Source organism: Aquimarina sp. Aq107 (assembly GCF_943733665.1).
Classification (GTDB): Bacteria; Bacteroidota; Bacteroidia; order Flavobacteriales; family Flavobacteriaceae; genus Aquimarina.
Map to the genome: position 1 here is coordinate 2,548,253 of NZ_OX030782.1, position 101,748 is coordinate 2,650,000.

The following is a 101,748-nucleotide window of genomic DNA, read 5'->3' on the forward strand; positions in this document are numbered from 1 at the left end:
GTAGAAGTGCTAGGATTATTAAAGCAATCAGTACGTCCAGAATTCTTAAATAGAATTGATGATATTATCATGTTTACACCATTAAATGAGACACACATAAAAGAAATTGTAAAATTACAATTAAGAAATGTATCCCAGATGTTAAAGGAACAAAATATAACCCTTGATGCAACTGATGAGGCTATTAATTTTCTATCTATAAAAGGTTTTCAACCAGAGTTTGGTGCTCGACCAGTAAAGCGTACCATACAAAAAGAAGTGTTGAATTCGTTATCCAAAGAAATTCTAGCTGGCAAAATATCTACAGAAAGTATTATACTTCTTGATGAGTTTGACAACAACTTAGTATTTAGAAATCAAACAGATCTTGTACTATAATTGATTAAAATGTTAATTAAATCCTAAAAAAAAGAGTTGGTTTTCTGTTGAAAACTGGCTCTTTTTTTCTTTTTCTCAGAAAAAGAACAGTAGCATAACCTATCACAGTGTCAATTTATTATGGTTTTACCGTAGTTATCAACAAGTGTATTCTTACATAGTTGATAAGTATTTCTTACAAAAAACAAACTTTTAAGTAAATTGCCCCTTAATGAAACCAGCTTTTGTATTATACTTTTGTGTACTTTCTTTCATGCTATCTTTTGGTCAAGACCAGAAGGAAATTCTCGCTGATATTAAGAGTAAATATTCTCTTATCAGAGAACTTGTGGACAACAATACGCTCAGACAGTATCATACAGATTATACCTGTGAAGAGTCTCTAGAAAAAGGCACTATTACTTTTTATTATAATAGTCGTGAGTTAAAACATATTATTCATCAATATACACAAGGACATGTTTCTTATAAAGATGAATATTATATCTGGGATGATCAATTATTCTTCGAATTCTCTACTCATAAAGTAAAATATAAAGATTATGAAAAGAATAGAAAAAAGAGAATACAAAAAGTGGATGTTGTACTTACATTAGAAGAACGTTTTTATTTCAATAATTTCGTTCCTATAAAATGTCAGTTCAAGGATTTTGAAACTAGAAGTAACCGAATAAAAAACCCTAAAACCAACTATGTAAGAAATCAAACTACGGATTGTGATCAATCGAGTAGAATAATTGAAAAATATTATATCCTACTAGAATATCAAGATCTCGACATTGTGGACGCTTGTGCATTGCCAAGAAGTATTTCGAAAATTGTATCCGATGATATTATTTATAGTAGTTTAGGTAAGAACTAATCCCATCACTTCACGATAATTCTTTTGGTCACAGAAGTATTGTTATAATAAAACCTCGCTAAGTAAAATCCCGAAGATATATTTAAATTAACCTTTGTTGTTTCATTAAAAGATTGAGCAACTAACATATTACCTAAAGTATCATATATTTCTAACTTACCTTGTTTTCCTTTAGCAGATACCATAATATAATCATTGGCCGGATTAGGATATAGCAAGAACTCTGACACTTCATTTTCATCTATAGATAGGGTATTAGACCAAACTTCTCCCATATTGTTACCCCATATATATTCTGCAAGATCAGGTTGATCGATAAAAGGATTACGGTTGAATTGCCAATTATAAATAACATTATTACGATTCATTTCGAAATCATCTGGAGGATCGTTTCTATGCCAATCCAATAAAATTGCTAAATCACCTAACTGACCAACAGTACTATTATCAGGATCTCCATTTACCACGTCAAGTCCATTATAGCGTACGGTTAGGAAAAAAATACTTCTTGCTACATCACCTTGCCAGCTTCCTTGAGTTCCACTTGGACCAGCATACTCACCATAATCTTGATTTCCTCTAGAGCTATTTTCTGGACCATCTGTAGCTCTCAATCCATGTGCATCAGAATTCGCATGCCTTAATGAATCTGGTCTGGTAACTGTAAATACATTAATTCCATCTGCAAAATCATCTGCATCAATATTATTAAAACCTCCTCTAGATCTTGGATATGTATGTTCACGATTCCATTTTCCAACGCTACTACCTCCACTAGTTTGAAAATCTAGCTTTGGTCTCTGTTGTTCTGTATATAATAACCATACTTGATTACTATTGAGTGGGCTCTCATCAGCTTCTTTTAATATATCAATAATATCAGCATACGTTTGTGCCCTTACAATAGTAGGATCTGCAATAATATCTTGTATTGCTTGTACTAAATTAGTATCAGATAATCCTTCTAATGAGTCATAATAATCTATTGGTGCTGTATTAGCTACATTACCAAATGTTGGATTTAATGGAGTTCCCCAAGAAGCCATTATAAAATCATTATCTATGACTTGTAGTTCTTTATTATCATTAAGACGAATAAAACCTGATGGAATTGCTCCAAAAGTAATTTTCATAATTTCATCTCCTTCATTATCCGTATCATCAATCAGTTGAATTGTATTAGTCACTGTATTCGTTCCTGCAGCAATAGTTATGGAAGTGCTTCCAGAATAATCTGCCACGGTAAAGCTTTCATTAGTAATAGTAACATCAAAAGTAAGGTCACTCGTTACATTTGTTTCTGTCGTAAATATCATATCAACATTATCTCCTTCATTATATTGATCAAAAGAAGTAGTTATCGAAATACCATTAAATTGAGTACCACTTCCATCATTAAGTGCTCCTGGAGTAGGAGTTTTTACCTCGTATGTACCATCATCCTTACGTTGTATGGATTCTATAGTTTTATTATTATTCTCATCCTCATTGATTTGTTCCATAACTCCCAACAAAGTCATAAGACCTGTATCATCGGCATCATCCGTGTCATGAATTAGCGCATCTAACAAATTAGTAGTTGTTGCAACAGTTCCTTCGGGAAAATCTGTATCATTTCCTATATAGATAGCTACTGCATCCGCTCCATTCTGTATAATATTCTCTGATAACAAAACATCAGGTACTGGAGAAACTTCAGGACCTCCAATTAGAAAAATCCCATTATCATCTGTTGTATATCCATCAAGATCTAATGAAAAATAACTTGCATCTCCTCCACTTGTTGAACCATTAAATAAGACAATAACAAATCCATTTAGAGAAAAGTTAGGAGCATCAGATTTCAATTCTATAAATTCTTGAGTATCTGTACTGGGTGTATCAGCATCTAGCTCATTAATTACAACCTGAGCAAAAGAAAATTGTGCAAAAAACAGTATAAAAAAGAAAGCATAAAGATTTTTCATAATCATAAAAATTAGCATAGCAATATAGGCATAATACTTAGTGCACTAAGTTATCTTTATATTAAAAATTAAATCTTCTAAAAACAATGAAATTAAAATCTAATGTTAAAAGAAAGTTTTAAAATATACCATTTGGTATATTTTAAGTATATTTGACCTATTAAAATTCTTTACATGCTTACCAAAGCCGAAAAAACTTCAGAGTTTATAGTTCAAACAGTTGCTCCTATTTTTAACAAAAATGGATATGCAGCTACAAGTTTGAGTGATATTACTAAGGCAACTGGTTTAACTAAAGGAGCCATTTACGGAAATTTCAAAAATAAAGAAGACTTGGCTATTGCAGCGTTTACAATGACTGTCAAAAACATGTTAAGACGTATAACTGATCATCAGACACTGAGTAATTCTCCAGTTGAAAAGCTATTTCTCATTACAGACTTTTATAGAAATTATTACAATTACAGTCAAGAATTAGGAGGATGCCCTGTTCTTAATATGGGAGTTGATGCAAAACATCAAAATAGTCCTCTTTTTAAGTATGTACAATATACAATTGATAAAATTCAAAATAATCTTGCCTTACTAATCAATGAAGGAAAAAATTGTGAAGAAATTAAATCTGATATAGATTCTATAATCTATTCAAAAAGGTTATATACCATGATAATTGGAGCGATATTTATGACACATACCATGGAAGATAATAGTTATTTATTGCAAACTATGGACCAAATAGACACTATGATTCTTAATGAATTGAAACTATAAACATTTTTTTTAAACTAAAATATACCAATTGGTATAAAATGAAAAATATTATGACAGCATTACCAAAAATCTTAGAAAGCAAAGCAAAGATCAGATTTCAACATTGCGATCCATTCAACCATCTTAATAATGCAGAATATATTAATTATATGATCAACGCTAGAGAAGATCAAATAATTAACTATTACGATTTAGACCTTTTTAAAATGGCACAAACGCAAGGCATAAGTTGGGTTGTAGGAAGTAATCAAATTGCATATTTACGTCCAGCATTGTTGATGGAAGATGTTATTATTGACTCACAACTTATATCATTTTCCGAAAATGAATTACATGTTGAAATACGTATGTGGAATCACAATAAAGCTGAACTAAAAGCGGTTATGTGGAGTTCTTTTGTGCATTTTAATTTATTAAAACAAAAACGTTGGAATCACGTTCCTGAACTGATGGAATTGTTTAATTCTGTATTAAATCCATTGGAAGTTAATACCTTTAATCAAAGAATTTTACAACTAAAACCACAAAAAGTGTAACATATCGTTATGTAAGGAGTCTTATATATACATCAATCAACAAAATCTAACCATTATGAAGACTTCCGATGATCTTGGCTCCTCTCACAAGAAGAGAAGTTCATATTTTTTTATTGCATTTTTTGTAATTGCAATATTTTCTATGGCGATAGTAGCTTGGAAATTAGGGGTATTTGAATAACTTTCTAATAATTTAGAAGTTTATATTATGTACTCCCACTATATAATATTAATCAAAAAAAAGTAAAGGAATTGAAGAATGGCTCTGTTATGAAAACAGAGTCATTTTTAATTCTCTTTTATTACCTTACTAAAATAGCAGAAAATTCTTTCCTGCAAATCTTACCTTTAATTTTTCGTCCTGATAACCTATTATTTCATCGAAAAGCTAATACCAGCTATACTAAATAATTGTTTCTATCGTTTCGCTAAAATCTGGTTAACCAGCATTAATTAAATATATTCAACTCCTCAAAAACAAATTATGAAACTTAACTTTACACATCAAAAACAATTATCTACCCTAATTCTCTTTTTAATTTTTAGTTCTTTTAGCTATGCTCAAACTGTGGTCGAAAGATATGGTAGGTTACAAGTTAACGGAAGCCACGTTACTGCAGAAAATGGAGAAAAAATAAGCCTAGCCGGAATGAGTCTATTCTGGAGTAATGCAGGTGATGGTGGAGATTTCTATAATAGTCAAACAGTAAATCATTTAGCAGATGATTGGAAAAACCCTATCATAAGAGCAGCTCTTGGTGTTAAAGAAGATTGGGATGGAGGTACTGGTTATATAGATAATACTGCAGCCCAAAAAGCAAAAATTAGGACTGTTATAGATGCAGCTATTGCTAAAGGAGTTTATGTAATCATTGATTGGCACACTCATGCTGCGGAAGTATATAAGGATGAAGCCGTAGCATTTTTTACAGAAATGGCAGAATTATATGGAAATAATGATCACGTTATCTATGAGATCTATAACGAACCTATAAATCAATCTTGGAATGATGTTAAAAATTATGCTAATGATGTAATTGCAGGAATACGTTCTAAAGATCCAGATAATTTAATTATCGTTGGGAGCCCAACTTGGTCGCAGGATGTAGATAAAGCTGCTGCTGATCCTATCACAGGAGATCCTAACCTAGCCTATACTTTACATTTTTATGCTAATACACATAAACAGTTTTTAAGAGATCGAGCATTAGCTGCTATGAACAGTGGAATTGCATTATTTGTTACAGAATGGGGTACTACGGATGCTAGTGGAAATGGTGGATACAATCCACAAGAGTCACAGATCTGGTTAGACTTTATGATTGAAAACCACATAAGTTATGTAAATTGGACAGTTTCTCATAAACCAGAAGATTCTTGTGTTGTGAGTCCAAATATGGGAGTACAAGGATTGATAAATGGAAATCTAACAACATCAGGTATTTTTATCCGAAATCATTTACTTGCTCGAGCAGCAACCTTAAGCGTTGATGATTTTACAATTAACAACGAAAAACTATCATTGGCTCAAAATCCAGTAAACGATATTCTCTCTATTACCTCTAATACTATAATAGATGATCTAACAATTTATGATATGAATGGAAGATCTGTTTTTTATAAGGATTTAAATAAGAACAATCCTCAGGTTAATATTAACACCCTAAATTCAGGTAATTACATTTTAAAAGTAAGTTCTAATAGCAATACAACTACCACAAAATTTGTAAAACAGTAGTTTTATTAAATAACTTATAAAAATTTTACTAGTAAAGCCTCTAAGAACTATCTTAGAGGCTTTACTAATTTTATAATGAATACTATTATTTTGCGCTTTATTTTCACAATTCTAATTACTCAAATTCTAGTTTCTTGCGCTAGTATAACCAATAGCACAGTTAATGACTCTCTAAAATTAAAATATCTAGATGAACACGTAATATATAATGACTCTATTTTTGAGGGCAGTAGAATTGGAGGGCTTTCGGCTATTGAATATCATAAAGAAGAGGATACCTATTACTTTGTTTGTGATGACGCAAAAAATCCTAGGTTTTACAAAGCAAAAATTTCTCTTGATAATAATATTATTGATAAAATTGATATAAATCAACTAATCAAAATAAAAGATCAAGAAAATCAATTTCTGGAGAATAATGTAGCTGACTTAGAAGCTATCAGGATATATGATAAAAATAAATTTATATTAAGTAGCGAGGGATCTATAAAAAACAAATATGATCCTACCATTTTTATAACAGATATTGATGGGAATTACAAAAGTAAATTTCAACTTCCCTCCTATTTTTTAACAGGTGATAATTCTAAAAATCAACCAAGACATAATGGTGTTTTTGAAGGACTTGTCAATGATATAAATAACAAAGGATATTGGGCCGCAATGGAGCTTCCGTTAGAACTTGATGGCGATGAACCAACTTTTGATAAATCTGGAGCTCCCATAAGAATTACTCATTTTAATGTAAAAACAAAAACAGCTGACTTTCAATTCACTTATCCACTAGATAAACTAGCGAAAGATCCTAAAGGAAAATTTGGTGTAAATGGAGTTACGGGCTTATTACAACTTAATAAATCTCAATTTATAATTATAGAACGAGGATACGCCGCAGGTTATGGTACACAAGGTAACACGGTAAGAATATATTTAGCAAATATAAAAGATGCTACTAATACCGTGGCGTTTGAATTTTTAAAGAATAAAAAATATCAATTAGCAACTAAACAACTACTTTTTGATTTCGAAACTATTAGAAATCAACTAACAAATCAGATTGTTGATAATATAGAAGGTATTACTTTTGGCCCTATATTAGCAAATGGAAATCAATCGTTATTGTTAATTTCAGACAATAATTTTAATCCAACTTCGGAACAGATCAATCAATTGATATTACTTGAAGTACTAAAAAACAAATAATCATGAAAACTAAATACATCTCTACAGCTATTTTATTAATAGGTATTGTTTTTTCGAGCTGTGCTCAAAAGAAATCTGAAAATGTTAGTACCACTACTTATATTTTGGTGAGACATTCCGAAAAAGATCTTAGTGATCCAACCAATAGAAACCCAAACTTAACTGAAGAAGGAAAAAAAAGATCTGAGAATCTTGTTAGTATATTAGCCGATTTTAAAATTGATAAAATATACAGTACGGACTATGCCAGAACCTTGCAAACTGCCAGTCCTATATCAAAAGACCGAAATATTGAAGTGTCCATCTACGACCCTAGAAAACTGTATGATGATAAATTTCAAAAAGAAACACTAGGAAAGACATCCATAATCGTTGGCCATAGCAATTCAACTCCAACCTTTGTTAATAAAATTATGGGAGTTGAGAAATACAGCTCTATTGATGAAAAAAACTATAGTAAGCTTTTTATTATTAAAGTAACAGGAGATGTAATAACAGATACTGTTCTTAATATTAATTAACAACAATCATTGTTATCATAAACATAAATATCATCTAGTTCTATTTTAGATAACAGTTTTAATTGATCCTTATCAAACATGGAATCTAATTCTGATAAAGGTGTCGATAAATTGCTAGCCTTATAATTATTATAATCAACGAATCTAATTCCATTAACTACCCTAGCATTATATGCTTCTCTAAAACGAATTCCTCCTCCATCTACTGCATATTTATATGCTAAATAATCAATGGTGAAATTTTCTTTATGAATCCAATACATGAATTCATCTTCATAATCCGTACCGCCACCTTCTTGATCAAAAGTAACTTTGATTTTATAGTAAGCAGAGCCTTTTAACTTAGATTCGCCAACAAGTTCCTTATGAACAGCTGGGGCATTCAATCCATATGGTAAGTTTGCAAAATAATGCACCGAATTTACACCATCACTAATTTTAGTTACCATCGAATCCACAACTTTAACTTTACAACTTTCAATAGTCCTAGACAAGCCTTTATTACTAAGAATATCATGAGTCATACCATCATTGCTGAACACTACTCTTTCTAATTGATATCGCCCATTGCTGCGTATACTCCTATATTCTTTTCCTCTAAAAGAAAACCTAATCATGACATTATCAAATTTTGCACCTCCAGCATTTTCAATAGCTTTATCGACAATCTGTTGAGCATTATATTGAATCGTAGGAGTTGCAAAAGATAGTAAAAACAATATCCCACATAAAAATGAAAACTTCTTCATAATTTTTCTATTAACTTCAAGACTAAAATAGTTGTTACACTATCAATAATTCTAATAATTTTGTTAAACTAAAAACGTAATAGTAATGTTCGTATTAGGCGAATTCTAATAACAAAACTTTCATTAAAAGATGTAATTTTAAGTTTATTTTTTTTTAATATTCAAAAAGATAATTATTTTGCAATACCTAAATCTTATGAATACTATGAAATATATATTATTATTTTTGGTTTGTATAGCAGCGCAGCCATTATTAGCGCAAGATGCTGCTGCCTATGAAAAAACTACTAAAGCCTTCCAAGAAAATTTTAACGCACAAAATATAGATGCTATTTTCGATTTATACTCGACCGAAATGCAGGAAGAAATGACCAAAGAAGGAGTTACACGTTTTATAAAAGGATGTCATTCTCAATTTGGTAACCTAAATACACTAACATTTATTGAATCTGCAGAAGGAATCAATAGCTATACAGCAGCTTTTGACAATATTAGTTTAGTAATGGAACTAAAATTAAATCCTGATGGAAAAATTGGGACTATACAATTTCAAGAACCTTAAAAATTTTATTACAATATAAATAACAAAGCTTTCTTTAGGGAAAGCTTTTTGTATTTTTGCATACGTTGCAAACTATTTGCATATAAAAATCATGAGTCAAAATAGGATTAATATACTTAATAGAAAAGCTAAATTCGAATACGAATTTTTAGACAAATACACAGCTGGAATTAAACTAGTAGGTACAGAAATAAAAGCTATTAGAGAAGGAAAAGCAGGTATTGCAGAAAGCTTCTGTGAGTTTCATAATAATGGAGAACTCTTTGTTATTAATATGAATATTGAAGAATATTCTCACGCCACCTATTTTAATCATAATCCTAAAAGTGAACGAAAGTTATTGCTAAACAGGCAAGAATTAAAAAAGCTAGAGAAAGAAGTCAAAAATTCTGGTCTTACCATTATACCTACTAGATTATTTGTAAATGATAGAGGTTTAGCCAAATTAGATATCGCTCTTGCTAGAGGTAAAAAACTTTATGACAAGCGTGAAACTATTAAAGATCGGGACAATAAACGTGCTCTAGATCGCATAAAAAAAGATTATAAGTAATTTTTACTACAATCACTTTATTCGATCATCATATTATCATATGCTCTCTGTTCCTCTAACTGCAATTTAAGATTTTCAGGATCTTGATCTAATCGTTTTACTGCTTCAATATAACCTGGATGATCACTATACTTTAAACTTAAGAAAGCATAAGAAGGTAAAGATAAAAATAAATACCCCAGAAGAAGAAAAACAATAACTCTAGGTAATAACCTTTGATAAAAAGGTCTTTTTTCCTTTATAACTTTAATAAACCCAATTATAAAAATAATATTCAGTAGGTTAATCCCTATAATCAGCATTTCTTTACCAAACGGCCAACGAAACATTTTAAATAACAACCCTATTAATAAAATAGAAATTGAAATTCCAGTTAATATAGCTCCTACTATCCTCCAGATCGGAATACCTTGATAAGATTCCTTTTTAAAAACTTTTAGAAAAGGTATTTCATTAAAAATAGCAAAACCGAAATAAAAATAAAGACAAGAAAACCCTAATAAAGAAATAATTGTAATTGTGCTCCCAAAAGGATAATCAAGCAAATAAATTAAAAAACCAATACTAATAGCAATAGGTAAAATATAAAGTTCTAATTTCCTCATTATCCTGCGCTAATTCTTATCTTCTAATAAAGGTACAAAGCGAAACTCTCCAAATTCATGTTTTTCAAACTTGGTGTCACTTTTACGTATAAATAATGTCATTACCTGTGGATCGTTACCAACTGGAATAACTAACCTACCTCCTATTTCTAATTGGGCCAATAAGGGTTTAGGAACATAAGGAGCACCAGCTGTTACGATAATACCTTTATAAGGAGCAAACTGCTCCAAACCTTTATATCCATCTCCAAAAGATAGATGTTTAGGACGATATCCTAGTTTTGGTAAAAAAAGTTTCGTTTTTTTAAAAAGCTCTTGTTGTCTTTCTATACTATAAACTTTGCAACCTAATTCGCATAAAACTGCTGTTTGATATCCCGATCCAGTACCTATTTCTAATACTTTATCTCCACGTTCAACCTCTAGCAATTCTGATTGAAAGGCTACGGTATATGGCTGAGAAATGGTTTGATCAGCTCCAATTGGGAAAGCTTTATCCTGATAAGCATGGTCATCAAAACTAGAATCCATAAATAAATGCCTTGGTATCTTATTAATTGCACCAAGAACCAATTCATCTTTAATTCCTTTGCCAACTATCACGTCGACAAGCTGTTTCCTTTTACCAGCGTGTTTTAGCGTATCTTTAGATTTCATTAGGGTAGATTAACGAGATAAAATTACGTAAAGATTTTAAAGAATAACGAACAATTTGAGCATTAAAATGATTATTTTATATTTTAGATAGAATTAAGATTTATAAATTATAAATAATACTATTTTTGTGTAAAATCTTGAATTATGCTCAAAGCCGGAGTACTTGGCGCAGGACACCTTGGAAAAATTCATCTACGTCTCCTGAAACAATCTGAAAATTACGAACTGGTTGGTTTTTATGACGCCAGTGAAAAACAAGCAAAAGCTATTGCAGAAGAATTTGGTTATCAATTATTCAATTCTGTAGAAGAATTGATAGCTGCGGTGGATGTTGTAGATATTGTAACACCTACTTTTGCTCATTTTGAAGTAGCTAAACAAGCCATACAAGCTGGAAAACACGTCTTTATAGAAAAACCAATTACCAATACGGTTGAAGAAGCTGAAAAACTAATTGAGCTTGCTAATACTCATAATGTAAAGGGTCAGGTTGGTCACGTAGAACGTTTTAACCCAGCATACACTTCTGTTTCCAAGAAGATTGATAATCCAATGTTTATCGAAGCTCATAGATTAGCTGAGTTTAATCCTAGAGGAACGGATGTTCCTGTTGTTTTAGACTTAATGATTCATGATATCGATGCGATACTAAGTGTTGTGCATTCTGATGTAAAACATATTAGCGCCAGTGGAGTGTCTGTAATAAGCGAAACTCCTGATATCGCAAATGCTCGTATCGAATTCGAAAATGGATGTGTCGCTAACCTTACTGCAAGTCGTATCTCTTTAAAAAACATGCGAAAAGCTAGATTTTTTCAGAAAGATGCCTATATCTCTGTTGATTTCTTCGAGAAAAAATGTGAAGTAGTAAAAATGAAAGATGCGCCAGAAAAACCTGGTGATTTTGATATGATCTTGCAAAATGCGGAAGGTATAAAAAAACAAATCTATTTTGATAATCCAGAAGTTCCTTCGAATAATGCAATATTAGACGAACTAGACACTTTTGCCGAAGCTATTAATAACGATACGACTCCTATTGTATCCTTGACTCAAGGTAAAAAAGCACTGGAAGTAGCATTACAGATTATTGGATGTTTTAAAGACGACCAACAACAAAAAGCATAAACAAACATAAATACACCATAAAGGTGAATCACAACAACTATAATTCATGAAAAACGTAGCAGTAATTGGTGCTGGAACGATGGGGAATGGAATTGCCCATACTTTTGCACAAAAAGGTTTTAAAGTTCAATTAATTGATATTTCTCAGCAGTCACTAGATAAAGGATTGGCAACAATCACTAAAAATCTTGATAGAATGATTGCTAAAGAAAAAATTTCTGAAGCTGACAAAGAGGCTACTCTTGGTAATATTTCGACATATACAAGTATCAAAGAAGGTGTAGAATATGCTGGTCTTGTGGTAGAAGCAGCCACAGAAAATGTTGATTTAAAACTAAAAATATTTAAGGATCTAAGTGAAGCATGTCCAGAAGACACAATCTTAGCTACGAATACTTCTTCTATTTCTATTACCCAGATTGCTGCGGTAACTAAAAGACCTGATATGGTCATAGGAATGCATTTTATGAATCCTGTACCAATCATGAAATTGGTAGAGATCATAAGAGGTTACAACACATCAGATGAAGTAACCAATACGATCATGGAAATGTCCAAAACGTTAGGCAAGGTTCCTGTAGAAGTTAATGATTATCCTGGTTTTGTTGCGAATAGAATTTTGATGCCTATGATCAATGAATCTATTGAGACTTTATATAATGGCGTTGCTGGAGTATCTGAGATCGATACAGTTATGAAATTAGGAATGGCTCACCCAATGGGACCTTTACAATTAGCTGATTTTATAGGATTAGACGTCTGCCTTTCTATTCTTAATGTAATGTATGATGGTTTTAAAAACCCAAAATATGCACCTTGTCCATTGTTAGTTAATATGGTAATGGCAGGAAAACTTGGAGTAAAAAGTGGTGAAGGTTTCTATGATTACTCAGAAAGCAGAAAAGCAGAAAATGTAGCAAAGCAGTTTGTATAAATTGGAAGTAAAAGATATGATTGTTTTATGAAGATATATCTTTCAATTACTTTAATCGTATTGCTATCACTATCGTGTAAAAAAAAACATATAGTAGTTTCTAAAGATACTTCATCTGCAAATAATCTAAAAACTAAGATTCAGGTTCAAAATAAATATGGGATATACGATTCATTATTCAAACAGCATGAAGAATTTATTTCCAAAGACTTTGATTTTCCAGTAGGTAAACCGAATGCTAGAGGATATTACAACGCTCAGAAGTTTACAGAAAATAATCATTTAGGTGACGATTGGAATGGTGTTGGGGGTGGTAATTCTGATCTTGGAGATGCCATCTTTTCTATAGCAAATGGATATATCTCTTTTGCTGATAATATTGGTGGAGGCTGGGGAAATGTAATACGTATTATTCATCAGTACAAAGGCAACTATTACGAATCTGTCTATGCCCATTGTCAAACCCTCAAAGTAAAAAAAGGGGACTTTGTTAAAAAAGGGGAATTAATTGCCACTATCGGAAATGCAGATGGTATTTATTACGCGCATTTGCATCTGGAGATAAGAGATGATATCTTTATGGACATTGGTGGTGGATATTCTGAGGATACTAAAGGATATGTAGATCCTACTAAATTTATAAAAGAAAATTAATGGCAAGAATAAACCCGTTCAAGGCAGTTCGTCCTACAAGAGATAAGGTAAGTTTGATTGCATCCCGATCTTACCAAAGCTATACTCCAGAGGAAAGAGATTCTAGAATGGATTATAACCCATACTCCTTTTTACACATTGTCAATCCTGGATATAAATATCACAAAGAAATCTCTGGAGAAGATCGATATAAGCTTGTTCGTAACAGGTATTTAGAATTTAAAGAAGATGAGATCTTTATGCAAGATGAAACTCCGTGTTTCTATGTATATAAAATTGTGAATCGAGAGCAAGAGTCATTTTGTGGAATTATAGCCGCTGCTAGTGCCGAGGACTATGAAAATGACATCATCAAAAAGCATGAGGACACCTTAGCTGATCGAGAAACTACTTTTAAGCAATATCTAAAAACCGTAGGATTTAATGCCGAACCGGTGCTCCTCACCTATCCTGACAACGATACAATTTCTAAAATAATAGAAAAAGTTATCCAAGAAAGATCAGAGTATGAGTTTACAACTACCTATCGTGACACACATTATTTATGGAAAGTAGAGGATAAAAAAAGTATTGAGCAAATTCAATCGGCTTTCGACACAATGGAAATCATATATATTGCCGATGGTCATCATAGGTCTGCTTCTTCATATTTACTTTCAAAAGACTTAGCATCAAATAACGAAAAACATATTGGTAATGAGCCTTATAACTTCTTTATGAGTTATTTAATCCCTGAATCAGATCTAAGAATTTATGAGTTCAATAGATTAATTAAAGATCTTAATGGATTATCCAAAGAAGAATTTTTAATTCGTTTAGATGAATGGTTTAGGATAGAAAATCGTGGTATTGAAGTATATAAGCCATCAAAACCAAATCATTTTAGTATGTATTTGGATGGCGAATTCTATTCATTATATCTTAGAAAAACCATCTATGAATTTACAAATGCTCTGGAGGAACTAGATGCACAGATTTTGTTTAAAACAGTATTAGCTCCTATACTTGGTATTCACGATCTTAGAACAGATACCAGAATAGAATATTCTCACGGAAAAAATGATATTGTATATGTGAAAAGCAAAATAGATCAAGGAGAATTCGAAGTAGGTTTTGGATTATTTCCAGCCACTGTAAATCAAATGAAGAAAATAGCAGACCAAGGTTTAAAGATGCCTCCAAAAAGTACATATATTGAGCCAAAGCTAAGAAGTGGTATTACTATTTATGAATTCTAACATGTTGTAAAAAGTTATAACTAGATATAGACCAATCGTTATTTAATTTTGTAATTTTAGGTATCTTTGTACCTTATGAATTCTATTGAGGAGAACCTAAAACACATCCAAAAATCACTTCCAGAAGGAGTTACTCTCGTTGCTGTATCTAAAACCAAACCAATATCCGACTTAATGGAAGCTTATAAAGCTGGCCAAAGAATTTTTGGAGAAAATAAGATTCAGGAAATGACTCAGAAATGGGAAGAATTACCAAAAGATATTTCTTGGCATATGATCGGTCATGTACAGACCAACAAAGTGAAATACATGGCACCTTATGTTGATACCATACACGCTGTAGATAGCCTAAAACTTCTAAAAGAGATTAATAAGCAAGCTGTTAAAAATAACAGGACTATTAATTGTTTTTTACAAGTCAAAATAGCAAAAGAAGAAAGCAAATTTGGACTTAGTGAAGCAGATGCAATAACACTTTTAAAATCAGATGATATTAAACCCTTAACTAATATTAAAATTAAGGGATTAATGGGAATGGCAACTTTTACGGACAATAAAGAGCAAATCGAAAACGAATTCAAAAAAATTCAATCTCTTTTTAATGACCTTACCAGAGACAACCCTACTTTTAAAACATTATCGATTGGTATGAGCGGTGATTATAGACTTGCCATCGACTGTGGTAGCACTATGGTTCGTATCGGAAGTTCTATTTTTGGAGCTAGAAATTATAGTCATTAAAAAATAGTACTTTAGATCAAAAATAAATGAATTTATAAAGACTACCCCACAGAAACCTATGATGTATGCGATTTTAGATATTGAAACTACTGGAGGAAAGTATAATGAAGAAGGAATTACGGAAATTGCAATCTACAAATTTGATGGTCATAAAGTTGTTGACCAATTCATTAGCCTAATCAATCCGGAAAGACCTATTCAACCATTTGTTGTAAATCTTACAGGGATTAATAACAAAATGCTTAGAAACGCTCCTAAATTTTATGAAGTAGCTAAAAGAATAGTAGAAATAACAACTGATTGTATTATCGTAGCTCATAATGCGTCTTTTGATTATCGCATTCTAAAAACAGAATTCAACAGACTTGGTTTTGATTTTGAGCGTCAATCCCTGTGCACAGTAGAATTATCCCAAAAACTTATTCCAGATCAAAAGTCTTATAGCCTAGGTAAACTAGTTCGTAGCCTAGGGATTGCCATTTCTGATAGGCATAGAGCTACTGGAGATGCACAAGCTACTGTAAAACTTTTTAAATTACTATTATCTAAAGATCTAGAAAAAAATATTCTAAAAGAAACAGTAAAGCTAGAAACCAAAAGAAAAGTAGATGATAAACTACTTAAGCTTATAGAAAACGTCCCCGCTGTAACCGGAGTTTACTATATGCATCGAGAAGACGGCACTATCATTTATATAGGAAAAAGTAAAAATATCAAAAAACGAGTTACTCAACATTTTACAAATGATAATAGAAAATCTAAAAATATTCAGGATGAAGTAAGTAATGTAACCTATGAAATTACTGGGAGTGAATTACTTGCTCTTTTAAAAGAAAATGAAGAAATAAAACTTAACCGTCCAAAGTATAATCGAGCTTTAAAAAGAAATAAATTCGATCAGGGATTATACCAATTTACTGACAAAAAAGGATACAGGAACTTAATAGTAAAAAAAGTAGATCAGAATAAAAAAAGTATTACCACATTTACAAACAGACAACAAGCAAAATCATTTATGTACCGTTGGACCGAAGAATTTAAGTTGTGTCTTAAATTGATGGATCTGGACAGCAGTAAAGGGAATTGTTTTAACTATAGTATAGAGAAATGTAATGGAGCTTGTTTATTAGAAGAATCAGCTGAAGATTATAATATTAGAGTTCAAGAACTTATAACTGTCAATTCTTTTGAAGATAAAAGTATGATGATTATTGATCGTGGGCGAGAGATTGATGAGCAAAGCGTAATATTAGTTGAAGAAGGTAAGTTTATAGGAATTGGGTATTTTAATCTAAACCATCAGATTAATAATATCGATATATTAAGATCTATAATCACTCCTATGAACCATAATAGAGATGCTCAACATATTATACAGAGTTATGTACGACAGCATAAAAGATTAAAAGTTGTACTATTAGATAAAAACAAAATAAATTCTGAGGAGTAACATTTTTGATATAATAGACACTAAATACTATATACAAATTATTTTCGATGCATCATTTTTTTTTATCTGTTCTATTTTTTTTACTCTCAATTTCAAGTATCTCTCAAGAAAGTTATAATCACAAAAACCTAGTAGTAAGTGAATATGATTTAAAAGGAACTCGTTACGAAAAAGATACTACTGCTAATGCTTTTTATATTTATGAAAAAGGGTTTAGTAGAATACAAAATGGTGGCAACTATAACCTACTCACTGATTACAGTGCAAAAATAAAGATCCTAAATAAAGAAGGTTTTGATAAAAGTACAGTAACAATATTCTTATATAAAAGTAAAAATGGAAAAGAGCTATTTCGAAATCTCACTGCCTATACATACAATCTGGAAGATGGCAAAGTCAGAAAGACAAAACTAGAAGAAGACCAAATATATCAAGAAAAATATGATGAGCATAATACTCTGGTTAAATTCACTTTCCCAAATATAAAACCAGGTTCAGTTATTACGTACTCGTATCAAGTAGAATCACCTTTTATATTTAATTTTAAAGGATGGGAATTTCAGGATGAAATTCCTAAACTATATAGTGAATATGTGACTGATCTTCCTGGAAATTATGTATACAACATTAGACTTGTTGGTAATCTAAAACTTGACGTTAACGAATCTAGCTTAATAAGAGATTGTATAGAAGTCAGTCGTGGAGGCTCTGCTAATTGTTCTCATAATCAATATATCATGAGAGATATTCCTCCGTTTAAGGAAGAAAAGTATATGACTGCAAAAAAAAACTACTTTTCTCGAGTCGAATATGAACTTAAAGAGTTGAAAAGATTCGATGGTACAAACAAAAAATATACAGAAACCTGGGAAAATGTAGACAAAGAACTGAAAAACGAAAAAGCTATTGGAGTACAGCTAAAAAAAATCAATATTACCAAAAATATTCTTCCAGACTCGATCCGAACAAAGCCAATAGGTTTAGATAAAGCTAAAGCAATATATAGATATTTTACTGATCAATATATCTGGAATGAAGAATATAAGATTTTCCGTGATGTTTCAATAAAAAATACTATTAACTCTAAAGTAGGTAACGTTGCGGAATTAAATATCCTATTACATAACATATATAAACAGCAAGGTTTTTCTGTTAAGCCTGTAATATTATCAACTAGAAAAAATGGATATGCAACAAAGATACATCCCGTACTTACTGATTTTAACTACTTAATAATTCAATTAGCTATTGATGAAAAAACTTATCAGCTAGATGCAACAGAAAAAACATTAGCATTTGGTCAGCTTCCATTTAGATGTTTAAACAAATATGGTAGGCTTCTTGACTTTAAAAACGGAAGTTTCTGGATAGATATTGCACCAGAAAAACGTTCTGTACATAATTACAGAGAAAAGCTCATACTAACGGACGAGCTATTATTTAAAGGTACATCGAAATATTTATACAGTGGATATCACGCCTATTTCAAAAGAAAGGCATTTCAAAAAACATCAGAAGAAAACTTCCTCAATAACATCCTTAATGAGGATGAAAATCTAACCGTATATGAACCAAGTATACAAAACAAAAATAATGTAGAAAAACCATTTATAGAGGAAATAGGTTTTACCAAGGTTGCAGAAAGTATCGACAATATCATCTACTTAAAACCTTTTACAAAAACTTTTTTTACTAAGAATCCTTTTAATTTAAATGAAAGAACTTATCCTGTTGATTTTGGATATAAAGACTATTATTCGCATATTGTTTTTTTAGATATTCCCGAAAACTATAATTTTTTGGATATCCCTAAAAACCGTAGCTATAAACTCCCTGGTAATGCAGGAAAACTAAATATCCTTTTCCAACAACACGGTAAAAAGTTAACAATCAACCATACAATTACATTTTTATCATCATATTACCCCGCCGAATACTATGATTCGTTAAAAGAATTTTTCAATTTAATAGTTGATATTGAAAATAACACTATCATAACTATAAAAAAGAACAGTTAATTTTTTAGTACTTTAGTTAAAATTATCAATTTTGAATCAGAAAATACACACCAGAAATTGGAAAGAAAAGTTACACGAAGTCATCTATGAGGCTGATACTCCACTGGGTAAAATATTTGATGTAATACTCTTAATCCTAATACTTTTGAGCATCATTTTTGTGATGATGGAAAGCGTTAAAGGGTTACCAGAAAAGACTTATGAATTTTTATATTATGCAGAATGGATCATTACGATTTTTTTTACATTTGAATATATCGCGAGAATAATTTCTATAAAAAAACCTTCCAAATATATATTTAGTTTTTATGGAATCATTGATTTTTTATCAACCATACCTTTATATTTATCATTTTTTATTGTCGGATCAAGTGCTTTACTTACTGTAAGAGCATTAAGATTACTGCGTATATTTAGAATTCTCAAAGTCTCTCGATACATTGGAGAATCAAATAAATTGGCTAAAGCCATTAAAGATAGTAGAGCAAAAATATTGGTGTTTTTATTTGCCGTTGTTGTTGTCTGCATCATTACTGGAACTTTAATGTACATTATAGAAGGAGAAGAAAGTGGTTTTAAAAGCATACCTATTAGTGTTTACTGGTGTATTGTAACATTAACAACGGTTGGTTATGGGGATATTGCTCCTGTAACTCCTGTTGGTCAGCTTCTAGCTGCAGTTATTATGATTATGGGATATGGTATCATAGCCGTTCCTACAGGTATTGTGAGTGCAGAATATTCTGCAAGTCAAAAAGCCACTGTTGTTAATGTAAATTCTCAGTCCTGTTCTAATTGTAATACGAGTAAACATCAAGATGGAGCTAAATTCTGTCATAACTGCGGACATACTTTATTCAATGACTAATACCCTTATTGTAGTTGTAGGCCCAACGGCCATAGGAAAAACTAGTTTAAGTATTAAACTAGCTCAAAATCTTGATTGCGAAATTGTTTCTGCAGATAGTAGACAGTTTTATAAAGAAATGTGCATCGGTACAGCAGTTCCAAGTACCGAAGAACTACAACAAGCTAAACATCATTTTATACAACATAAGAGTATACATGAAAATTACTCTGTAGGAGATTTTGAAAAAGAAGCTTTAGAAAAATTAACAGAACTCTTTAAAGAAAACAAATATGTCATTTTAGTAGGAGGCTCTGGATTGTACGTAGATGCCGTTGCTAAAGGATTAGATAGTTTCCCTAAAGCATCTGGAGCTATTAGAGAAACTTTAAAAGAACAATATAGTAAGGAAGGAATCGAAAGTTTACAACAAAAACTAAAGGAATTAGATCCTCTTTATTATGAAAAAGTTGATATCCATAACACACATCGTGTAATGAGAGCGTTAGAAATTTGTATTAGTAGCGGAAAACCTTATTCCTCTTTCATAACCAAAACACCAAAAAAAAGACCTTTTAATATTATTAAAATCGGTATTACAGCTGAAAGACAAATCATATACAACAGAATAAATGAAAGAGTCGATATAATGATCAATAATGGCCTACTAGAAGAAGTAAAAAGTTTATATCCCGATAAATCCTTAAATGCACTAAATACTGTGGGTTATAAAGAAATATTTGGATATATGGATGGCGATTCTGATTTAGATTTTGCGATTTCTGAAATCAAAAAAAATACCAGACGTTTTTCTAAAAGACAACTTACCTGGTTTAAAAAAGGTCAAGAAATAAAGTGGTTTGATTATCTATATAATCTTGATAATATACTATCATATATTAAAAAAATCGCTACAAAAGATAATTTGTAGCGATTTATAATAAGGTATTACCGCTATCTAAGATTCATCACTACGTACTACTAGCCTGAATCCTTCTCCGTGGATATTTAAAATCTCCACGTTTTCGTCTTTCTTTAGGTACTTTCTAAGTTTTGCAATATACACATCCATACTTCGAGACGTAAAGTAATTATCATCTCTCCATATTTTAGTAAGTGCTAATTCTCTCGGCATTAAATCATTAAGATGTAATGCTAGCAAACGAAGTAATTCATTTTCTTTAGGGGATAGTTTTATTGGATCTTCTTCTCTAAAAGTTAAAAATCTTAATTTAGAATTTAAATGGAATCCACCAATCTTAAATTCAAATTGTTTACTATCAGCAACAGACTCAGTGCTTTTACGCTGCATGATTGCCTGTATCTTCATCAATAACACTTCGCTATCAAATGGCTTATTTAAATAATCGTCAGCTCCAACTTTATATCCTTTTAAAACATCCTCTTTCATAGCTTTTGCTGTTAAGAAAATGATAGGAACTTCTTCATTTTTATCTCTTATCTCTTTTGCTAATGTAAAACCATCCTTATAAGGCATCATTACATCCAGGATACACATATCATAATCATCCTTTTTGAATTTTTCGAAGCCTTCCATACCATTTTTAGCATGTACGACATCATAATCATTCATAACAAGGTAATCCTTTAGTACTGTTCCAAAATTAGGATCATCTTCTACAAGCAAAATCTTTTTGTTTTCTGTTTCCATATTTTAAGATATTAACGGTAATTTAGTTATAAATGTGGAGCCTTTTCCCCGTTCGCTCTCCACCCATATTTGACCATGATGGTCATCTATTATTCGTTTTACATAGGTTAATCCAAGTCCGTGACCTTTTACATTATGTAGATCACCTGTATGCTCTCGAAAGAACTTCTCAAAGATTTTTTTCTGAGCTACCTTACTCATTCCAACTCCTTGATCACGTATCTTAAGCACTATACTATTCTTCACATTTTCTGTATAGATATCAATTTTAGGTGCTCCTTCGGAATACTTAATTGCATTATCTAAAACATTTACTACTACATTAGTCATATGACTATCATTGGCTAAAATAGAAGATTTCAATGCTCCCAAATGTGTTTTCATATACCCTTCTCTATTCTCTACTATTAAAGATACGTGTGTTATTGCATCTTCAATAATATCGTGTAGTTCGAGTGGTTCTTTCTTTATATTTAATTCATTTTTTTCTAACTGCGATATTCGTAAGACATTCTCAACCTGCGTTAACATCCTCTTATTCTCTTCGCGAATCATCTTCATATATCGCTTACGCTTATCTTCATCATCAGCAATTTTGGGGTTTTTAATTGCGTCTAATGCCAGATTAATAGTTGCTATGGGCGTTTTAAGCTCATGAGTCATATTATTTATAAAATCTGTCTTTATCTGCGATATCTGTCTTTGTTGTAATAATTGAGATAAAGCACTTGAATACGCTACCACAATTACCAACGTAAAAATAATTGACAAAATCGCCATCCCTTTTATAGTCGATAATATATATCGATTCTTACCTGTAAAATTCACATATAACTGATACAGGCTAGAACCATCTTCATTATTTACAAAAAGAGGCACCGCAAAAGTGTTCCCATCACTTTCATTCGCACTAAAATCATCAGAACGTACTCTCGTAGCTAACGCATTACTATAAATTGCATATTCGAAATCTACTTTCATATCTCTTTCTGCCAATTCTTTTTTAAGTAATCTTCTAACTTCTTCTTTTTTCACTCTTCGATGAATAGGGATAAAGTTTGCCAATTGATCTATTACAATTTCATAATCTCTTCTCTGTAGATCTGTAAGCGTACTCAACCTATCTAACTTCGACTTGGATCTATATCTTTTCTGATAATTTTCTTTCTCATTATCTATCAATTCGGCATTTCTGTTCAATATATCTTTAAGTCTTACCGTATCTATATTAAAATCGATAAACGACGAAAATAATTTAGAATCTTCTTCTAACACACCATCACCAAAAGCAAATGATCCTTTATCAAAACCTATGTTTAAGAGCTGTTGAATTGTTTTGTTATCCGGTTGTTTGATACTATCTAAAATCTCTTGTAAGGGATAATACATTTCTTCAAACTCACGATACTCAATTTTATTAGAAACAGAAATCAATATTTGCTTAGCATTAAAAGAAAATTGTTCTCTATTATTCTCTACCGTATTCTGTATCCAATATCCCTGAACAAAAATAATCCCAATTAAAGACAAACTCATCAATAGGATCAGTAATGCGAATAACCTTTTATTCATAGGTCAAAAGTAAGACTTTAACATTTAGCTACTTTAGGGTTTAACCAAATGTTAACAAAATGAAAGATTAGGAAAATAACACAATTAAAGGATGACTTTATTATGGATTTTTTTAACTTGAAGCCATGTTTCTTCTAATTTCGTATTAATTATCACGAAATCTGCCAATGGAATCTTTTTTGAATCTTCCCATTGATTTTTAAGTCGAGCAATAACTTGCGATTTTGTAGTATTATCACGTTTTAAAACTCTCTGTATTCTGGTTTCTTCAGGAGCTGTTATAAGAATTATGTAATCACATTGCTTATATCCTCCATTTTCAAATAATATAGCTGCTTCTTTTATAACATACTTAGAATTCTGCTCATTTTTCCATTTCATAAAATGGTCAGCAACCGCTGGGTGTACTATACTATTGAGTTGTTTTAAGAGTTCTTTGTCATTAAAAACCTTATCCGCAATAAATGGTCGATTCAATTTTCCATCTATATAAGATTTTTCTCCCAATAGTTTTACTATATGATTCTTAACAACCGAATCCTCATTCATCAATTTTTTAGCCTCATCATCTGCAATATAAACGGAAACTCCTAGCTCAGCAAACATTTTTGCAACCGTTGATTTCCCACTTCCTATTCCTCCTGTAAGACCAACTATTTTCATACGTTAATTTAAAATAACAAATTGCACTTGTTTATCTTGTAAACGAACATCATGGATAGATGTTGGCATATCTACCAATTCTAGAATTAAAAATGGACTATCAGCAGAAACCTTATTATAATCAGCTATTACTCTAAAGTCTCTTAAACTAATCTCATTATATTTATCCAAACCAACTCTATATACTACTTTTACCTCTTTAGGAAAGATCTTCACCTCTTTATCTTCAGGTATATTCATTAATGTTATAGGTATTTCTTGACTCCCTTCGGTAAACTTACTTACCGAGATATTGGCTTCTATTTCTCTAGGAACAACACCAATTCTAGGAGGTAAACTATCTGTTTTAATTGACAATGTAGTATTATAATCAGTATTTAAACCTTCTAATTCCAAATTCTCAGTTACTACATAACTTATAGTATCCAATATTCTTTTTGGACCACTAATAGTTATTGAATCAGGAGAGAGAACAACTCCTTTATCACTACCATATCCTGGTGCATATAATAGTTTTTTTGATATTCGTATAGGAATTTTCTTTTCCAGATTAATATCTAGTTTAACTTTTAAAGTATCTTTTTGCACAGAAAGTATTCTTCCTTTAAAATTTAATTTATTTTTTAAAGACTGGTTTGCCTTGTCTACATAAAAATAATAATCATTACTAGTTTCCGTTTCTACTGCACTTGCAATATCTAATTCTAATCTAGGTTTACTCCACGTATGATTAATTAATCTAAAACCATTTCCATTAAGAGTAAGTTTTAATGTTTGATCACTATCTTCATGTAGAATTCTATCATTTGGAATATTGGTGTATTCGATATCAACTTCTACTTCTTGCGTATAATTTTTAGAAAATTGTATAAAAAGCCATAAAATAGAGGTAAACGCCAAAAAAAACAGGAATGTTTTGACATTATTTCTTTTTAAAGAAAATCTATTTAATTTGGTCTTAGACATAGGTAATTACTTTGAAAAAAACAGCTGCTTAAATTTTTGTTCAGGATTTTTTTTGAGCAGATGAATATAATAATAAGATTTCAAGAATCCTTTGCCATAGCCATAAAATTGAACCCAAACAGCCATAACTGATTGAATTCCTATAGAAATACTGCGGTAATTAATAGTAGCATTTATAAAAATAATTACAAAATATAACATCCAGAATGCAATGAAATACCAATATCCTAACATAGCAGTAATAATAGCAAATATGGTATACAAGACAAATAATGTAGGAAACCAGTAGGTAATTTTAGAAGTCTCAGGATGCCATAAATTTAAAATTGGACGAACTAATCCAAATTTATTAACCTGTATATAAAATTTATTCCAAGAAATTCTTCTTTTATGAAATACTTTAGCGTCTGGTATCAATGCAGTATCATAACCTAGCTTCCAAAGTCTTATCGTAAGATCTGGATCTTCTCCAGGATGAATATTACCAAAACCTTCTGAGGCTTCAAAAGCTTCTTTAGATATCCCCATATTAAAACTTCTAGGTTGAAATTTACCTAACGTATTCTTCCTACCTCTTATACCTCCTGTGGTTAAATAAGAAGTCATACTAAAACTTATTGCTTTCTGTAAATTCGAGAAGTTTTTATGAGCATCATCAGGACCTCCAAAACAATGCACAAAATTTGTAGACAAAAAATCTTTCACTTTACGTAAATAATCCTTTGGTAAAATCACATCGCTATCTAAAATAAGGAAATAATTCCCTTTAGCTTTTCTCATCCCAAAGTTGCGAGAATCACCAGGCCCCGTATTGTTTTTTTGGTAATAACTAATTTGTAATTGACTGTCATAAGATTTAATTACTTCCTCTGACGTTTCTGATGAACCATCTTCCACAATTACTACTTCATAAGCCTGATCGTATTCTAATTCAATCATACTGCTTAACAACTCGTCTATCTCATTAGGCCTGTTATACACAGGTATTACAAAAGAAAAAGAAATATTCATTGGGCAAAGGTAAGTAAACAAAACATCCTATGTAATATAGAAATTGGGATTTTAATCTATCAAGGACAATACTAAAATTAAAAAAGCTTAATCCTTAATGAATCAAGCTTTTTGTTATATCTAAATGTAAATCAATATTACTCTTCGTCAACAAATTTTTCCATTACCATCTGACTCACTCCCATGTTAGAAAATCCTCCATCGTGATATAGGTTTTGTAATGTTACTTTCTTCGTTAAATCAGAAAACAACGTAATTGTATAATCTGCACATTCATCTGCTGATGCGTTACCCAGAGGAGACATTTTATCAGCATATTCAATAAAACCATCAAATCCTTTTACTCCTTTTCCTGCTGTAGTTGGTGTTGGTGATTGTGAAATTGTATTCACTCTTACCTTTTTATCTCTACCAAAGAAATAACCAAAACTACGAGCAATAGATTCTAGATACGCTTTATTATCAGCCATATCATTATAATCAGGAAAAACTCGCTGAGCAGCCATATACGTAAGTGCTACGATACTACCCCATTCATTCATTGCTTCCTTCTTATACAATGTCTGCATTGTTTTATGAAACGATAATGCAGATACATCCCATCCCTTTTCACTCCAATCATAATTTAGATCTGTATAATGACGACCTTTTCTAACATTAACTGACATCCCGATAGAGTGCAAAACAAAATCCAGTTTCCCACCTAAAATCTCTATTGATTTCTCTAAAAGATTTTCTAAATCTTCTAATGATGTTGCATCTGCAGGTATAATTTGAGAATTTGTTTTCTCTGCAAGATCTTTTATTGCTCCCATACGCATTGCAACTGGAGCGTTTGTAAGTACAAAAGTTCCTCCTTCTTCAAAAACACGTTCTGCAGTTTTCCAAGCGATTGAATTTTCATCAAGTGCGCCAAAAATTATCCCTCTTTTACCTTTTAATAAATTGTAAGACATTTAATACTCAATTATAAAATGATTTATGAATGGTAAAGATAACAAAACGCCCTAAACCTAAACCATACTCTATAAACTTTAGTTTAATTATTTAACAATGATTTGGCATGTGTTAAAGCAGAATCAGAAATGTCTTTACCACCTATCATTTCAGCAATTTCACGGATTCTATCTTCTTCATTTAATAATCTAAGTCTAGTGACTGTAGTATCATTTACATCTTCCTTGTAGACTTTATATTGACTCTGTCCATTTGCCGCTATTTGAGGTAAATGAGTAATACTAAACACTTGAAGGTTTTTACTCATAGCCATCATTAAATCCGCCATTTTATGTGCAATTTCTCCTGAAACACCAGTATCTATCTCATCAAAAATTATCGTCGGTAATTGCGTATACCTAGAGAGTATTGCTTTAATAGCAATCATAATCCTAGATAATTCTCCTCCAGAAGCAACTTTCTTTAACTCTCCATAGACACCACCTTTATTGGCAGAAAATAGAAACTCTAAAACTTCTTTTCCATTAGAGAAATATTTTTCTTGCAAGGTTAAAGCTGTTTTAAAAGTTGCATTTGGCATTCCTAACGAACTTAAAATATCTTCTAATTCAGATATCAATTTTGGTAAAGCTTTTATTCTTTTATTATGAATTCTAATTGCAAGCTCGTCTAATTGTTTTTGTGTAGTTGTTATATCTTTTCTAACATTTTCTATAGTCTCAGAAAGCGATTCTGTTTTAGCTACTTTTTCCTGTAAATCTTCTTTTATTACAATCAATTCTTCAATGGAGGATACAGCGTGTTTCGTTTGAAGGTTATGAATAATTTGTAATCGTTGACTCAGTTCTTCTAATTGTACAGGATCTGCATCTAGGCCTTCAAGTTCATTCTGCAAAGAATCGTGTATATCTTCTAATTCGATAGAAACACTTTGAATCCTATCCGATAATTCTTTTAAGGCACCAGAATATTGGGCCACTTTAGAAATACTCGTTTTTATTGTATTTAGAAGATCAGAAACCCCAACTTCTTCAGAAGAAACTAATGAAACAGAAGAAGATAGTCGCTCTTGTATCTCTTCAATATTATTTAACGTCTCATAACGCTCTTCTAACTCAGCCTGTTCTCCCGTTTTAAGCTTTGCTTCTTCCAATTCGTTCAGTAAAAAAGAATTGTAATCGTGTTCTTTTGTCAGCTCCTGCTGGCTCTCTATTAATGCCTTTTCTTCTTTTTCTTTAATTTTTAATAAAGATAAGCCTCGTTTATAAGATTCTATTTCTCTACCACAATCTGATAAAGCATCCAGTACTTCAAACTGAAAATCATTGGTAGTAACTTCTAAGGTTTGATGCTGGCTATGAATATCAATTAATCGAACTCCTAATTTATTTAAAGAATTTAAAGTAACCGGTGTGTCATTAATAAAAGCTCTTGATTTTCCAGACGGCAGAATCTCTCTTCTTATAATAGTTTCTGATTCATAATCTAAATCTTCTTCTTCGAAAAACGTTTTAAGGTTATACTTTTCTATATCGAAAACACCCTCGATACTGCATTTCGCGGAATTATCTTTAACACTAGATAGATCTGCTCTTTTTCCTAGCAAAAGTCCTAAGGCACCCAAAAGTAAAGATTTACCCGCTCCGGTTTCTCCAGTAATTGTAATTAAACCGGTATCAAAAGAAACCTGTAGCTGTTCAATTAAGGCGAAGTTTTTTATTGAAAGACTTCTTAACAAAGGATAGTAATATTTTATTATTTATTAAAGAAAGTAAAGATACTATAGTTTTAAAAAGATTTCAATTTCAAGAAGAAAAACTTATAATTTTATCTCTGCCCAGTTAGTAGCATAGGTAGGTGCTATTCTACTTAGTATTGACATGGTCTCTGCAATATTCATGGAAGGTCCTCCAGAAAGAATTTTTGAAACCTCATCTGCTTTTGCGTCAAAAAACACACGCATTATATACGAATTTGGTCTGGTTCTATGTAACCCTTCTAGAGTTTTCATTGATTCTAAAATAGACTCTTTACCTTTTTTAAGATCATTACTCATAATATCCAGTCCCTCTCTATGATAAGAATATAATGCAGTTCTATATCCATCAAAAGTACCTGATAATAAATCATCATTTAATCTAAATCTAGTTTGCGGACCATCTTGACCGTTCCAACCAACTGTATTACCTCCTTGAGCATTACCCACTATATTTTTAGCTTCTTGATAATATGCAGTTCCAGAATTTAATTCGAAAGAATCCGCATCAACTCCCAATATGGTATACAAATAAAAAGCAACTACAGAAATAAGGTTTGATTCAAAATTGTTAGGATTATAATTTAAAGGCTGGAACTCTAAGTATTGAAAATTAAACTGTTTATCATTAATATTCAATATAGTAGTCTTATAATTAGAACCATATATAGGTCTAGAAGCTTGAACTTGCACCGTAGCATTAAAACTATCATTACTATTTCCATTAATGGTAATAAAGAAACTGCAATCTATTCGTTCTTCAGTTCGATAATCTAACTCAGTCCATTTTGTATTATTAATAAACTCTGTAACCGATCTTTCTAATGTCTTATAAACTTGTAAATTTGGATTTCCTGTTTGTTCTGCATTTACCACCACTGTGGCATTAAACTCTTGAGCATTAACTATAATACCAAATAACAGTATAACAAATGGAAAAATTTTACGCATTACGTTGTTCATTAATTTCATTAAAAATATCCTGTGCAACCTCAGTCTTGGTCTTTAATTCAAACGCTTTAATTTCTAATTTATGATTAATCAGTGTTACTTTATTTGTTTGCCCTTTAAAACCAGCACCTTTATCATTAAGAGAATTAAGTACAATTAGATCCAAGTTCTTCTTCTCTAGTTTGCCTTTTGCATTTTGTTCTTCATTCTCTGTTTCTAATGCAAAACCAACTAAAAATTGATCTTTTTTCACAGAACCCATCCATTTAAGAATATCAGTAGTGCGCTCTAATTCAATAGAAAAGCTAGTATCGGATTTTTTTATTTTTTGATCAGAAACATTCTTTGGTCTGTAATCTGCAACTGCCGCAGAAGCTATAGCTATATTGCAATTTTCAAATTCTTTAGTTACCGCTTCATACATAGAAGCTGCACTTACAACAGGTATTACATTTATAAAATCATGAGAAACCTTAAGTGAAGAAGGCCCCAATATTAATGATACCTCTGCTCCTAGATTAGCCGCTGTTGTTGCTAACTCTATCCCCATACGTCCACTAGAATGATTTCCTATAAAACGAACTGGATCGATAGCCTCATATGTTGGGCCTGCTGTAATTAAAACTTTTTGCCCTTTTAAAGGTAATTTTCCTAAAATATCCTCTTCAATAAAACGAATTATAGTAGCAGGCTCCGCCATTCTACCTTGTCCTACTAATCCACTTGCTAGCTCTCCTGATTCTGCTGGAATCATGATATTACCGAAAGACTGAAGCTTTTTGAAGGTTTCGTGTGTTGATGGATGATTGTACATATCTAAATCCATTGCCGGAGCAAAATACACAGGGCATTTTGCAGATAGATAAGTTGCCAAAAGTAGATTGTTACTACTACCAGTTGACATCTTAGATAAAGTATTAGCTGTGGCTGGTGCTATAAGCATGATATCCGCCCATAACCCCAACTCTACATGGTTATTCCATTCTGCGTTCTCATCTTCTTCATCATAAAAGGATGAATGCACTGGATTCTTAGATAATGTAGAAAGTGTAAGTGGCGTTACGAAATCTTTTGCTGCAGGAGTCATTACAACCTTTACTTGTGCGCCTGATTTAATAAAAAGACGCACCAATGAAGCTGTTTTATATGCAGCAATACCAGCGGTAACACCTATAAGAATTTTTTTACCGCCTAATATTGATGACATACTTATAACGATTCAGAATCTGTCTTTGTATTTCTGAAGTATATTTTACCATCTAACCATTCTTGCGCTGCAAGAGAATGTGGCTTAGGTAATCTTTCATAGAATTTAGAAACTTCTATCTGTTCTTTGTTTTCAAAGATTTCTTCTAAACTGTCATTGTAAGTAGCAAACTCATCTAACTTTTCTAAAAGCTCCTTTTTTATATCAGTATTAATTTGATTGGCTCTTTTAGATATTACAGAAATTGCCTCATAAATATTACCTGTAGGCTGATCTACTAAATTCTTATCAATTGTAGTAGTATTAACAGGCGCATTACTTTTTTTCAAATCCATCTTCTCCTAAATTTTCTATTTATATTGTTCTAATCTTGTCTTGATATCTTCTGATATTTCTTCTGCATCCGCAGTAAACTCTCCTTCTTTATAATACTTTTTATAATTATTATAAAAACCATTAGCAACTTCAAGTCGTTCTTTTACAAGAACATCGTAACTCCCAATTGCAAGTAAATATTGAGATTCTAGCTTGTAATATAATGCTTTTTCTCTAAAAGTAGAACCAGGATAATCTATTAAATAATTATCAAAGGCATTAATAGCTACTTTATAATTTTCTCTATGATGATAGCGTTTTGCTATTTCAAAAGCTTTTTTCTCCTTTTTATTTCTTAATTCTGCTACTAAAGTATTAGCTTCCTCAAGATTTTCACTATCCGGAAAAGCATTGATATATGTTTGTAATTTTTCTAAAGCTTCATCTGTTTCCGTCTGATCCAAACTATATCTTGGAGAAAGGTAATAATAGCTTTTTGCTCCTTTATAAGAAGCCTCTTCTCTTTTATCACTATTAGGATACGACTTAGCAAATCTTTCAAACTGATAACCCGCAAGGTAATAGTCTTCTAAATTATAATACGTGTCCGAATAATAATACATCACTCTTTCTGCTTGTGGTTTTCCTCTAAACTGAGGTACAATCTGTTCAAAAAGTCGTAATGCTTTTTTATACTTCCCTTCTTTATATAACTCTTCTGCTAATTTATATTTAGGTCCAACTTCTTCTGCTTTGAGTACTTTTTGATACTCACTACAGGAACCAAAAGCTATCACTAAAATCAGCAAAAACAAAAATTTCTTCATATCTTAAAAAACATCTGGCAAAAATAGATATTTCTGCCGTATTACAAAAACTTTAATTCATCTATTAAAGAACTAAAAAAAGACTGGGTTGTTGCAAAAGAAAAAAGAAAAAAAGAACGTTACTTAATTTGTTCATTACAAGGTTTTTGTTTCTCCTATTTTATCATGATCTAAAACAGTAAAGCCCTCTTCATCATAATGAAAAGCTGGGATAAAAGCTTTATCAATATTTAAATTGTGTAACATATAAGAATGCACTTGATGTACTTCTTGAGCAAAAGACTCATCATAATACGTAACTAATATTAAAATTTCTCCGTGTAATTGAGGTAATTCTTCTTTTTTAAATTCTGATAAAGGACTCGATTCATTAATTGGATGAACTACTGTCCAAGTTGTTGGTAAATATGTAATTTCATTTCTTTCTAATTTTAAATTGTAAAAGTTATTTACATATTTATCGTTTTCGGTTTTTTGAGATAACGCCAATGTAACCTCAACTTTTGGACGAATCATAACATTTGTACTCCTGCTCATTAATCTAAACATAATACTATTGACATTATTATGCTCTCTTAAAACCATAATATCGCTAAACCTAATACTTGATTTAGGCTTAGAAAATCTTCCATACAGTAAACCAGTAATAAAAGAAAAGCTTAATAATCCTATCAAAGCCTCAATCGAAGAAATAACACCAAAAACTACTCCTTTTGGAGCCATTGCTCCGTACCCTACAGTAGTTACAGTCTGAGCAGAAAAAAAGAAGGCTTTCATAAAATCTCCTATAATACTTCCGGTTGGAACCGTTATCGCAGAGATTCCAACTAATACATATATAATAGCGAATACTGAGTTTATAAACACATAGCCTAAAAACACCCAACAAAAGAACTTGAACCAAGATATACTTATCAAGTAATTATAACTCCTAGAAATGGATGTACGTCTATTGATATGTTTTATATTAAAAGAACCATCTTTATTAATAAATCGTTTCGCTCTTTTATTAGACGAAAGACCAATACCAGGATCTTTTATTTTCTTAGCCATAAAAGCCTATTAATTATTCTTTATATAATTATATATTCTATCCGCTAAATTTTTAGAGACTGGAATTAAAGGCAGACGTAAATGATCACCACAAATTCCTTTGTTTTTTAGAATATTCTTGATTCCAGCAGGATTACCTTCTTCAAAAGCATAATCTAAAATTGGCAATAATTTATATAAGATTTCAAAAGCTTGTTGTGTATCTCCAGAAAGTCCCAAACGGATCATTTCTGAAAACTCTTCTGGAAACCCTTGACCAATTACACTAATAACTCCATCTCCACCTGCAGTAACTGCTGGTAATGCCAAAGCATCATCCCCAGAAATAACAAGAAAATCCTTTGGACGATCCTTTAAAATCTTTAAAACTTGTGTAAAATCACCCGTTGCTTCTTTAATTCCAACAATTTTATCTAATTGCGCTAATTTCAAAGTCGTTTCGGCAGCCATATTAGTTCCTGTTCGGGATGGAACATTATATAATAAAACTGGCAATGGTGATTGATCATTAATAATTTTAAAATGTTGATATATGCCTTCTTGAGTAGGTCTATTATACATAGGAACCACAGATAATATCGCATCAAAAGCAGACAATTCTGTGTCTTTTATTTCTTGGATAATTGACGCAGTATTATTTCCTCCTATACCAATCACTAAAGGTAATCTCTTTTTATTTACAGTAACAATATGATCTACTAAAGCCTTTTTTTCATCCTTAGAAAGCGTAACTGATTCTGCAGTCGTACCCAATACTACCAGATACTCTACTCCACCATTAACACAAAATTCTACTAAAGATTCAACTCCATCAAAATCAATTGAACCATCATTCTTAAAAGGTGTAGCTAATGCAACACCAGTTCCTTTCAGAAAAGCACTCATATTATATAATCTGTAAAATTTTTAAATATTTTTTTAATTCGGAAATAAAGAGATTTATGTTCTGATCTGCAGAACCAATAACTAAATCATTTATGCGGTTATCAATTTCTGCAAAACCAACTTTAAACTTGGCCTTAGAAGCTGCCGCTACATAATCTAATTCTTGTTTACTTTCTGAATAAAAGTTGATCAAAACATCGTATTCCTCATTTATAAAATCTTTTAAAGAATTACTTTTAACAGCTCCACCAACACCAAAACTTTTATCATTATAATAGGCTGCATCTTTATCATCAGAAATTTCTTTCTGATCTTCTTTATATCCCATTACTTTTAGCCTATCAGATTTAACGCCTAATTCATTTGCTAACTTAACCAATGACAATACATTAACAGATTGAGAAGCATCAATTAAAACTGCTAAACTTTTAATACCAGAAACCTCTTTTGCCCGAGATTTTCTAGACTTGATATGAGATTCAATGCTTTTTTTTAGTGCATTACGTTTAAGACCCTTTAAAATCATTTATAAAAAAGATTAAGTGACAAATGTAGCTATTTTACATCTTAAATTCATGTAGAAGAGCATAAGAAAATTGAAAAAAATCAAATAATTTAACTTTTAGTTATATAATTAACATTAGTGATAAATCTGTTTTATTCCTCGATTCATCTAAAGGTTTAGACATCCTTTAGATAGTTATCCTCTCTATCTAGCAGTCTTGCTTCTATCAAAAATTGCAAGAAAAAATACAACCCTGCAATCTCTGCAATATTTGCTAGTATTGTAAACTCCCTAGCATAATAATAAAAATGATTAATTAACAACAAAGCATTCACAAACAAACAGCAACTCGCTGATATAAAAAGTTTAAAATTGCCTTGATACCTATCTGTAATATAAATAAAGAAACAGACCCCTACAAAAAGAAGAACTGCAAAAAGAATTGCGAAGAAAGTAACAATAGAATCCATAAGAACAGGAAGCACTAATTGAGACACCGAAAAAATCAAATATGATATTAAAATAGAACTTATAATAATGGGAAAAGAAGCCAACTTCTTTAATTTAATATCAGCTAGAGAGATATAACTTCTTAATAAAAATATATTTATCAAATAAAAAGAAATGATCAACATCCCAACTACATTAAAATACTTATCAAAATCAGCATAAACTAATGTATCATTAATAGCAATAGCAATCATACTAAGGATATAAAAAACATTTACAACCTTAGTCTTAATAATATAAATAACTATAAGGGAAACTGGAACTAATGGCTTGACATATATCAAATGGATTCTTTCACAAAAAAAAGCAACCAAAATAACCACAACATAAGAAAAATAAAACAATACATATGACGGGCTAATGGGTCTCAATATTTGCAAATGTTATTTTTAGTGAATATTAATATCTTTTCAAAATACTAAATATCAACAATTAAATTAAAAAAATTCTACATCATCTGGTTTCAAGTCCTCTTGCTCCACAAAAAACTTAACCAAAAAATAGTGCCCAAATAATTGTAAAACATTTGTAATAACTACAAACACATCGAGGTATACATACATTTTATTTAATATCGTCAAAATATTTACAATAAGAAAGCAAGATGCCGCTATCATTAAAGATGAACTCACTACAGTTTTACTGTTTAAGTAGATATAATAACAAAATCCAATAAATAATATAAACAAAATTATAAGGATATTGAGATAAAATTGATCATCTCCAATATTTAGAGAAATCATATCTGCTACTGAGTAAACTACATAAGTAATTAAACTCATAGTAATCCCTAATTGAATGGTAAAAATTCTTTTCAGTTGTATTTTCACTTTCTTTAAACTCTTCCATAATAACATCATATTAAAACAATAATAAAATGACATCAGAACATTGATTACTCTAAAATATTTTTTGAAATCTATAACAGACAATACCTCTGATATTAAAACTATCAGTAGCGCTATTAAAACTAGATATCTTATTTTTTTCGCAGTAACTAAATAAAAAAAAGACAATGAAATAACGACAAGAGTTTTGGTATAGACTAACCAAGGCTCATGAAAAATAGAAGTCAGTAATAACATAACTCCTGAGATATACAACAATCTATATGCCAATTTTATTTTATCCAACTATACTTCTTTATACTTTCTAAAAGCCTTCAAACTCTTCAGATTTCAAATATTCATATTTTGTAATCATATAATTCACTAAAAAAATAAGAGCTAAAGGCTGACATATTAAGCGAATAACTTTTAGCTCGCTAGATTGAAGATAAAACTCATCAATCAATAAAATAAAATCACTAAATGAAAAGTTTAAAATTGCCAAAAAGAACCATAATGACTTTTCTGATCTTATATTTATATAATGCATTGCCCCTACGATAAGCAAAACATATAACAATAATAAATGTAGAAAACCGATTAAACTTAAATTTCCCATTGGCTCTCTAACTACCGAATATGTAATAAAAAAAATTACTGTGTATAATAGACTTCCTAGAACTAGCGTAAAAACATCTCTGCGATTATACTTAAAAGATTTATGATTATAGTAAAGAAAATAAAACAACATAATGTATCCAATTATACGGACAAGCATCCTATGTTTTATTGTTCCTATTTCAGTTATTAAGTGCATTAACTCCGAAATGAAAAATAAAAATAGCACAAGAATATGCACCGGTTTTATTTTCTTACTTTCTAGTATATACTTAAATGCTATTGATATAAACAATAAAGATGTACTGGCGCTACACAACAAAGAATTCTGAAATAAGAATCCTAAAACCTGTAGCACAACCAAAAAAGAAATTATAAATTTTAGTAGTTTTCCCTCATTCATTCGATTTAGGTGGTATAAAAAAAAAGGGAGAAATCCCCATCATACACTATATTAAACAATTTTTCCTTTTGTTAATATACTAAATTTCAATTAAATGATTAAAAGCAAACAAAGAGCTATGTTTTAATTTTTAGCGAATCCGAACTAGAAATCTTAAACTTTACCAAAAAGAAAACCGCCAGTAACTGATAGATAGCATTAATTATCTTAAGCTCTAAAGAAGGAACATAAAACTTATCTAATGCGAAGCAAGCATCACTTATAATAAAATTTAAAATAGCAATTGTAAACCAAAGAGACTTAGGAGATCTAATATTAACATATTGAAATACTGCTCCAATTAATAAAAAATATAGAATGATAATATACACAATTCCAAAAGGCCTTATATCCCCCATCGACTGATTAGTGACAGCATAAATTTGATAGACAATAACCGTCCAGACTACTAAAAAAACTCCTAGATAGACCAAGTCTGTTTTATTATAATCTATTTGCTTATGATTTTTAAACAAGAAATAAAAAAGAATAAAATAACTTAAGGTATAACTCAATAGAACATACCTAAACCCATTCTCTATTCCCGTTAGTAAAAATATATCTCCCATAAAACAAAGAAATAATACCAGTACAAACAGAGCATCAACCTTTTTCACATTAAACCAATACAACATAAAAAACAAAGGCACTGTCATTGGTTTTGAGTACAACTCTATAGTTTGATTTTGTAGTATCGTACTCAAAACACATAAACTACCGGTAATTAACAGTAATATTTTTATGAGGGTTCTTATTTTCATTATTCAATTAAGTTGAGAAAATCATCTTCACTTATAATCACAATTCCGAGTTTGTTTGCTTTTTCTAGTTTACTTGGCCCCATATTCGCTCCAGCAACCACATATGTTGTCTTTGAAGAAATTGAGCTAGAAACTTTTCCTCCGTTATCTTCTATTAATTTTTTGAGTTCATTCCGAGATACTTTTTCAAAAACTCCCGAGACCACAAAAGTTTGACCTTTTAAAGTTTCTGTTTGATTAGCCAATTTATCTGCAGAAATTTGCAATTGGACTCCATGACTTAAAAGCCTCTCTACAAGTGTTTTATTAGATTCTGAATTAAAAAATTCTCGTACACTTTGGGCAATTTTAATACCAATTTCATCTACATTAACTAATTCTTCCTCAGTAGCAGCTATTATTGCATCTATAGTTTTATAATGTTTAGCCAACTTTTTTGCTACAGTTTCTCCAACATATCTAATCCCTAAACCAAACAAAACTCTCTCGAATGGAATTTCTTTAGATTTTAGAATTCCTTCTATTAAATTATCAGCACTTTTCTCTGCCATCCTCTCTAAAGGAATAACTTGTTCTTTTTTTAATTCGTATAAATCCGCATAATTAGTAATCAAGCCTTCTTTTACCAAAAGAGCAACTGTCTCACCTCCTAAGCCTTCTATATCAAGAGCCTTACGAGAGATGTAATGTTGTATTCTTCCAACAATCTGAGGAGGACAACCATGAACATTAGGGCAATAATGCTGTGCTTCTCCTTCTTTTCTTATCAAATCCGTGCCACATTCTGGACAAGATGATATATACTGAGTAGGAACAGAATCTTGATCTCTTTTAGTAAAATCGACACTCACAATCTTCGGTATAATCTCACCTCCTTTTTCTACAAAAACAGTATCATTTTCTCTGATATCTAATTTCTCAATTTGATCTGCATTATGTAATGAAGCTCTTTTTACGGTAGTTCCTGCTAATTGAACAGGCTCTAAATTAGCCACAGGTGTAATTGCTCCTGTTCTACCTACTTGATACGTAATCTCATTAAGTTTAGTAACAGCTTGTTCTGCTTTAAACTTATACGCCATAGCCCATCTAGGTGCTTTAGACGTAAACCCTAACTCCTCTTGTTGTTGTAGATTATTTACTTTAATCACAACACCATCAGTCTCATAAGGTAAATCTCTTCTTTTATGATCCCAAAGATTAATAAACTCTAAAACCCCATCTATAGAAGCTACCAAACGAGATTCTTTAGGCACCTTAAAACCCCATTGTCTCGCTTTTTCAAGGCTTTCATATTGTGAAGAAATACCTAATCGATCTCCAGCAAGATTATACAACAAACAATCTAAAGGACGTTTAGCGGTTTCACTACTATCTTGTAATTTTAAACTTCCCGAAGCAGTATTTCTTGGGTTCGCATAAGGCTCTTCTCCCGCAGAGATGCGTTCTTGATTCATCTTTGCAAAACCTTCATATGGTAATACGATTTCTCCTCGTATATCAAATTTAGCCGGATAATCACCTTTCAGTTTTAAAGGAACCGATTTAATCGTTTTTACATTTGTGGTAACATCATCTCCTTGGATCCCATCACCTCGCGTCACTGCCCGAATTAATTCTCCGTTTTCATACGTCAAACTAATCGAAGCACCATCATACTTTAGTTCACATGTATAACTTACATCTCCATCTACCAACTTCTTAATTCTGGTTTCCCAATCCAACAAATCTTCCTTAGAATAAGAATTATCTAATGAATACATTCGTTGCTCATGAACGACTGTATTAAAATTCTTAGTAACTTCTCCACCAACTCTTAATGTTGGAGAATTTGGATCATAAAATTCAGGATGTTTTTCTTCCATCTTCTGAAGCTCTTTTAGCTTCATATCAAACTCATAATCACTTATCGTTGCTGCATCAAGCACATAATAATTATAATTATGCTGCCTTAACTCTTCTCTTATTTTATTGATTTGCTGCTCTATACTCATTACGCTGCTATCCGTATTTTACTTTATTTTATGTCCTATCGGGTTTTAACCATTTTGGCACCTGAATAGGTTTAAATGCTTTCATTTTTTGCAAAAGACGATTAATATCATCTTCCACTATCAATAAATCATAATTACTCTTTTTCAAGAAACCATTATGAACCATATTTTCTAACATTAACAACAGATGGTCATAAAAACCATTTATATTTAAAAGACCAATGGGCTTTTGATGCAAACCTAATTGAGACCAAGTAATAATCTCAAATAATTCTTCTAATGTACCAAAACCTCCAGGTAATGTTATAAAACCATCACTAAGCTTATGCATTTTCATTTTACGCTCATGCATATTATCAGTAGTTATTAATTCTGTTAGTCCTAAATGGACTACTTCCTTTAGCTTAAGAAAATCAGGGATAACACCAATTACCTTACCATTATGAGTAAGTGCACTTTCCGCTACTTTACCCATAATACCAATCTTAGCCGCACCATATACCAATGTTATATTTTCTTGAGCTAGCTGCTGCCCTAATTGCAAAGCTTGCTCAACAACTTCAACATCATTTCCTTCACTACTTCCACAAAAAACACAAATAGAAGTTAAATCATTCATAGATTTTTTATATTATTTTTAATTAAACCTGCTTGTATCATTCGATCATTCCCGTATAAATCTTTGCAAAGATTAACAACTTGAAATCCCTGTTCTTGTATCATTATTTTAGTTTCTTCCCCAAGATATTGATTAATTTCAAAATATAGCAAACCACCCGCAATCAATGAGTTCTTGGCTAATTCGGTAATTTTTTTATAGAAAATTAGTGGATTTTCATCTGAAACAAAAAGTGCTAAATGAGGCTCATTGTCCAACACATTGGGCTGTATTTCTTTTTTTTCAAGCTCTCTAACGTATGGAGGATTAGAGACTATAACATCATAATCATCTTCTAAACTATCTATTTCAAGAGCATTTGCTTTAATAAAATTGACCTTGACATTATTATTAATAGCATTTAACCTAGCAACCTCCAATGCATCTTCTGAAACATCTATGGCATATACTTCTGAATTTGGTATGTTTTTAGCAAGAGAAATCGCAATACAACCACTACCGGTACCTATATCTATAATTTTTAGTTTTCGATTTCTTTTTTCACCTTTTTGATTCTTTATAATCCAATCTACCAACTCTTCAGTTTCTGACCTAGGAATCAACACATTTTTATTTACTTTAAATAACAATCCATAAAATTCTGTATCCCCAATGATATACTGAATAGGATCCTGATTAAGCAATCTTTCTTTTGCAGTAGCAAAACAAGATAATTTATCATCATTAACCTCATTATCTAAAGCCAAAGCGATATCAACACGCCTCATATCTAAATACTTTTCGGAAAGCATATAAAAAAAAGATACTACTTCTTCTCTATTATAATACCCTGACAAAGAATCTATAAAATCTTTTCTAAGATCTTTAATTTTCAAACCTACAAATCTTTAATCATCCAAGCTTGACAACTATAATGTCCTGTATCCCCCATCGGTGCATCTAAAGCTTTAAATCCTACTCTTCCGTACAACTTTCTAGCTTCTTTCATATAAGGCATAGTTTCCAAATAACATTTAACAAACCCTTGTTCTTTTGCAAAATCGAGACATTTACTCATCATTTGTGAACCTAAACCTTTCCCTCTTGCTTCTGGCAGAAAATACATTTTTTGAAGCTCACATATCTCTGAACTTCCTTTTTCTAATTGGGCAATTCCCGCACCGCCAATAATCTTACCATCATCTTCTACAACAAAATATTTTTTTCGAGGAGCATCATAAGTTTCATACATTACATCTAATGCTTCATCCTCATAAGCTGTCCCGACCTTAGGAACTCCCATCTCAATCAAAACATCTCTAATTACTTGAGCTAAAGCTTGGTTATCTTCTGGTGCAACCGAACGAATTTTTATCGTACTCATTATAATATTTAAATACTACTTTTGTTAATCTAAAAATTAATGACTTTCATCTTTTTATATAGATGAAATATACGTTAAATCCATACAGTAATCAATGAAGAAGCTTTTATTATTATCAACAATATTTCTCATATTTTCTAGCTGTTCTATATCTAAAAAACCCGAGTTTAAATATATTACAAATATTGATGTTAAAAATGTCAGTATGCGTAATATAACAATACAAGCAGATGCAGTTTTTAATAACCCTAATAATTTAAACGGTAAACTTTCTATTGACGACATAAAAGTTTTTGTTGATAACATAGATGTAGGCTCTATTTCTTCTAAAGAATTTGATGTCCCCTCTAAAAAAGAATTTACGATTCCATTAGAAGGAACATTTTCACTTTCTAAGATTTATGAAGAAAACAAAAATAGCCTTCTTAATAGTGTAATTAAAATGGTACAGACAGATTCTCTTCTTATTCGTTATGAAGGAAACCTTAAATATCATTTCGGAAATTTTTCTTATCCGTATAAGATCAATAAAGAACAAGAAGTAAGTTTAAAATAGTTAGAGTGAATACACTACACGAAAAATACATAAGACGTTGCATTCAAATTGGAAAAAATGCATTAGGCAATGCCAGACCAAACCCGATGGTTGGTTGCGTTATTGTTCTTGATAATATGATTATAGGAGAAGGCTACACTAGTCCATATGGAGGTAGTCATGCTGAAGTAAATGCAATACAATCAGTAAAAGACACAGCTTTATTAAAAAAAGCCACTCTATATGTAACTCTCGAACCATGTTCTCATTTTGGAAAAACTCCTCCTTGTAGCGATCTTATTATAAAACATCAAATACCAAATGTAGTTATAGGAACTATAGACACACATAGTAAAGTTTCTGGAAGAGGTATCGAAAAACTAAAAAATGCTGGATGTAATGTAACTCTTGGTATTTTAGAAGATGAATGTAGAAAACATCATAAGCGTTTTTTTACATTCCACAATAAAAAACGCCCCTATATTATTCTCAAATGGGCACAAACTATAGATGGATTTATTGCTCCAGAAAAAACAACAGAAAGAGCTCCAGTATGGATCACAAATTCTTACTCAAGACAATTGGTTCACAAATGGAGAGCAGAGGAACAAGCTATTCTAGTTGGAAACAAAACAGTAATAGAAGACAATCCAAAACTTACTATTAGAGATTGGTCTGGTAAGAACCCAGTAAGAATAGTCATTGACCTTTATAATAAAATCCCGAAAGGTTCTTCTATTTTAGACAAAACTGTAAAAACAATTGTAATAACTACTAAGGATTATAAGCAATATAATGAGGATACATTTTTAATATATGAGATGATCAATTCTGAAAACAATATTCCTGAACAGATTTGTAACATTCTTCATACTCATGAGATTCAATCCGTAATTATCGAAGGAGGTAGTTACACTATTCAATCATTTATCAATGAAAACTTATGGGATGAAGCAAGGGTGTTTACAGGAATGAATAGTTTTGTAAAAGGAGTAAAAGCTCCCAAATTTCAATCTAAACTAGTCTCGGAGAAAAAAATTATTGACGACACCCTAAGAATGTACTATAATGATTAAAACTATTATTTTTGATTTTGGTGATGTCTTTATAAACCTGGACAAGTCGGCTACAGCAAGGGAACTTACAAAACTTGGATTACTTCCCTTCACAAAGGATCTAGAACACTTAAATGAATCCTATGAAACTGGAGAAATTACAACTAAAGAATTTATTAACCATTATCAAAAATTACTTCCCGATGCTTCTGAAAGAAAAATAATAAATGCTTGGAATGCTATTCTAAAAGATTTTCCAAAACACCGCTTAGAGTTCCTTCAAAAATTATCTAAAAACAAAACATATCAATTAATTTTATTAAGCAATACAAACGAATTACACATAGATTGGATAAAAAAGAACATCCCATTTTATTATGATTTTAAGTCTTGCTTTCAAACATTCTATCTTTCACATGAAATCAATTTAAGAAAACCTAATTTAGATATTTTTCAATTCGTATTAGACAACCATCAATTAACTCCATCAGAAACTCTTTTTATTGATGACACTTTTGCTAATACAACCGCAGCTCAGCAATTAGGAATTAATATCTGGAATAATAACCCAAAAAAAGAAGATATTACAAACCTATTTACCATAAAATCTAATTTGTTTTGATTTATCTATTACTAAGTATACTCGCTTCTAGTTGGATTTTAATAACCTTTAAACTATTCTCTAAATACAACGTAGACACATTACAGGCGATCATCATTAATTATATTGTTGCTTCATTATCTGGATTAATTGCATACCCTAAACCTATTAATATAACGACTATCGTAAAATTTGATTGGTTTTACGGAACGATTGCTTTAGGACTTATTTTTATACTAATCTTCAATTTAATGGCAATTACTACCCAAAAAAATGGAATATCTGTAGCAGCTGTTGCGACTAAAATGAGTGTTGCTATTCCTGTTGTATTCGGGATACTTATATATAAAGAAAGTACTGGAATATTAAAAGTAGTAGGAATCATATTAGCTTTAGTTGCTGTTTATATGACCTCGATAAAAACTAATGAAGGAATTTCTATAAAAAAAGAAAATCTAATTTACCCTTTTCTAGTTTTTATAGGAAGTGGTATCATAGATACAAGTCTAAAGTTTATGGAAAAGAATTACGTTTCGGAAATAGATACAGCAATTTTTTCATCATCTATTTTTGGTTTTGCAGCAATAATAGGAGTATTTGTATTAATTTATAAAGCAATTACTTCTAAATTAAAAGTATCCATTAAAAATATTATTGCAGGAATTTGCCTAGGTATCCCAAACTATTTTTCAATATACTTTTTGATTCAGGCATTGCGAAATCCTAATATGGATAGTTCTACTATCTTTATAATTAACAATGTTGCTATTCTATTGGTATCTACAGTTGCTGGAATTTTATTTTTTAAAGAAAAATTAATTCCAAAAAACTGGATCGGGATTATACTAGCAGTAATAAGCATTTTATTAGTTACTTTTTCTATTTAATATCAAAAGAATTGAACACTACAGACACTTACAAAACAATAAATGAGCCCGGAGAAGAGGTTTTATTTAAAGATAAAAACAGTAAATTCTTTGGATACTCCTTTCCTATAGTTTCGGAAGAAGAAGTAAAATCAATCATAGAATCATTAAAAAAACAACATCATGCTGCTAGACATTGGTGTTATGCTTGGCAACTTGGTACGGAAAAAATAAAATACAGGAGTAATGATGATGGAGAACCTTCTAACTCAGCCGGCCAACCTATCTATGGTCAAATTCAATCCTTTCAGGTCACAAATATTTTAATAGTAGTGGTTAGGTATTTTGGCGGTGTCAAACTTGGTGTTGGTGGATTGATTAATGCCTATAAAACAGCAGCACAATTATCACTTCAATCTTCTATTATTTTAGAAAAAACGATCGATATCAAATTCTGTATCACTTTTGAATATAAAAACATGAACAAAGTGATGCGAATTATAAAGGAGCGTCAACTTAAAATTACCAATCAAAAATTAGAATTAGATTGCAAAATATTTATTTCTGTAAGAAAAACAATAGCTAATGAAATAAATGATCTTTTCTCTACGTTGTACGAAGTAGAAATTAAACGAGTAGACGATTAAACTCTTTTTCTATTATGTTTAGTAAGTAAGGCGGGCATAAAATTGGTTTTCTGGTTTCGGCATCTACAAATACCAATGTTGAGGAAGCAATTGTTAACAATTCTTCATCTTGATTGTAAATTTTGTAGTCAAAAACGATACGAGCTGTAGGAATTTTCTTTAAAAAAGTTTTAACAGTTAATTCATCGTCAAAGAACGCAGATTTCTTAAATTTAAAATCTAATGTAAAAACAGGAAGCATTATACCGCTTTCTTCCATTGATTTATAGGAAACACCTAATCGTAATAGCCAATCAATACGGGCTAACTCTAAATATTGTGCGTAGTTGCCGTGATGCACTACTCCCATTTGATCGGTTTCGGAATACCTAACTTTAAATGATGTTTCTGAACTGATTGACATTTATTTTATTAAAAAAGTATGATTAATATAAAATTACAATTATCTAAGTATGCGAAAAAAATAATTAAAATTCAACCCCAAAATCGTTTTTTTTTTACATTTTTTGTTCACATATTTGTCTTGCAAAAAAAGAAGGAACTTTTTCAACAATTTTCCGTTAATAACCTAATAAAAGTAATCTAACCACTCTAATGAATATAACTGCGCAATCAGTTTGGGATAATTGTCTGTCTTTTATAGAGGATAACATTACCCCGCAAGCTTTTAAAACCTGGTTTGAACCTATTAAAGCTGTAAAGCTTACGGATAGCGCTTTGAGTATTCAAGTACCCAGTAAGTTTTTTTACGAGTGGCTAGAAGAACACTACGTTAACCTTCTTAAAGTATCTTTAACTAGAGAACTAGGAGAAACCGCGAAGTTGGTATACATTATTAAAATGGAAAATACATATGGTAATAAAAAACCATTTACTGAAAAGATTCCTAGTTCTAATAGAAAAGCAGTAAGTTCTCAGGAAGTCGATGTACCAATTAAAAGCAAAAATCCTGAGTTAAAAAATCCATTTGTAATTCCAGGAATTAGAAATGTAAAAATTGAATCTCAGTTAAATCCAAGTTATAATTTTGAAAATTTCTTAGAAGGAGACTCTAACAGGCTAGCAAGATCCGCAGGAATGGCTGTTGCTAACAAACCTGGAGGTACCTCTTTTAATCCTTTATTAATTTTTGGAGGAGTAGGATTAGGTAAGACTCATCTAGCTCACGCAATTGGAGTTAACATAAAAGATAATTATCCGGAAAAAACAGTCTTATATATTTCTGCCGAAAAATTCACTCAGCAGTACATAGAATCTGTAAAAAAGAACAATAGAAATGATTTTATTCATTTTTATCAAATCATCGATGTATTAATTGTAGATGATATTCAGCTACTATCCGGAAAAGCTGGAACACAAGATGTATTCTTTCATATATTTAATCACCTACATCAAAACGGTAAACAAGTAATTCTTACTAGTGACAAAGCTCCTGTGGACATGCAGGACATTGAGCAACGATTACTTTCTCGTTTTAAATGGGGATTATCCGCAGAACTACATCAACCAGATTTTGAAACAAGAATTTCAATTATAAAAAATAAACTTTATCGTGATGGTGTAGAGATGCCAGAAGATATTGTAGAGTTTTTAGCAAACAACATAAAAACCAATATCCGTGAATTAGAAGGTGCGATTATATCATTAATTGCTCACTCTTCTTTTAATAAAAAGGATATTACAATAGACCTCGCTAAAGCTATTGTAGACAATTATGTTAAAAACACAAAACGAGAAGTATCCATAGACTACATACAAAAAGTAGTTAGTGATTATTTCCAAATGGATGTAGAAACATTACAATCCAAAACACGTAAACGCCATATAGTACAAGCAAGACAGCTAGCAATGTTCTTTGCTAAGAAGTTAACTAAAGCTTCATTAGCAAGTATTGGAACACAAATAGGAAAAAGAGATCATGCTACTGTACTTCATGCTTGTAAAACTGTTGACAACTTATCCTCTACAGATAAGCAGTTTAGAAAATACGTAGAAGATCTAGGTAAGAAGCTTACCCTCTAAAATCCTAATTTACATGAAAGTTAAGATCTTAATGGTATGCCTAGGAAACATATGCAGATCTCCGCTAGCAGAAGGTATTCTAGCATCTAAACTAGATTCTGAGAAATTTCAAGTAGATTCAAGCGGTACAAGCAATTACCACATTGGAGAGAAACCAGACAGAAGGTCTATTGAAACTGCCAGAAAACATGGGATAGATATCACAAATCAAAGAGCAGCTCAGTTTAAAGTCAGCGACTTTGATCATTATGATTTTATCTACCCAATGGATAATTCTAATTATCAAAATATAATCAAGCTGTCTCGAAATGAAGAAGATCGTAAAAAAGTAAAGTTAATTTTAAACGAATTACAGCCTAATCAAAATCTAGATGTTCCAGATCCATATTATGGAGGAGATCAAGGTTTTGAAAATGTTTATCAAATGCTAGATAAAGCCTGTGACCATATTGTTACAAAGCTATAAAAAGAGGCCTAGTCTAGAAAACAAAGTTTTTGTATATTTAGAAACAGTTAACCAAATTTAAATATACTATTCTTTGAAAACAAAATTAACTTTTTACCTATACCCATATTATTTCAAAAGCATATCCAAATTCATCATCTGGATCATAAATCCTAAGAATAGCACACAAAATTCAAATTCAATTAATCAAAAATTAGTTACTAAATAAACACTATGGAATCAAAACCCCTAGATCCAAAAGGAAAATTATATTTAATACCAACTAGATTAGGAGATGATGTACCTCTAGAAGTACTTCCTATCTCTATAAAAAAAGTACTAGAACAAGTAAATCACTATATTGTTGAAAACGAAAAACCAGCAAGACGCTTTATAAAAAAAGTAAGTCCTAGCAAATCACAACGATCCTTGATTATCCATTCAGTAAATAAATATACTGACGCTTCCGAAATACCAAATTACTTAGCCCCTTGCCTAAATGGAGAATCTATTGGATTATTATCTGATGCTGGTTGCCCAGGTATTGCAGATCCAGGAGCCGAAGTAGTAAGATTAGCGCACGAAAAAGGAATTCAAGTAACACCACTGGTTGGACCATCATCCATATTTCTAGCTATGATGAGTAGTGGTATGAATGGGCAAAACTTTAGCTTTAACGGATACCTACCAATCGATAAAAGTGAAAGAAAATCTACTATTAAGCTTCTTGAAAAAAATTCTCTTGAAAAAAATCAAGCTCAAATTTTTATAGAAACTCCTTATAGAAACGATAAAATGTTAGTAGACTTATTAGCCATTCTTAATCAAAATACTAGATTATGTATCGCAAGTGACATCACGTTAACTACAGAGTATATAAAAACCAAAACTGTAGAAGAATGGAAGAATGAACAAATTGAATTACACAAAAAACCTACAATATTTATTATCCAAAGAGATTTCTAGTAAAAATTAAGCTTTTGCCTTTCTATTAGGAATAACGAACGAAGTATCAAACCCAGAAAAACGTTTCATATAATATCGAATTGTTGTACCAAAAGCATCAGCAAAACCATCTACTCCACCACTACGAAGATATTTTTTTACTGCGCCTGGTCCTGCAAGATGAGCTGCAGCAAGTACACCAGACTCCGTAATTACAATACCATTCATTCTTTTACCAGTAAACCATTTAAGATCTCTACGTAAAATCCATTTATTCCTAGAAAGGTTTGCATAAAATGCTCTTTCTTGTAATTCTGGACTAGAAAGAAAAGTATTTTTATTTTTTATTCCGATTAATTGAAGAGTACCTATTCCAAATTGATACTTTCCCATGTATCCAAATTGATTTACAACACCGTAGTCACCTCTAGATTCTTTAAAAGCTACAGCTTCTTTAAAACCTACATACGACTTGCCTAACTCTGGATAAACAAAATTACTTATTAGATCATCTTTAATTTCATTGTAATTAAGATCATCCTCTATTTCATTAAAATTAGGAGCGATATAATAAAGATCTAATCCAGCAGTACTATACGAGCTTAGATCTGTGCTATTTTTTGGTTTAAAACTTACTAAAACGATTCCCCCAATTGTAAGAATTAAAAAAAGTCCAATTATCCTTTTTATCATATAAAAAATTTCTAAGTAGACATCAAAAAGATGTTCCCCTCTACTTAAATTTTTGCGGTGCAAATATACGACTTTTTTTTAAACCAAACACTATAACATGTTAAATATATTATAATACTGAAAAACAGTCATTTAGACCTAAAAAAGAGTTAAAAAAGGACATCAAAAGTCAAAAAAACTCTTAAATATTGCACTTAAACGTCAAAGTAAGAGTTTTTATCGATTAAAAATGAATAACACCTTTGATAGACAATTAACAGGGTTCGAAAAGAAATTGTTGATAAGTTAACATTAAAAAAGGTTTTTAAGAACAATACAGTATAAATTTTTCCTACAAAAAACACTCTAAATATACTATCTATTCACTCCTTGTTTATTAATCCAATTAATGTATTGTTTTTTGTTTCTATTATGCTGCGCTATCGTTTTGGCAAACTTATGATAGCCAAAGTTTTCTACATTAGCTACAAAGAAGTAATATTCATGTTTCTCATAATTAAGAACTGCATCTATAGAAGAAATATCAGGCATCGTAATAGGACCTGGAGGTAAGGTTTTATATTTATAGGTATTATAAGGACTATCTAGTTCTAAATCTTTAAAAAGAACTCTTTTAATAACTATTCCCCAGTCTTCTCTATGTTTTTTCAATGCGTATATTACCGTAGGGTCTGCGTCGAGTTTCCATCCATTTTTATATCTATTCATATAAACTCCTGCTACCCTTGGTCGTTCATCAACCTTAGCTGTTTCTTTTTGAACAATAGAAGCAATCGTAGTAACTTCGGTAAATGTTAAACCAATATTTTTTGCTTTACTCGTTCTACTCTCATTCCAAAACCGTTTGTACTCTTTCAGCATTCGGCTCCTAAACTGTTCAGCAGATGTATTCCAAAAAAACTCGTATTTATTGGGAATATACATTGCTAAAGCATTATCAATTGTAAATTCATGCTCCGAGATAAAACCTTCATCTTTAAACGCTTTAATTAAAGACAAACTATCCGCTTCTATTTGTTGAGCAACTCTTCCGGCAAGATTCTCTAATCTTTCTTGGTTATTAAAACTAAGTTGAATTGGGGTGTTTTTGCTTCGCAATAAAACTACAAGCTCATTATTATTTAATCCTTTTTTAAGAATATATCTTCCAGCTTTTACTTTATTAGTATATCCTTTTTTAGAAGCTATCTTATCAAAACTAGAAGGATCCTTCAATAAAGGATGTATAATCTTTCTTAATTCTGGATATGTTGTTCCCGAAGGTATAAATACTGTTGTTGTTTCAGTATCAAAATTTGTATTAGGAGAAAAAACTGCTTGATACACATAATACGCAAACAATCCACCACCGATTAAGCCAATTAAGGCTATTATTAACAAAATTCTTTTAATGTACATATATATGTTGATATAATAATTCGTCCTTGTACATACCAGATACAAGGTTCCATTCTTTCTTAACTCCTATATTTATAAACCCTTCTTTCTCAAACAACTTTATACTTGCTAAATTATCTTCTGCTATGTTAGCGTATAATTGGTGTAACCTTAAATGCGTTTTGCCATAATTCTTAATAAGACGAAGAGCTTCTTTACCATATCCCTTTCCACGGTACTCTTTTTCTGCTATTAGAATTCCTACTCCTGCCCTATTGTGGGTTGGATTAAAATCAAACAAATCAATAAGTCCTAATGTAGCCCCGTCATATGCACAAATAACAAGTCGTAATTGTTTGGCATCATAAATATCCTGATGCGCATTCTCTAGATATTGCTTGATTAAAAACCTAGAGTATGGCGTTTGTGTTGTGCTCATTTCCCATATCCGTTCATCGTTTTCAATTAAATAAACAAAATCTAAATCTTCAGGTTCTAATGCTCTGAGATAAATATGTTCACCTTTTAATGTTAACATGTAATTTCTCCTTTAAAAACTTGTTCAGCCGGACCAATAAGAAATATATCTTCATAACCACCAACAGTTTGCTTAAAAGTTACTCTTAATTCACCTCCAGGAGTTTTCACACTAACTTCTTCTTTATCCGTCATTTTTGTCCTATGCATAGATAATGCAACTGCAGTTACTCCTGTTCCACATGATAAAGTCTCATCTTCTACCCCTCTTTCATAAGTACGTACAGAAAATAAATCATCAGATTCTTTTTGCACAAAATTGACATTACTTCCCTCCTCAAAATAAGGAGATCCATTTCTAATTTCACGGCCAATTTTGGGAACATCAAAAGAAACTAAATCATTTACCATAGTTACATGGTGTGGAGAACCGGTATCTAAAAACAAATGCGAATCATGTTGCTCGATTTTAGAAACATCCTGCATTTGCAAATAAACTAAACCATTTTTTATTTCTGCCTTATGCTTTCCGTCGATTGCGGTAAAAATAGCTCTGTCGTCAATCACATCTAAAAAAGCTGCAAAAGCAACCAAACATCTTCCTCCATTACCGCACATGGTACTCTCATTACCATCTGCATTAAAATACACCATAGTAAAATCATCTTCTTCATTTTGAGGCAGTTCTAACAACATCAAACCGTCTGCTCCTATTCCAAATTTTCTGTCACAAAGTCTTGCAAACAATTTGGTATTATTTTTGGACAAGATTGATTCTCTATTATCAATGATTACAAAATCATTACCAGTACCTTGATATTTATAAAAAGTAAGGATCATTATTCTATTCAATTATAAAGAGCAAAGGTACAAAGAAAGTAAACATATAATCGTTGTTAATGGTGCGTTAAATATCGAAAAAAAATATACTATAGTTGTAATTTTAATAGTTATTAAGAGTCTATATTATAGTACTAGTCAAATTAAACGAAAAAAGAAAAGAAGATGAAAAGATTTTTTAGCTTATTGGTTGTAGCTATTTTAGCAGGAGTAATGACATTAGGAGCATACAAATTATTTCTTGAACCTGATCCAGTAGTTGTTACCAGAAATGATACCACACAAAAAACAAGTTTAATCCCAACAACGTATACTGCAACTAATTTAAATAATGCAGGTACAAATGTAGATTTTACCGTAGCTGCAGAAAAAACAGTAAATGCAGTTGTTCACGTTAAACAGTATGGAATATCAAAAACTCCGAGAAACCTTATGGAATACTTTAGAAATGGAGGTTCTACAGAAAGAAGAATTCAAGGAGCTGGTTCTGGTGTTATCATAACCGAAGACGGATACATAGTTACTAATAATCATGTGATTGATGGTGCCACGGATTTAGAAGTTACATTAAATAATAATAAATCATATAAAGCGGAAGTAATTGGTACTGCACCACAATCGGATATAGCATTAATTAAAATCGACTCTGATGAAAAATTATCATATATCCCTTTCGGAAATTCAAATACAGCAAAAATTGGAGAATGGGTTTTGGCAGTCGGTAATCCTTTTAACCTTACATCTACGGTTACAGCTGGTATAATTAGTGCCAAATCAAGAGATTTAAATGAATATGATGGTAATTTCCAATCGTTTATACAAACAGATGCAGCTATCAACCCTGGAAACAGCGGTGGAGCTTTGGTGAATATACGAGGAGAACTAATAGGTATCAATACAGCAATTACATCGCAAACCGGAAGTTATGTAGGATATGCATTCGCCGTACCCTCTAATAATGCCCGAAAAATTGTTGAGGATATATTAGAGTTTGGAGATGTTCAAAGAGGAATATTAGGCATAAACGGAGATAACCTAACAAAACAGGTAATGGAAAAATATAACATTGATGAAACCCAAGGTGTTATTATTACCAATGTAGGCGAAGATAGTGGTGCTAAGAAGGCTGGATTAAAAGAAGGTGATGTTATTAAAGAAATAGATGGATTAAGAATTAAGAAGTTTGCCGACTTAACAGGTTATGTAAATAGTAAAAGTCCTAATGACATTATTAACGTAAAAATAATTAGAGAGAATAAAGAACTTAATGTACCAGTAACCCTATCCAAATATGTTATCCAAAGATATAGCATTGAAGATGTCGGTGTAGAAGTAGCGAATCCAAATCCAGAGTATTTGAAAAAATTTGATTTAGATCATGGAGTAATCATCAGTAAAGCACTAAGTCCAAAAATGCAACGATATAATCTAGAAGGCTTAATTATAAGCGAGATAGACAGTAAAAAGGTAAAAGATGTTTTGCAAGTAAAACAAATTATAGAAAGCAAATATCCAGAAGAAGACATTACTATCAGCTTAATTGATCGTAATGGAGAAAAGAGAGAGTTTGTTTTCCAAAATTAAGAGGAACGTGAAGTAAAATCAACAATCCCATTACTAACAAAAAGTAATGGGATTTTTTTATTCAAAAAGCTTTACGAAAACGTTTGAAATTCATACTTTTGCGCGAAATTTCAAGATTCTAAAACACAACACATTATGAGTTCTAACGAAGTTTATGAGAAAGAACTTGCCTTTCAGGCAGACAGACGCCGTGCTACGGTAGCATTTATTAAAACTGTGAGCGACCTTTGGTACGATAATTCTATTGAGTTAGTACTATTTCGTAATCAATTAATTGATAAAAATGTAAGCGAAATCCTTAATCTGCATGAATACGCTGGTGAGTTTGTTCAAAAACCAATTTCGATTTTTGATTCTGTAGAAATTGCACAAGCAATTAAGTTAATGGATTTACCTCCTGCAAAATTAGATATCGGTAAACTTACTTATGAGTATCACCTTGCGGGTAATGAATATGATTCTGCGACTAGCTTCGTAATGAACAAACTAAAAGATGCTAAGAAATTTAAAAACATATCTCCAAAAGATGTAGTTCTTTATGGATTTGGAAGAATAGGGCGTTTAGTTGCTAGAGAACTTATGACTATTACTGGAAAAGGAAGTCAATTAAGATTAAGAGCTATCGTAACTAGAGGATCGATTACAGAAGATGTTTTAGAAAAAAGAGCTTCTTTATTAAGAAATGATTCAGTACACGGAGAATTTGCTGGATTAGTAGAAACAGATATTGCAAACAGTTCTTTAATAATAAATGGTACTACAGTAAAAATTATTAGTGCTAACAATCCAGAAGATATAGACTACACTTCTTATGGAATAGACAATGCCCTATTAATTGACAATACTGGAGCATTTAGAGATAAAGAAGCTTTAAGCAGACACTTAATAGCAAAAGGAATAGATAAAGTATTACTTACCGCACCAGGAAAAGGAATTCCTAATATTGTTCATGGAGTAAATCACCAAGAGCACAATCCAGATAAGGTAAATATTTTCTCAGCTGCTTCTTGTACTACAAATGCAATTACGCCAATTTTACAGGCGGTAGATGAAAGTTTTGGAGTAATCAATGGACATTTAGAAACAATACACGCATATACCAATGATCAAAATTTGGTAGATAATATGCATAAAAAATATAGAAGAGGACGTGCAGCTGCATTAAACATGGTAATTACTGAAACTGGAGCTGGCAAAGCAGTTTCTAAGGCATTACCAAGTTTTGAAGGTAAACTAACTTCTAATGCTATTCGAGTTCCAGTACCTAACGGATCATTGGCAATTCTTAATCTTAATTTAGAGAAAAACACCTCTAAAGAAAGTATGAATGCTATTATTAAAAAATACGCTTTAGAAGGAAACCTGGTTGAACAAATAAAGTATTCATTGGATAACGAATTAGTATCTAGTGATATCGTTGGATCATCTGCTCCATCAATATATGATAGTAATGCAACAATTGTAGATGCTAAAGGTAATAATGCTGTGCTTTATGTTTGGTATGATAACGAATATGGATATAGTCATCAGGTAATCAGACTATCTAAATATATAGCAAAAGTAAGACGTTTTACATATTACTAGTAGTTCCAACTATTATAATAATTCTTAAAAAGTCGTTATCCTCAAGATAATGACTTTTTTGTTTTATAAATCTAACAAACACACGGTTTGAAAAACAAAACTTTTCGTAAATTTCAAAACCCTAAGAAATATGAGTAACTATACTCCTTTTTAAATCTTTTAAATTACCTACAATATCGTATATTTATTACCGTTACAATTAATTAAAGACTAACGTAAAAAAGAATAGAATCTTGAAAAGTATATTGATAACTTCGTTAAGCAAGTAAAATAAAGTTTATGTAATATACTCAAGGTTTTAATCAACCATTAAAAACAACTAAAACTCACACATGAAATTACCAAAGTACCTATTAGTTTTCATAGCTCTATTCCCCATCTTTGAAACCATTCAGGCACAAGAAGATAATCTTACTGCAGAACAAGCATTACAAAATGAAAACATTAAAACTCAATTTGATGTAGTCATTAAAAAATCTGGAAGATATCAAGAATATAAGGTTGTTAAGCGTGTTTGGCTAGACAAACTAAAAGGAAATACAATAGATTCACTTAAAACATTAGAAGATAAATTAAACAGTTCTAATCAAAAAATAACAGAACAGCTAACCTCTATTTCTAATCTTGAAGCTTCTCTTGCCAAAACCAATGAAAACCTTACTGCGGTTACAGAAGAAAAAGATAGTATGACATTTTTAGGAATACCATTCACAAAAGGTAGTTATAAAACTATGATGTGGACTATTGTTGGCGCACTTTTAGCGCTTCTTGCTTTCTTTGTTTTTAAGTTTAAAAACAGTAATTCTGTTACTGTACAAGCTAAAAAAGCTTTAGCCGAAACAGAAGCTGAGTTTGAAGATCATAGACGCAGAGCTTTAGAAAGAGAACAAAAAGTGATGCGTAAACTTCAGGATGAAATCAACAAACAACGTAAAACCGGAGCTAAGTAATCCAAATATCTGGATTTTACCATATTTGTTTTGCATCTTTGCAATCTTAATAAGAAAAGATGCGCATAGACATAATAACCGTTGTCCCCGATATTCTTAAAAGCCCTTTTGAAGCCTCAATTATGAAGCGATCAATAGAAAAAGGTTTAGTAGAAGTACAACTCCATAATCTTAGAGATTACACCACTGACAACTACAAACAGGTTGATGATTACCAATTTGGTGGTGGTGCAGGCATGGTAATGATGGTAGAGCCAATAGATAAATGTATTTCTAAACTAAAAGCCGAAAGAACTTACGATGAAATCATTTATATGACTCCGGATGGAGACACGTTAAACCAAGGAATTGCAAATCAACTATCTCTAAAAGGGAATATAATAATTCTTTGTGGCCATTATAAAGGTGTTGACCAACGGGTTAGAGATCATTTTATCACTAAAGAAATATCCGTTGGAGATTACGTACTATCTGGCGGAGAATTAGGTGCTCTAATACTATGTGATGCTATCATTAGACTAATACCTGGAGTATTAGGTAATGAAACCTCTGCGTTAACGGATTCTTTTCAAGATGACTTATTAGCACCACCAATATATACAAGGCCTGCAGATTACAAAGGATGGAAAGTCCCTGAGGTACTGACATCCGGAAATTTTCCAAAAATTGAAGCCTGGAGAGAAGAACAAGCATTCCAAAGGACAAAAGAACGAAGACCAGATTTGCTAGACGATTAGTTTCTAATTTTTAATACCAATAAACCTGTTAAGTATTTCAAATACAGGTGAAAGATATATTACTGAGAACTAGACAAATAATCGAATATAATCTTTACAAACAATAATATTAAAAATACTTGCAAATCATTAAATAATAGTTATTTTTGCAGCCTGATTGAAACAACCTCTGGCGAGAATCGTGAATGTTGCTTTAATAAAACATAAGTAAACTACTTCAAAAATGGAAGATTTAGTAAAATTCGTACAAGACGAGTTTGTTACAAGAAAAGATTTACCTGAATTTTCAGCAGGTGATACAATTACAGTATATTACGAAATTAAAGAAGGAAACAAAACACGTACTCAGTTTTTTAGAGGGGTTGTAATCCAAAGAAGAGGTTCTGGTTCTAGTGAAACTTTTACTATCAGAAAAATGTCTGGTACAGTAGGTGTTGAACGTATTTTTCCAGTTAATTTACCAGCTCTTCAGAAAATTGAAATTAACAAAAGAGGTAAAGTTCGTAGAGCACGTATCTTTTACTTTAGAGAACTTACAGGTAAGAAAGCTCGTATCAAAGAAAAAAGAAGCTAATTCTTTCATCTTATATAATATCAAAGGTTGTCTAATGACAACCTTTTTTTATGAACAAAAGTTAACAACTGTAGTTTATAACCAGTTGATAACTAAAAAGATACACAACAACAATCACTTGAATCTTTTTTCTTAATTTTAGTATATAGAAATAATATAGTATAAAGAGATGACACAAGGATTCCTAATATTTATTTTTTCTAAACTCGTTCTTTGAACATTTTACATAAACCATCTTAAGGTTAGGATAAATATAAAACGAAAGTTATTTTTTTGAGTACATCGTTGAAATCACTTTAAGGATTCTCTTTAAAATCATTTCAGAATGAAATTCAGAAGAAAAAATTAAGTTTTGACACCTTTTTAATTTTAAGTGGCATCAGACTATTCGGATGAGAAACTACAAAATTACATAAGTAATTTAGATACAATAGCGTTCGCAATAGTCACAAGAGTAGTATTTTATAGTATGATCGAATTTTCCTTCGTAAAATTAAAACTACTCAAAAACAGAAATAACAGTTTTGGTATAAATTAACGTAAGTTATTATTTAATAGCGGGTAAAACAGCTAACTAAATTATTATTTCTGAACGAAAGCCATATCAAGATATTCGTATTATGATATGGCTTTTTATATTTAAAATTATTCTCAAATTAAACTACTTTTTTTACGACAACCATTTTTTACCCCCTTTCTTTTTCAAAGATTTCTAATTCAATCTCTTTAACTCAAAACTAACAATGTACTGGTTGCATTTGCTACCCTATATTTGTATCTTCGCGCTCGGAAAATCTTACAGCGAATAATATTTTTATACACGTAGTGTTCCTCGAATATTTTTAGAAAGGTTAATATTATTTGTCCAAGAAAAATTAAACGACTAATTGTTTCCTTAATAGATAGTATAATACATAAGGTATTTTACCAAAAAGTCTGATAAATATCTTATTCAAAATCAAAAAATATGGGAATTGAATCCTCAAAAATTGTTTACACAAAAACTGATGAAGCACCTGCGTTAGCTACCTATTCTTTTTTACCTATCGTAAAAAAGTTCACCAAAGCCGCTAATATTGAAGTTGAAACTAAAGATATATCTCTTGCAGCAAGAATTTTAGCTATTTTTCCTGAGAACCTTTCGGATAAGCAAAAACAAGCAAATGCCCTAGCTGAACTTGGTGGATTAGCTTTAAAATCAGAAGCAAATATCATTAAGCTTCCTAACATTAGTGCATCAGTTCCTCAATTAAAGGCTGCTATAGCAGAGTTACAATTACAAGGTTTTGATATTCCGAATTATCCTGAAGAACCAGAAAATGATACTGAAAAGGAGACAAAAGCTAAGTATGATAAAATCAAAGGAAGTGCTGTAAACCCTGTATTAAGAGAAGGGAACTCTGATCGTAGAGCCCCTAAACCAGTAAAACAATATGCTAGAAAAAACCCACATTCTATGGGTGAATGGAGTGGCGATTCTAAAACACACGTAGCAACTATGGCTAGTGGTGATTTTCGTTCTAATGAAAAATCAGTTACAATTTCTAATGCCGGAGATGTTAAGATTGAATTCGTTGATAATAATGGTAACACTACAGTATTAAAAGAACAAACAACATTACTTGCTGGAGAAATTATAGATGCTACAGTAATGAGTAAAAAAGCACTGATTTCTTTTCTAGAAGAACAGATTGCTGATGCCAAGGAGAAAAATGTCTTGTTTTCATTACATATGAAAGCGACTATGATGAAGGTGTCAGATCCTATTATTTTTGGTCATGCGGTTGAAGTATTCTTTAAAGATGTATTCGAAAAGCATAATGAAATTCTAGAAGAAATAGGTGTTGAAGTTAATAATGGTTTTGGAGATCTTGTTAATAAACTAAAGAAAATATCAGATGCTGGTAAGAGAGCCGAAATAGAAGCAGATATTAAAGCTTGTTATGAAAACGGTCCACAATTAGCGATGGTCAACTCTGACCAAGGTATTACCAATCTTCACGTACCAAGTGATGTTATTATCGATGCTTCTATGCCCGCTATGATCCGTAACTCTGGACAAATGTGGGATGCAAAAGGTAATACTCAAGATACTAAAGCTGTTATACCTGATAGTAGTTATGCAGGAATATATCAAGAAACTATAGATTTCTGTAAAAAACACGGAGCTTTCGATCCTACAACTATGGGAACTGTTCCTAATGTTGGTTTAATGGCTAAAAAAGCCGAAGAATATGGATCTCATGATAAAACATTCGAAATAAAAGGAAATGGTACTGTTCGCGTTGTAGATGCAACAGGTACTATTTTAATAGAACACCCAGTAGAACAAGGAGATATTTGGAGAATGTGTCAAACTAAAGATGCTCCTGTAAAAGACTGGGTTAAATTAGCAGTAAGTCGAGCAAGAGCAACAAATACCCCTGCAATATTTTGGTTGGATAAAGCAAGAGCTCACGATGCTAGCTTGATCGAAAAAGTAAATGCTTATTTACCAGAACACAATACAGAAGGATTAGACATTAGAATTATGTCTCCAGTAGAAGCTACAAAGTTCTCTTTAGAAAGAATAAAAGAAGGTAAAGACACTATTTCAGTTACAGGAAATGTACTACGTGATTATAACACAGACCTCTTCCCTATTTTAGAACTTGGAACTAGTGCAAAAATGCTTTCTATCGTTCCGTTAATGAATGGTGGAGGTTTATTCGAAACTGGTGCTGGTGGATCTGCTCCTAAACACGTGCAGCAATTCAACAAAGAAGGACACTTACGTTGGGATTCTTTAGGTGAATTTTTAGCATTAGCTGTTTCTTTAGAACACTTAGGAGAAGTTAATAACAATCCAAAATCACTTGTTATTGCTGAGGCATTAGATAAAGCAACAGAAGAGTTTTTGGAGAATAAAAAATCTCCATCAAGAAAAGTAAACGAACTTGACAATCGTGGCAGTCACTTTTATCTTGCTTTATATTGGGCGCAAGCGCTTGCTGAACAAACAAAAGATAATGATTTAAAAGAAGAATTTACTTCTATCGCCAAAGAATTAGGAGAAAATGAATCAATAATCATTAAAGAATTAAATGATGCCCAAGGAAGCGCTGTCGATATGGGTGGTTACTATTGGCCAGATGTTACTAAAGTTGCTAATGCAATGAGACCTAGTAATACTTTAAACAAAATCATAGGATAATATATAAATCAACCTTATAATCTAAAAGCCTGTAAAACAAATGTTTTACAGGCTTTTTTAATTATTTAAAATAAAAAAATCAAAAAGATGCAACCCTTTACTTTTTGTCTTGTCAATAGTAATAACTAGAAAAGAAAAGTAACTTTAAAGAAACTTACAATCAACTCTAATTAATTGAAAACTAATATTCTTTATACACACAAAGATTTGATAGAAAAAAGCAAATCTGGTGATCGAAATTCGCAGTATAAGCTATATGAGTTATATGTAGATGCCATGTACAATGTAAGTATGAGAATAGTAAGTATAAGAGAAGATGCAGAAGATATTATCCAAGATAGTTTTGTTGATGCTTTTAAAAACTTAACATCTTTTAGATATGAAAGCACCTTTGGTTCTTGGTTAAAAAGAATCGTAATCAATAAAAGTATCAACCATTTAAAATTTAAAAAAATACCAATTACTACACTAGATAAGCATGAATATCATATTACAGAAGAAATTAAAGAATCTGTTAATACTAGGGATATAGAAAAAATAAAAAAAGGTATTACAAGATTGCCCTATGGATACAGACAGATTATTAATCTGTACTTAATAGAGGGATATGACCATATTGAGATTTCGGAGATTTTAGAGATTTCTAGCTCTACTTCTAAATCACAATATCATAGAGCAAAGAAAAAACTAATTCAAATCATAAATACGCAAGCATAAAATGGATGATTTTGAAAAACACATAAGAGAAAACAAACTTCTGTTTGATGAACATAAAACGGATAAAACTAAACTTTGGGAACGAATCGAATTAGAACTGGATACTACTTCTAAAACTAAAAAGATAAAAACCTTAAAACATTGGAATTCTCCTTTTCTAAAAATAGCAGCGAGCATTCTTATAGTTCTTGGAGTGTTTTCTTTAATGAATCTATATACAAGTTCTACAAATAATCTAACACCACAAAATCAAGCAGTTAATCAAGAACTACAGGATATTGACACCTATTATAAAGGGCTTGTTTCACTTCAGGTAGAGTTGGTAAAAAAGAATTCGAAACTAACAGAAAATGATAAAGAAGATTTTCTCTCTTTCATGGATGAATTAGACAAGGAGTATTTATTGCTAAAAGAAGAAATGAAAGCGAATCTGAATAACGAGTATATCCTTGAAGCCATAGTTCAGAATTACAAAAAAAGAATTGAATTAATAGAGAATCTTCTAGAACAAATTAAAGATTCGAAAAAATCCGATGAAAATGAAGGATATATTTTATAAAAAACTAACCATATTAGTCTTAATACTTTTTGCCGGACATTATACAAATGGTCAGGAAAAGTTATCTAAATCAATAGAAAAAACCTATGATTTTTCAAACGCCGGAGAATTACAATTAGAAAATAAGTATGGAAATATTATAATCAACGGATGGAGCCAAAATAAAATCAAAATTACTATTGATATTACCGTTACTAAAAAAGACAAAGAAGATGCGCAGGAGCTTTTAGATAGAATACAACCCTTCATAAACACATCTGATGATTTCTTAACCGTATTTTCAAATATTGAGGAAAAAAGCGACAGTTTTTTTTCTAAAATATTTAATCGTGTTAATCCTTTTGATTTTGACAAAGGAAATGTACAAATTGATTATCAAATTAACCTTCCAATAAATTCGGAGATCCAATTAACTAATAAATTTGGAGATATTATTATCAGTGATTGGAATGGAAAGTTAAAAGCTGATTTACAACACGGAGATATGTGGATTAATAATGATGTTGTAAATGCTAATATTAAAATGAAATTCGGCAAACTACATACAAAATCCATTACCTATGGTAAAATTGATCTAAAAAACAGTGAATTTGATCACGAGACTTCTAAAAACCTTAGAGTGATAAGTAGTGGATCAACAATCACTATAAAAAAAGTAGATGATCTAGAGATATACTCCAGTAAAGACAAAGTTTCAGTAGATGCAATTAATAAAATCAAAGGAGAACTGGAATTTACTAATATTATAATTGAAAAGTTGCTTGATAATATTAATCTAACAATGGATGTAGCAGACTTTAGAGTAGAACATATCGTAAAATCAAATGCAGATATAATTATAGATCAAAAATCTTCAGAAGTTAACATCAATATTTCAGAACTTAATTTTGATTTTAATGCTTCTTTAGAGCAAGGTTTGTTGCGAATTCCTAAAACGTTCAAGAATATAAAAAACGAAGTAATTGACAGTAAAAAAAGACTACGAGAAATCCATGCAACATATGGTCTACAAACAAACAAGGGAACTTTTCAAATAACCGGCAGAAAAGGAGTAATCATATTAAAAGAATAATCAAAATCATTTATCAATCCAAAAAAAAACAAACCAATACTCATGAAAAAATCAATCAAATTATTACTTATTATTTTCTTATTGATAAATATATCTTTTGCTTATTCGCAAGAAGATAGCAACGGTGATTATCTAGAATTTAATGACCGTAAAAATATCGTCCATGGAGTCTATCTTGGTTTTAGTGCTAGTTATGGAGAAATTGACGGAGAAGACACTGGATTAATTGGACTAAAATTAGCATATGTAGCCAATAGAAAGTTTGAAGTAGGTTTTGGTATGAAGGGGTTTTATTCTCAACAAAATCTACCAGGAATTTCAATTTCTAACGATGAAGATCTCATTGGAGGATATGCAGGAATGCACTTAGAACCTATATTCTTCAGTAAATCAAGAATAAACTTATCATTTCCGTTACTAGTTGGATTTGGGGGTGTTGGTTATATAGATGGTCAATTCAGTGACGATGATGAATTTAATGAAGATGATTATGACTGGGATGCTGTTTTCGTTGCTGAACCAGGAATAAATCTACTATTTAATGTATCTAGATTTTTACAACTAGAAGCTGGTGTAAAATATAGATTCTCGAGTAAATTTAATATCCATCCTAATGGTATTGATCGAATCAATGGATTCTCTGCAGGAATAGGAGTAAAAGTTGGAGTCTTTAATCTCGGAAGAAACAGATATAAGAAAAAAGCTCCTAAAGAATAGAACTACATAATGTCTATAAGTTTTTTAGATAGAAACACATCAAAAGAATGAGTTTGACATAATTTAAAATACAATCTATAAAACCATTGTTTATGAAATACATAAGAATGTTTTTAGTAGCTTTAATCATACTAACAACAAATCAAACAAGGAGTCAGGAAACTGATAACAAAGATTATATCGAATTCAATGATCGAAAAAACATCATACACGGCATCTATCTTGGTGTTGACGTAGGATATGGTCAAATCAAAAAAAATCAAACTACCTCTGCTGGAATTAAATTAGCATATGTTGCTAATAAAAAAATGGAACTAGGAATAACAGCAAAAGCTTTGTTCTCCGATTTAAGATCTGTCGATCGTTCTTTTGGAGGAAATTTTGATTTATTAGTTATCTATGGAGGTCTACACTCAGAAAACATACTACTTAGTACTTCAAAATTTAATTTTTCGTTTCCTTTTCTAATAGGTATGGGGTATGTAGAAGGTTCAGGTCCACTATTTAAGAGTACAGATATAACATTAATTGTAGAACCAGGTGTTAATGTATTATATAATCTTTCTAAATTTATACAATTCGAAGCAGGAATAAAGTATCGGTTTTCAACACCTATTGATCCAATACCAAATATTTTAGATAATATTAATGGTTTCTCTATACATATTGGCTCTAAAATTGGAATATTTAATCTAAACAGAAATAGATATAAGCAACCAGCTCCTATTGATTAACTAAAACAAAATCACGAAAAAATCTAACTCCAAACGAGACATTAAATCAATAGGTAATTCCTGTTGATTAGTCACCGTACTGCCTTTAATCTAAGTAATCATTAATATAAATTGATCATTATGAAAAAAAATGCATTATTATTAGTAATCTTAATTCCCTGTTTTCAATTATTTTCTCAAGATTCAAAAATCAGTTTTGAACTCAACTACCCTATCCCATTTGGCGACAACTTTCTTGGCGATAATTATGTTGGAATTATTGATGCTGGCGCAGATTACCGGTTTATTGAATTAAACCCTGTTAAGATAGGTGTTTCTATAAATGGTAATGTATTAACAAATAATAAGTTCGATACTTCTGAAACTACAGCATACATATTACAACCAAGAATATTTGGAGAGTTAACTATAGAATCAATTAAGAAACTTCGTCCTTCAGTTGGAATAGGATACACAGTTATCGTATTAGATTCATCTATCACAACAAATACTGGAGAATTAAATGAGACTGAAACTTTAAATGGATTTAATCTCAATGTTGGAATTGGGTATAATATCACTAAAAAGTTTTTTGCTCAAATTCAATATGATTTCTTGAGACTTTCTGAAGAAGATAATGTACCAGATATTGCATTTAATAGAAATGTAAATCTTCTAAAAATAGGATTAGGGTATAGGCTCTAAAAAATTAAACATCATTTAATTGCGAGACCTTCATTTAAAGCAAATCATATAAGCTTGAAAGAACATATAAATGCCATAAATATATTCTTTATCCATGTTTTTTTAGGTATAAAAAAATTCTAAACATAATTAGGCACAAAAATTGATACAATGATTTTATATAAGAAAGAAATGTTACCAAGACCCCAAATGAAAAGTAAAGTTATTCTAAGAACCAAAAAAATAGATACTAACTATGTATTTTCAGAAAACAACCAAGTATATCTTAAACGCAAATCAAGTATTAAATCCACAAATAGTAATACTTTATACACCGAAGAATGGTTTCCCATTAGTTTTTGCTGGAAATCTTAACTAGAAGCGACATATTACAATATATTTATATACTCTAAATACGTAACATATTTTAGATTAGAGCGTCTACTCTATAAATGCTACTGAAAAAACTTTCTTTTGAAAAAATATCTCACTCTTAATATATGGCTAGTACTACTATGTTTACTAGCCAATAGTACCTTGATAGCTCAAGAAAAATTCACAATTAACGGTACTATTTCAGAACAATCTAGTAATGAAACACTAATTGGTGTTAATGTACTTTTTCCAGAAATGGGAAAAGGCGTGGTAACCAATGAATATGGATTTTACTCTATCACTTTGCCAGAAGGAACCTATAAACTACAAATCAGCTACCTAGGCTTTAAAGATATTGTACAAGAAATTATACTAAATGAAGATAAAAAACTGAACTTTCAGCTAGCGGAAGCTTCCGAAATGTTGGATGAAATAGTAATAACAGAAAATATTGAAAAAGTAAATATTAAGAATCCTCAGATGAGTCTTAATAAACTAACCGCAGGAACGATCAAACAAATCCCAGTTGTACTAGGTGAAGCAGATGTAATTAAATCGATTGTACTCCTTCCAGGAGTAACTAGTGGTGGTGAAGGTGCTTCTGGTTTTAATGTTCGTGGTGGTGCTGCAGATCAAAACTTGATCTTATTAGATGAGGCTACTATTTTTAATTCATCACATTTATTTGGATTTTTCTCCGTGTTTAATCCAGATGCAATTAAAGATATTAAACTCTATAAAGGAGGAATTCCTGCAAAATATGGAGGACGAGTTTCTTCTGTTTTAGATATTTATCAAAAAGAAGGAAATAGTAAGGAATATCATATTAATGGTGGGCTTGGACTTGTTTCCAGTAGATTATTAGCAGAAGGCCCAATAGTAAAAAATAAAGGAGCTTTCTTAGTTGGAGGAAGAGCATCGTATGCACATCTTTTCTTACCATTAGTAGATGATGGTAACGATAACGTTGCATACTTCTATGACCTCAACACTAAATTAAACTATAAAATAAACGAAAATAATAATCTATTTCTCTCGGGATACTTTGGTAGGGATGTCTTTGCTATAAGTGAAAGTTTTAGAAACACATATGGAAATACAGTTTTAAACCTAAGATGGAATCACTTATTCTCGGATAAACTATTTTCTAATTTATCCTTAATTTATTCAGATTATTTTTATGGATTAGAACTTGACTTTGTTGGCTTTGAATGGGATTCTGGGATCAGAAATTTTAATTTAAAGTATGATTTAAAACATTATTTAAGCGATAATTTTCAACTTAATTATGGAATCAATAATATATACTATCGATTCAATCCTGGTGAGATCAAGCCTAATAGAGATGACTCTGGAATTATCAGAGATAAATTAATTGATAAATACGCTAATGAATTAGGCGTATATATTGATGCAGAACATAAGATCTCTAATAAATTATCATTACAATACGGTATTCGTCTTAGTAACTTCACTAGATTGGGTCAAGATGAATTAAATATTTATGAGGATGACAACCCTCTGTTGTTCAATGAAGAATTACAAATTTATGAAGCTGCAAATCCTATAGGCACAGAAAGAATTAGTAGAAGTGATCAAATTAAAAACTTTACTAATTTAGAACCTCGATTAGCCTTAGCATATATATTTAATGATAATACTTCGATAAAAGCTAGTTATAACAGAATGGCTCAGTATCTACACTTATTATCTAATACTAGTTCCCCTACTCCACTAGATGTATGGACTCCTAGTGGGAAATATGTAAAACCGCAATTACTCAATCAATATGCCTTAGGTTTCTTTAAAAGTATTAAAAATGATGCATACTCTATAGAAACAGAAGTATTCTATAAAGACATCAAAAACAGAATTGATTATATTGATGGTGCAGAACTCATCGCCAATGACGCTATTGAACAAGAAATACTTAATGGTGAGGCTAGAGCTTACGGTTTAGAACTTTTATTAAGAAAAAATGAAGGCAAGTTCAAAGGATGGTTAGCCTACACATTGTCTAAATCAGAACAGCGGACAGTTGGAAGAACTCCTGTCGAAACAGGTATTAATAATAGCCAATGGTATAACACACCTTTTGATAAAACACATGATATTTCTTTTAATGGTAGTTATGAGTTAAACAAAAAATGGAAGTTTAATGCTAATTTTTTATTCCAAACAGGACAACCTACTAATTACCCATCTGGACAGTTTGAGTTTCAAGGGTTGGTAGTACCAATTTATGATGGATTAAGAAATGATCAACGACTTCCATCTTATCATCGAATGGATATTTCTGCTACCTTAACACCACGAAAAAATAAAACTCGTAAATGGCAAGGTGAATGGGTATTTAGTATTTATAACCTATATAATCGCAGAAATGCTGCATCTATCGCCTTTAGTCAAAATACAGAAACTCGCGTAAATGAAGCAGTAAGAACCTCCATATTCGGAATCGTACCAGCTATCACCTATAATTTTAAATTTTAACACAATGAAAAAGTTATTATATATTATAATCGGACTTTCTATAATCACAAGTTGTGAAGATGTTATTGATGTTGATGTTCCTAATGGAGAACCAAAATTAGTTATAGACGCATCTTTTGAAATTTATTTAGATGAAACTCCCGTTGATGCCTTAGGTGGAGTACGACTTACATTATCAGCTCCTTTCTTTAATGATGGTGTTCCTACAGTAAGTAACGCAACGGTATTTATTACCAATCTATCAGACAATTCTATCGTTAATTTTGTAGAATCATTCAATGAACCAGGATTCTTTATTCCAGAAGATTCAAATTTAATACCAGAATTTGATATAGATTACGAACTTACGGTGATCTATGAAGGAGAAACCTATAAAGCTACTACACAATTAATACCGACAGTTGCTATTGATAATGTAGAGCAAGGAGATGGAACTTTATTCGACGGTGATGAAACTGAAGTTATTGTTTTCTTTACTGATGAGGGAAATAGAGAAGATTTCTATCTATTCGATTTTGATTTTAATTTATATCTTCCGAGCGAAGATCGTTTCTATCAAGGTGAATCTTTTAATTTTTCCTATTTCTATGAGGATATGATCGGTGGAGAAGAAGTAACTATAAAAATTCTTGGAATAGACGAACGATACTACAACTATTCTAATATACTAATCGAACAAAGTGAACAAGACGGAGGAAATCCGTTCCAAACACCTCCTGCGCAAATACGAGGAAATATTATAAACACCACGAATCCAGATAATTTTGCGTTAGGATATTTTAATCTATCCGAAGCAAATCGTTTTCAATTTACAATTGAAGAGTGATCAGGAAAATCAGTATTTTTGAAGCATGAGTTTTACCAAAACAACCGAACAGGCTTCCAACTATAACCATCTGGAAAAGATGAGTGTTTCTGATTTGTTATCAAATATCAACAAAGAAGATAAAACAGTACCAAATGCCGTAGAAAATGCTATTCCACAAATTGAAAGTTTAGTTTCTAAAATTGTTGAAAAACTAAAAAATGGAGGAAGACTCTTTTATATGGGAGCTGGAACTAGTGGCCGTTTAGGTATTGTGGATGCTAGTGAGTGCCCTCCTACTTTCGGAGTCTCATATGATTTAGTTATTGGATTAATTGCGGGTGGAGATCCGGCTATCAGAAAGGCCGTGGAATTTGCAGAAGATGATACAGAGCAAGGATGGAAGGATCTAGAAACACATAAAATCTCAGAAAAAGATGTTGTTATTGGTATTGCCGCATCAGGAACTACACCTTATGTAATAGGAGCTTTAGAACAATGTAATGCCTCAAATATTATTACTGGTTGTATTACTTGTAATGCAGGAAGTCCTTTAGCCATAACAGCTCAATATCCGATTGTAGTAACAGTTGGTCCAGAATTTGTAACTGGAAGTTCTAGGATGAAAGCAGGAACTGCTCAAAAATTAGTATTAAACATGATATCTACAGCTACTATGATACAACTAGGAAAAGTAAAAGGTAATAAAATGGTAGACATGCAACTTAGTAATAATAAACTAGTAGATCGTGGAACACGAATGATCATGGATGAGCTAAAAATAGAAAGAACATTAGCTGCAGAATTATTAAAGAAACATGGAACTGTTAGAAACGCAATTGATAATTATGGAGCCTAAAAGAACAGATAAAGAATTATTAGGTAAAGGTATACAGCGTATGGCAATTGCGTTGATTTTTATGTTTATTAGTCCAGTGATTATTCACTCTGCTTTTAAAAACCAAGATCATTCTTATTACTATCCCATATTAATTTTAGGATTAGTTGGCGCTGCATTCGCTATATTCATGGCATTTAGAGGGTTAAAAACTATTATGGATTCTATTTTTGGTAAAAAATAGAATCCATATATAATTATAGTTTAATTATACCAGTAGGGTTAGTAATCCCCTACAATTTTATTATTCTCGATCCTCTCTTTCAGGTCACTAATATATTTTAATGCGTTTTTATTTTCGTAATCTGTATAGGCCTTTGTAGCCCATTCAATAGCCTTGGTATAATCTCCTTTTATTTCATTATAGAAAGCCATATTAAAACAAGCCTGTCCGGCAATTTCTGGATCTGAATTACTAGTTTCTTTTTCCCATAATTCAGCTGCTCCATCCCATTGCCCTGTTTCTACTTTTCGTTTTGCAATTTCAAAATTCGGCGTCGCTTTCACATAATAATCTCTATATACATTATCCCTATAGGGTAATAATCTCAACGCATAATCACTACCAATTTTCTGACTAATTTGTAGGACTGATTGTTTTCTATTCGTAGCAGCCTCAATTGCTTTTATTGGATTTATTCCTTTTCCTATAGATTTCGTTTTCTCATTAACTGATAGTTGATCACTGATTTTTTTTCGAATACGATCGTATATACGCCATCCCGTTTTTATCTTAGTTTCTATATTTACTTGGTGTTCTACACCAGGAAGTTCTAGTCCTAATGGTCCTTCAATCTTCTTGTTTTCGACAGTGTATGAAGCTTTAGCATCAGTATCATATATGGCTAAAGTAAAAATCGCATCTACATTATTCGTTTTACAAAGTTTATCAATTTGGTCCCAACTTATGGGTGATGGAAAAATACCTCCTCCAGGATTTTCTTTTAATGACATCGGTAAGATCGTTACTTCGGTAAACCTAGGATTTTGAAGTAATGCTGTTTTTAAAGAAATAATGGCTTGCTTAGCTCCATCCTCATCGAGTTTTGCTCCTTCAATAGATAATATTTTATCTAATTGATCTAATCCTACATTATCATTAGAAGGTATGCTTCTATTAAGGATTCCTATTTTCTTAACAGATGAATCCAACGTAACAATTGGAGGTTTTATGACTTCTGTCTTCAATGATTTTTTACTTCCACAGCCAACACTAATAAGTAAAACTAAAGTTGAGATAATAATTTTATATGTGAGTATATTTTTCATTTCCAGGTAAATTATGAATTAGACATATAGCATCAATAAGAAATACAAAAAATGGAAAGGATGGTTTTCCCCAAAACCATCCTTTCCCTAAAAATTTTTGAATATCAATTAATTCGGGACAAATGCCCAAGAATTACCACCTACTTGTGCTCCAATAGTTAACTCTTCGTTTTCTATATCTATTCCTGCAGCTGAACCATCAGTACCTACCGTTGCATACGTACCATTTCCACTACCAATAAATCTTAATCCTGTAATTGAAGGAACTCCATCACTGAAACTAATAGTATATGTACTTCCCGAACCAGAAATGGTTGCTGTTCCATCTACTCCGGCTACTATTCCCATGCCATTTGCTGGAGTATAAGTAAGTTCTCCGTCAAATGTAGTAACAAGACTTGCTGGTAAAGTAACAAATTCCTCCGCAGGTGTTCCATCATCATCACTACCACAAGATGAAATGAATAAAACAGATAATACTAATACTACTTTACTTAAGTTTTTCAAAAAATTGTTTTGAGTTTTCATTGCTTTTAATTTTAAATAAATTATTAAACCTGAGGTAAACTTAATTTTATTCTCTCCCAATTAAATTAAGCTGTGGACATTTGAAGAGATTTTGTTGACCAACAGTAAATCTTAAAGGAACATTGTTATCTCACTATATATTTTAAAACTAAGTCTTCAGTATATTCTTTAAAAACCAATTATTCCTTAATCACAAAATGAATAATTCTCGAGTATTTCTTTAAAACCACAAAATTTACTACAAACATCCTGCTTTAGTAACCATTCATCCTCATTTCGAAATTATTCCTCGCTAATAATCTTAAATTAAACTAGTAAACTGGATAATTCCGATATCAATATAATTATGGCAACTGACACACAAGTACAAATATTTATAGATGGTGATCCCATTCCCGCATTTAAAAAACTCTCTCTTTCTCAAGAAATAGATGCACATCATAGTTTTGAATTAATCTGTAGAAAAGATGTATTAGAAGAAGTTACAGATCATATCTCTGGAGAGAGCATTAATTTTTTGGGCGCTATTTTTCTATTAAAAATACAATCCGTTAATGGCTTTTCCGAAAATGAAATATTAGAATTTAAAGGTATTGTCACATCCATTAATACTGTAAAAGGATTCTATCAGAAAACGGGTGATCTCATCCATATAATAGGTAAAAGTTCTAGTATAATTACGGATGATGGTCCTCATTATGCATCTCATCAGGACATAGGAATTTCAGAAATTTTAGAAAAAACGTTTACTGGATATGATAAAGGAATTCTACAGTATAACATTTCTCCAAAAAAAATTACTCCAATACATTATAGTGTTCAAAAAGAAGAAAGTGCTTTCCAATATGCGAGCAGACTAGCCGCACAGTATGGAGAATGGTTTTATTATGATGGATCTAAGTTAGTTTTTGGAAAACCTGAAAACAAAGAACCTATAAAACTTCGATATGGTTATGATCTATTAGAGTTGTCTATGAAATTAGAAGCTATACCTAACAACTTTAAATATTTCACCAATGATTACCTAACAGATAATTTTCACGAAGTAAAAACCGCAGAATTGAATTCTAGTTCTAAAGGTTTTATTTCTACAATTAATCAAAAAAGCAATAAACTATTTCAAAAAGAAACGCAGATTTTTGTGAGTGCTCATGATGATCCACAGATGAAATCACGTATAGATGATCAAATATTACATCAAAAACAAGCTAATGAAGTAAATCAAATAAAAGTCTCCGGAAAAAGTAGTAATCCAAGTATCTCTCTTGGTAGCAAAATATTAATAGATGGAGAAACCTCTTCATATGGAGGCTATAGAATTACCAAAATAACACATAATTGTGGAGAAAATGGCAGATATGAGAATAGTTTTGAAGCTATCACTGCAGAAACCGATGTATATCCAAAAACTTCTATTAAAGCATACCCAAAAAGTAAATCACAGACAGCTGTTGTAGTGGACAACGTGGATCCAGAAGGAATGGGTCGTGTAAAAATACAATATGCTTGGCAAAAAGAAACAGGAGAAACTTCTCCTTGGATTAGACAAGCTAGTCTAGCTGGTGGACCAGGACAAGGAATGTATTTTGTTCCTGAAAAAGGAGATGAAGTAATCGTAGATCACGAAGGCGACAATGCAGAATTACCTATTGTAAAAGGTAGTGTGACCAATGCTTCTTCTGTTCCAGAAAGTTTTAAAAGTGGTAATAATCATCTAAAAGCCATCAAAACAAGAAGTGGTAATCAAGTAACGCTTAATGATGCAGATGGCAGTGTTACCATAGCAGACCCTAGTGGCAATACTATTGTGATGGGTGGTAATGGAGAAATTACTATCAATGCACCTAATAAAATCACCTTCTCCTCTACTGATATTGCTATTGAAGCTAGTAATAATGTTACTGTTAATGCAGGTAGCAATGTTGCCGCTAGTGCTGGAAGTAATTTTAGTGCTAATGCAGCTAGTAATATGAGCTTGGATGGTGGTAGTAATTTTAGTGCTAGTGGAGGCTCCAAAGCTTCTTTAAAAGGGAAAACAACTTCAATTAGTGGTAAACGTGTGTCGATTACTGCATCTGTAATGGCTAATATCCAGGCTGGAGTGGCATTATCCTTAGCGGCGACTGGAATTGGTATTGTAGCAGGTGCTGCTGCTAAAATTTTTGGTATGGACATCAAAATAAAGGGAGGAAAAGTAGAAGTTAATTAAATCACAAAAATCGAATGTTAGTAAAAGAAAAAACACCTTTAATCATACCGTTTTCTTTTGGCATACAGAGATACAAGGTTTCTCTTCAACTATTGTATAAGAAACTGGAACAGTCTGAACACGAAAAACTCTCATTTATTTTGGAAAAAAGATGGATTGAGAAAAATGAAAAAGGTTCAATCTATAGTGTTGAGTTGTTTTTGGACAATTCTGACGAAACAACAAGTACTTATTATAAGGATGTACAAACCGTAGTATTAAAAAAAGTAATACTTCAATTAGACAACCAAAATCAAATAGTAAAGGTATACAATTATGGAGAAATCTGTGAATGTTGGGACGAGAGTAAGAAAGTTTTTTTTAAAAGAAATAAAGAAATGTACTCAATTAAAAGTAAGATGAAAGCAATTGATGACGCACTTAGCGATAGAAAACACTTTTTAAATTATATAATAGATCAAGAGTTATATCAGATCCTATTTCCTGCTGTATGTCAAAAAGAACTTATTTGTAATAAACCTATTTTATCTACAAAGAGATATACGAATTTGTTCAAAGAAACTATTGTACCCATAATAAATTGTTCCGTTTTGGAAAAAACAGATTCCAAAACTAAGAAAGCTTATTTCTATGATATTGAATCCATTGAATCAAAGGAATTTGATGATGAATCGTTAATAAAAGCATACAAGAAAGCTTACAATGTAAGTGATATTCAACTTGATTTCACTACGATAAGAAACTATAGCATAGGACTAGATGGTATTATGCAATCTATACAGAGTATTAAGAACGTAAAAGTATCTGAATTAGAAAATTTCGAACAACTTACGGAAGCTACGTTGTTACCAAAAAACAATTAATCGATGGCCAGGTATTATATAAAAAACGGAGTAGAATTAGAGTGTGACAAGGGGAGCGCGACATCTAACCTTACAGTAACTAGTACCACTAACACAAAGATAAAAGGAGAAAATTGGGCTACAGAAAAAGACAAAGAATTTGGCACCAATTTCAAACCTTTTGGAACCTGTAGTTGTAATAGTGGTGCTCCTTGTGTTGCTAAAACCATAAAATGGATAAACATAGCTGAGAATGAGAGCTCCTCCGGCAAAAAATATATTTTACATGATAGCAAACTACTTTGTTCTCTTGGGGGAGCAATCACTATAAAATTAGAAGAAAAAGGAAATACATCCGACGCAGAAGATCCTAAGGTGCCAAAAGAATCCAATGAAGGTAGCACAAGTAACTCTTCTTCTTCCCCATCAAATGACGATTCCTCATCTCCTGAATCTGCTACACAAACCAATCATGATTCTAGTGATCAAACCGAAGATAAAGAAAACTCTGAAGATTCAAAAAAAACATACACAACTACTAGAAGAGGTAAAAAAATCAACCTATTAGTAGATCCTAAGAAATATAATCAAGAAGAAGGTGTAAAAAATAATAGAACAAGGACTAGAGCTCGAGGTCCATGGAGAAATAATAAAAATGATAATTCTTTTCAAGATAGTGTAGGACAAGAAGCATTAAATATTCTTGGAGATATAGGTCGCAATTTAGTTAATGGAAGGTCATTAAAAGTTTTTGGGAACTATGTTGTGGGGGTAGGAAAAGGGATCAAAGGAGCAGTAGTTGGACTTTATACTGGGGCAGAAACCGCTTTTTTATATGGCCGAAATAGAACAGAATTGTATTTAAGTTCTTTATCGGAAGAAGAGCGGTTTAATCAAGAAATGGCGAATCTTTTGCAAGACCAACAAATTTCGCAATACATAGAAGGTCTACCTGGAAACTATGATGAACTTAGATTATTTATGACAGATAAATTTGAAGAAATTGGAATATCTATCGAAGAGTTCAAAAATCTAAGCGAAGAAGAACAGGGAAAATTAATTGGTCAAGGCGTCGGAGGTTTTGTTGGTGGAGGCGCAGTAGGAGCTGCAGCAAAAAAAGGGACAGGTGCCATGGGAAAAGCCATGAAAGCTTTTAATATCGGAGCAAACCCAAAAGGTTATTTAACCAATCTTTTTAAAAGCAAAGCTATCGAAAATATACCTGGAGGTCCAGAAATGATGGCACTATACAATAAAGTCAACCAAGCAAAAAATTATAAAAACGGTCTAAAAGAATTAAAAAAAATTGCAGCAGCTCCATTAGGGCTGGTACTTAATAAAAAAGCAAGAAAAAAAACACAAGAAGAAATAGATGCGGAAGAGAACAGAGCACGTGAAGCTCATAAAAAGGCGCAAAAAGAAAAGGATAAATTAGAAGCAACTCTTTTAAATCAAAGATTAGAGAAATTAAGGAACCAAGAAAAAGCAGAAGGAAAAACAAAAGAGGCTGCTTCTGCTTTAGTACAATTACAAAAAAGATCTGATCCAGTAGATGTTGTCACAGGTGTTGTAATTTATGATGATATAGATTTCGAAATTCCAGGAATCATACCTATTCGATGGGAGCGTTACTGGTACTCTGATTCTAAGTATATAGGCCCCCTAGGTCATGGTTGTCATCATAAATACGACATTCATATACAAGTAAAAGAAAAACTCATCTTACTTACGTTGTCGGATGGAAGACCCGCTTTTTTTCCTATACTAACCAAAGAAAACAATAGTTCTTATAATGCTAAGGAAAAACTAACACTTACATTAACTAATAATCAAAATTACGAGTTGTTCGATCATACAGCTCAGCTTAATTACACATTTGAAAATAGATCCAATATTTATAGACTTACACAACTATCTAATGTAAAAGGTATTGCTATAGAATTTCAATACTACAATGATCATCTTGATAAAATTATTGACACAGCAGGTAGAGTGATCAAAATTCATTCTAATGAAAAAGGTTTTATTACAAAAATAACCGCCCATCATAAGGAGAATAACCGAACATTAGTACGCTATAATTATAATAAAATGGGCGATATGATAAAAATAACAGATCCCCAAGAAAAATCTGTTACTATAATTTATAAAAACCACCTAATGGTCTCTAAAACACATCGATTAGGAAAAACTTTTAATTGGGAATATGAAAAAATGAAACCTGGAGCACGTTGCACAAGAGCATGGGGTGATAATGGTTTACTAGAGTATACTATTGAATATGGTAAAGAGTATAATAGAGTTATCAATTCGTTAGGGCATACATCTCTTTTTTATCATCAGGGAGGAAATTTAGCTACTAAGATTGTAGATCCGTTAGGAGGAGTAATTATAAGAATGTTGAACAAAAACAATGATGTAGTCAAACTAATCGATGAAGAGGGTAACGAAATAAATTACAAGTACGATGAAAGAGGTAATTTATCAGAAAAGAAATTATCTGATGGTAGTACTGTGGAGTATACTTTTGATAAAAAAAATAAGCTACAATTACTTACAAAACCTGAAGGCGGTGTAGTGGTTAGATCTTATAAAAATGATCAATTGGATTGTATTATTGAGCCTGATGGGATGATGACTACCTTCGAATATAATAAAGAAGGATTGATCTCAAAAATTTATGACAATAGAGATAAAGAAACCCTTTTATTTTATGATAATGAATATAACTTGATTAAAACTCAATTCCCTGACGGAAGTATTTCTACTTGGGAATATGATTGTTGGGGACAATGTATTAAAACTGTAAACCCTGTCAAACAACAACAGGAGTTTTCTTATGATGTCCTTGGTAATATTTCCAAAATAAGATTACCAGATAATACTACTGTAAAACTTGAATATGATAGTTATGGAAGAATAATAAAAGCGATTGATAATAAGCAGATTATTAATTACCAATATACTTTAATGGGGAATCTAAAATCAAGAGAGCAAGATGGAAGAAGGGTGCTTTTTAGATACAACAATGAAGAAGAACTAATAGGAATTATTAATGAACAAAATGAATCTTATAGTTTTACAAGAGATGCTAAAGGTAACATTATAGAAGAAAAAGGCTTTGATAATTTGACTCGAAAATTTATTCGAGATAAAGCAGGTAAGGTGATAAAAGTAGAACGACCTGATAATAATCATAGTATATACAAGTATGATAAAGGAGGTCGCATATCTCGTATAGATTATAAAGATGGTACTTGGGCTACATATAGCTATAATAAGGATGGTTTACTAACAGAAGCTGTAAATCAAAATAGCCACGTAAAATTTACACGCGATCAAGCTGGTAGAATCTTATCTGAAAATCAAGATGGATATACCGTAACTAGTGAATATGGAGAGCTGGGAATACGTACAGCTATTAAAAGTAATCTTGGGGCTGATATCAATTTTGAACACTCCATCATGGGAGAAGTAAACAAAGTCCTTGCAAAAACTGATCAAGTCAAACCTTGGGAAGCTAATTTCTTATACAATAGTTTAGGTATGGAAACCGAAAGGATACTACCAGGTGGTATAACGAGTAGTTGGAATTATGATAGATATGGAAACCCTAAACAACATATTGTAAGGAGTAAAAATAGGGAACAACGTAATCGGACATATGCATGGGATGTAAATTCTAAACTGAAGCAAATTACTAATAATCTCACCCATAAAACTACGCGATTTACTTATGATGTTTTTAATAGTTTAGCTTCCGCGCAGTACGAAGATGGTAGTTATGATTATAAACTACCTGATGAAGTAGGAAACTTATACCGAACAAAGGATAAAAAAAACCGCGAATATGGTAAAAGTGGAAAACTCCTTCGGTCAGGATCTACACATTATCATTATGATAAAGAAGGGAGTTTAATAGAAAAAGATACACCAAAAGGCACTTGGAAATACACTTGGGAAGCTGGAGGAATGCTACAAAGTGTAACCAAACCTGATAAAACAAAAATAGAATTTGAATATGACGCACTAGGTCGTCGTACTAGTAAGATAATTCATAGAGTCCCGAGCGAAGCCGAAGGGCAAAATAGTGTTATTACCCGCTTTGTTTGGGACGGAAATGTACCATTACACGAATGGAAATACAATCTAAAAGATAGACCCAGAACAGTAGTAGATGGGTTAGGAAATATTTCAAAAGACACAAAAGAACCTGTAAAAGATGTAATTACATGGATCTTCAACCAAGGAACTTCTATACCTTCAGCAAAAATAACTTATGAAGACACATATTCTATCATTACAGATTACCTAGGTACTCCTGTGGAAATGTACAACAGTAACGGAGAAAAAACCTGGCAAGCAGAATATGATATGTACGGAAAAGTTCGTAAACTTGTTACAGGTTCCTTGAATGATTGCCCGTTTAGATATCAAGGACAATATGAAGATGTAGAAACTGAACTTTATTATAATAGATTTAGATATTATTCACCTCAAGAAGGACTATATATATCTCAAGATCCTATTAGATTAGCAGGTAATAATCCTAATATTTATGCCTATACTAAGGATAACAATGTATGGATTGATGTATTCGGGTTAGCGGGGGATTATAAAGAAATGCCTGTAGTACCAGGTCATCAAAGACATCACATTATTCCTCAATCAATGAATCATCCACTTTTGAATAGCATTGGTTATGATCCACATCAGAGTAGAAATATTATTCAATTACCAACAACAACTGATATTGATCCAACAAGAGCAGTCCACCGAGGAAAGCACTTCGGTGATTATGACAATATGATTAAGACAAGGCTTGATGTCATTGATAATATGGATGCTAGCAATGAAATAAAAAGAGCCCATACGGATGCTTTAATGGATGAAATAAGGGATGATCTGGAGAATAAACGAATAATATTAAATAAAGCGAAGTAAGTAGATTATGAATTATATTTTATCGACAACTTACAACTCAAATGGGTTAATCAAATATCTAAACCACATTTCTACAGATTATAAATTATTCCTAAGAGGTGTTCATTTGGAAAGAGAAGAAGTTAATTTGAATTTTTCAGTTATAGAGGATATTTCTAAGGAGAAACTTTTAAAGTTCCCTATAATAGAATCATCAGGACCAATATTAATTAATAAAACAATAAAAGAAATTCTTGAAAAAGAGACCTCTTTTGTACAATTTTTCCCAGTTACTTTAAGCATAGGAAATGAATCGATTAGTGATTTTTACGCTATTAATATAATGGCAAAAATAAAATGTATTGATATGAATCTTAGTGAATTTAAACCTATCAATTTTGATGTTAATAACCCTCAATATATGTTTTATTATATTGTTTTGATGGATAATCCATTAAATAATTTAAAGATAACGATCTGTAAAGAGATGAGTAGATATATTGTCATTAATGATGACATTAAAAATAACCTCATAGAAAACAAAATTAGAGGTTTAAAATTTTGTACGTCTATAGACCTAACTCCAAAAGAAAGAACTATTTGCGAAGAAATATAGGAGTAATACTCGAAAAATAAATATCGAGTGGATATCTAACATAGCTGTGTAAAGTTTACAGCTTCGTAGCAGTGCGAATAAGAAAAGAAAAACAATGAAAACCTATTACAACGATACTCTTAGAAAAGTAGCATTCGAAAATAAGTCGATAGGTTTAAAAGATGCTAAGGATTATTTTCTAATATTATCAGATCACTCAACATCATATATAGCCATCATTGATTCGTATGATGATGTTATTATATTCAAATGGTTAGAAAAAGACAAATGGTTGATTGATCATCTTGTCGTACCGGATACCTTGCATAGACAGCGGTATGCTACCAAAGAAAAATGTTTAACTTTTATAGAAAAAATATATCAAGAATACGACATATCTGGTTTTGAAGGCTTCGAGGATGTCCCTATACAAGAATTCACTCTAGACGAAATATTAGAATTTAAAGAAGAGGATCAATATCTACTAAGAGAAGAAGAACCTCCTATGAAAAAGGTGATTATTTCTAAAAAAACAATATCAAAAAAGAAAAAAACCTCTAAACCTTCCATAATCCTCGGAGATATAATAATTCCTAAAGAAGAACCCAGAACCAAATCTATTACTAGGGTTCCTACTAAAAAAAAGAAAAAAACGTCACCTCTTAAACAATTTAAGGAATCTACAAAGGAATTAGAAAAAGAAAAAAAGCAATCTAGCATAGCTAAAACTTCAACTAAACCAATTCCAAAAAAAATAGTTAAAACCAAAGCAGTACAAAATAAAAAGAGTGATACCAGTCTTCTAAATCTTGGAAAAACTACAAAACCTAAAAAAAATAATAAACATTCTTTAGTAATGGGAGAACAACTTGGTAAGGATCGAAAAAAGCATAACCCTCCTACTCCACCCAAAGTAAAAACTAAATCCAATACAGTTGATAAAAATAAACCAGCAAGTAATGACAATAGCCTATTTAGTATCTAAATAGTTTTATATATCCTATTTCAAATTATATTTTTAAAAGCTAATAATAATTCTCTTTTTTTATTCTAAGATTACTTAAAGTTTTCTGATACACTTATCAAACATATAACAACAGTTCTATTCTTTTAGAAAACTCCACATCAGAATGTAATTCATCCACAATTATAGACTTAAAATCCACTGTATAGATATTATCATTTTTCTGATTAATATCTTAAATACACTTATTACATCGTGTAATAAAATAACTTAATATTTTACATTATGATAAATAACTTATCAAACTTAGGAACATCTTTAACTAAAGAACAACAAAAAACAATTAACGGAGGATTATTACCATGTCATAATAATAATGACTGCATCGATCTTACTGCCAGTTATAATTACCAATGTGTTTCTGTTCCTAGTTCGCCATTTGGTAAATTATGTATTTTAAGATAATACCAAATACCAGTATTTCAATAACTTAAATTTTCGCACAATGAAAAAAACATATTAAACTTAGAAGGAGTAAAAATCCTCAACAAAAAAGCTCAGAAGACAGTAAATGGTGGATACGATGGATGCGATTGTGGAGTGGTCACTAATATGCCTTTCTTTTGTCCACATAGAAATTGTAACTAAAAACACTGTTTTTGGATTAAATAGAAATGTAAAACCTCATCAATATAAACATTGATGAGGTTTTTTCTATAATTGATTGATGATATCAAATTAAAAATATACTATTCTAAAACTGTAAGTTCGTATGCAGGCAAATAGGTTTTTACATTACTAAACTCGGTGTTAAATAACCTTACACGATATGTTCTTCCTTCTGGTAAATCTATATTTGGTACCGAAGGTGATATAAGTTCATACGATAAATTATTAGTTCCATTAATGAATTGCTGTGTCGCAGTCTGGTTAACAAGAACCTGATCTGGAGTATCTTCTCTATTTAATACATCTTCAATATTCACTTCATGGATTTCAAAACCTATTTCTCCAAAATCTAAATCAAACGGGCCGTCACCATCAACAAAAACGGGATCAATAACCGCATCCAAAACAACATCTATAAAAAATAGAGAACTAACACCTACTTCTGTGGTATTAAAACCGTATTCAGAACTTACTCTCAGATCTCCACATTCTCCCTCGCTAATAATGATAGCTCCTAGATCTTGTAATTTACAAACCTCCTCAGGAATTTCGTTAAGCATTAAATTTCCAGACACATCCAATATATCCAAAATCGTTAATGCGCCTAGTTCCATAGGGATATCCATAATCTTATTATTACGAAGATTAATTGTTTTTAGATTTACCAACTCACCCATTCTAGCACTAATTGAATTAATATCGTTATTCTCCAAATTTAAATCCGTTAGTTGAGATAACATCCCTATTTCATCAGGAATAATACCGTCTTCATTAGTTAAAAAACCTATATTGTTATTGGATAAATCTAGTTTTTTAAGTGTCGTAGCTTCAGAAATACTACTAGCAAATTTTTGTATTCCTTCACTTCCCGTTATTGTTAATGAATCTAATTTTGTAAAAACCCCAAATCCTTCAGGTATAGTCGTAAGGTTCTTATTATTAATAAGAGAGATGCTTTTCAAGTTTATTAATCTAAAAAAACCTTCAGGTATTTCGAAAAAATTATTATTTGTAAAGTTTAGTTCCTCTAAAAGTGTAAGTTGCCCTATATCGCTAGGAATAACATCTAAAGGAATATCTTCCAAAATCAACTTTTCTAATTGGTTCAAAGATCCTATTCCTTCAATTTCGTTAATTCCTATATGATCTAAGCTAAGCTCCTTTAAATTAGATAAAGAAAATAAACCTGGTAAAAAATCATCTGCTTGTATTGTTAAATTAGTGCTTCCGGATAGTGATAAATTTTCTAGTCTTTTTAAATCAAATAACTCATTTGGAATATTGCTTAACTCATTATTTTTAAGTTTTAAAACTGTTAGATTTTCTAATAAATTAATTGTTGGAGTAAGTACCTTAATCCCTTTGTTTTCTATATCAAGTCCGATAAGTTTATTATTCTCAATAACAAGTCCTTCCCAGTTATTAATATTATCTAAACTATTACTCCAATTAAGAGTGTTATCAGGATTCTCTTCTAATATTTTTAATAACACATTATTTACATCCTCGAAATCATCTTCTATGATAGTTGTAATTAGGTCTGCTTCAATTTCTTTAGTACACGAAATAATTAAACACGTACATATTGCAAAAACTCTCAAATATAAATTTCTCATAAATCAATATTTAGCTTAAAGACTACATCTATTAATACAAATATGTTTGAAAAATTGATCATTTATTTTGGTTAGTGGTCTAATGACACGATTTTGTGGATGAACGATTCTTTTTTTTAAACATAGAAATATCGATATCTAACAGCAAAACATCTAAAACACAAAACCCTAAAAACTATACATTAATCCATAAAATCTAAACCAAAATCCTCAAAACAATACGTGACATTATAATAAGCTTTTAATTCGTTTTTCTGAATGCTTCCCAAAATTTTGAAAAACAAAATAACACGAATGAATAATCAGAGAAAAATTAAGAAACAATTTCTGTATACACTATTATTACCTCTTGTATTATGGTCATATTCAAGTTCATTATCAGCTCAGAGTCATAAAGTAGCTTTTTCTATAAATGGAGGTATTGTCCAAGATGGTTTTAGCGGAATGATTTCGGGAGATTACAAAGTTAATGAGTTTGATTATATCCAATTTAATTTACAAGGTAGTTTTACAACGATAGAACAAAACAATATTGACATTCCTATAAATACATATTCATTTAATACAGGATTCTTTTTTGATATACTTAGGAACAACTCTAGAACATTTGCATTAGGCGGCGGCGGTACTATTGGATATGAAATTATTAACGATGGTGATAATAACATTGGAAACAATCAAATATTAACTGTAGAAACAGAAAATCTCGTCTATGGAGCATATGCAGGTGTAGATGCTGATATTTTTCTTTCACCAGTAATCACTTTAAATATAAAAGTAAATGAAACCTATCATTTTAACAGTGAAATTGGTGAGCTTATTCCATACGCAGGCATAGGAATTAAATTAATCTTGAAATAGGAAAAAAATAATCGTCCTATTTTATAATAAATAAAATATAACATAATGAAAAAACCAGGTCACACCTTATCCATATCCATTAAAAGCTCATTATTGATGTTATCTTTATTGGTCATGCAATCTTTTACAATAAATGCACAGACTAGCACAAAATTACCCGAACAATTAATTACAAAATATACAGGTGTTCTTTCTGCAAACGGAAGAGCAACAATGGTAAACACCGAGGGTACTTGTACTATAAAAACAAAAGGATATAGAACATACGCTTTTTATTTTAGTGATGGAGTTCCTTCTATATCGGGTATAAAGTTTATTAAAAATGATGACACTTATACGTCCACAGTTATTTATAATGGTAAAAACCTAGCTATTACAGTTGATGAAGAAGGAGATCTTGTTATAGGATCTACAGCTGCTAACACAATAGCTTTTTCAGGAAGTATTAACGAAGGTAATAACACATATGATGATACCAATACAATAACTGGTAATAACATTCATTTAAACACTGCAGGATCAAAAATAACGAACAACAATGGTAACTTATCATTAAGCACTGGGAATACAGGGATTTCAATAGCAAATGGAAATGTTTCATTAGAAACCGGAAATGTAAGTATAAATACAAGTTCCAATAAAAATAGTGGTGCTACTAGTTGTATTTTAGAGCATAATCATAGTTATGGGGTACTATTAAACTGTAATTCTTCGGAAATTAGTAACCTTCCTAGAAAAACTATTGGTATCTATAAAGGAAAACTCGAAACTTTCGGTACCGAAACAAGAAAAGGAATATGTACCATCATCGAGACAGGTTGCAAAACATACCGCTTAGACTTTAGTAATGGCATACCTCCCATTCACGATGTCCAATTTGGAAGAAAAAACGATTTTGATGAATATACCTCGGTTATAGTAGAAGGTGAATATTCTTCAGCAATAGAAATTGATATGACATTTAATGACCTAGAAATCGACGGAGAAATTCTACGAGTATCCTTTGATGGAAAGAGAAATTAATAACGAGACTCTTGTTTGTGTATTGAAAAAAGATTCGCCAAATTAAAATCATATGTTTGACGAATCTTTTTATGGAATTATATGATTCTTATTCTTTTATATAGTTCATCTTTATAAGTTCTACCAATTGGAATATGATGATTTTGAATTTCTATAGTTTGATCTTGCTCATAAAACGAATCTATCTTATTCCAATTTACAATATATGATCTATGAGTTTGAACAAAAAAGTTACGGTTTAATGCTTTTAATAAACTAGTTATGGAGTGACGCACTGATAATTTTTTATGATCAGAAGTAATAATAGAACAATAGTTTTTAGAATCTGTATGCGCAAAAATAATAGTATCAATTGCTACCTTAACTAACTTATTCCCACATTTAATAAATAAATGGGTTGACTGTTCCTTTCTCTTTTCTTTTATGAGTCCCGTTTCTTGTGGTTCAGGAAACATTAATGAATTTTTATAAAAAGAGTTTACTTTTTTAGTTAATCCTAAACTTGCGTGTTTGGATTTAATATAAAATCCAATAACAATACCGTCATCAGTATGTTTAATTATCTGTTTTTGTATGGTAAGTGATGCATTGAGATTACTTAGTGATGTGTTTTTTAAATCCTTAAGATCAATATCTAATTCTTTTAAATAAGCATCATCCGACTCTAGGTTATAGGGTTTCATAGTATTTGCTTTTTTGATGTTCACTTTATCAAATCTAATCAGGGTATAGGCTAGAATACAAATACTTATTATTGGCATTTATAAATTAAGAGTTGAAATTTATAAATTTCAACTATCTATAAAACACTATAATTATTTCTTTAGATCACTATTAAATCTTTACATTCGTATGATATAATTTATTATCAAAAAAACACTGTTGAAAAGGGCTCTACTAATGAAGATCAAAAATCTATCTATAATTTATGTAATCATATTGTTATTGACAGGTGAATTTGTGGTTGCACAGGATAATTATATAGAGCTCGTAAATCTTATAAGAAAAGAAAAAGTAGATTCTTTAAAAGTAAAAATTGCCCAAACACATCTTAATAGTGCTATTCGCAAGTCTGACACATTAAATATGGCAAATGCTTACCTATTCTTATCTCTTTATCAGCCTAGTAAGAAGGTTGCCTATATAGATAGTGTTATTAGTATTACCAAAAGTAAAAACTATTTAAGATTCCCATCTGTAAGTTATTTACAAAAAGGTGTAATTAAATATGAGCTAGGACAATATATAGAAGCTCTAGAACTTTATGTAAAAGCATCTGAAGCTGCTAAAAAAAGTGGTAATGATAGAATATATTTGATAGCAAAATTTAATATCGGATTACTAAAAAATATGTCTGGTGATCGAGAAGAAGCACTAACTATTTTTAATGAATATATAAACTTCATAGAACAAAAACCCGAAAATCAAGATCAATTCAATTACAACCGTGTGTTATTTGCACTAGCAGATTCTTATATCCATACCAAAGACTTAGCGCTAGCAAAAACAACTATCGAAAAAGGAATAAAAGAAACCTTAAAAACAAATGATTCTACAGTTTACTCATATATTTTAGTAACATCGGGAATACATCAATATTTGCTAAACAATTATAGTAAAGCAATTGATAGCCTAAAAAAAGGAAAAAAATTGATTACCAAGTTTGATGATTCAGAAACAAGAATTGCAACCTGCGATTACTACATTGGCAGAAGTTATAAGGACTTAGGAAATGAAGAAAAAAGTATTTTTCATTTTAAAAAAGCGGATACGATACTAAGAAAAACAAAAGATGTAATCCCAGATATTATTAATATTTATGATTATTTAAAGGCTTTTGCAAAATCCGAAAACAATTATGAGTTACAACTAGAATATCTTAATACGCAATTAGAACTTGATAGCATTAGACATGCAAATCAAGTAAGCCTAACAAGAAATATTACTAAAAAATATGATGCTGCAGAACTAAAGTCAGAAAAAGAAAAACTCATAAAACAATTTGAAAGAGATACTTTTTTAAAGAATAATACAATTAATTTTTTAATTACATTATCCATAATTTTGGTATTGATTGCTATTTATGGTTTTAGAAAAAGTTATCTAAACAAAATACGCTTTCAGAAATTATTAAAAGAACAAAAGCAACCTAAAGTAGATCAATCAGAGATTATTAAAAATGTCAATGAAGAATTAACTAAAAAACCTGACATAGATATTCCTACTGATGTAATAGAAACAATTTTAAAAAAGCTTCATGATTTTGAAGATAAAAAACAATTTGCAAAAAAGCATTATACACTCAATTCTTTAGCGAAAGAACTACAAACCAATAGTGCATATTTATCAAAAATCATCAATGTCTATAAAAATGTAAATTTTGCAAATTACCTGAATAATTTAAGAATTGATTTTGCAGTTGATCAACTTAGTTCTAATAAGTCATTACGATCGTATACAATACAGGCTATTGCAGAAGAAGTTGGTTTTAAAAATGCGCAATCATTTTCTTCTGCTTTTCATAAAAAAACAGGCATATACCCATCCTATTTCATAAAACACATAAAACCTTAATATTCAGCACCAAAAATACTTTTTGTTATCTTGAAATTTATAAATTTCAAGAATATTTACGTGTATTATTATGACTAAAATTGTAGATTGTGAAAACACAAATCGAAACAATATGAAAAGGGGAAAACTTAAAAAATTGAGTTTGGATAAAGTCAAAATTGCTCAATTAAATAATACACATGCAATTTGGGGTGGTTCTATACCTACAACTTCAACTGAAATTCCAACTATTACAGAACTTACAGGAACTCATACTAAAACATGTGATGATATTGGCACACATACTTCTACTAAAACGGGTGCTGGGAGTAGTATTTCTATCTGTATGGAATGAAATTTTTATATCTACACTACAAAACATGTACTATGAAAAAAAGAAATAAATTAAGCTTAGACAAAATTAAAATAGCTAAACTGAATAACCTACGATCTATTGTTGGAGGATCATTCTACGATATACAAGATGGTACGGTACTTATAGATCCAAATGATTTACTCACAGTTGGAGATACAAAAACAACTTCTACAAAAACAGGTGCTGGTAGTATCGGTACTACTGCAACTGACACTAATATTTAAATAAAATTTAGAAGTTTTTTAATAATAAATATAAAATATCAGTATCCGTTGATTTGGATAATATAGTAATACTTTAACTTTTTTGAAAAATGAAAAATAGTCAAAGAAAAAAAATAAGTCTAGATAAAATAAAAATAGCTAGATTGGATCATCTTGATAAATTTAATGGAGGATCACAAGACACTACAGATCAAGTTACCAATATAGTCAATTGTTTTACAAAACTAACCATTTGTAAAACTCAGGGGGATTGTAATGTTTCTACTAAAACTATTGCTTTAAGTGGTGATATTCATTGTTTAACAATTTAACTAAGAAGAAAAAGGAATATTATTTATCGAAGTAAAGAAGTTAGATCACCTTTAAGCGTCTATAAATATACTCTTTAAAAGTCCGACCAATAGGAATATGATGTCCTTGTATTTCTATGGTTTGGTCATATTCATGTAATGAGTCTATTTTATTCCAATTTATAATATAAGATCTATGTGTTTGTACAAATTCTAAGCTTTGAAGTTTCTTACTTAATTTTAATATAGAATATCTTACAGATAATTTTTTGTGATCTGTAGTAACTATAGAACAATAGTTTTTAGAATCTGTATGCGCAAAAAGTATCGAATTTAAATTCACTTTAATCAGTTTATTTCCACTTTTTACAAATATATTCTCTGGCTCATTAGTTCCGTGATTTTCTGAATTAATCTCTTGTTTTTGAGCCAATATTAATGCAGCTTGTAAATCATCTTTATTTATTGGTTTTGTTAGATAAGCTGCTGGATTGATGGTTGCAGCTTTACTCATTACATCCTTATCATTGTCTGAAGTAGCAAAAAATACTGGTATTTCATATAGTGTTTTAATCTTATACCCTAATGCAATACCTGATTCTCTACCATTTAGATGAATATCTAAGATTACTGCATCTGGTTTCAACTCTCCGATCTGTTCTTGTGCCTCAAATGGATCACCTGAACTACCAACACAAAAATATCCCAATTCTTCTAAAGTGATTTTAATATCTTCTAGATGAAATATATCATCCTCTACTATATAAATATTCATGATCTGTATGCTTTATTTACGCTGATAAAGGTTTAGAAATTGCCCCTTCTTCTTTAGTCAGCGATATGGTTATGGGAATGCTTAAGTCAAAACGTGTGCCAATTCTTTTTTCTGAAGAAACATTGATAGTTCCATTATGCATTTTTATAAAGCGATAAACTAGGTTAAGCCCTAGCCCTGTTCCTTTTTCACCTTGTGTTCCTATAGTAGATTTTTTTTCTAATAAATTAAAAAGGTTTTCTAGTTTACTCTGAGACATTCCTACTCCTGTATCAATTACCGAGCATAAAAACATATCATTTTTGTTTTTAAATTCTATTCGAATATTTCCTTCTTCGGTATATTTTAATGCATTACCTATCAGGTTTCTAAAAATGACATGAAAAGCTCCTTTATCAAAATTAATAGAAAAATCATCTTCATGTTTTAATTCTATTTTGGTTTTCTTATATATAGCCTGTTGGTTATATGATGATATGATCTCTGTTAACTCTTTATTCACAGAAATTGTCTGAGGATTCATTTTATATCCATTCATTTGTTCTAATGACCAATTCAATAAATTATCTAACATATTGGATAAACTCTCTGAGTTTTGTTCTAGTGCTTGTGATAGTTCTATTGTTTTTTCATTATTCCCATTTTCTACATGATATTTCAATATTTTACCTGATCGTTGGAAAGGGATTATCATACCTCTAAGATCGTGCGCTATAATAGAAAAAAGACGATTCTTAACTTGATTTGTAGAAACTAATTCTTTTTGTTGTTTTCTCAACTTTCTAAAAGCCCAAGCTCCAATTCCTAACAACAAAAACAAAAATGCAGCTGCTATCAAATACATATATTGCTGACTTACCGCTTTTTGCGCAATCTGTTTTTGCTCTTCTTTTTGTTTGTTAAGAGTCGCTATCGAAAGTTCTTTCTTTTTAGTATCGTACTTCTTCTCTAAATCCGCTACTTTAGTTTTAACTTCTTCATTTTCAACAGAATCTTTTATAAAGTGGTATTTCTTAAGATACATTAACGCCTTTTTAGATTCCCCAGTATTTTCATAATAATCACTCTTGTAATAGTGAAGACTCTTTTCGAATGTCAATATTTTTGATTTATCTGTTTCTATTTCTAATAAATCTATATATTTCTTGGCACTTGGGAAATTTCGTTTTTTGAGACTAATTTTCGCCATACCATCTATAGCTGATATTAACATCATATCATCCATTTTTTTTACAGCATTAGCATTCAATATGTTTTGATAAGCTTCTTTAAAATAAACTTCTGCTTTATCATAATCTTCTATATTTTCAAAATAGATAGTTGCTTTAGTATGCAGCGCATCGGAGATGAATCCATTATCATTTAATTTTCTTGCTATTACTAAAGTAGAGTCCACTGAACTTAGTGCATCCTCTGCTAGGTTCAATTTTCTTTGCGCATCTGCCATCCTAGAATAAGTAATCATCCGGACGTAACGATTATGAGTTTTATCTGATTCTTCTATTGCTTTCTTAAAATATTTTATGGCAATATCATATTGCTTTAGCCTTTTATATGAAGTTGCTAACATGCAGTAATACATATCCAAACCAGATGGTTTATCATCTTGTTCCAATACCTCAATAGCTTTTAAAAAACTATCCACCGCCTTTTCATATTTAGATAATCTTATAGAGTATGTCCCCCTATTTCCATAACAAGATGGTAAATAACTAGTAAAGTTGTTTTTCTCAGATATAATAACTGTACTATCGGTATGTTTTAGAGCTTTTTCATAATCTGCTTCTATATCAGCTAAATAAGCGTGTGTTTGATGATATAGAATCCAATGTTCACTCTCAGGATACTTAACAAGAAGTTTTCTAGTTTGCTTTAGTAATAATTCTGCCTCTGTTTTATTATTTTGTAATGCTAAATTATATGCTTTTTTTCCATATGCGGATGATAATAATTCTGAATCATCAATCTTCTTGGCCAGCTTAATACCTTTATCTAAATAATAAATAGATGAATCAATATTTCTTTGGTTCAGAAACATATAACCTCGAGATATTTGTATTTCTGCTTTACATTTTTCATCAACTTTGTTAATCATTTCCCTACAAAACCTAAATGCTATCTCATAGCTTTGAATAGTATCCATTGTTTTATGCCACCGTTCGCAATACTCATTCTCTGTTTGAGAATATATAGAGAAAGACATAAAAAAACTAAATAATAGTAATAGTAATTTTTGGAGTGTCATAGTGAGGTATTTGATTTTAAGAATTTTATGTAGAAATTACTGTATTATCTGTTTTTTTATAAAGGTTTTATTTTGTTAAAGGAAAGTTTAGGTCAAACCGAGTACCAATTCTTTTTTCTGAAGAAACATTAATAGTTCCATTATGCATTTTTATAAAGCGATAAGCAAGATTAAGTCCAAGCCCAGTTCCTTTTTCACCTCGCGTTCCTTTGGTTGATTTTCTTTCTTCTAAATTAAAAATATTTTCGAGTTTACTCTTAGATATTCCGACTCCGGTATCAATTACCGAACATAAAAACAGATCATTTTCGTGTTTAAATTCTATCCAAATGTTTCCTTCTTCAGTATACTTTAAAGCATTCCCTATTAAATTTCTAAAAATCACATGAAAAGCTCCTTTATCAAAATTAACGGAAAAATCTTTCTCGTATTTTAGTTCAATATTGGTTTTCTTATATATAGCCTGTTGATTATAAGATGATATGATCTCTGTTAACTCTTCATTTATAGATATTGTCTGAGAGTTCTTTTTATAACCATTCATTTGTTCTAAAGACCAATTCAATAAATTATCGAGCATATTGGATAAACTTTCTGAATTTTGCTCTAATGATTGAGACAATTCTATCGTCTTTTCATGATTACCTTTTTCTATATGATATTTTAATATTTTACCTGATCGTTGGAATGGAATAATCATTCCTCTAAGATCATGAGCGATAATAGAAAAAAGTCGATTCTTAACTTGGTTTGTAGAAACCAATTCTTTTTGTTGTTTTCTCAATTTTCTAAAAGCCCAAGCTCCAACTCCTAACAACAATAACAAGAAACTAGTTGCCAATAAATACAAGTTTTGTTGAGCCTGTGCTTGTTTAGTTATATTCTTTTGCTCATCTTTTTCTTGGTTAAGAGTAGCTATAGCTAATTCTTTCTTTTTAGTGTCATATTTTTTTTCTAAATCTGCTACTTTAGCGAATACTTCTTTACTAGCTATAGAATCTTTTAGAGAATGATATTTTTTTAAAGCTATTAGCGATTTTTCATATTGATTTGTTCGTTCATAATATTGTACATAAATCTTTAAAAAATAGATTTCATACTTAATAGAATTTAAATCTTTTTTAATTATTTCAAGTTCTTCTATTAACTTATAAATCGATAAATAATCTTCTTTAACAAAGTATAAATCTATTAATGATTTTACAGATTCAAATAAAAGTTCTTTGTCCTTTGACTTTTTAGCAGAAGCATATGCCAAATTAAAATATTCCTCTGCTTTTTTATTGTCTTTAAAATTTTCAAAATATAATATCCCTTTTTCAATTAAGAGTAAAGTCCTAAAACTTATATCAACATTTTTTTTTGCTAAGATCTCAGATGAATCTAATGCTTTTTTTGCTTTTTCATTTTCCCCAAGAAACCTGTAACACCTAGATAGTTTTTGGTAATTATTCATTAAACTGAGTTGATGGTCTTGTTTTCTTGTAAAGGATATTGCTTTTCTAAATAGATCTTTGGCTTTATCATAATATTGTAATTCTAAATAAGCTTTTCCTAAATTTCTATAGGTTCCTCCGATATCTTTTAAATATCCTTCTCTTTCTTTTATCTCAAGTGCTTTGATAAAATTCTTAGCCGAGTCTTCATAATTCCCTAATTTATAGTAGCAATATCCCAAATGATCGTATGTTTCATGAACAAGCTCTTCATAACCACTTTGTTTAGCAGCAATAATCGTAGAATCCATATAATCAATTGCTAAATAATAATCTGCAGTAACAAATGATATATACGCATTCTGTTCATAATATCTAATCCAACTTTTACTATTAGGATATGGAAGCAATAATTTTCTAGATAATTTTAATAATTGTTTAATTTCGGTATAAGCCTCTTTTCTAATCAATACCGAAATTTTGCTATTATAAGCGTCAGACAAAGCCTCATTTGCTTTTATTTTTTTTGCATATTCAATAGCTTTTTTATGATATAATAAAGAACTATCTATTTCCAACTTTCTAAAAAAAAGCTCTGCAATTTCACTATAAATACGAACGCGACATTCAGGATTAACTTCTAATAAAACTCTTTTAGAATATTGAATTCCTTTATCTAAATCGACTACTTGGTCTAGTCTATCTCTCCAAACATCACAGCTATCTTCAGCGTTCTGAGCATATATATTAATATTCGTATAGATAAAAACGAATATTAGTATATATTTTACTTTGATCATCGTTAGCTATTAATAAAGTACAATCAAGAAATACTTTAGTTACTATATCAAAGATAATCGCTTAAAATTTATTTTAGTTTGATTGTTACTAAAATATTAACAATCTAATATAAAGATTAAATAAGAACTAAATACATCATAAAATAACCTTGTTATTTATTAGATTCCTTCTCGCTTATTTACAGGAGTAGTAGGATTATAACCAAATCCAGAAATTTTAATTTCTACATTAAGTTGATTAAGAATATACCCTATCGTAGCGTAATGATGAATCGCATGGCTATTTGCATGTGCGAGAATGCTTTCTAACGTATAATTGACTGTAACTTTTCCTTGTCCCATATTATCTGTAACATGAATGAGATAATCAGTATTTACATCAACATAAGAAAGTAACGTTTCTTGTAGTGTATATATATGATCCTTTGTTGCTTCTATACTTGTAGATAAAATCTCATCGCGCTTACGAGCAGTAAGATCGATATCATTAGTATCTAGACCATTAATAATACAATCAAAAAAATCCAATGTATGTCTCATATGAGAACCTATACTAGAATAGTATGGTCCTACAGAAGCATTACAGTAAGTTTCTAAAGTTATTGCGTCTAATAAAGCAATAGCATTATTTAGATTATGGTTTATTGAAGATATGATAAGTTCTTTCATAGGGAATTATGGACGTAATATACACAATAAACTTACATAATAACTTTTGTAAAACGTTAAAATTATAATTTACATAGGTACTATACAATACGCAACGACTAACCTCGTTATGAGTGAATCAAATGATGAAAGCATCTATTAAACAGTAGGATATCTATCACTTTATTTATGGGTTACCCATAAAAATTAAGACAAAGTGCGCATTTCATCGATTAATGACAAATATTTTTGGATGTTACTTAGAAAATATTGTATACTTGTACTGTTCATTAAAAAGCCCCATAAAAATGAAAAGAATAGCATCAATCTTATTTTTACTTTGTTTTATTCCCCAAGCCAATGCCCAAAACCTTTATGAAGATGCTTTAACTGCTGCTAGTTATGCATATTCTCATTCTAAAAAGGCGCACGGAGCAAATAATGTATTTCATACTCAGGAATATGCTGATAAAGCAATAGAAGCTCTTGAGAAAGTAGAAGCACTTGCTGATAAGTGTGGTTGTGAAGAAGCTAATGAGACAGCATATGAGGCTAAAACTAATATGGTAAGCTCACTAGATCAAGATACTTATGAGCGAAGCAGATATTATGCAAAACAGGCAAAAGATCTTGGTCCTAAATTATTAGAACAATTAACCGATTGCCAAGCTAATAATGGTAGTAGTGAATCTTATGTGGTGGATGCTGTTAGTGAAGAAGAAGAAGCAATAGCAGTTGCTTCTGAAGAAGTAGCACAAAAACAAAAAGAATTAGAAGAGCAAAGACGTCAGTTAGCTATTGAACAACAGAAATTACAACAGCAAATTGCAGAACAACAGAAAGCTCAAGCAGCATTCGAAGCTCAACGTGCTGAAGAATTAAAAGAACAAACAGTAGTAAAAGCTAAAGCAGAACAAGCATTACAAAAACTAGAAAGTGCTTTACAAGAATTAAGTATAGCTTTTGATGATGAATCAATCTTCGAATCTCAAAAGGATTATTTAAGAAGTGAAAATGATTTACAAAACGAAACTTTAAATGATACAAAAAGTTTTTATGTAAATAGAGCTAAAGAACTTACTAAAAGTGCTATGCAACAATTCGCTGGATACACAGAAAATTAATACAATTGAATTTTATTTTGTAGCCCCAAAATAAAATTTTTTAGAAGCGACATCTTAATTTAAGATGTCGTTTTTTTTGATCTAATGTGAATAAAATTTAAAGCAACATATTTAGTTTTATGGAAATATTCCATAAATTTGGAAAAATTCCATAAAACTAAATATTGAGAACTATATTACATCTTGATCTTGATACATTTTATGTATCAGTAGAACGTCTTATTGATAGTTCATTACAAAAAAAACCTTTACTAGTAGGTGGTATTAGTGATCGTGGTGTTGTAGCAGCCTGTAGCTATGAAACCCGAGCATTTGGTATACACTCAGGAATGTCTATGAAGATAGCGAAAGAACTATGTCCAGAAGCTACAATCATAAAAGGTAATGCGGGTACATATAGTAGATACTCTGATCTAGTTACAGAAATTATTAAAGATAAAGTTCCTGTTTTTGAAAAATCTAGTATAGATGAATTTTATGCAGATTTATCAGGAATGGATAAATTTTTTGGTGCCTATAAGTATGCATCAGAACTTAGACAAACCATCATATCAGAAACCGGTTTACCAATATCTTTAGGTTTTGCTCAAAACAAGATCGTATCTAAAGTAGCTACTAATGAAGCGAAACCTAATAATCAATTAAAAATTGATTTTGGTACCGAAAAACCTTTTCTAGCTCCGTTATCTATCAAAAAAATTCCTATGGTTGGTGACAAAACTTTTCTAACACTTCGTAATCTAGGAGTGCGGCAAGTAAAAACAATACAAGATATGCCTGTAGATGTTATGAAAAGAGTTTTAGGAGTAAATGGATTAACTATATGGAAAAGAGCAAATGGAATAGATAACACACCAGTTATTGGTTTTTCTGAACGTAAATCTATATCAACAGAAAGAACATTCGATAGAGATACCATAGATGTTCACAAACTACGTAACATTCTTATAGCAATGACAGAAAACCTTTCATATCAATTGCGTAGAGGAAATAAACTGTCTGCGTGTATTGCAGTAAAAATAAGATATTCTGATTTTAACACATACTCTAAACAACTTAAGATTCCGTATACCAGTGCTGATCATATTCTAATCCCAAAAATTCTAGAACTATTCGAAAAATTGTATCAAAAACGATTATTAGTACGATTGATAGGTATTAGATTTAGTCATTTGGTAACCGGAAATTATCAAATAAATCTGTTTGAGGATAATGAAAAACAACTTAATCTATACAAAGCATTAGATCATATTAGAGGTCAATACGGAGATCGTAGCGTAATTAGAGCTGTAGCTATGGGGGCAAAAACTATCGGTAGAATGCAAAATCCATTTAATGGCCAACCTCCAATTGTATTAGCACATAGAAAACAATAAACGTGTATCTTAATTGTCATTCATATTACAGTTTACGATTCGGAACTTTTTCTGAAATAACATTATTAGAACTTGCTAAAGAAAATAAAGTAGACGCTATAGCTTTAACAGATATTAATAATACATCAGCTTGTTTAAACTTTATTAGAAAAGCAAAAGAGTATAAAATCAAACCTATTGTAGGTATTGATTTTAGAAATAATCATCAACAACTATATGTTGGTATTGCTAAAAACAACGAAGGATATAAAGAATTAAATGATTTTTTATCCTACCATTTTCATAATAAAATTGAGTTTCCTAAAAACGCTCCGCTATTCAATAATGTTTTTATCATATACCCTTTTAAACTAATTATAGAAACAAAAAAAAATAATTTTTTATCAAATGAATTTATAGGTATTTCTATAAAAGATTTAGCGAAACTTAGGTTTTCAAAGTATCTAAAACTAGAAAAAAAACTTGTTACACTACAACCTGTAACTTTTAGAACTAAAAAAGATTTTAATGCGCATCGTTTACTAAGAGCTATCGATAATAATATTCTATTGAGTCGTTTACCAGAGGATCAACAAGCATGCTTTTCAGAAAAAATGATCCCCAATGATGAAATTAAAAAACAATTTATTGAATTTGATTTTATTATAAAAAATACCGAAATCATACTAAATCAATGTAATGTAAGTTTCAATTTTTCTAAAAACAAACCTTCATTAAATCAAAAAACCTATACGGGAAGTATAGAAGAAGATAATATCTTATTAAAAAAATTATGTAAAAAGGGCCTTCCCTATCGATATAATAAACCAACAAAAAAAGTACTCGATAGATTAAAAAAAGAACTTGATTTAATTACCAAAATGAATTTTGTTTCTTATTTCTTAATTAACTGGAGAATTATTTCTTACGCTCAGGAAAAAGGGTATTACTATGTTGGTCGTGGTAGTGGTGCTAATAGCATAGTAGCTTATCTTCTAAAAATTACAGATGTAGACCCTATCGAATTAGACTTATATTTCGAAAGATTTATAAATTCACATCGTACTAGTCCTCCAGACTTTGATATTGATTTTTCTTGGAGAGATAGACAGGATATTACACGATTTATATTTTCAGAATTCGAAAATGTCGCATTACTAGGGGCATATGTAACTTTCCATTATAAAGGAGCTGTAAGAGAGTTAGGTAAAGTATTTGGTTTACCCAAATTCGAAATCGATAAACTCAGTGAAGGTAACTACGATTACAATTCTTTAGATCATATCCATAAACTAGTAATTGTTTATAGTCAACTTATACAAGGAATTCCCAATTATATAAGTATTCATGCAAGTGGTATATTGATTAGTGATAGATCACTTCATAATTATGCAGCTACCGATATACCTCCCAAGGGTTTTCCTACTGTACAATTTGATATGATCATTGCAGAAGATCTTGGACTATATAAGTTTGATATTTTGGGGCAACGTGGACTTGCTAAGATTAAAGAAGCAATAAAGATTATTGAATACAATCAACCAGAAAAGGCAAACTTTGATATTCACGATATAGATAGCTTTAAAAAAGACCCTAATATCAATGGTCTAATAAGAGATGCAAAATGTCTTGCTTGTTTTTATGTAGAATCTCCTGCAATGCGTATGCTGTTAAGTAAACTTAAAACCGATAATTATTTAGGATTAGTTGCTGCAAGTTCTATTATACGACCTGGAGTTGCTAAAAGTGGGATGATGCGTGAATATATCTTACGAGAACACGATATCGAAAGACGAAAAAACTCGCATCCTATTATGTTGGATCTCATGAAAGAAACTTATGGAATTATGGTATACCAAGAAGATGTTATAAAGGTAGCGCATCTTTTTGCCAAACTAACCCTTGATGAAGCTGATGTGTTACGCAGAGGAATGAGTGGTAAATTTAGATCTCGTAAAGAATTTAAAGAAGTTCAAAAAAAATTTATTCAAAACTGCAAAAATGAAGGATATGAAGATAAATTAATTTTTGAAATATGGGATCAAGTAGCCAGTTTTGCTGGATACGCTTTTCCAAAAGGGCATTCTGCTTCTTATGCAGTAGAAAGCTATCAAAGTTTATTTCTAAAAGCCTATTTCCCTCTAGAATATCTTGTAGCTACATTAAATAATGGAGGCGGATTTTATCGACCAGAAGTATATCTACATGAAGCTAAGCTACTAGGGGCAAAAATCCTAACTCCATGTATAAACATTAGCAAATACGAACACATTCTTATAAATAATGATATTTACCTAGGATTAAGCATCTTACGTAACTTAGATTATAAAACTTCAGAACTTATACTATCAGAACGCAAACAACATGGAACTTACTTGTCACTTAACAATTTTATCGATAGAGTACCTATAAGCATTGAACAAATAAGTATACTGATTAAAATAGGCGCATTTGCATACACACAAAAGAACAAACACGAATTATTATGGGAGGCACATTTTAAATTGAATACTACTTTACCTGACCAGAATCAACCTGTTTTGTTTGAAGAAAAACACACTAAATATCAATTACCAAAGTTTCAAACATCAAAATTAGAAAATGCCTTTGAACAAATTGAATCTTTTGGATTTCCAATTTGTGGATATTACGAAATACTGGTATCAAAACCTATGAATCAAAATCGAGCTAATCAATTCAAAAATTTTATTAATAAAAAGATTGATATCTATGGGTATTTAATTGCTATGAAAAATACTAGAACTTCAAAAGGTAAGCGTATGGCATTTGGTACTTTTTTAGATCAATTTGGGGATGTTTTTGATACGGTTTTATTTCCTCCTATACAGGAAAAATATAAACTTAGACATAAAGGGGTTTATCGTATGTATGGTAAAGTAGTACAAGAATTTGGTTTTTTAAGTATTGAAATTATAAAGATTGTAAAACAAGATTACATTCAAGACCCCAGATACACATAGGTTAAACTTTTTATCTTTCTATTAACCAGGTATTTAATTGCAATCCAATTTAATATCAACTTGATTTAATTCCCTCCATATTGATTCATCAAATGATTTTGGAGATACCCTAAAATAAACTATGTGCTTTTTTAAATGATTACAATAAGATAAAGAAATCTTTGTGTGTAATTTTATATACTCATTCTTAAAAAAAACATCATAAACCTCTATAATACCATCGAAAGATGATGTTGAGTCTTCAGATTTTTTAAATGTTGTATTCGTATTTGGTAGCCTTTTAAACAGTTTTAATTTTGTAAGTAATCCTGTCTTCATAAGTCCTGTAAAATAAGTCTCCATATCAGATTCGATTTTAGAAACAGTAAGGTTTGGATTAGTATCTAAAACCCATATAAAAACATAACTGAAATATTCTTCATGTTCTTTATCACCCCATCCTTCTGCAAAACGTATATGTTCTTCTCCCTCATAAGGAAGTGAACGAGCAAAAATTAATGGAAACTCTAGAACCTCTTTTCTCCAAGTATCCGGAGCTTCTAAAAGGTTATCAATTTGGTTAGTTTTACACCCTTCTATCAAAATAATAATCACAAAACTTAAAATAATTTGTAATAAACGTGCTTTCATAAATATTAAATTTTAAAGCTTACAAATTAAATCATCAAAACTTCTCGAATGAGATTATGTGATAAATGGGAATCTTTTGGGATAAACAGGAAGAAATAAAAATAATAGTATTTAGAAACGAGAAAAACACTGTATATCTAACTTTGTAAAATTTTATTAAACCAAGTTATTTTAGACCTAGAAACTGGGATTTTAATACTCAATCCAGTTATAGTTAATTGATATCCTCTCGCATTTCCTTTTATCTTCTCTACCATTTTTGTGTTAACTAAATAAGAGCGATGACATCTAAATAAAAATGGGTACTCTATCAATTTATCACCAACATTAGCTAATGTATTTCTAAGTAAAAAACTACAAACTTCTCCTTTATTAAAATAAAAAATCTCAACATAATTACCACTACTTTTAATTGCCAAAATTGCACCAGGATATACTAAAAACTCTTCTTTATCTAATCCAGAACTAAGTAAAACTTCTTTTTTCAAAGAAAAATCTAACGGTACAGATTCTGATGGTATCGAATAATTAGTATTTCTAAAAAATGTATCTAATACTATATAACGTTTTATAAATAAAGAGAGAGGAATAAATAAGACCTCAAAAATCATTATATATTTTAACGTAGATACTAACCAATCTAAATAATCATGATTATTGAATCCTCCAACTAATAAATTAATAATAAACGATAATACTAGAAATATCGAAATATCTAATACAATAGATTTAGTATATATATAAAAAGTAGGATTAGTACTAGAATTATCTAGTCCAATATTAGAGAAAGATGGTATTATAACTCTTGTTATAAAAGTTATTACAAATACTAAAAACGCTGTAAGTAAAGAATCACTAAAAACTCTAAATAATGGATAAGATCTATATTCAAACGGTTGAAATAATAATAACAATAAGAAAACTAAAGCACCAAATATAAATGATATTAAAAATGCGCTTTTTATTTTTATTGAAACTCTTGTCTCTTTCAGTGCTTGTAAATTAAGTATCATATACCAATATTAAGGTACTTAAAATTAAATGGATATTGCAAACAAAGCAAGAATT

Annotated in this window: 100 protein-coding genes (1 of these 100 running past the window's edge); 59 read left to right on the top strand and 41 right to left on the bottom strand. The window is 30.7% G+C overall.

The features are described from left to right. A protein-coding gene (gene clpB, locus NMK29_RS10730; RefSeq protein ID WP_108805362.1) for an ATP-dependent chaperone ClpB crosses the window boundary here: on the top strand, positions 1-378 show its end. 2,223 nt of this gene lie to the left of the window's left edge; the window shows 378 of its 2,601 coding nt (coding positions 2,224-2,601); the start codon falls outside the window, past its left edge; the stop codon is at positions 376-378. Between the two features lie 211 nt (positions 379-589). Then, positions 590-1,240 carry a hypothetical protein gene (locus tag NMK29_RS10735; protein ID WP_108805361.1) on the top strand — a complete coding sequence of 217 codons (651 nt, stop codon included), beginning with the start codon at positions 590-592 and terminating at the stop codon, positions 1,238-1,240. A 5-nt stretch (positions 1,241-1,245) separates the two neighbouring features. Here the strand turns inward: NMK29_RS10735 and NMK29_RS10740 are convergent, their stop codons facing one another. After that, positions 1,246-3,207 carry an endonuclease gene (locus tag NMK29_RS10740; protein ID WP_108805360.1) on the bottom strand — a complete coding sequence of 654 codons (1,962 nt, stop codon included), beginning with the start codon at positions 3,205-3,207 and terminating at the stop codon, positions 1,246-1,248. Between the two features lie 174 nt (positions 3,208-3,381). Here NMK29_RS10740 and NMK29_RS10745 point away from each other — a divergent pair, with 174 nt between their 5' ends. The 6 genes from NMK29_RS10745 to NMK29_RS10765 all read left to right on the top strand — a co-directional run bounded on the left by NMK29_RS10745 (position 3,382) and on the right by NMK29_RS10765 (position 7,976). Continuing rightward, positions 3,382-3,978, top strand: coding sequence for a TetR/AcrR family transcriptional regulator (locus NMK29_RS10745; protein WP_108805359.1), 597 nt, complete (start codon positions 3,382-3,384; stop codon positions 3,976-3,978). Positions 3,979-4,016: 38 nt separating this feature from the next. Further along, a complete protein-coding gene (locus tag NMK29_RS10750; protein ID WP_234424340.1) occupies positions 4,017-4,514 on the top strand; it encodes a thioesterase family protein in 498 nt (165 codons plus the stop codon). Between the two features lie 55 nt (positions 4,515-4,569). Further along, complete coding sequence (locus tag NMK29_RS23785; RefSeq protein ID WP_255411842.1) at positions 4,570-4,695, top strand: hypothetical protein; 126 nt, start codon at positions 4,570-4,572, stop codon at positions 4,693-4,695. 303 nt (positions 4,696-4,998) lie between these two features. Beyond that, positions 4,999-6,252, top strand: coding sequence for a cellulase family glycosylhydrolase (locus NMK29_RS10755; protein ID WP_108805358.1), 1,254 nt, complete (start codon positions 4,999-5,001; stop codon positions 6,250-6,252). A 75-nt stretch (positions 6,253-6,327) separates the two neighbouring features. After that, positions 6,328-7,455 carry an esterase-like activity of phytase family protein gene (locus NMK29_RS10760; protein WP_108805357.1) on the top strand — a complete coding sequence of 376 codons (1,128 nt, stop codon included), beginning with the start codon at positions 6,328-6,330 and terminating at the stop codon, positions 7,453-7,455. Positions 7,456-7,457: 2 nt separating this feature from the next. Next, on the top strand, positions 7,458-7,976 hold the full coding sequence (locus NMK29_RS10765; RefSeq protein WP_108805356.1) for a histidine phosphatase family protein: 519 nt from the start codon (positions 7,458-7,460) through the stop codon (positions 7,974-7,976). Here the strand turns inward: NMK29_RS10765 and NMK29_RS10770 are convergent. Continuing rightward, on the bottom strand, positions 7,973-8,725 hold the full coding sequence (locus NMK29_RS10770; protein ID WP_108805355.1) for a DUF6503 family protein: 753 nt from the start codon (positions 8,723-8,725) through the stop codon (positions 7,973-7,975). The genes NMK29_RS10765 and NMK29_RS10770 overlap by 4 nt on opposite strands. A 205-nt stretch (positions 8,726-8,930) precedes the next feature. On the opposite strand from NMK29_RS10770, the gene NMK29_RS10775 reads away from it, so the two are divergent. Together NMK29_RS10775 and smpB are read left to right on the top strand one after the other, a co-directional pair. Further along, entirely contained in the window at positions 8,931-9,287 is a 357-nt protein-coding gene (locus NMK29_RS10775) for a DUF3887 domain-containing protein (RefSeq protein ID WP_159092354.1), read from the top strand. A gap of 91 nt (positions 9,288-9,378) precedes the next feature. Beyond that, entirely contained in the window at positions 9,379-9,840 is a 462-nt protein-coding gene (gene smpB, locus NMK29_RS10780; RefSeq protein ID WP_108805353.1) for an SsrA-binding protein SmpB, read from the top strand. 17 nt (positions 9,841-9,857) lie between these two features. Here smpB and NMK29_RS10785 read toward each other — a convergent pair whose 3' ends face one another. Further along, positions 9,858-10,445: a hypothetical protein gene (locus NMK29_RS10785; protein ID WP_108805352.1), complete on the bottom strand. Its 588-nt coding sequence runs from the start codon at positions 10,443-10,445 to the stop codon at positions 9,858-9,860. 9 nt (positions 10,446-10,454) lie between these two features. Continuing rightward, positions 10,455-11,102: a protein-L-isoaspartate(D-aspartate) O-methyltransferase gene (locus NMK29_RS10790; protein ID WP_108805351.1), complete on the bottom strand. Its 648-nt coding sequence runs from the start codon at positions 11,100-11,102 to the stop codon at positions 10,455-10,457. 144 nt (positions 11,103-11,246) lie between these two features. Here NMK29_RS10790 and NMK29_RS10795 point away from each other — a divergent pair, with 144 nt between their 5' ends. The 9 genes from NMK29_RS10795 to miaA all read left to right on the top strand — a co-directional run bounded on the left by NMK29_RS10795 (position 11,247) and on the right by miaA (position 21,043). After that, positions 11,247-12,230, top strand: coding sequence for a Gfo/Idh/MocA family protein (locus tag NMK29_RS10795; protein ID WP_108805350.1), 984 nt, complete (start codon positions 11,247-11,249; stop codon positions 12,228-12,230). Positions 12,231-12,276: 46 nt separating this feature from the next. After that, on the top strand, positions 12,277-13,164 hold the full coding sequence (locus tag NMK29_RS10800; RefSeq protein ID WP_108805349.1) for a 3-hydroxybutyryl-CoA dehydrogenase: 888 nt from the start codon (positions 12,277-12,279) through the stop codon (positions 13,162-13,164). A 27-nt stretch (positions 13,165-13,191) separates the two neighbouring features. Continuing rightward, positions 13,192-13,818 carry a M23 family metallopeptidase gene (locus NMK29_RS10805; protein ID WP_108805348.1) on the top strand — a complete coding sequence of 209 codons (627 nt, stop codon included), beginning with the start codon at positions 13,192-13,194 and terminating at the stop codon, positions 13,816-13,818. Beyond that, positions 13,818-15,056 (top strand): DUF1015 domain-containing protein, encoded by a 1,239-nt coding sequence (locus NMK29_RS10810; protein ID WP_108805347.1) that lies wholly within the window; start codon positions 13,818-13,820, stop codon positions 15,054-15,056. The genes NMK29_RS10805 and NMK29_RS10810 overlap by 1 nt, the downstream gene beginning before the upstream one ends. A 75-nt stretch (positions 15,057-15,131) precedes the next feature. Then, positions 15,132-15,797: a YggS family pyridoxal phosphate-dependent enzyme gene (locus NMK29_RS10815; RefSeq protein ID WP_108805346.1), complete on the top strand. Its 666-nt coding sequence runs from the start codon at positions 15,132-15,134 to the stop codon at positions 15,795-15,797. Between the two features lie 61 nt (positions 15,798-15,858). Further along, positions 15,859-17,247 carry an exonuclease domain-containing protein gene (locus NMK29_RS10820; RefSeq protein WP_108805345.1) on the top strand — a complete coding sequence of 463 codons (1,389 nt, stop codon included), beginning with the start codon at positions 15,859-15,861 and terminating at the stop codon, positions 17,245-17,247. 47 nt (positions 17,248-17,294) lie between these two features. Beyond that, positions 17,295-19,265 (top strand): DUF3857 domain-containing protein, encoded by a 1,971-nt coding sequence (locus NMK29_RS10825; protein WP_108805344.1) that lies wholly within the window; start codon positions 17,295-17,297, stop codon positions 19,263-19,265. Between the two features lie 31 nt (positions 19,266-19,296). Then, positions 19,297-20,133: an ion transporter gene (locus NMK29_RS10830; RefSeq protein ID WP_108805343.1), complete on the top strand. Its 837-nt coding sequence runs from the start codon at positions 19,297-19,299 to the stop codon at positions 20,131-20,133. Further along, entirely contained in the window at positions 20,126-21,043 is a 918-nt protein-coding gene (gene miaA / locus NMK29_RS10835; RefSeq protein ID WP_108805342.1) for a tRNA (adenosine(37)-N6)-dimethylallyltransferase MiaA, read from the top strand. The genes NMK29_RS10830 and miaA overlap by 8 nt, the downstream gene beginning before the upstream one ends. Before the next feature lie 27 nt (positions 21,044-21,070). Here miaA and NMK29_RS10840 read toward each other — a convergent pair whose 3' ends face one another. The 22 genes from NMK29_RS10840 to NMK29_RS10945 form a co-directional block, all read right to left on the bottom strand. After that, positions 21,071-21,784: a response regulator transcription factor gene (locus tag NMK29_RS10840; protein WP_027393600.1), complete on the bottom strand. Its 714-nt coding sequence runs from the start codon at positions 21,782-21,784 to the stop codon at positions 21,071-21,073. Between the two features lie 3 nt (positions 21,785-21,787). Further along, positions 21,788-23,356, bottom strand: coding sequence for a sensor histidine kinase KdpD (locus tag NMK29_RS10845; protein ID WP_108805341.1), 1,569 nt, complete (start codon positions 23,354-23,356; stop codon positions 21,788-21,790). Positions 23,357-23,440: 84 nt separating this feature from the next. Continuing rightward, entirely contained in the window at positions 23,441-24,019 is a 579-nt protein-coding gene (coaE, locus tag NMK29_RS10850) for a dephospho-CoA kinase (protein ID WP_108805340.1), read from the bottom strand. A 3-nt stretch (positions 24,020-24,022) separates the two neighbouring features. Next, positions 24,023-24,985, bottom strand: coding sequence for a CdaR family protein (locus NMK29_RS10855; protein ID WP_108805339.1), 963 nt, complete (start codon positions 24,983-24,985; stop codon positions 24,023-24,025). Between the two features lie 6 nt (positions 24,986-24,991). Then, positions 24,992-25,996, bottom strand: coding sequence for a glycosyltransferase family 2 protein (locus NMK29_RS10860; protein ID WP_108805338.1), 1,005 nt, complete (start codon positions 25,994-25,996; stop codon positions 24,992-24,994). Between the two features lie 137 nt (positions 25,997-26,133). Beyond that, entirely contained in the window at positions 26,134-26,952 is an 819-nt protein-coding gene (locus NMK29_RS10865) for an enoyl-ACP reductase (protein ID WP_108805337.1), read from the bottom strand. Positions 26,953-27,035: 83 nt separating this feature from the next. Then, positions 27,036-28,691, bottom strand: coding sequence for a DNA repair protein RecN (recN, locus tag NMK29_RS10870; RefSeq protein WP_108805336.1), 1,656 nt, complete (start codon positions 28,689-28,691; stop codon positions 27,036-27,038). Positions 28,692-28,772: 81 nt separating this feature from the next. Continuing rightward, positions 28,773-29,660 (bottom strand): DUF4835 family protein, encoded by an 888-nt coding sequence (locus tag NMK29_RS10875; RefSeq protein WP_027393593.1) that lies wholly within the window; start codon positions 29,658-29,660, stop codon positions 28,773-28,775. Continuing rightward, positions 29,653-30,867 carry a bifunctional phosphopantothenoylcysteine decarboxylase/phosphopantothenate--cysteine ligase CoaBC gene (gene coaBC, locus NMK29_RS10880; RefSeq protein WP_108805335.1) on the bottom strand — a complete coding sequence of 405 codons (1,215 nt, stop codon included), beginning with the start codon at positions 30,865-30,867 and terminating at the stop codon, positions 29,653-29,655. Before coaBC ends, NMK29_RS10875 begins: the two co-directional genes overlap by 8 nt. A 2-nt stretch (positions 30,868-30,869) precedes the next feature. Further along, positions 30,870-31,202 carry a DNA-directed RNA polymerase subunit omega gene (locus NMK29_RS10885; RefSeq protein WP_027393591.1) on the bottom strand — a complete coding sequence of 111 codons (333 nt, stop codon included), beginning with the start codon at positions 31,200-31,202 and terminating at the stop codon, positions 30,870-30,872. Positions 31,203-31,217: 15 nt separating this feature from the next. Further along, positions 31,218-32,009, bottom strand: coding sequence for an outer membrane protein assembly factor BamD (locus NMK29_RS10890; protein WP_108805334.1), 792 nt, complete (start codon positions 32,007-32,009; stop codon positions 31,218-31,220). Between the two features lie 135 nt (positions 32,010-32,144). Next, entirely contained in the window at positions 32,145-33,062 is a 918-nt protein-coding gene (locus NMK29_RS10895) for an ion channel (RefSeq protein WP_108805333.1), read from the bottom strand. A gap of 9 nt (positions 33,063-33,071) precedes the next feature. Then, a complete protein-coding gene (dapA, locus tag NMK29_RS10900) occupies positions 33,072-33,947 on the bottom strand; it encodes a 4-hydroxy-tetrahydrodipicolinate synthase (protein WP_108805332.1) in 876 nt (291 codons plus the stop codon). A 1-nt stretch (position 33,948) separates the two neighbouring features. Next, positions 33,949-34,473: a hypothetical protein gene (locus NMK29_RS10905; RefSeq protein WP_234424339.1), complete on the bottom strand. Its 525-nt coding sequence runs from the start codon at positions 34,471-34,473 to the stop codon at positions 33,949-33,951. 155 nt (positions 34,474-34,628) lie between these two features. Next, on the bottom strand, positions 34,629-35,156 hold the full coding sequence (locus tag NMK29_RS10910) for a hypothetical protein (protein WP_027393586.1): 528 nt from the start codon (positions 35,154-35,156) through the stop codon (positions 34,629-34,631). A gap of 243 nt (positions 35,157-35,399) precedes the next feature. Then, positions 35,400-36,095 carry a hypothetical protein gene (locus tag NMK29_RS10915; protein ID WP_108805331.1) on the bottom strand — a complete coding sequence of 232 codons (696 nt, stop codon included), beginning with the start codon at positions 36,093-36,095 and terminating at the stop codon, positions 35,400-35,402. 19 nt (positions 36,096-36,114) lie between these two features. Further along, entirely contained in the window at positions 36,115-36,810 is a 696-nt protein-coding gene (locus NMK29_RS10920) for a hypothetical protein (protein ID WP_108805330.1), read from the bottom strand. Between the two features lie 116 nt (positions 36,811-36,926). After that, entirely contained in the window at positions 36,927-37,610 is a 684-nt protein-coding gene (locus NMK29_RS10925; protein ID WP_108805329.1) for a lysoplasmalogenase family protein, read from the bottom strand. Next, the gene (gene ligA / locus NMK29_RS10930) at positions 37,610-39,604 is read right to left on the bottom strand and encodes an NAD-dependent DNA ligase LigA (RefSeq protein WP_108805328.1); all 1,995 of its coding nucleotides are present in this window, start codon (positions 39,602-39,604) and stop codon (positions 37,610-37,612) included. The genes NMK29_RS10925 and ligA overlap by 1 nt, the downstream gene beginning before the upstream one ends. Before the next feature lie 28 nt (positions 39,605-39,632). Continuing rightward, positions 39,633-40,223, bottom strand: coding sequence for a TIGR00730 family Rossman fold protein (locus NMK29_RS10935; RefSeq protein WP_108805327.1), 591 nt, complete (start codon positions 40,221-40,223; stop codon positions 39,633-39,635). Next, on the bottom strand, positions 40,220-41,098 hold the full coding sequence (gene prmC, locus NMK29_RS10940) for a peptide chain release factor N(5)-glutamine methyltransferase (RefSeq protein WP_108805326.1): 879 nt from the start codon (positions 41,096-41,098) through the stop codon (positions 40,220-40,222). The genes NMK29_RS10935 and prmC overlap by 4 nt, the downstream gene beginning before the upstream one ends. A gap of 2 nt (positions 41,099-41,100) precedes the next feature. After that, entirely contained in the window at positions 41,101-41,586 is a 486-nt protein-coding gene (locus tag NMK29_RS10945) for a GNAT family N-acetyltransferase (protein ID WP_027393579.1), read from the bottom strand. A 205-nt stretch (positions 41,587-41,791) separates the two neighbouring features. On the opposite strand from NMK29_RS10945, the gene NMK29_RS10950 reads away from it, so the two are divergent. Genes NMK29_RS10950 through NMK29_RS10970 form a run of 5 tightly spaced genes read left to right on the top strand, consistent with a single transcriptional unit; the run spans position 41,792 to position 45,290 of the window. Continuing rightward, positions 41,792-42,142: a hypothetical protein gene (locus tag NMK29_RS10950; protein ID WP_159092353.1), complete on the top strand. Its 351-nt coding sequence runs from the start codon at positions 41,792-41,794 to the stop codon at positions 42,140-42,142. Between the two features lie 5 nt (positions 42,143-42,147). Beyond that, positions 42,148-43,197 (top strand): bifunctional diaminohydroxyphosphoribosylaminopyrimidine deaminase/5-amino-6-(5-phosphoribosylamino)uracil reductase RibD, encoded by a 1,050-nt coding sequence (gene ribD, locus NMK29_RS10955; protein ID WP_234424338.1) that lies wholly within the window; start codon positions 42,148-42,150, stop codon positions 43,195-43,197. Next, positions 43,190-43,798 carry an HAD family phosphatase gene (locus NMK29_RS10960; protein ID WP_108805324.1) on the top strand — a complete coding sequence of 203 codons (609 nt, stop codon included), beginning with the start codon at positions 43,190-43,192 and terminating at the stop codon, positions 43,796-43,798. The genes ribD and NMK29_RS10960 overlap by 8 nt, the downstream gene beginning before the upstream one ends. Next, positions 43,795-44,664, top strand: coding sequence for a GRP family sugar transporter (locus NMK29_RS10965; protein ID WP_108805323.1), 870 nt, complete (start codon positions 43,795-43,797; stop codon positions 44,662-44,664). The genes NMK29_RS10960 and NMK29_RS10965 overlap by 4 nt, the downstream gene beginning before the upstream one ends. An 11-nt stretch (positions 44,665-44,675) precedes the next feature. Continuing rightward, positions 44,676-45,290: a YigZ family protein gene (locus tag NMK29_RS10970; protein WP_108805322.1), complete on the top strand. Its 615-nt coding sequence runs from the start codon at positions 44,676-44,678 to the stop codon at positions 45,288-45,290. Here NMK29_RS10970 and NMK29_RS10975 read toward each other — a convergent pair. Next, positions 45,271-45,693 carry a thioesterase family protein gene (locus NMK29_RS10975; RefSeq protein WP_108805321.1) on the bottom strand — a complete coding sequence of 141 codons (423 nt, stop codon included), beginning with the start codon at positions 45,691-45,693 and terminating at the stop codon, positions 45,271-45,273. The genes NMK29_RS10970 and NMK29_RS10975 overlap by 20 nt on opposite strands. A 191-nt stretch (positions 45,694-45,884) precedes the next feature. Here NMK29_RS10975 and dnaA point away from each other — a divergent pair, with 191 nt between their 5' ends. The 3 genes from dnaA to NMK29_RS10990 all read left to right on the top strand — a co-directional run bounded on the left by dnaA (position 45,885) and on the right by NMK29_RS10990 (position 48,723). Further along, positions 45,885-47,312 (top strand): chromosomal replication initiator protein DnaA, encoded by a 1,428-nt coding sequence (gene dnaA / locus NMK29_RS10980; RefSeq protein WP_108805320.1) that lies wholly within the window; start codon positions 45,885-45,887, stop codon positions 47,310-47,312. 13 nt (positions 47,313-47,325) lie between these two features. Then, positions 47,326-47,778: a low molecular weight protein-tyrosine-phosphatase gene (locus NMK29_RS10985; protein WP_108805319.1), complete on the top strand. Its 453-nt coding sequence runs from the start codon at positions 47,326-47,328 to the stop codon at positions 47,776-47,778. 213 nt (positions 47,779-47,991) lie between these two features. Further along, a complete protein-coding gene (locus NMK29_RS10990) occupies positions 47,992-48,723 on the top strand; it encodes an SAM-dependent methyltransferase (RefSeq protein WP_108805318.1) in 732 nt (243 codons plus the stop codon). Positions 48,724-48,729: 6 nt separating this feature from the next. Here the strand turns inward: NMK29_RS10990 and NMK29_RS10995 are convergent, their stop codons facing one another. The 4 genes from NMK29_RS10995 to dapF form a co-directional block, all read right to left on the bottom strand. Further along, complete coding sequence (locus NMK29_RS10995) at positions 48,730-49,395, bottom strand: peptidoglycan-binding protein LysM (RefSeq protein WP_108805317.1); 666 nt, start codon at positions 49,393-49,395, stop codon at positions 48,730-48,732. A gap of 354 nt (positions 49,396-49,749) precedes the next feature. After that, positions 49,750-50,793, bottom strand: a complete 1,044-nt coding sequence (gene mltG / locus NMK29_RS11000; RefSeq protein WP_108805316.1) for an endolytic transglycosylase MltG — start codon at positions 50,791-50,793, stop codon at positions 49,750-49,752. Then, positions 50,783-51,310 (bottom strand): GNAT family N-acetyltransferase, encoded by a 528-nt coding sequence (locus tag NMK29_RS11005; RefSeq protein WP_108805315.1) that lies wholly within the window; start codon positions 51,308-51,310, stop codon positions 50,783-50,785. Before NMK29_RS11005 ends, mltG begins: the two co-directional genes overlap by 11 nt. Next, positions 51,304-52,089, bottom strand: coding sequence for a diaminopimelate epimerase (dapF, locus tag NMK29_RS11010; RefSeq protein ID WP_108805314.1), 786 nt, complete (start codon positions 52,087-52,089; stop codon positions 51,304-51,306). Before dapF ends, NMK29_RS11005 begins: the two co-directional genes overlap by 7 nt. A 165-nt stretch (positions 52,090-52,254) precedes the next feature. Here dapF and NMK29_RS11015 point away from each other — a divergent pair, with 165 nt between their 5' ends. The 17 genes from NMK29_RS11015 (at position 52,255) to NMK29_RS11095 (ending at position 69,928) form a co-directional block, all read left to right on the top strand. Then, complete coding sequence (locus NMK29_RS11015; RefSeq protein WP_108805313.1) at positions 52,255-53,673, top strand: trypsin-like peptidase domain-containing protein; 1,419 nt, start codon at positions 52,255-52,257, stop codon at positions 53,671-53,673. Positions 53,674-53,808: 135 nt separating this feature from the next. Next, positions 53,809-55,257 carry a glyceraldehyde-3-phosphate dehydrogenase gene (locus NMK29_RS11020; protein WP_027393564.1) on the top strand — a complete coding sequence of 483 codons (1,449 nt, stop codon included), beginning with the start codon at positions 53,809-53,811 and terminating at the stop codon, positions 55,255-55,257. Between the two features lie 332 nt (positions 55,258-55,589). Next, on the top strand, positions 55,590-56,207 hold the full coding sequence (locus tag NMK29_RS11025) for a tRNA (guanine-N1)-methyltransferase (RefSeq protein WP_108805312.1): 618 nt from the start codon (positions 55,590-55,592) through the stop codon (positions 56,205-56,207). Positions 56,208-56,266: 59 nt separating this feature from the next. Further along, positions 56,267-56,944, top strand: a complete 678-nt coding sequence (gene trmD / locus NMK29_RS11030) for a tRNA (guanosine(37)-N1)-methyltransferase TrmD (protein WP_108805311.1) — start codon at positions 56,267-56,269, stop codon at positions 56,942-56,944. Positions 56,945-57,167: 223 nt separating this feature from the next. Further along, the gene (rplS, locus tag NMK29_RS11035; protein WP_108805310.1) at positions 57,168-57,518 is read left to right on the top strand and encodes a 50S ribosomal protein L19; all 351 of its coding nucleotides are present in this window, start codon (positions 57,168-57,170) and stop codon (positions 57,516-57,518) included. A 967-nt stretch (positions 57,519-58,485) separates the two neighbouring features. Continuing rightward, the gene (locus tag NMK29_RS11040) at positions 58,486-60,711 is read left to right on the top strand and encodes an NADP-dependent isocitrate dehydrogenase (RefSeq protein ID WP_108805309.1); all 2,226 of its coding nucleotides are present in this window, start codon (positions 58,486-58,488) and stop codon (positions 60,709-60,711) included. Positions 60,712-60,885: 174 nt separating this feature from the next. After that, a complete protein-coding gene (locus tag NMK29_RS11045; protein WP_234424337.1) occupies positions 60,886-61,428 on the top strand; it encodes an RNA polymerase sigma factor in 543 nt (180 codons plus the stop codon). A gap of 1 nt (position 61,429) precedes the next feature. Further along, the gene (locus NMK29_RS11050) at positions 61,430-61,987 is read left to right on the top strand and encodes a hypothetical protein (protein WP_108805308.1); all 558 of its coding nucleotides are present in this window, start codon (positions 61,430-61,432) and stop codon (positions 61,985-61,987) included. Further along, positions 61,968-63,059, top strand: coding sequence for a hypothetical protein (locus NMK29_RS11055; protein ID WP_159092352.1), 1,092 nt, complete (start codon positions 61,968-61,970; stop codon positions 63,057-63,059). The genes NMK29_RS11050 and NMK29_RS11055 overlap by 20 nt, the downstream gene beginning before the upstream one ends. A gap of 42 nt (positions 63,060-63,101) precedes the next feature. Further along, entirely contained in the window at positions 63,102-63,776 is a 675-nt protein-coding gene (locus NMK29_RS11060; protein WP_108805306.1) for a hypothetical protein, read from the top strand. A 92-nt stretch (positions 63,777-63,868) separates the two neighbouring features. Next, the gene (locus NMK29_RS11065; RefSeq protein WP_159092351.1) at positions 63,869-64,510 is read left to right on the top strand and encodes a hypothetical protein; all 642 of its coding nucleotides are present in this window, start codon (positions 63,869-63,871) and stop codon (positions 64,508-64,510) included. 120 nt (positions 64,511-64,630) lie between these two features. Further along, on the top strand, positions 64,631-65,194 hold the full coding sequence (locus NMK29_RS11070) for an outer membrane beta-barrel protein (protein WP_108805304.1): 564 nt from the start codon (positions 64,631-64,633) through the stop codon (positions 65,192-65,194). Positions 65,195-65,344: 150 nt separating this feature from the next. Beyond that, on the top strand, positions 65,345-65,548 hold the full coding sequence (locus NMK29_RS11075) for a hypothetical protein (RefSeq protein WP_159092350.1): 204 nt from the start codon (positions 65,345-65,347) through the stop codon (positions 65,546-65,548). 99 nt (positions 65,549-65,647) lie between these two features. Then, a complete protein-coding gene (locus NMK29_RS11080) occupies positions 65,648-68,041 on the top strand; it encodes a TonB-dependent receptor (protein WP_108805303.1) in 2,394 nt (797 codons plus the stop codon). Positions 68,042-68,045: 4 nt separating this feature from the next. After that, positions 68,046-68,867 carry a DUF4249 family protein gene (locus NMK29_RS11085; protein WP_108805302.1) on the top strand — a complete coding sequence of 274 codons (822 nt, stop codon included), beginning with the start codon at positions 68,046-68,048 and terminating at the stop codon, positions 68,865-68,867. Positions 68,868-68,892: 25 nt separating this feature from the next. Then, the gene (murQ, locus tag NMK29_RS11090) at positions 68,893-69,705 is read left to right on the top strand and encodes an N-acetylmuramic acid 6-phosphate etherase (RefSeq protein WP_108805301.1); all 813 of its coding nucleotides are present in this window, start codon (positions 68,893-68,895) and stop codon (positions 69,703-69,705) included. Continuing rightward, positions 69,695-69,928 (top strand): DUF6095 family protein, encoded by a 234-nt coding sequence (locus NMK29_RS11095; RefSeq protein WP_027393550.1) that lies wholly within the window; start codon positions 69,695-69,697, stop codon positions 69,926-69,928. The genes murQ and NMK29_RS11095 overlap by 11 nt, the downstream gene beginning before the upstream one ends. A gap of 38 nt (positions 69,929-69,966) precedes the next feature. On the opposite strand, the gene NMK29_RS11100 is transcribed toward NMK29_RS11095, so the two are convergent. Then, complete coding sequence (locus NMK29_RS11100) at positions 69,967-71,013, bottom strand: DUF6340 family protein (protein WP_108805300.1); 1,047 nt, start codon at positions 71,011-71,013, stop codon at positions 69,967-69,969. 108 nt (positions 71,014-71,121) lie between these two features. Beyond that, positions 71,122-71,541 (bottom strand): hypothetical protein, encoded by a 420-nt coding sequence (locus NMK29_RS11105; RefSeq protein ID WP_159092349.1) that lies wholly within the window; start codon positions 71,539-71,541, stop codon positions 71,122-71,124. Positions 71,542-71,887: 346 nt separating this feature from the next. Here NMK29_RS11105 and NMK29_RS11110 point away from each other — a divergent pair, with 346 nt between their 5' ends. From NMK29_RS11110 to NMK29_RS11135, 6 genes are all read left to right on the top strand, one after another. After that, the gene (locus tag NMK29_RS11110) at positions 71,888-73,750 is read left to right on the top strand and encodes a type VI secretion system Vgr family protein (protein ID WP_108805298.1); all 1,863 of its coding nucleotides are present in this window, start codon (positions 71,888-71,890) and stop codon (positions 73,748-73,750) included. Positions 73,751-73,764: 14 nt separating this feature from the next. Beyond that, positions 73,765-74,613 (top strand): hypothetical protein, encoded by an 849-nt coding sequence (locus tag NMK29_RS11115; RefSeq protein WP_108805297.1) that lies wholly within the window; start codon positions 73,765-73,767, stop codon positions 74,611-74,613. 3 nt (positions 74,614-74,616) lie between these two features. Further along, positions 74,617-79,536 (top strand): DUF6531 domain-containing protein, encoded by a 4,920-nt coding sequence (locus NMK29_RS11120; protein WP_108805296.1) that lies wholly within the window; start codon positions 74,617-74,619, stop codon positions 79,534-79,536. Between the two features lie 106 nt (positions 79,537-79,642). Then, positions 79,643-80,131 carry an imm11 family protein gene (locus tag NMK29_RS11125; RefSeq protein ID WP_254097209.1) on the top strand — a complete coding sequence of 163 codons (489 nt, stop codon included), beginning with the start codon at positions 79,643-79,645 and terminating at the stop codon, positions 80,129-80,131. Positions 80,132-80,225: 94 nt separating this feature from the next. After that, positions 80,226-81,095: a hypothetical protein gene (locus NMK29_RS11130; RefSeq protein WP_108805295.1), complete on the top strand. Its 870-nt coding sequence runs from the start codon at positions 80,226-80,228 to the stop codon at positions 81,093-81,095. 264 nt (positions 81,096-81,359) lie between these two features. Further along, on the top strand, positions 81,360-81,539 hold the full coding sequence (locus tag NMK29_RS11135) for a hypothetical protein (RefSeq protein ID WP_035085607.1): 180 nt from the start codon (positions 81,360-81,362) through the stop codon (positions 81,537-81,539). Between the two features lie 284 nt (positions 81,540-81,823). Here NMK29_RS11135 and NMK29_RS11140 read toward each other — a convergent pair whose 3' ends face one another. Then, positions 81,824-83,359: a leucine-rich repeat domain-containing protein gene (locus tag NMK29_RS11140; protein ID WP_108805294.1), complete on the bottom strand. Its 1,536-nt coding sequence runs from the start codon at positions 83,357-83,359 to the stop codon at positions 81,824-81,826. 294 nt (positions 83,360-83,653) lie between these two features. Here NMK29_RS11140 and NMK29_RS11145 point away from each other — a divergent pair, with 294 nt between their 5' ends. Both NMK29_RS11145 and NMK29_RS11150 read left to right on the top strand, forming a co-directional pair. Further along, a complete protein-coding gene (locus tag NMK29_RS11145; RefSeq protein WP_159092348.1) occupies positions 83,654-84,220 on the top strand; it encodes a conjugal transfer protein TraO in 567 nt (188 codons plus the stop codon). 45 nt (positions 84,221-84,265) lie between these two features. Continuing rightward, the gene (locus NMK29_RS11150) at positions 84,266-85,243 is read left to right on the top strand and encodes a hypothetical protein (RefSeq protein WP_159092347.1); all 978 of its coding nucleotides are present in this window, start codon (positions 84,266-84,268) and stop codon (positions 85,241-85,243) included. 77 nt (positions 85,244-85,320) lie between these two features. Here NMK29_RS11150 and NMK29_RS11155 read toward each other — a convergent pair whose 3' ends face one another. Further along, positions 85,321-85,926 carry a LytTR family DNA-binding domain-containing protein gene (locus tag NMK29_RS11155; RefSeq protein WP_158594525.1) on the bottom strand — a complete coding sequence of 202 codons (606 nt, stop codon included), beginning with the start codon at positions 85,924-85,926 and terminating at the stop codon, positions 85,321-85,323. 217 nt (positions 85,927-86,143) lie between these two features. On the opposite strand from NMK29_RS11155, the gene NMK29_RS11160 reads away from it, so the two are divergent. From NMK29_RS11160 to NMK29_RS11175, 4 genes are all read left to right on the top strand, one after another. Next, a complete protein-coding gene (locus NMK29_RS11160; protein WP_108805290.1) occupies positions 86,144-87,817 on the top strand; it encodes a tetratricopeptide repeat protein in 1,674 nt (557 codons plus the stop codon). Positions 87,818-87,929: 112 nt separating this feature from the next. Next, the gene (locus NMK29_RS11165; RefSeq protein WP_147404445.1) at positions 87,930-88,151 is read left to right on the top strand and encodes a hypothetical protein; all 222 of its coding nucleotides are present in this window, start codon (positions 87,930-87,932) and stop codon (positions 88,149-88,151) included. Positions 88,152-88,183: 32 nt separating this feature from the next. Then, positions 88,184-88,396, top strand: a complete 213-nt coding sequence (locus tag NMK29_RS11170) for a hypothetical protein (protein WP_108805288.1) — start codon at positions 88,184-88,186, stop codon at positions 88,394-88,396. Positions 88,397-88,485: 89 nt separating this feature from the next. Continuing rightward, the gene (locus NMK29_RS11175; RefSeq protein ID WP_108805287.1) at positions 88,486-88,707 is read left to right on the top strand and encodes a hypothetical protein; all 222 of its coding nucleotides are present in this window, start codon (positions 88,486-88,488) and stop codon (positions 88,705-88,707) included. A 40-nt stretch (positions 88,708-88,747) separates the two neighbouring features. On the opposite strand, the gene NMK29_RS11180 is transcribed toward NMK29_RS11175, so the two are convergent. The 4 genes from NMK29_RS11180 to NMK29_RS11195 all read right to left on the bottom strand — a co-directional run bounded on the left by NMK29_RS11180 (position 88,748) and on the right by NMK29_RS11195 (position 94,611). Beyond that, positions 88,748-89,461: a LytTR family DNA-binding domain-containing protein gene (locus NMK29_RS11180; RefSeq protein ID WP_108805286.1), complete on the bottom strand. Its 714-nt coding sequence runs from the start codon at positions 89,459-89,461 to the stop codon at positions 88,748-88,750. A 16-nt stretch (positions 89,462-89,477) separates the two neighbouring features. Then, positions 89,478-91,706, bottom strand: a complete 2,229-nt coding sequence (locus tag NMK29_RS11185; RefSeq protein WP_108805285.1) for an ATP-binding protein — start codon at positions 91,704-91,706, stop codon at positions 89,478-89,480. Positions 91,707-91,773: 67 nt separating this feature from the next. Continuing rightward, positions 91,774-93,942 (bottom strand): tetratricopeptide repeat-containing sensor histidine kinase, encoded by a 2,169-nt coding sequence (locus NMK29_RS11190; RefSeq protein WP_108805284.1) that lies wholly within the window; start codon positions 93,940-93,942, stop codon positions 91,774-91,776. Between the two features lie 159 nt (positions 93,943-94,101). Further along, positions 94,102-94,611, bottom strand: a complete 510-nt coding sequence (locus NMK29_RS11195) for a DinB family protein (RefSeq protein ID WP_108805283.1) — start codon at positions 94,609-94,611, stop codon at positions 94,102-94,104. Between the two features lie 287 nt (positions 94,612-94,898). On the opposite strand from NMK29_RS11195, the gene NMK29_RS11200 reads away from it, so the two are divergent. The 3 genes from NMK29_RS11200 (at position 94,899) to NMK29_RS11210 (ending at position 100,050) form a co-directional block, all read left to right on the top strand. Beyond that, positions 94,899-95,714, top strand: a complete 816-nt coding sequence (locus tag NMK29_RS11200; protein WP_108805282.1) for a hypothetical protein — start codon at positions 94,899-94,901, stop codon at positions 95,712-95,714. Positions 95,715-95,875: 161 nt separating this feature from the next. Then, the gene (locus NMK29_RS11205) at positions 95,876-97,090 is read left to right on the top strand and encodes a DNA polymerase IV (RefSeq protein ID WP_108805281.1); all 1,215 of its coding nucleotides are present in this window, start codon (positions 95,876-95,878) and stop codon (positions 97,088-97,090) included. Positions 97,091-97,092: 2 nt separating this feature from the next. Beyond that, positions 97,093-100,050 carry a DNA polymerase III subunit alpha gene (locus NMK29_RS11210; protein WP_108805280.1) on the top strand — a complete coding sequence of 986 codons (2,958 nt, stop codon included), beginning with the start codon at positions 97,093-97,095 and terminating at the stop codon, positions 100,048-100,050. A 33-nt stretch (positions 100,051-100,083) separates the two neighbouring features. Here the strand turns inward: NMK29_RS11210 and NMK29_RS11215 are convergent, their stop codons facing one another. Beyond that, entirely contained in the window at positions 100,084-100,680 is a 597-nt protein-coding gene (locus tag NMK29_RS11215; RefSeq protein WP_108805279.1) for a hypothetical protein, read from the bottom strand. A 137-nt stretch (positions 100,681-100,817) separates the two neighbouring features. Next, positions 100,818-101,693, bottom strand: coding sequence for a LytTR family DNA-binding domain-containing protein (locus NMK29_RS11220; RefSeq protein WP_108805278.1), 876 nt, complete (start codon positions 101,691-101,693; stop codon positions 100,818-100,820). Positions 101,694-101,748 lie beyond the last annotated feature (55 nt).

Excerpts from the sequence above, each read along its gene's own strand:
- NMK29_RS10805 (WP_108805348.1), top strand. The coding sequence starts at position 13,192 with ATGAAGATATATCTTTCAATTACTTTAATCGTATTGCTATCACTATCG.
- NMK29_RS10855 (WP_108805339.1), bottom strand. The coding sequence starts at position 24,985 with ATGTCTAAGACCAAATTAAATAGATTTTCTTTAAAAAGAAATAATGTC.
- NMK29_RS11040 (WP_108805309.1), top strand. The coding sequence starts at position 58,486 with ATGGGAATTGAATCCTCAAAAATTGTTTACACAAAAACTGATGAAGCA.
- NMK29_RS11085 (WP_108805302.1), top strand. The coding sequence starts at position 68,046 with ATGAAAAAGTTATTATATATTATAATCGGACTTTCTATAATCACAAGT.
- NMK29_RS11220 (WP_108805278.1), bottom strand. The coding sequence starts at position 101,693 with ATGATACTTAATTTACAAGCACTGAAAGAGACAAGAGTTTCAATAAAA.
- NMK29_RS11135 (WP_035085607.1), top strand. The coding sequence starts at position 81,360 with ATGATAAATAACTTATCAAACTTAGGAACATCTTTAACTAAAGAACAA.
- trmD (WP_108805311.1), top strand. The coding sequence starts at position 56,267 with ATGCGCATAGACATAATAACCGTTGTCCCCGATATTCTTAAAAGCCCT.
- NMK29_RS11185 (WP_108805285.1), bottom strand. The coding sequence starts at position 91,706 with ATGACACTCCAAAAATTACTATTACTATTATTTAGTTTTTTTATGTCT.
- NMK29_RS10810 (WP_108805347.1), top strand. The coding sequence starts at position 13,818 with ATGGCAAGAATAAACCCGTTCAAGGCAGTTCGTCCTACAAGAGATAAG.
- NMK29_RS10775 (WP_159092354.1), top strand. The coding sequence starts at position 8,931 with ATGAAATATATATTATTATTTTTGGTTTGTATAGCAGCGCAGCCATTA.
- NMK29_RS10865 (WP_108805337.1), bottom strand. The coding sequence starts at position 26,952 with ATGTCTTACAATTTATTAAAAGGTAAAAGAGGGATAATTTTTGGCGCA.
- NMK29_RS10755 (WP_108805358.1), top strand. The coding sequence starts at position 4,999 with ATGAAACTTAACTTTACACATCAAAAACAATTATCTACCCTAATTCTC.
- NMK29_RS10890 (WP_108805334.1), bottom strand. The coding sequence starts at position 32,009 with ATGAAGAAATTTTTGTTTTTGCTGATTTTAGTGATAGCTTTTGGTTCC.
- NMK29_RS10820 (WP_108805345.1), top strand. The coding sequence starts at position 15,859 with ATGTATGCGATTTTAGATATTGAAACTACTGGAGGAAAGTATAATGAA.
- NMK29_RS11020 (WP_027393564.1), top strand. The coding sequence starts at position 53,809 with ATGAGTTCTAACGAAGTTTATGAGAAAGAACTTGCCTTTCAGGCAGAC.
- NMK29_RS23785 (WP_255411842.1), top strand. The coding sequence starts at position 4,570 with ATGAAGACTTCCGATGATCTTGGCTCCTCTCACAAGAAGAGAAGTTCA.
- NMK29_RS11160 (WP_108805290.1), top strand. The coding sequence starts at position 86,144 with ATGAAGATCAAAAATCTATCTATAATTTATGTAATCATATTGTTATTG.
- NMK29_RS11095 (WP_027393550.1), top strand. The coding sequence starts at position 69,695 with ATGGAGCCTAAAAGAACAGATAAAGAATTATTAGGTAAAGGTATACAG.
- NMK29_RS11215 (WP_108805279.1), bottom strand. The coding sequence starts at position 100,680 with ATGAAAGCACGTTTATTACAAATTATTTTAAGTTTTGTGATTATTATT.
- miaA (WP_108805342.1), top strand. The coding sequence starts at position 20,126 with ATGACTAATACCCTTATTGTAGTTGTAGGCCCAACGGCCATAGGAAAA.
- NMK29_RS10785 (WP_108805352.1), bottom strand. The coding sequence starts at position 10,445 with ATGAGGAAATTAGAACTTTATATTTTACCTATTGCTATTAGTATTGGT.
- NMK29_RS10795 (WP_108805350.1), top strand. The coding sequence starts at position 11,247 with ATGCTCAAAGCCGGAGTACTTGGCGCAGGACACCTTGGAAAAATTCAT.
- mltG (WP_108805316.1), bottom strand. The coding sequence starts at position 50,793 with ATGTACATTAAAAGAATTTTGTTAATAATAGCCTTAATTGGCTTAATC.
- NMK29_RS11065 (WP_159092351.1), top strand. The coding sequence starts at position 63,869 with ATGAAATACATAAGAATGTTTTTAGTAGCTTTAATCATACTAACAACA.
- NMK29_RS11055 (WP_159092352.1), top strand. The coding sequence starts at position 61,968 with ATGAAGGATATATTTTATAAAAAACTAACCATATTAGTCTTAATACTT.
- NMK29_RS11115 (WP_108805297.1), top strand. The coding sequence starts at position 73,765 with ATGTTAGTAAAAGAAAAAACACCTTTAATCATACCGTTTTCTTTTGGC.
- NMK29_RS11200 (WP_108805282.1), top strand. The coding sequence starts at position 94,899 with ATGAAAAGAATAGCATCAATCTTATTTTTACTTTGTTTTATTCCCCAA.
- NMK29_RS10875 (WP_027393593.1), bottom strand. The coding sequence starts at position 29,660 with ATGCGTAAAATTTTTCCATTTGTTATACTGTTATTTGGTATTATAGTT.
- NMK29_RS10910 (WP_027393586.1), bottom strand. The coding sequence starts at position 35,156 with ATGATTGCTATTGCTATTAATGATACATTAGTTTATGCTGATTTTGAT.
- NMK29_RS11105 (WP_159092349.1), bottom strand. The coding sequence starts at position 71,541 with ATGAAAACTCAAAACAATTTTTTGAAAAACTTAAGTAAAGTAGTATTA.
- dapF (WP_108805314.1), bottom strand. The coding sequence starts at position 52,089 with ATGATCCTTACTTTTTATAAATATCAAGGTACTGGTAATGATTTTGTA.
- NMK29_RS10950 (WP_159092353.1), top strand. The coding sequence starts at position 41,792 with ATGCGTAATATAACAATACAAGCAGATGCAGTTTTTAATAACCCTAAT.
- NMK29_RS10750 (WP_234424340.1), top strand. The coding sequence starts at position 4,017 with ATGAAAAATATTATGACAGCATTACCAAAAATCTTAGAAAGCAAAGCA.
- NMK29_RS10985 (WP_108805319.1), top strand. The coding sequence starts at position 47,326 with ATGAAAGTTAAGATCTTAATGGTATGCCTAGGAAACATATGCAGATCT.
- NMK29_RS11195 (WP_108805283.1), bottom strand. The coding sequence starts at position 94,611 with ATGAAAGAACTTATCATATCTTCAATAAACCATAATCTAAATAATGCT.
- NMK29_RS10765 (WP_108805356.1), top strand. The coding sequence starts at position 7,458 with ATGAAAACTAAATACATCTCTACAGCTATTTTATTAATAGGTATTGTT.
- NMK29_RS11130 (WP_108805295.1), top strand. The coding sequence starts at position 80,226 with ATGAAAACCTATTACAACGATACTCTTAGAAAAGTAGCATTCGAAAAT.
- NMK29_RS11005 (WP_108805315.1), bottom strand. The coding sequence starts at position 51,310 with ATGTTAACATTAAAAGGTGAACATATTTATCTCAGAGCATTAGAACCT.
- NMK29_RS11180 (WP_108805286.1), bottom strand. The coding sequence starts at position 89,461 with ATGAATATTTATATAGTAGAGGATGATATATTTCATCTAGAAGATATT.
- NMK29_RS10745 (WP_108805359.1), top strand. The coding sequence starts at position 3,382 with ATGCTTACCAAAGCCGAAAAAACTTCAGAGTTTATAGTTCAAACAGTT.
- NMK29_RS10760 (WP_108805357.1), top strand. The coding sequence starts at position 6,328 with ATGAATACTATTATTTTGCGCTTTATTTTCACAATTCTAATTACTCAA.
- NMK29_RS10905 (WP_234424339.1), bottom strand. The coding sequence starts at position 34,473 with ATGATTTTAAAGGGTCTTAAACGTAATGCACTAAAAAAAAGCATTGAA.
- NMK29_RS11175 (WP_108805287.1), top strand. The coding sequence starts at position 88,486 with ATGAAAAATAGTCAAAGAAAAAAAATAAGTCTAGATAAAATAAAAATA.
- NMK29_RS11120 (WP_108805296.1), top strand. The coding sequence starts at position 74,617 with ATGGCCAGGTATTATATAAAAAACGGAGTAGAATTAGAGTGTGACAAG.
- NMK29_RS11170 (WP_108805288.1), top strand. The coding sequence starts at position 88,184 with ATGAAAAAAAGAAATAAATTAAGCTTAGACAAAATTAAAATAGCTAAA.
- coaBC (WP_108805335.1), bottom strand. The coding sequence starts at position 30,867 with ATGTCATCAATATTAGGCGGTAAAAAAATTCTTATAGGTGTTACCGCT.
- NMK29_RS11060 (WP_108805306.1), top strand. The coding sequence starts at position 63,102 with ATGAAAAAATCAATCAAATTATTACTTATTATTTTCTTATTGATAAAT.
- NMK29_RS10935 (WP_108805327.1), bottom strand. The coding sequence starts at position 40,223 with ATGAATGATTTAACTTCTATTTGTGTTTTTTGTGGAAGTAGTGAAGGA.
- NMK29_RS11025 (WP_108805312.1), top strand. The coding sequence starts at position 55,590 with ATGAAATTACCAAAGTACCTATTAGTTTTCATAGCTCTATTCCCCATC.
- murQ (WP_108805301.1), top strand. The coding sequence starts at position 68,893 with ATGAGTTTTACCAAAACAACCGAACAGGCTTCCAACTATAACCATCTG.
- NMK29_RS10740 (WP_108805360.1), bottom strand. The coding sequence starts at position 3,207 with ATGAAAAATCTTTATGCTTTCTTTTTTATACTGTTTTTTGCACAATTT.
- NMK29_RS11145 (WP_159092348.1), top strand. The coding sequence starts at position 83,654 with ATGAATAATCAGAGAAAAATTAAGAAACAATTTCTGTATACACTATTA.
- NMK29_RS11150 (WP_159092347.1), top strand. The coding sequence starts at position 84,266 with ATGAAAAAACCAGGTCACACCTTATCCATATCCATTAAAAGCTCATTA.
- NMK29_RS11075 (WP_159092350.1), top strand. The coding sequence starts at position 65,345 with ATGATTTTATATAAGAAAGAAATGTTACCAAGACCCCAAATGAAAAGT.
- NMK29_RS11190 (WP_108805284.1), bottom strand. The coding sequence starts at position 93,942 with ATGATCAAAGTAAAATATATACTAATATTCGTTTTTATCTATACGAAT.
- NMK29_RS10860 (WP_108805338.1), bottom strand. The coding sequence starts at position 25,996 with ATGAATATTTCTTTTTCTTTTGTAATACCTGTGTATAACAGGCCTAAT.
- NMK29_RS10885 (WP_027393591.1), bottom strand. The coding sequence starts at position 31,202 with ATGGATTTGAAAAAAAGTAATGCGCCTGTTAATACTACTACAATTGAT.
- dapA (WP_108805332.1), bottom strand. The coding sequence starts at position 33,947 with ATGAGTGCTTTTCTGAAAGGAACTGGTGTTGCATTAGCTACACCTTTT.
- NMK29_RS10800 (WP_108805349.1), top strand. The coding sequence starts at position 12,277 with ATGAAAAACGTAGCAGTAATTGGTGCTGGAACGATGGGGAATGGAATT.
- ligA (WP_108805328.1), bottom strand. The coding sequence starts at position 39,604 with ATGAGTATAGAGCAGCAAATCAATAAAATAAGAGAAGAGTTAAGGCAG.
- NMK29_RS11070 (WP_108805304.1), top strand. The coding sequence starts at position 64,631 with ATGAAAAAAAATGCATTATTATTAGTAATCTTAATTCCCTGTTTTCAA.
- NMK29_RS10825 (WP_108805344.1), top strand. The coding sequence starts at position 17,295 with ATGCATCATTTTTTTTTATCTGTTCTATTTTTTTTACTCTCAATTTCA.
- NMK29_RS11050 (WP_108805308.1), top strand. The coding sequence starts at position 61,430 with ATGGATGATTTTGAAAAACACATAAGAGAAAACAAACTTCTGTTTGAT.
- NMK29_RS10815 (WP_108805346.1), top strand. The coding sequence starts at position 15,132 with ATGAATTCTATTGAGGAGAACCTAAAACACATCCAAAAATCACTTCCA.
- NMK29_RS10960 (WP_108805324.1), top strand. The coding sequence starts at position 43,190 with ATGATTAAAACTATTATTTTTGATTTTGGTGATGTCTTTATAAACCTG.
- NMK29_RS10995 (WP_108805317.1), bottom strand. The coding sequence starts at position 49,395 with ATGATAAAAAGGATAATTGGACTTTTTTTAATTCTTACAATTGGGGGA.
- coaE (WP_108805340.1), bottom strand. The coding sequence starts at position 24,019 with ATGAAAATAGTTGGTCTTACAGGAGGAATAGGAAGTGGGAAATCAACG.
- NMK29_RS11110 (WP_108805298.1), top strand. The coding sequence starts at position 71,888 with ATGGCAACTGACACACAAGTACAAATATTTATAGATGGTGATCCCATT.
- NMK29_RS11100 (WP_108805300.1), bottom strand. The coding sequence starts at position 71,013 with ATGAAAAATATACTCACATATAAAATTATTATCTCAACTTTAGTTTTA.
- NMK29_RS11165 (WP_147404445.1), top strand. The coding sequence starts at position 87,930 with ATGAAAAGGGGAAAACTTAAAAAATTGAGTTTGGATAAAGTCAAAATT.
- NMK29_RS11140 (WP_108805294.1), bottom strand. The coding sequence starts at position 83,359 with ATGAGAAATTTATATTTGAGAGTTTTTGCAATATGTACGTGTTTAATT.
- NMK29_RS10945 (WP_027393579.1), bottom strand. The coding sequence starts at position 41,586 with ATGAGTACGATAAAAATTCGTTCGGTTGCACCAGAAGATAACCAAGCT.
- NMK29_RS10895 (WP_108805333.1), bottom strand. The coding sequence starts at position 33,062 with ATGGCTAAGAAAATAAAAGATCCTGGTATTGGTCTTTCGTCTAATAAA.
- rplS (WP_108805310.1), top strand. The coding sequence starts at position 57,168 with ATGGAAGATTTAGTAAAATTCGTACAAGACGAGTTTGTTACAAGAAAA.
- NMK29_RS10770 (WP_108805355.1), bottom strand. The coding sequence starts at position 8,725 with ATGAAGAAGTTTTCATTTTTATGTGGGATATTGTTTTTACTATCTTTT.
- NMK29_RS11155 (WP_158594525.1), bottom strand. The coding sequence starts at position 85,926 with ATGAAACCCTATAACCTAGAGTCGGATGATGCTTATTTAAAAGAATTA.
- NMK29_RS10840 (WP_027393600.1), bottom strand. The coding sequence starts at position 21,784 with ATGGAAACAGAAAACAAAAAGATTTTGCTTGTAGAAGATGATCCTAAT.
- NMK29_RS10845 (WP_108805341.1), bottom strand. The coding sequence starts at position 23,356 with ATGAATAAAAGGTTATTCGCATTACTGATCCTATTGATGAGTTTGTCT.
- NMK29_RS10735 (WP_108805361.1), top strand. The coding sequence starts at position 590 with ATGAAACCAGCTTTTGTATTATACTTTTGTGTACTTTCTTTCATGCTA.
- smpB (WP_108805353.1), top strand. The coding sequence starts at position 9,379 with ATGAGTCAAAATAGGATTAATATACTTAATAGAAAAGCTAAATTCGAA.
- NMK29_RS11015 (WP_108805313.1), top strand. The coding sequence starts at position 52,255 with ATGAAAAGATTTTTTAGCTTATTGGTTGTAGCTATTTTAGCAGGAGTA.
- NMK29_RS10925 (WP_108805329.1), bottom strand. The coding sequence starts at position 37,610 with ATGAAAATAAGAACCCTCATAAAAATATTACTGTTAATTACCGGTAGT.
- NMK29_RS10920 (WP_108805330.1), bottom strand. The coding sequence starts at position 36,810 with ATGAATGAGGGAAAACTACTAAAATTTATAATTTCTTTTTTGGTTGTG.
- NMK29_RS10990 (WP_108805318.1), top strand. The coding sequence starts at position 47,992 with ATGGAATCAAAACCCCTAGATCCAAAAGGAAAATTATATTTAATACCA.
- dnaA (WP_108805320.1), top strand. The coding sequence starts at position 45,885 with ATGAATATAACTGCGCAATCAGTTTGGGATAATTGTCTGTCTTTTATA.
- NMK29_RS10790 (WP_108805351.1), bottom strand. The coding sequence starts at position 11,102 with ATGAAATCTAAAGATACGCTAAAACACGCTGGTAAAAGGAAACAGCTT.
- NMK29_RS10975 (WP_108805321.1), bottom strand. The coding sequence starts at position 45,693 with ATGTCAATCAGTTCAGAAACATCATTTAAAGTTAGGTATTCCGAAACC.